Origin of the sequence: Bythopirellula sp., from assembly GCF_041737835.1 — a bacterium.
Lineage (GTDB): Bacteria > Planctomycetota > Planctomycetia > Pirellulales > Lacipirellulaceae > Bythopirellula.
Window position 1 is genome coordinate 1 of the sequence record NZ_JBGSQY010000072.1, and the last position, 115,343, is coordinate 115,343.

Annotated in this window: 79 protein-coding genes and 1 pseudogene (1 of these 80 running past the window's edge); 38 read left to right on the plus strand and 42 right to left on the minus strand. The window is 53.8% G+C overall.

Annotation, left to right across the window (positions count from 1 at the left end; genetic code table 11):
* The 10 genes and pseudogenes from AC6T8Q_RS19405 to AC6T8Q_RS19450 form a co-directional block, all read right to left on the minus strand.
* Positions 1-186: pseudogene (locus AC6T8Q_RS19405) on the minus strand (hypothetical protein); the annotation flags it as partial.
* A 347-nt stretch (positions 187-533) separates the two neighbouring features.
* A complete protein-coding gene (locus AC6T8Q_RS19410; protein WP_500680652.1) occupies positions 534-1,577 on the minus strand; it encodes a GGDEF domain-containing protein in 1,044 nt (347 codons plus the stop codon).
* Positions 1,561-2,649: a cobalamin B12-binding domain-containing protein gene (locus AC6T8Q_RS19415; RefSeq protein WP_500680653.1), complete on the minus strand. Its 1,089-nt coding sequence runs from the start codon at positions 2,647-2,649 to the stop codon at positions 1,561-1,563. The genes AC6T8Q_RS19410 and AC6T8Q_RS19415 overlap by 17 nt, the downstream gene beginning before the upstream one ends.
* 1,918 nt (positions 2,650-4,567) lie before the next feature.
* Positions 4,568-6,721, minus strand: coding sequence for a copper-transporting P-type ATPase (locus AC6T8Q_RS19420; RefSeq protein WP_500680654.1), 2,154 nt, complete (start codon positions 6,719-6,721; stop codon positions 4,568-4,570).
* Positions 6,722-6,728: 7 nt separating this feature from the next.
* Positions 6,729-7,046 (minus strand): YHS domain-containing protein, encoded by a 318-nt coding sequence (locus AC6T8Q_RS19425; RefSeq protein ID WP_500680655.1) that lies wholly within the window; start codon positions 7,044-7,046, stop codon positions 6,729-6,731.
* 72 nt (positions 7,047-7,118) lie between these two features.
* The gene (locus AC6T8Q_RS19430; protein WP_500680656.1) at positions 7,119-7,676 is read right to left on the minus strand and encodes an RNA polymerase sigma factor; all 558 of its coding nucleotides are present in this window, start codon (positions 7,674-7,676) and stop codon (positions 7,119-7,121) included.
* A 14-nt stretch (positions 7,677-7,690) separates the two neighbouring features.
* A complete protein-coding gene (locus AC6T8Q_RS19435; protein WP_500680657.1) occupies positions 7,691-8,035 on the minus strand; it encodes a hypothetical protein in 345 nt (114 codons plus the stop codon).
* A gap of 26 nt (positions 8,036-8,061) precedes the next feature.
* The gene (locus AC6T8Q_RS19440) at positions 8,062-12,399 is read right to left on the minus strand and encodes an efflux RND transporter permease subunit (protein WP_500680658.1); all 4,338 of its coding nucleotides are present in this window, start codon (positions 12,397-12,399) and stop codon (positions 8,062-8,064) included.
* A 126-nt stretch (positions 12,400-12,525) separates the two neighbouring features.
* Positions 12,526-14,484 carry a hypothetical protein gene (locus tag AC6T8Q_RS19445; protein ID WP_500680659.1) on the minus strand — a complete coding sequence of 653 codons (1,959 nt, stop codon included), beginning with the start codon at positions 14,482-14,484 and terminating at the stop codon, positions 12,526-12,528.
* Positions 14,485-15,742: 1,258 nt separating this feature from the next.
* On the minus strand, positions 15,743-16,306 hold the full coding sequence (locus AC6T8Q_RS19450; RefSeq protein WP_500680660.1) for a hypothetical protein: 564 nt from the start codon (positions 16,304-16,306) through the stop codon (positions 15,743-15,745).
* Between the two features lie 936 nt (positions 16,307-17,242).
* Here AC6T8Q_RS19450 and AC6T8Q_RS19455 point away from each other — a divergent pair.
* Positions 17,243-18,502, plus strand: coding sequence for a TolC family protein (locus AC6T8Q_RS19455; protein ID WP_500680661.1), 1,260 nt, complete (start codon positions 17,243-17,245; stop codon positions 18,500-18,502).
* Positions 18,503-19,407: 905 nt separating this feature from the next.
* On the opposite strand, the gene AC6T8Q_RS19460 is transcribed toward AC6T8Q_RS19455, so the two are convergent.
* Positions 19,408-19,656 (minus strand): hypothetical protein, encoded by a 249-nt coding sequence (locus tag AC6T8Q_RS19460; protein ID WP_500680662.1) that lies wholly within the window; start codon positions 19,654-19,656, stop codon positions 19,408-19,410.
* A 102-nt stretch (positions 19,657-19,758) separates the two neighbouring features.
* Between AC6T8Q_RS19460 and AC6T8Q_RS19465 the strand changes: the two genes are divergently transcribed.
* On the plus strand, positions 19,759-20,139 hold the full coding sequence (locus tag AC6T8Q_RS19465; RefSeq protein WP_500680663.1) for a hypothetical protein: 381 nt from the start codon (positions 19,759-19,761) through the stop codon (positions 20,137-20,139).
* A gap of 620 nt (positions 20,140-20,759) precedes the next feature.
* Here AC6T8Q_RS19465 and AC6T8Q_RS19470 read toward each other — a convergent pair.
* Both AC6T8Q_RS19470 and AC6T8Q_RS19475 read right to left on the minus strand, forming a co-directional pair.
* On the minus strand, positions 20,760-22,118 hold the full coding sequence (locus AC6T8Q_RS19470) for an FGGY-family carbohydrate kinase (protein WP_500680664.1): 1,359 nt from the start codon (positions 22,116-22,118) through the stop codon (positions 20,760-20,762).
* 27 nt (positions 22,119-22,145) lie between these two features.
* Complete coding sequence (locus AC6T8Q_RS19475) at positions 22,146-23,486, minus strand: neutral/alkaline non-lysosomal ceramidase N-terminal domain-containing protein (protein WP_500680665.1); 1,341 nt, start codon at positions 23,484-23,486, stop codon at positions 22,146-22,148.
* A gap of 127 nt (positions 23,487-23,613) precedes the next feature.
* Here AC6T8Q_RS19475 and AC6T8Q_RS19480 point away from each other — a divergent pair, with 127 nt between their 5' ends.
* The 6 genes from AC6T8Q_RS19480 to AC6T8Q_RS19505 all read left to right on the plus strand — a co-directional run bounded on the left by AC6T8Q_RS19480 (position 23,614) and on the right by AC6T8Q_RS19505 (position 30,940).
* Positions 23,614-24,363 carry a GntR family transcriptional regulator gene (locus AC6T8Q_RS19480; RefSeq protein WP_500680666.1) on the plus strand — a complete coding sequence of 250 codons (750 nt, stop codon included), beginning with the start codon at positions 23,614-23,616 and terminating at the stop codon, positions 24,361-24,363.
* Positions 24,360-25,586 carry an N-acetylglucosamine-6-phosphate deacetylase gene (locus AC6T8Q_RS19485; RefSeq protein ID WP_500680667.1) on the plus strand — a complete coding sequence of 409 codons (1,227 nt, stop codon included), beginning with the start codon at positions 24,360-24,362 and terminating at the stop codon, positions 25,584-25,586. Before AC6T8Q_RS19480 ends, AC6T8Q_RS19485 begins: the two co-directional genes overlap by 4 nt.
* On the plus strand, positions 25,583-26,521 hold the full coding sequence (locus AC6T8Q_RS19490) for a sugar phosphate isomerase family (protein WP_500680668.1): 939 nt from the start codon (positions 25,583-25,585) through the stop codon (positions 26,519-26,521). The genes AC6T8Q_RS19485 and AC6T8Q_RS19490 overlap by 4 nt, the downstream gene beginning before the upstream one ends.
* 142 nt (positions 26,522-26,663) lie before the next feature.
* The gene (locus AC6T8Q_RS19495) at positions 26,664-28,052 is read left to right on the plus strand and encodes an aspartate aminotransferase family protein (RefSeq protein WP_500680669.1); all 1,389 of its coding nucleotides are present in this window, start codon (positions 26,664-26,666) and stop codon (positions 28,050-28,052) included.
* 39 nt (positions 28,053-28,091) lie between these two features.
* The gene (locus AC6T8Q_RS19500) at positions 28,092-28,922 is read left to right on the plus strand and encodes a class I fructose-bisphosphate aldolase (protein WP_500680670.1); all 831 of its coding nucleotides are present in this window, start codon (positions 28,092-28,094) and stop codon (positions 28,920-28,922) included.
* 1,319 nt (positions 28,923-30,241) lie between these two features.
* Positions 30,242-30,940 carry a PEP-CTERM sorting domain-containing protein gene (locus AC6T8Q_RS19505; RefSeq protein WP_500680671.1) on the plus strand — a complete coding sequence of 233 codons (699 nt, stop codon included), beginning with the start codon at positions 30,242-30,244 and terminating at the stop codon, positions 30,938-30,940.
* Between the two features lie 416 nt (positions 30,941-31,356).
* Here the strand turns inward: AC6T8Q_RS19505 and AC6T8Q_RS19510 are convergent, their stop codons facing one another.
* The 3 genes from AC6T8Q_RS19510 to AC6T8Q_RS19520 all read right to left on the minus strand — a co-directional run bounded on the left by AC6T8Q_RS19510 (position 31,357) and on the right by AC6T8Q_RS19520 (position 36,191).
* Positions 31,357-32,280 (minus strand): GGDEF domain-containing response regulator, encoded by a 924-nt coding sequence (locus tag AC6T8Q_RS19510; protein WP_500680672.1) that lies wholly within the window; start codon positions 32,278-32,280, stop codon positions 31,357-31,359.
* Positions 32,277-35,729 (minus strand): response regulator, encoded by a 3,453-nt coding sequence (locus AC6T8Q_RS19515; protein WP_500680673.1) that lies wholly within the window; start codon positions 35,727-35,729, stop codon positions 32,277-32,279. The genes AC6T8Q_RS19510 and AC6T8Q_RS19515 overlap by 4 nt, the downstream gene beginning before the upstream one ends.
* Positions 35,730-35,993: 264 nt before the next feature.
* A complete protein-coding gene (locus tag AC6T8Q_RS19520; RefSeq protein ID WP_500680674.1) occupies positions 35,994-36,191 on the minus strand; it encodes a hypothetical protein in 198 nt (65 codons plus the stop codon).
* 658 nt (positions 36,192-36,849) lie between these two features.
* Here AC6T8Q_RS19520 and AC6T8Q_RS19525 point away from each other — a divergent pair.
* Both AC6T8Q_RS19525 and AC6T8Q_RS19530 read left to right on the plus strand, forming a co-directional pair.
* Positions 36,850-40,599 (plus strand): hypothetical protein, encoded by a 3,750-nt coding sequence (locus AC6T8Q_RS19525; RefSeq protein ID WP_500680675.1) that lies wholly within the window; start codon positions 36,850-36,852, stop codon positions 40,597-40,599.
* 40 nt (positions 40,600-40,639) lie between these two features.
* Entirely contained in the window at positions 40,640-42,178 is a 1,539-nt protein-coding gene (locus tag AC6T8Q_RS19530) for a DUF1559 family PulG-like putative transporter (protein WP_500680676.1), read from the plus strand.
* A gap of 75 nt (positions 42,179-42,253) precedes the next feature.
* Here the strand turns inward: AC6T8Q_RS19530 and AC6T8Q_RS19535 are convergent, their stop codons facing one another.
* Positions 42,254-42,721 (minus strand): GNAT family N-acetyltransferase, encoded by a 468-nt coding sequence (locus tag AC6T8Q_RS19535; RefSeq protein WP_500680677.1) that lies wholly within the window; start codon positions 42,719-42,721, stop codon positions 42,254-42,256.
* Positions 42,722-42,951: 230 nt separating this feature from the next.
* Here AC6T8Q_RS19535 and rplU point away from each other — a divergent pair, with 230 nt between their 5' ends.
* The 7 genes from rplU (at position 42,952) to AC6T8Q_RS19570 (ending at position 50,027) form a co-directional block, all read left to right on the plus strand.
* On the plus strand, positions 42,952-43,266 hold the full coding sequence (gene rplU, locus AC6T8Q_RS19540; RefSeq protein WP_496921074.1) for a 50S ribosomal protein L21: 315 nt from the start codon (positions 42,952-42,954) through the stop codon (positions 43,264-43,266).
* 124 nt (positions 43,267-43,390) lie between these two features.
* Entirely contained in the window at positions 43,391-43,603 is a 213-nt protein-coding gene (locus tag AC6T8Q_RS19545) for a type II toxin-antitoxin system HicB family antitoxin (protein ID WP_500680678.1), read from the plus strand.
* 35 nt (positions 43,604-43,638) lie between these two features.
* The gene (locus AC6T8Q_RS19550; protein ID WP_500681014.1) at positions 43,639-43,827 is read left to right on the plus strand and encodes a type II toxin-antitoxin system HicA family toxin; all 189 of its coding nucleotides are present in this window, start codon (positions 43,639-43,641) and stop codon (positions 43,825-43,827) included.
* A 9-nt stretch (positions 43,828-43,836) separates the two neighbouring features.
* Entirely contained in the window at positions 43,837-44,871 is a 1,035-nt protein-coding gene (locus tag AC6T8Q_RS19555; protein WP_500680679.1) for a class I SAM-dependent methyltransferase, read from the plus strand.
* Positions 44,872-44,966: 95 nt separating this feature from the next.
* Positions 44,967-45,689, plus strand: a complete 723-nt coding sequence (locus AC6T8Q_RS19560) for a metallophosphoesterase family protein (RefSeq protein WP_500680680.1) — start codon at positions 44,967-44,969, stop codon at positions 45,687-45,689.
* A gap of 150 nt (positions 45,690-45,839) precedes the next feature.
* Positions 45,840-46,319, plus strand: a complete 480-nt coding sequence (locus AC6T8Q_RS19565) for a TspO/MBR family protein (RefSeq protein ID WP_500680681.1) — start codon at positions 45,840-45,842, stop codon at positions 46,317-46,319.
* Positions 46,320-46,505: 186 nt separating this feature from the next.
* Complete coding sequence (locus AC6T8Q_RS19570) at positions 46,506-50,027, plus strand: mechanosensitive ion channel domain-containing protein (protein ID WP_500680682.1); 3,522 nt, start codon at positions 46,506-46,508, stop codon at positions 50,025-50,027.
* Positions 50,028-50,122: 95 nt separating this feature from the next.
* Here the strand turns inward: AC6T8Q_RS19570 and AC6T8Q_RS19575 are convergent, their stop codons facing one another.
* Positions 50,123-51,565 carry a TAXI family TRAP transporter solute-binding subunit gene (locus AC6T8Q_RS19575; protein ID WP_500680683.1) on the minus strand — a complete coding sequence of 481 codons (1,443 nt, stop codon included), beginning with the start codon at positions 51,563-51,565 and terminating at the stop codon, positions 50,123-50,125.
* Positions 51,566-52,261: 696 nt separating this feature from the next.
* Between AC6T8Q_RS19575 and AC6T8Q_RS19580 the strand changes: the two genes are divergently transcribed.
* From AC6T8Q_RS19580 to tnpA, 3 genes are all read left to right on the plus strand, one after another.
* Positions 52,262-55,276 carry a vitamin B12-dependent ribonucleotide reductase gene (locus AC6T8Q_RS19580; RefSeq protein ID WP_500680684.1) on the plus strand — a complete coding sequence of 1,005 codons (3,015 nt, stop codon included), beginning with the start codon at positions 52,262-52,264 and terminating at the stop codon, positions 55,274-55,276.
* Positions 55,277-55,588: 312 nt separating this feature from the next.
* Positions 55,589-56,674 (plus strand): Shedu anti-phage system protein SduA domain-containing protein, encoded by a 1,086-nt coding sequence (locus AC6T8Q_RS19585; protein ID WP_500680685.1) that lies wholly within the window; start codon positions 55,589-55,591, stop codon positions 56,672-56,674.
* Between the two features lie 621 nt (positions 56,675-57,295).
* On the plus strand, positions 57,296-57,763 hold the full coding sequence (tnpA, locus tag AC6T8Q_RS19590) for an IS200/IS605 family transposase (protein WP_500680686.1): 468 nt from the start codon (positions 57,296-57,298) through the stop codon (positions 57,761-57,763).
* A gap of 281 nt (positions 57,764-58,044) precedes the next feature.
* On the opposite strand, the gene AC6T8Q_RS19595 is transcribed toward tnpA, so the two are convergent.
* The 9 genes from AC6T8Q_RS19595 to AC6T8Q_RS19635 all read right to left on the minus strand — a co-directional run bounded on the left by AC6T8Q_RS19595 (position 58,045) and on the right by AC6T8Q_RS19635 (position 70,179).
* Positions 58,045-60,105 (minus strand): serpin family protein, encoded by a 2,061-nt coding sequence (locus AC6T8Q_RS19595; protein ID WP_500680687.1) that lies wholly within the window; start codon positions 60,103-60,105, stop codon positions 58,045-58,047.
* A 252-nt stretch (positions 60,106-60,357) separates the two neighbouring features.
* Positions 60,358-62,001: an Rne/Rng family ribonuclease gene (locus tag AC6T8Q_RS19600; protein ID WP_496921071.1), complete on the minus strand. Its 1,644-nt coding sequence runs from the start codon at positions 61,999-62,001 to the stop codon at positions 60,358-60,360.
* A gap of 249 nt (positions 62,002-62,250) precedes the next feature.
* On the minus strand, positions 62,251-63,993 hold the full coding sequence (ptsP, locus tag AC6T8Q_RS19605) for a phosphoenolpyruvate--protein phosphotransferase (RefSeq protein WP_496921070.1): 1,743 nt from the start codon (positions 63,991-63,993) through the stop codon (positions 62,251-62,253).
* Between the two features lie 314 nt (positions 63,994-64,307).
* Entirely contained in the window at positions 64,308-64,613 is a 306-nt protein-coding gene (locus AC6T8Q_RS19610; protein WP_500680688.1) for an HPr family phosphocarrier protein, read from the minus strand.
* A gap of 83 nt (positions 64,614-64,696) precedes the next feature.
* A complete protein-coding gene (locus tag AC6T8Q_RS19615) occupies positions 64,697-65,170 on the minus strand; it encodes a PTS sugar transporter subunit IIA (protein ID WP_500680689.1) in 474 nt (157 codons plus the stop codon).
* Between the two features lie 160 nt (positions 65,171-65,330).
* Positions 65,331-65,684: a ribosome hibernation-promoting factor, HPF/YfiA family gene (hpf, locus tag AC6T8Q_RS19620; protein ID WP_500680690.1), complete on the minus strand. Its 354-nt coding sequence runs from the start codon at positions 65,682-65,684 to the stop codon at positions 65,331-65,333.
* 255 nt (positions 65,685-65,939) lie between these two features.
* Positions 65,940-67,133 carry a glycoside hydrolase family 76 protein gene (locus AC6T8Q_RS19625; RefSeq protein WP_500680691.1) on the minus strand — a complete coding sequence of 398 codons (1,194 nt, stop codon included), beginning with the start codon at positions 67,131-67,133 and terminating at the stop codon, positions 65,940-65,942.
* Positions 67,134-67,272: 139 nt separating this feature from the next.
* Positions 67,273-69,669 carry a hypothetical protein gene (locus tag AC6T8Q_RS19630; protein WP_500680692.1) on the minus strand — a complete coding sequence of 799 codons (2,397 nt, stop codon included), beginning with the start codon at positions 69,667-69,669 and terminating at the stop codon, positions 67,273-67,275.
* A gap of 243 nt (positions 69,670-69,912) precedes the next feature.
* The gene (locus tag AC6T8Q_RS19635) at positions 69,913-70,179 is read right to left on the minus strand and encodes a hypothetical protein (protein ID WP_500680693.1); all 267 of its coding nucleotides are present in this window, start codon (positions 70,177-70,179) and stop codon (positions 69,913-69,915) included.
* Positions 70,180-70,619: 440 nt separating this feature from the next.
* Here AC6T8Q_RS19635 and AC6T8Q_RS19640 point away from each other — a divergent pair, with 440 nt between their 5' ends.
* Positions 70,620-71,135 carry a TPR end-of-group domain-containing protein gene (locus AC6T8Q_RS19640; RefSeq protein WP_500680694.1) on the plus strand — a complete coding sequence of 172 codons (516 nt, stop codon included), beginning with the start codon at positions 70,620-70,622 and terminating at the stop codon, positions 71,133-71,135.
* 165 nt (positions 71,136-71,300) lie between these two features.
* On the opposite strand, the gene AC6T8Q_RS19645 is transcribed toward AC6T8Q_RS19640, so the two are convergent.
* The 4 genes from AC6T8Q_RS19645 to hemE form a co-directional block, all read right to left on the minus strand.
* A complete protein-coding gene (locus tag AC6T8Q_RS19645) occupies positions 71,301-75,146 on the minus strand; it encodes a PAS domain S-box protein (RefSeq protein WP_500680695.1) in 3,846 nt (1,281 codons plus the stop codon).
* 307 nt (positions 75,147-75,453) lie between these two features.
* Positions 75,454-76,668 (minus strand): beta-ketoacyl-ACP synthase I, encoded by a 1,215-nt coding sequence (gene fabB / locus AC6T8Q_RS19650; protein ID WP_500680696.1) that lies wholly within the window; start codon positions 76,666-76,668, stop codon positions 75,454-75,456.
* Between the two features lie 69 nt (positions 76,669-76,737).
* A complete protein-coding gene (gene fabA / locus AC6T8Q_RS19655) occupies positions 76,738-77,283 on the minus strand; it encodes a bifunctional 3-hydroxydecanoyl-ACP dehydratase/trans-2-decenoyl-ACP isomerase (protein WP_500680697.1) in 546 nt (181 codons plus the stop codon).
* A gap of 95 nt (positions 77,284-77,378) precedes the next feature.
* A complete protein-coding gene (gene hemE, locus AC6T8Q_RS19660; RefSeq protein ID WP_500680698.1) occupies positions 77,379-79,310 on the minus strand; it encodes a uroporphyrinogen decarboxylase in 1,932 nt (643 codons plus the stop codon).
* A 777-nt stretch (positions 79,311-80,087) separates the two neighbouring features.
* Between hemE and folK the strand changes: the two genes are divergently transcribed.
* From folK to AC6T8Q_RS19695, 7 genes are all read left to right on the plus strand, one after another.
* A complete protein-coding gene (gene folK, locus AC6T8Q_RS19665) occupies positions 80,088-80,819 on the plus strand; it encodes a 2-amino-4-hydroxy-6-hydroxymethyldihydropteridine diphosphokinase (RefSeq protein WP_500680699.1) in 732 nt (243 codons plus the stop codon).
* Positions 80,820-80,835: 16 nt separating this feature from the next.
* On the plus strand, positions 80,836-81,702 hold the full coding sequence (panC, locus tag AC6T8Q_RS19670) for a pantoate--beta-alanine ligase (RefSeq protein WP_500680700.1): 867 nt from the start codon (positions 80,836-80,838) through the stop codon (positions 81,700-81,702).
* A gap of 355 nt (positions 81,703-82,057) precedes the next feature.
* Positions 82,058-82,729 (plus strand): PEP-CTERM sorting domain-containing protein, encoded by a 672-nt coding sequence (locus AC6T8Q_RS19675; protein ID WP_500680701.1) that lies wholly within the window; start codon positions 82,058-82,060, stop codon positions 82,727-82,729.
* Between the two features lie 759 nt (positions 82,730-83,488).
* Complete coding sequence (gene lgt, locus AC6T8Q_RS19680; protein WP_500680702.1) at positions 83,489-84,541, plus strand: prolipoprotein diacylglyceryl transferase; 1,053 nt, start codon at positions 83,489-83,491, stop codon at positions 84,539-84,541.
* 123 nt (positions 84,542-84,664) lie between these two features.
* Positions 84,665-85,207, plus strand: coding sequence for an RNA polymerase sigma factor (locus tag AC6T8Q_RS19685; protein ID WP_500680703.1), 543 nt, complete (start codon positions 84,665-84,667; stop codon positions 85,205-85,207).
* 9 nt (positions 85,208-85,216) lie between these two features.
* Complete coding sequence (locus AC6T8Q_RS19690) at positions 85,217-85,900, plus strand: hypothetical protein (protein ID WP_500680704.1); 684 nt, start codon at positions 85,217-85,219, stop codon at positions 85,898-85,900.
* 94 nt (positions 85,901-85,994) lie between these two features.
* Positions 85,995-87,026, plus strand: a complete 1,032-nt coding sequence (locus AC6T8Q_RS19695; RefSeq protein ID WP_500680705.1) for a PDZ domain-containing protein — start codon at positions 85,995-85,997, stop codon at positions 87,024-87,026.
* Between the two features lie 80 nt (positions 87,027-87,106).
* Here AC6T8Q_RS19695 and rlmN read toward each other — a convergent pair whose 3' ends face one another.
* Positions 87,107-88,192, minus strand: a complete 1,086-nt coding sequence (rlmN, locus tag AC6T8Q_RS19700) for a dual-specificity RNA methyltransferase RlmN (protein ID WP_500680706.1) — start codon at positions 88,190-88,192, stop codon at positions 87,107-87,109.
* Between the two features lie 12 nt (positions 88,193-88,204).
* The gene (sppA, locus tag AC6T8Q_RS19705) at positions 88,205-89,275 is read right to left on the minus strand and encodes a signal peptide peptidase SppA (RefSeq protein WP_500680707.1); all 1,071 of its coding nucleotides are present in this window, start codon (positions 89,273-89,275) and stop codon (positions 88,205-88,207) included.
* A 222-nt stretch (positions 89,276-89,497) separates the two neighbouring features.
* On the opposite strand from sppA, the gene AC6T8Q_RS19710 reads away from it, so the two are divergent.
* From AC6T8Q_RS19710 to AC6T8Q_RS19720, 3 genes are all read left to right on the plus strand, one after another.
* Positions 89,498-90,259, plus strand: coding sequence for a sugar phosphate isomerase/epimerase family protein (locus AC6T8Q_RS19710; protein WP_500680708.1), 762 nt, complete (start codon positions 89,498-89,500; stop codon positions 90,257-90,259).
* 78 nt (positions 90,260-90,337) lie between these two features.
* On the plus strand, positions 90,338-90,997 hold the full coding sequence (locus AC6T8Q_RS19715; RefSeq protein ID WP_500680709.1) for an RNA polymerase sigma factor: 660 nt from the start codon (positions 90,338-90,340) through the stop codon (positions 90,995-90,997).
* Complete coding sequence (locus AC6T8Q_RS19720; RefSeq protein ID WP_500680710.1) at positions 90,994-92,511, plus strand: anti-sigma factor; 1,518 nt, start codon at positions 90,994-90,996, stop codon at positions 92,509-92,511. The genes AC6T8Q_RS19715 and AC6T8Q_RS19720 overlap by 4 nt, the downstream gene beginning before the upstream one ends.
* Positions 92,512-92,517: 6 nt before the next feature.
* On the opposite strand, the gene AC6T8Q_RS19725 is transcribed toward AC6T8Q_RS19720, so the two are convergent.
* Positions 92,518-93,489: an HDOD domain-containing protein gene (locus AC6T8Q_RS19725; protein ID WP_500680711.1), complete on the minus strand. Its 972-nt coding sequence runs from the start codon at positions 93,487-93,489 to the stop codon at positions 92,518-92,520.
* 163 nt (positions 93,490-93,652) lie between these two features.
* Here AC6T8Q_RS19725 and AC6T8Q_RS19730 point away from each other — a divergent pair, with 163 nt between their 5' ends.
* Together AC6T8Q_RS19730 and AC6T8Q_RS19735 are read left to right on the plus strand one after the other, a co-directional pair.
* The gene (locus AC6T8Q_RS19730; protein ID WP_500680712.1) at positions 93,653-94,144 is read left to right on the plus strand and encodes a MarR family winged helix-turn-helix transcriptional regulator; all 492 of its coding nucleotides are present in this window, start codon (positions 93,653-93,655) and stop codon (positions 94,142-94,144) included.
* A gap of 18 nt (positions 94,145-94,162) precedes the next feature.
* Complete coding sequence (locus tag AC6T8Q_RS19735; protein WP_500680713.1) at positions 94,163-95,485, plus strand: NAD(P)/FAD-dependent oxidoreductase; 1,323 nt, start codon at positions 94,163-94,165, stop codon at positions 95,483-95,485.
* Positions 95,486-95,501: 16 nt separating this feature from the next.
* On the opposite strand, the gene AC6T8Q_RS19740 is transcribed toward AC6T8Q_RS19735, so the two are convergent.
* Together AC6T8Q_RS19740 and AC6T8Q_RS19745 are read right to left on the minus strand one after the other, a co-directional pair.
* Entirely contained in the window at positions 95,502-96,983 is a 1,482-nt protein-coding gene (locus AC6T8Q_RS19740) for a Gfo/Idh/MocA family protein (protein ID WP_500680714.1), read from the minus strand.
* A 225-nt stretch (positions 96,984-97,208) separates the two neighbouring features.
* Entirely contained in the window at positions 97,209-97,688 is a 480-nt protein-coding gene (locus AC6T8Q_RS19745) for a hypothetical protein (RefSeq protein WP_500680715.1), read from the minus strand.
* 183 nt (positions 97,689-97,871) lie between these two features.
* Between AC6T8Q_RS19745 and AC6T8Q_RS19750 the strand changes: the two genes are divergently transcribed.
* The gene (locus AC6T8Q_RS19750; RefSeq protein WP_500680716.1) at positions 97,872-98,399 is read left to right on the plus strand and encodes a hypothetical protein; all 528 of its coding nucleotides are present in this window, start codon (positions 97,872-97,874) and stop codon (positions 98,397-98,399) included.
* A gap of 1 nt (position 98,400) precedes the next feature.
* Complete coding sequence (locus AC6T8Q_RS19755; protein WP_500680717.1) at positions 98,401-98,871, plus strand: hypothetical protein; 471 nt, start codon at positions 98,401-98,403, stop codon at positions 98,869-98,871.
* Between the two features lie 11 nt (positions 98,872-98,882).
* On the opposite strand, the gene AC6T8Q_RS19760 is transcribed toward AC6T8Q_RS19755, so the two are convergent.
* Positions 98,883-102,680 carry a HEAT repeat domain-containing protein gene (locus AC6T8Q_RS19760; protein WP_500680718.1) on the minus strand — a complete coding sequence of 1,266 codons (3,798 nt, stop codon included), beginning with the start codon at positions 102,678-102,680 and terminating at the stop codon, positions 98,883-98,885.
* Between the two features lie 257 nt (positions 102,681-102,937).
* On the opposite strand from AC6T8Q_RS19760, the gene AC6T8Q_RS19765 reads away from it, so the two are divergent.
* From AC6T8Q_RS19765 to AC6T8Q_RS19775, 3 genes are all read left to right on the plus strand, one after another.
* Positions 102,938-104,080: a Gfo/Idh/MocA family protein gene (locus AC6T8Q_RS19765; protein ID WP_500680719.1), complete on the plus strand. Its 1,143-nt coding sequence runs from the start codon at positions 102,938-102,940 to the stop codon at positions 104,078-104,080.
* Positions 104,081-104,098: 18 nt separating this feature from the next.
* The gene (locus tag AC6T8Q_RS19770) at positions 104,099-105,955 is read left to right on the plus strand and encodes an ABC transporter ATP-binding protein (RefSeq protein ID WP_500680720.1); all 1,857 of its coding nucleotides are present in this window, start codon (positions 104,099-104,101) and stop codon (positions 105,953-105,955) included.
* A 778-nt stretch (positions 105,956-106,733) separates the two neighbouring features.
* A complete protein-coding gene (locus AC6T8Q_RS19775; protein WP_500680721.1) occupies positions 106,734-107,231 on the plus strand; it encodes a YciE/YciF ferroxidase family protein in 498 nt (165 codons plus the stop codon).
* Positions 107,232-107,373: 142 nt separating this feature from the next.
* Here the strand turns inward: AC6T8Q_RS19775 and AC6T8Q_RS19780 are convergent, their stop codons facing one another.
* The 5 genes from AC6T8Q_RS19780 to AC6T8Q_RS19800 form a co-directional block, all read right to left on the minus strand.
* On the minus strand, positions 107,374-109,683 hold the full coding sequence (locus AC6T8Q_RS19780; RefSeq protein ID WP_500680722.1) for a glycoside hydrolase family 3 N-terminal domain-containing protein: 2,310 nt from the start codon (positions 109,681-109,683) through the stop codon (positions 107,374-107,376).
* A gap of 78 nt (positions 109,684-109,761) precedes the next feature.
* Positions 109,762-111,336, minus strand: a complete 1,575-nt coding sequence (locus tag AC6T8Q_RS19785) for a glycoside hydrolase family 43 protein (RefSeq protein WP_500680723.1) — start codon at positions 111,334-111,336, stop codon at positions 109,762-109,764.
* A 26-nt stretch (positions 111,337-111,362) separates the two neighbouring features.
* Complete coding sequence (locus AC6T8Q_RS19790; protein WP_500680724.1) at positions 111,363-112,571, minus strand: endo-1,4-beta-xylanase; 1,209 nt, start codon at positions 112,569-112,571, stop codon at positions 111,363-111,365.
* Complete coding sequence (locus AC6T8Q_RS19795) at positions 112,558-114,117, minus strand: MFS transporter (protein ID WP_500680725.1); 1,560 nt, start codon at positions 114,115-114,117, stop codon at positions 112,558-112,560. Before AC6T8Q_RS19795 ends, AC6T8Q_RS19790 begins: the two co-directional genes overlap by 14 nt.
* Positions 114,118-114,152: 35 nt before the next feature.
* Positions 114,153-115,343, minus strand: partial view of an endo-1,4-beta-xylanase gene (locus AC6T8Q_RS19800; RefSeq protein WP_500680726.1) — the 3' portion only. 666 nt of this gene lie beyond the right edge of the window; 1,191 of the gene's 1,857 nt are visible here — the last part of the coding sequence; its start codon lies beyond the right edge, outside the window; its stop codon occupies positions 114,153-114,155.

The window sequence follows — 115,343 nt, forward strand, 5'->3', positions numbered from 1 at the left end:
AATTTTTGCTGTGATATCGATATCGGCCTGGTTTTCATTTTGATCGATGGGTGTTTTTTCATTGGCGTCACGATCGCGGACGTTGACACCCGTATTGTCACGATCGGCACCAGTCGAATCGCTCGCCGGTTCCATACACCCGCTGAGCGCAATAAATGCTAGCCCCAAGATTGTTAAGCGTCTCATTTTTAAGTCCTTGTAAAAGTGCTCGAATGGACTAATCAAGGCAAATTGCATGCCTTATGATTCGTCGTTAGTTATTCACAGATAACAAGGAAAGATAAGGAGAAGGTGGAAGCTACTGCACCACCTAGGACTCGCGGGCCGCAGTTCGCCTTTACGACTCAAGCGGAAGCTGGCATCATCAGCACAGTCGCTTGTAGCAGCTTGCGCTTAGACGGATGTGAACAAAATCGGAATCCGCATTCCAATTAGTGAGACTTGCAGCTCTTGCTGTGAATTTGGGAGATAAAAAAAGAATTGTCGAGGGTACTTAAGGTGAGCCGCCAGGCGATTATCTCCTTACCCGCCGCCTACTCGGTCATGGCTGGAACTGAACTGTAAAGGTCCGTAGTGCAACAGACTCGATTCCGGCCTCCAACCTTTGCCTGATACATAGCTCCGTCCGCTTGCGCAATTAACGCTTTACGATCTAGTTCGCAGCCAATCATGGTGGCACTACCAATACTCACAGTGATTGGACGACAATCCCAGGGACCAAATTCAATGGTCCGCCGAATTCGTTCGGCAACATTGGCGGCATCGTCAGATCCACAGCTGGGCAAGATGACTGCGAACTCCTCACCACCATAGCGCGCGACCACAGATTCCGAGCGGCTTTCCTGGGTCAAAATTCTAGCCACTTTGATTAACACCGTATCGCCGGCCGGGTGCCCAAACTGGTCGTTAAATTGCTTGAAGTAGTCGACGTCCATCATGAGCAGCGACAGTGGAGTGCCGTACCGGGCAGCGCGGACGTACTCGCGCTCAAGTGCGTCCTGAAACTCACGATGGTTCTTTAAGCCGGTGAGTCCGTCGGTTGTTGCGAGAGAATGGAGTCGCACGTTCGCGTCAGCTATTTCTGCATTTTTCTGAGCCAACTCACGCTGGATATTTACCAGTTCGTTGTTCAAGCGAGTGAATTCAGCCAGCATGTCCTCATCTTGTTGGCGCAACCGAGCTGCCTCGAGTTGATCCTCTTTGAGTGTCATCCTCAGAGTGTTCAGCTGTTCGTTTTGAATCTTCGTCATCTCATCATAAAGTTCCATGATTCCCGTCCGAGAAGGTGAACCACACACGATGATACCTTCTTCGGTAAGTCCTCCGGTGAGTAATAAACCGGTTACTTGATCGTGGCAGCGAACATTCAGCTCCCAACCGAATGTTGCGCGTGACTCCATGGCCGTGCGGAGAAACTCTCGGGCCTTTTCCCGGCTATCTTCATCGACGATTCCAAAGAGCGTCGCGTGCGATTCACAACCTGAGGTAATCCCCAGGTCGTCGCGAATGATTCGAATGATCTCTCCTGACGGATCGCATTGGAGCACGATCCCTGATTTATCATTGCGATTGTTCATGGGCAGGCTTCCTCGAGGAGAGCAGTTGTTCGGCAAGTTCGATTGCCTGGTCGGCATCGGCTGCATGTCCATCGGCGCCAATTTCTCGCCAAAGGTCGAGAGACACTTTGAAGGGGTGACCCCCGACGAGAATGATCATGTGGTCGCATGCACGATTGGATCGCACTTCAGTGATTAATTTCGCGACCGAGGAAACATTGGTTGTCAATGCCGTCGATACTGCCAACACATGCGCATCACGATCGATAGCGGTTTGAATGATACTAGCGCTCGGCACATCGGCACCTAGGTAGAATGTGTCCCAGCCTGCCATCTCAAAGAGATCGGCAACCATGCGAATTCCAATTTCATGCAGGTCACCTCCTATGCACACTGTCACAATACGCCGGTTGATCCGCTCGGACTTAAAGATGAGCGGATAGAGCTGCGACATAATGAGCTGGGTGGCCGCAGTGCATAAGTGCTCTTGAGCAATGCTAATCTGGTTAGACTGCCACAGTCGGCCGACCTCGTACTGCGATTGTTGAAACACATGCAAGTAAATATCTCGTACTGAAGTCCCCTGTTGAATGGCGTCCATGACGAGTTCGCTCGCCTTGCGACGATCAGCTGCGAGCAGCGCATTCAGGTACTCTCTAGCGAGGCTAGCCAACGGCCTGTCTTCGGTGAGATAGCTCGGTGCTTCCGACGGTAGTGTAGGGAGGCGGTCTAGGCTGGCTAAAATGCACTGCTCGGCCAAGATCGCCTGAGAGTATGGCAACTCTTCTTTAATAATTTGGCAGCACAATTTTAAGGACTCTGCCAAATCTTCAATAGGAATTCCACGAGCGCAGAGCATGACTTTTAGCCAGGCAACATAATCCACAAAAAGCTGCGGTCGCCCCGCTGAGATGGCCTCCGCCAATCCGTTCAAGTGATATCTTACATCGTTGACACACTTGGCCCGGCCAGCATTACCATAACGGGAAACCAGCTCCGGCTGCAGTGTGGAATAGCGCGAAACAATTCTATCGGCGAACAAGTCTCGATTCCCTAAGATCGACTCGCTGGCTATCAGATTCTCGGATGGCATAGAGCTTCTCCTCGCAGCGAGGCTACATATTCAAGGAAGCGAATTGAAACGCTATTGGGAACTAGTTTTAATCCTTTAGGAATTTCCACGTGAGGTTCCTGATAAGTATCGCAAAGTCAACCAAATATAGAGTGCTATTCCGACCAGCAGACAACATGAGGTGAATACCTTGCCGTGGATGGCAATATACGGCATATAGTGGTCGTACCTGCGATTGACGTGATCATATAGCGGTCAACGGGCCAGAGTGGCCCCCATGTCCCAAACGAAGGCTTCACGCTATTCTACTGGGCCAGCGCAACATGGTAGATTCCGATGTTGGTAATTCTGGGAGTCTGGCGACTTGTCTACAAACGCTTTCCGCTGCGCTATAATCTGTAGTACTAGGGCGTTGTGTTTCCGTTGGGAATGTACGGAGTTTGTACGTTCCGGCTAGCTCATGCAATGGACGTGATATTCCTATTGGTGATTCCCGAGAGCGTCATCTACTTTGCTCTTGCCGCTTGGTTGTTGACTTTCGGTGCCATGCTTTACACATTATTGATGCTTTCATGGAAACGAGTTCCGTAAGCACGCTTATGATGTATGAAACTTCAACACCAAGTGCTGCCGCATTCACAGGTTGGACCATTCGCCAGAGGCCACGGCCATTCGCGACTCAACGCCGATTTTCGTTGGAGAGTTACCAAGCGATGGGATACAAATCGCGATCCATAGTGTGGCATCAACTTCTTGGTTATGAGACCTCTACAGAATCGACCGATTTTGAACTGCCCATTATTTGGCAGTTTGGCTGCGAGAAATCAAACGACGCGGATTTCTAATACAAGCAAACCTGCAAGGTCCCCCCCGACCTTAGCAGGCGCGTTACCTCGTTCCCCGCTCAGGACGAACCGACATTCTTCACCTAACAGAGCCATTATCACCCTCGACGAGTCCGTCCCGTTGATCCTGGACGTATCCGTCTCGCAGATGGAGGTCGTTACCGTCCTTGATGTAGATGACGGGCTGTACCGAGGAGTCATCCATTTGAGAACGTGCAGGTCATTCCTATATCAGGACTTCCCTTCCCTGTTCTCAGTTTCGTCGATCTCTTTAGGCTCGCCGAAACGATGGATTCCCTCTCCACCCCACCCGCCCGGCCGTGCTCTACAGTTACTGCGTTTCGATAACCAAGTTTTTCGACACCCAGCACCTAGAGTCCATTCTTAGGATAGATTCGAGTGGAGCTGCCGGCGCAGCCGGTAGGAACACGAAAATCTATCCTACGAATGAAGGCCAAGTACTCCTACTGATAAACGTCTTGAGAACTATGAGCTACTGTCTCGGGCTGCGCCCGAACCAGGGGTAGCCGGGCTGCGCCCGGCATACCCATCTTTACTCTAAAAGTAAAAACCAGGAGTTAAGATATATCTCAAGATTCTGAGTAGATCAGAACTATCTAGCCGAGTCGATTCTCTATCCTGAACCAAAGAGAGTGTAACCCTTAGCAGCGAAGATAGTTCGAACCTCCTATCTCGGAAAGGTAACAGACGAAATCCAGGCAACGGGCAGGTGGTTGATCCTGCAATCCAGAGCGACGCCCTGGTCCTACGGCAAGCATTTACTATGAAAATGTAATCATAAGTCTGAGGAAAATTGCCCCTTCCTCACCTTTCCTAATCGCCCTTCGGGCAAGATGGACTGTGGTCCTAATGCCGACATAATGGACTATCAATACGGTATAGAACAATAATCTCTCATAATTGGCATGTAATACTCTTGATCCACCCAAACCAGGATCGGTTTTTTTTTGCCAAGGGACACTCGATGTCTTGGGACTCAGCCATCATCTAATAACAGCTGGGACCACAACCGAACCTAAGGGAATCAGCTAGGGAGGATTTTGAATTATATGACTGTGTCTCGGCTGACCAACTCAAATGTTAGCCTTACTTAGTCGCAGTGCATTTCCAATAACGCTCACCGAACTCAAGCTCATTGCGGCGGCAGCAATCATCGGATTTAATAGAAGTCCTGTAATGGGATAAAGAATTCCGGCGGCAATCGGAACGCCGAGGACGTTATAGATAAACGCGAAGAACAGATTCTGTCGAATATTTTTCATGGTCGCCTCGCTCAAACGTCGACTGCGGGTGATCGCCCGTAAGTCACCGTTAACTAGCGTGATCCCAGCACTTTCCATAGCTACATCTGTTCCCGTACCCATCGCTATGCCAACGTGAGCTTCAGCAAGTGCAGGAGCGTCATTGATGCCGTCGCCCGCCATAGCGACGATGCTTCCCTTAGCTTTCAGCCTTTTTACAACTTCAACCTTTTGCTCTGGCAAGACTTCAGCTTGGACATCCTCGATACCAAGTTTCTTTGCCACCGCGTTAGCCGTTGTACGGCTGTCCCCCGTTAGCATGACGACATGGATTCCTTCTTCTTTAAGCATTCGCAAGGCTTCGGCAGTCGTCTCCTTAATCGGATCAGCCACGCCTAAGAGTCCAGTCAGCTTGCCGTCAACCGTCATAAACATGACTGTCTGGCCTTGGCTTCGTAGTTCTTCCGCTAGTTTGAATGAATCTTCAGCATTGACCTCCTGATTCTCAATCAATTGACGATTGCCGATCGCAACTTTCTTGCCTTCGATGGTACCTGTCACCCCCTTCCCAGTAATCGATTGAAAGTCGCTAACATCTGCCAGTTCTAGTCCCCGCTCCTTGGCCCCCTTGGCGATGGCGGCTGCCAGCGGATGCTCACTCGCTCGTTCCAAGCTGCCTGCTAATCGCAATACTTCCAAATCCGTCGAACCTGCTTGCGGAAGAACAGTGACTAGTCGGGGCTTACCCTCCGTGAGGGTGCCAGTTTTGTCGACGACCAACGTATTAACTTTTTCCATGACCTCCAGCACCTCGGCATTTTTCACGAGGATGCCCGCCGCGGCACCGCGACCTACTCCCACCATGATTGACATTGGCGTAGCAAGTCCCAGCGCACACGGACATGCGATGATTAAGACGGCCACGGCATTGATGAGTGCATAGGCATAACGAGGCTCGGGACCAAAAATTGCCCAAAGCACAAAGGTCAAGACAGCCAAGAGCAGTACCGCCGGCACAAAGTAGCCGGCCACTGCATCCGCCAACCGCTGTGTTGGAGCGCGACTCCGCTGGGCCTCGGCTACCATTCTCACGATTTGTGAAAGTACAGTGTCTTTGCCAACTTTCTCCGCTTGCATTACAAAGCCGCCCGCACCATTGACGGTTGCTCCGATCAACTTGTCACCGACAGTTTTTTCGACGGGAACCGGCTCACCTGAAATCATCGACTCGTCGACAAAGCTATTGCCTTCTACGACGATTCCGTCGACGGGCACTTTTTCACCTGGCCGCACACGGAGTTTGTCGCCAGTTTGCACCTGTTCCAGTGAGATATCCTCGTCCGTTCCATCGGCCCTCACTAGGCGGGCAGTCTTCGGCGAAAGTCCCAGGAGTGTGCGAATAGCAGCCCCCGTCTGACTGCGGGCACGCAGTTCCAACACTTGGCCCAATAAGACAAGGGTGGTAATGACCGCAGCCGCTTCAAAATAGAGGTCGACGCCGCCGTGTCCTGAGCGAAAAGAAGCTGGAAATACCTCTGGGAAAAATGTAGCAATCGTACTGTGAATGAAGGCTGTCGCAGTTCCAATCCCGATCAGCGTGAACATATTTGGCGAGCGATTCAGGACCGACTGCCACATGCGGACGAAGAAAGGCAATCCTCCCCACAATACTACAGGCGTTGCTAATGCAAATTCGACGTAGGCAAGTGTGCTCGGGTCAAACCAGTGAGCAAACTGCTCGGCGAAGACCATCCGTGACATCGCTAACAGAAACAAAGGAATTGTTAGCAGAGCACTCACCCAAAACCGGCGAGTCATGTCGGCTAGTTCAGGATTGGACTCCTCAGCGATGACGGTTCGTGGCTCCAGTGCCATGCCACACTTAGGACAGCTTCCCGGCTTGTCGCTGACAATTTCCGGGTGCATCGGACAGGTGTATTCGATACGCTCGGCAGGAGTGGTGGGAGCTTCTGGCTCCAAAGCCATGCCGCATTTAGGACAACTGCCCCGGCCCCACTTGTCGCACTTCAGGGTGCATCGGACAAATGTAAACAGCATCCGTAGCGTGGGTGGTCAACGAGATTTCGTGAACTTGCTGCTGCCCGCCACAGCAACTGCTTTTCCCACCGCAGCAGCTCTCATCCGCGACTTTTACGGCTGTTTTGGCAAGGAACTTCTCAGGAGATCCACGAAACCGATCTCCGCAGTGTTTGCTGCAAAAGAAGTAGGTCGTATCACCAAAATCCGCTTGATCTGCCGCCTGACCTATTTCGATGGTCATTCCGCAGACAGGATCAATTGTCGTAGCCATTTTCGTTCTCCTATGACGTTTCCAATACACCAAGGGATACGAAGAGTGTTTCAAACTATTACACTCGGGAAATCAATTCTTTCCACAAGTGCAGTCATAGCATCCGTGATCCGCACAAGTTCGACACGTTTCTTCGAGACGCTTTTTGAGCGCCAGCCGGGCACGATAAAGTCTGACGGCCGTATTGTTGGGAGTGATTCCCAGTCGAGTCGCGGCCTCCGTCACTGATTGGCCACCCAAATCAACAGTTGTCAAAAGTTCGCCATATTCCGGCTTAAGGGTCGGTATCAAATCTTTGAAACACTCGCAGACTGTGTTCTCCAGCTCCACTAAGTCGTTTCGCTGCAACTCAACTTCTGCTCGATGCTGTTCAATGGCGCGCTTCTCTAGATCTTTGTGGCGGTAATGGTCGATCAAAGCGTTTCTCAAAACCTGGAAGAACCAGGCGACAACTGATTCCCCTTTGAGTGAGTCCTCCTGCTGCACAGCTTTAGCAAATGCAGACTGAAGAATCTCTTCAGCGTCCTCACGTGATCCTACTCGCTGTTCCAGAAAGGCGAGAAACCTTAGGTGGCTTGCTAGCAGTATCTGCAAAACGTCGTCATCAGGTTTTCTGGGTTCGATGTTCATAGTTAGCTTGTAGGCTATTTCTGAATCTTCGCCTCATACTCTGCAAAATTGCTCTTCAATTCGTCGACACAACCGGCACAACAGACGAACATGTCGCGACCTGCGACCGTGACCTTGACCGGTGTACCCATCGATCCCAAGGCTTGATCACTCACAGGACAAATTTTCTGCGCGATTGCTGCTTCGCGGTCTTCAGGACTAAGTTTGGCAAATGCCTCGTCCACTTCAGTTTCCTCATGGGTTGTATGTTCGTGCGAATGGTGGGCCTCAGTATTCGCAGGTGGACTTGGTTTAGTACCACAGCCTAATACAGCAAATGATAGACCAACAATTGATCCCCACAGAATTGATCGCGACATTGTTAAACTCCAAATGTGGTTGAGATTTAGATTCCGACGGTTGAAGGCTCTAAGGTTGTTTGCGCAGGTACGGAAAGGGCTTCCTGAACAGGCTGATGATGGATCTTATGCCACCGCCTCTTACGCACTTGGTAAAAGAGGACTGGCAGCAACAAATCCACGACTTCATCAGATACTAAAATTCCCCCCAGCACGGGTGCCGCCATAGGACGCATAATTTCTGAACCCGTACCAGTGGCCCATAGCATGGGGGCCAAACCGACCATGGTTGTCAGTTCAGTGAGTAACTTGGGGCGAGTTCGATGGACAGCTCCATCCATCACCGCTTGCCGTACCTCGACGAGGGTCATGTTCTCTAGTCCGCCGCGTTCTTCGATGGCCTCACGCAAGTAAACCAGTAACACCAAACCGTTCTCGGTGGCTAATCCGAAGCAGGCGATGTATCCCACCCACACGGCAACACTGAAGTTAAATCCAAACAGCCACTGGAACAGAACACCGCCTGCAATGGACCCGGGCACGGCCAGCCCCATAACTAGGATGGTATCTACAAAGTCATGATAGGTGATGTACAAGATGAGAAAGATCAACGCGATGACCAAAGGGAAGAGTACCGACAAAGTTCTCCGTGCCCGAACTTGATGCTCGAATTGTCCACTCCATTCCAAGTACATGCCCGAGGGCAACTTGACTTGTTCGGCGACTGCCCGTTGTGCCTCCTCGACAAATCCTACGATATCACGATCACGGACATTGAGTTGTACGTAGGCCCGCAACAGGCCATTCTCGCTTTTGATCATGGAGGGCCCTTCCACAATCCGAATGTCAGCCACTGAGCCAAGCGGAACTTGTTGTTGTGCTGCCTCGCCTTCGGATTTCGCTTTGCCTTCCATGCCTGTGTTGGGTGAGCCGCTCACCAGCAGTTGTTTAATGGATTCCTCATCGACCCTGAAATCACGGGCGTAGCGAATCCGTACTGGAAATCGTTCGCGTCCCTCCACTGTTGTGGTAATAGGCTGACCGCCTAAAGCCACTTCTATAACTTCCTGAATGTCTCCTACATTGATGCCATAGCGAGCGGCCTGCTCGCGGTTAATATCGATTTCCAAGTAGCCTTCCCCGACGATCTGGTCAGGAAACACATCGACCGCGCCACGGATTCCCTTGAGCACTTGGGCCACTTGCTCAGACACGGCTTGAATCTGATTGAGGTCATCGCCATAGACTTTTACGCCGATCATGGTGCGCACTCCCGTGGCGAGCATATCCACGCGATTGATAATTGGCTGAGTCCAGATGTTCCCCCATCCCGGCATTTGAACGACGGTGTCCATTTCCTTAATTAGGCCGTCACGAGTTCGCCGCCACAGGAATACCTGACTTGAGAAGTTTTCTTCTGCAACACGGCGGATCTCCTGCATTTGCTCAGCCGATATAACGCCCCCTTTCCAAACGCCTTTTTGCTTGGCTTGTTCGGCCAGTTGCGTCACGGCCTGCCACGTGTAAGCAGGACCAGCCATATCGACGAGTTCCCAGTTCAACTCCTGGATACGTTCACTCCAGGCTTCGTGATATTGTTGCTCCACATCGCTTAGCACGACGCTAAAGAAGGTTTCTCGCTTTTGTCCTAAAAGCTCTCGCAGGTTCGCGTAAAGTTCCGAGAACACGGAACGCGAAAGAATCAACAAATCAGCCCGTTGTTCCACAGTCCCCCGTTCCGTCAATAGTTCGGCAACGCCCTGCGCCAGATGCGTCACACTCACCAAATCAGGACCGCTGGCAAGCATGGTGCTGTACCGGGGCGAGAGTTTATCCGCCATCTCCCGTACATCATCTTCGCTTACCGCGTTGGGTAAATGGCCTCCATCGCGGAGCAACTCAACCGTTTTCTCCAGCGTCGCAATGACGAGTTGATACCCCAATTTGCCCCGAAACACTTGAAGTTGGCGAAGAGCATGAGCACGCATGATCTCATCGAATTTGCCCACGGTATACATAGTGGCATCGTTTATTAGGCCATCTCGATCTGCCGTCTGAATCTCAATCCAGCCCGTCCTCTCCAGCTCGGTGAGCACAACGCCAGTCTGTAGGAGGGCATCATCGTAGGCAATTTCACGCTTGGTCCAATGCTCTTCGGGCAGCAGGTTGATGACTGTTTCCACCATATCGGGAGGAGCCGGGTCCGTCGGTGTTTCAGCTCGACCGGCTTTGCCGACAACCAGTTCCACTTCAGGAAAGGTCCGCAGGATCGCATCCCGAGCCTTCAAGTCGTCGGCAACTTGCGTGATGCTCGCCCGGGGGATCGTCACGGGCATGTCGAGAATTGTCCCTTCGTTCAGTGGCGGCATAAATTCGCGACCTAAGCGGGACATATTTCTGTCGGCGATGAAAGCGATCAAAAATAAGCTCGCCAGCACAGTTCCGCGACCAAGCAAACGACGGCGGCCCAGAATCCAGCTACAACCAATAGCCATGAAAGGAGCTATCACAAGCATCAAGGCGTATGGCACGCGCAGGCCTGGACCGCCGTCTTGGATATCAAGACTCAACCCCGTCGCGGGCAGCATCAAAGCGACTAGGAACATTGCCACTGCCCAAATACCTGCCACGAGCCACCACAAACGTGAAAAACCAGGCTCTTCCCTATTCACGGCCCAAACGGCAGCGAGCATTGAAGTCGCTGCGACGATACGGAAAAACAGCCAAAAGAACCCATCACCAGTGATGGCCGGAATCAGGCCGACGATAAGGATGATTCCTGTGACCCAGACGATGGGCCAAGGATGATCCATTAGAAAATTAAGCACTGGCTGGTAAATCTCGATCACCCGCCGTACCAACCAGTTTTCTTCCTCACCCCTTACCCGTCCTCGCACTAGCTGTGGAATCACCGCCGGGACCAAAGTAATTGCTAGTAACGATACCCCGACTAACGCAAAGGTCTTGGTAAAGGCGAGCGGATGGAACATGCGCCCTTCCATGCCACCCAAGGCAAACACAGGCAGGAAACTCACGATCATGATCATCAGCGAAAAGAAGATCGGCCTCCCCACGGTCTGAAGCGCAGGGATGAGAAGCTCCCGAGTATCGCCGGTGACTTTCCGGCTGCCAAATTCCTTGTGCAGCGTATGCGCCCCTTGGTCGACCATGACGATGGCAGCATCGACCAGGACGCCAATTGAAATAGCAATTCCCGAGAGCGACATAATGTTCGATGGGATGTGAAACGCTCGCATCAAAATGAATGCGACCAAGACTGTCATGGGCAGGATGAGGCAGATGATCAGGGCGCTGCGGACGTGCCGCATGACAAAGATAATCGCGAGGCTGGCCACGAAGATTTCTTCAAAGAGTGTTTCCTTCACGGTTTCGATGGCGTTCTCGATCAGGCGCGTGCGGTCGTAGAAGGGAACTATCCTGACGCCTTCCGGCAGACCTGCTTGCAACTGGGCAATCTTGTCCTTGATCGCCTCGGTGACTTCTAGCGGATTCTCGTCGTATCGCATCAGGACAACTCCGCCGACCGCCTCGTTGCCGTTCTTTTCCAAACTGGTTCGCCTTGCCGCCGAACCGAACTGTACCGTGGCGACGTTGGAAACATAGACCGGCGTACCATTCACGCGTTTGAGGACAATGTTCTCCACATCCCTGAGCGACTTGATCCATCCCACACTGCGGATCAGGAATTCGCTGCCGCCTTTTTGAACGACGCGGCCACCCACGGCGGAATTTGATTTCGCGACAGCCGAGTACAACTCGCCGAGCGTGATGTTGTAGGCCCGCAATTTGTTGGGATCGACATCGATCTGATATTCAATAGGGTAGCCACCAACGGAAGCCACTTCGGCCACCCCGGGCACGCTGTAAAGTTGGTATCGAACGAACCAATCCTGAATCGCCCTCAGGCGGCCAATGTCGTAACCATCTCCCTCGACGGTGTACCAAAAGATTTGGCCCAAAGCCGTGGCATCAGGGGCGAGGTAAGGCTTCACGCCCTCGGGCAAAAACGTCTCCGCAATCGAAAGCCGTTCCAGGACTCGCTGCCGAGCAAAATAGAAATCAATGTCATCCTCAAAGATGATATTGATCATCGAAAACCCGAATTCGGAAGTCGCCCGAATGGCCTTCACTCCCGCCAAACCTTGCAGGTTCACCGAGAGTGGATAGGTCACCTGGTCTTCGACTTCGCGGGGGCTGCGCCCCATCCAATCGGCAAAGACAATGACTTGGTTTTCAGAGAGGTCGGGAATCGCGTCGATCGGTGTATGATAAAGGGCGTAGACTCCCCATCCGGCAATCAAAACCGCCGTAGCAATCACAATGAATGGATTGCGAATCGAATAGGCAATGATTTTTTCAATCATGTTTTTGGTTACTCATTAACGGCAGCCGTGGCGCTGTTTGGCTCGACCAAAGTCGAGTGCTAACCCACCAGTTCGCCACGGCTGCCTTGTGCTTTCTCAAAACTTGCAAACCATCACTACCGCCATTCAATGCACATGAGTCGTCCCAGGCGACTTGCTGGCGGGTGATTCTTCTTTTTTACCAGTTAGTTTCTCGACTTTCTTTAATGTCTCCTCGGCATGCTCCTGAGCTTCCATTTCGCAGCCGGCACAACACAGAAACACAGGTTGCCCTTGAACGATGACTTTGACAGGTGTCCCCATGGAACCGAGTGGTTCATCCGTCACAGGGCACGACCCTTGCTTGATGGCGAGCTTTTGATCTTCGGGGGATAGCTTTTGAATCTGTGCAAGTTGCGCGCTCGAAAGACCACTTTTGGTTTCGGCTACTCTGTGTGTCGTGGAAGCCGCCGGGTCAGAGCCATCTTTGCTGCCGGTCGTGCCGCTTGCACCAAAATACGCGGAGGCGGCAGCCGGATTGAGACGAGTCTCGGCATCAAGAAGGAACGAACCGGCCGCCACGATCTTGTCGGCAGCCGTAAGACCGCTAATCACCGGGTAGTAACCGCCAGTACGCGGTCCGAGTTTCACTTCAACACCTTCAAACATTCCCGGTTCACGCTCCACATACACGACCTTCTGGGAGCCTGTGTCGATGACCGCCTGTTCGGGAACGCTGAGCACTGCGTCAACGGGAGGCGGGGCAATCTTAGCCATGTATTCCTCCGGGCTATCTAGCAGCGGCGTCTTGCATCCATCACAGCAGATGAAGACCGTCTGATCGTTGACGGTGAGCTTGATAGGATTACCCATGCTGCCGAGCTTGAGTCCCGTGACGGGACAAATCTTCTGATAAGCGATCAAGGTTGCATCTTCAGCATCCTTCGGTTTTTCATGGGTTTGAGCTATCGCACTTTTGAATGGTTCCGATTCACTGATCGGGGTACGCACAAAAACCGTGGCGGACATCCCCGGCCGCAGCTGTAGCCCATGATTCTCTAGGAGCACCCGTATCCGATTTGTGCGACTCTCCGCGTTCAGTTCTGGATAGATGAGTGCAATTTCGCCGCCAAAAGTCTTGCCCGGAACTCCTTCAACAGAGGCTTCGATTTCTTGACCGACTTGCAGAAAGGGCAGATCACGTTCGTAAACATCCGCTTCAATCCAGACGGTCGACAAATCGGCGATCTTGAACAACACTGTGCCAGGCTGAACCGAGGCCCCTTGTACGACATTCTTTTCAATCACTTGACCTGCCAAGGGAGAGCGAATCACTAGTTTGGCTGCGGACTCTTCACTTTGAAGAGCGTCATCGATTTCCGTATCGTCGACACCAAGCAGTTTAAGTCGCTGACGAGAACTGGCAATTAGATCTGCGGAACTGTGCTTCTTGGCAAGGAGGAGTTCCTGCATACTGCTGTAAAGATCCGGGCTGTAGATTTCAGCCAAGGGTTGCCCTTCGTCGACCTGCTCAAAGTTCTTGTCAACGTAAAGGTTCTCCAGGTAGCCGCCCACACGCGTGACAATTTCTGACAGACGAGCTTCGTCGTATTGCACGTACCCGACAGTTCGAATTTCTTTCGCTAGCGGCATATAACTCACGGGAACGGTCTTTACGCCCGCCAATTGGACACGCTCGGGAGAGAGTTGCACGCGCGTCAAAACTCCCTCGGGAAGTTCCGGCACTTCTCCCTTCTTGCGCAGGGACAAAGGCATACCGCAAATGGGACAGCTCGGTACCGCACCATTCGGTTCTCGCCCAGGTCGAATCACCGTGGGATGCATCGGGCAGTAGTATTCGGTGTCGGCACTAGCAGCCGTCGCCGCAGTATCGGGACGTGTCCAACGTTCCCAGTAATTCTCGATGGTTCCCCAATAGGCCATCAACAGACCGATGGCAACGAACAAACCGATGAATCGCAGGCGAACTTCGATGGCGCGTAGAAAGAATTTTGTTCGCTGCCAACGGTTCGCGGTAAGCGTACTAGTCTCTCCAAGATGAGAGTTCGACTGGCTGTCTGGCGTTTGTGGGCCTTCGTTATTCATGAGTATTTACATTTCGTGATTGTGGTTGGATAGTTTGAAGATGTACCTCAGCCTAGCGATAACCAGGCTGAGGCAATCAAAAACTGCACCGTAAATTAGCGAGTGCTGTACTTGCCGGGAGCAGTCTTCGGCAGCGCCCGGGTCGGTGTGCTCGACCGGCCGGAGTTACTCGAATACGAACGGCTGAAATTAACCGACGATGCAGGTGCCGGTGCATAGGAATATCGGCGACCTGAGGTGGGTTGCGACGCTACGGGTGCGTGCTCGGGGCAGGGCTTCGCTGTAGAAACGGCGTCATTCTCACTAGTAGGAGCTTGTGAGAAACGACGTGCAGCATCCGTTGTCGGTGCTTGAGCGACTACCGGACCCGGGACTTCGCGTATTACGGGAACCGAGCGAACAATCACCGGAGCACTCTGTGGAGCAGTGTACCGATAAACCGGTCGCGAACGTGTTACAGAGCGAGCAGTCGAACGATTTGCCTCGGCGAAGGGCCGAAAGTCTCCCCTCGCCTTCGCAGTGCCAAGAGTCTGGCCAGCTTGGCCAAGACTCGGTGCCAATAGAGCAATGGCCACTAACAATGTTGTAAATTTGGCGTTCATGATATTACTTCCGCCTCAAAAATGGCCTCCGAAAGTCTGTCACGAATGGGGCAACAATATGTTGGGCTTTCGTGGCAGGATTCTTCGTGCAATTTGCGGCACAGAGTGCAGCAACTAAGACAATAAGAAACCAAACCTATCGTGCGTAAGAAACCTAGCGATTACGCTAAGTGCGCACGTGGAGCGCCGACTCAAACCTGAAGACAGGTGTGCTGCGTAACAAGAGTTTGGGGAGAATGAGAAACTCCGCAGAAATCCGAAGCTGGCCTGGAAAGCCGCTGTCCAAATGTAAGTTCGCAAACCTCACAAGATACCGCAGGAGTGACCTTCACAAGGTCACGCAAATCTTGTTCGGCCGTCTTGGTTGGCTGCTGACTTTTTTCGGGAGATGTTCCGCAACAAGCCGGCCCACAGTGGCAATTGGCTCCGCAGCAGCAGCGCTTCATCACATGACTGATGGATTTAGCGACTGGACAATCCGCCGTCGCGCTTGGTGCACAAAATCCGCCCCCGACAAGGCTCAGCGAAAGGCTGGCCACCGTTAACAATCTGAAGTAGCGGGATGCAGGTCTCATGGCGCTATTATAGCTCAGTAAAACAAGGCCGGCCTATGCCGACCATCACCATTACCTTATACGCAGCTGAACAAGAAAAGTTCAGTTAGGATTATGATTGCGCGAATACAGTGCCGCAATGATAGGAGCAGAGCTTATGATGCTCTTTCGCCACATCTGTTCAAGGCTGGCCACCCCTCTGATTCCATAAGTTTCTTCTAGGGCGAGGTTTACGCCAACTTCTTGGCTTCGCCGAGCAAACTCATGCATTTTTCGTGGTTCACCTTTTGTAGACAAATAGCTTGCTAAAGAAGCACACTGGCCGTAGAAAACGCCCACCCGATCCTGACGGGGGTAATGCTGAGTAGTTAACAAATCCGCTAACGCGAATGTCTTGCCACGATTGATGCCGTTACGCAGGTCACGCTGATGCAAAACCTGTTTGTCTTCAGAATCTGCAAGTAGGGCTAGTCCTTCGTCATACCACAAGGGAGGAGGACCATCGCGGAAATGATCGGCAATGAGAACGTGAGTTAATTCGTGCGGCAAGACTTCCGTTCGATAGTCGGCGACATCGGTCCGCAGATCGATCCGGCGATTCTTAATTGCCCCTGTTGCAGGAGTGACGAGCGAAGACCCAAGAGTTTCTTGAGCCGCGCGACCCACGACTGCTCCATACCTTTGTTCGGTGGGGTAAAGATATACCTCGCATCGGTTTTGCCATTTGGTTTTACTAGACTGGAAACCATAGTGATCGGCGAGTGCAGCTCGTAGTTGCTCACAGTAGCTTGCCATCTGCTCGGCTTCAGTAGCACTACGGAACGAGCAGACTCTGAAACTGCCGGACGATGCCAACCAGCACCCCGGTTGTCGAGAATGAGAGACTTCTCGACAGGTACATTTGACCGAATCACAAGCAGCAACCATGGAAGAGCCAAATCCGCACCACAATTCCAGTAAGAGAATTAGAGTATTGCGAAGCATTGTTTTCAGGCGCGGGACAGTGAGCGAGGAGTGCTGACAGCCGCTAAAGCAAGGCTCATTCCGCATCACTGAAAAGATCAGGGCCGAAAACGTAACGTATTAAGGCATAGAGGTTTAACAAAATAGTCGTAGCTGGAGGATCGTTCGTGTTATCGCTTAAATGCCGCAAACACCAGCATTGAATGCCGCGAGTGCCAGCACGACGAATTCGAGTTTGACGGTCCAGTAAACCTTTCGCGGCCACTTATGTCGTGTGGGCATGCTGGTCGCAAATTGTCGATTTGAACGGATATCCGTTATTCGCCGACTGCTGAGGCGATGACACTGCTAACCCGCCGCTATCCGTCCCACCCATCCACGCCTGGAGCAGCAATGCGAACTGGCTATCAGACTACGCGCGCGGCGTTTTCAACATTGTTTTTACTGGTCTTACTCGCTGGTTGCAGAGGAGTTGGCAGTCTCGGTTCCGTCGCCGTCGACTCAAAAAACAGCGCAGTAACGGAATCTATCGCGGCATCATCGGCCAGCTCCATTGGCGAACAAGCTCAGGTCATCGTTCCACTCCCAACGGTGAACACGGGCGATGCAGTGCATTTGGTATCGCTTGTGGACGCGGAGATGGAAGTAATACCTACACCTACCTCAGTTGGTGAATATCCAGAACCGCCCACACTTGACGTGGAATATGTGGTTGCCCAGGCGCTGGCAGTGAATCCCGATATCCGCTCGGCGTCAGCAGCTTGGCGTGCCGCTGCCCGTCGCTATCCTCAGGAAGTCGCTTTGGATGACCCCATGTTTGGTTACTTACTTGGGCCAGGTTCGTGGGGAAGTGATGAGGTCGATGACGCGTATATGGTCGAGATTTCTCAAAAGATTCCTTGGCATGGTAAGCGACAGTTACGAGGCAACAAAGCTCGAGCCGAAGCAAATGCCGCCTTTCATGATGTCGCTGAAGAACGTCTACGCGTTGCTGAAGTTGCGAGACTGGCGTTCTACGAGTATTACGTCGCCCACCGGCAAATCGACGTGCTCAACGAGTCAACCAAATTGCTTACTGATTTTCGCGAAATCGCCGTAAGCAAGTATGAATCATCCAGTGTTGAACAGCAGGACGTTCTGTTGGTTGATGTCGAGCTTGCCGAGCAGGAGCGACGACTTTTGGAGTTAACGCGTCAAGAACAGGTCGCGCGGGCGCGGATCAATACTCTGCTACTCACCGCCCCGAATGCGACCTTGCCACCCCCTCCAGTCGAATTGCCGACGGACGCCGTGTTGATTCCAGCCGAAGACCTTCGAGGTATTGCGATAGCCCAGCGTCCAGAACTTGCCGCCCAAGCCGCTCGCATTCGAGCCGAACGGTATGAGCTATCCTTAGCTTGCAAGGAGTTCTACCCAGATCTGGAATTTGTCGGACGCTATGACGCGTTTTGGCAGGTGCCGGAAGATGACTTGCGTCCCATGGTGGGGATGAATCTCAACCTACCCATCTACAAGGATAAACGCTACGCAGCTGTAGCTGAAGCACGTGCAAGAATTGCTAAAGAGCAAGCCGACTATGACGCCAAGACCGTTGAAATCGCCTATGAAGTCGAACAAACTTACCGAAGAGTGGAAGAAAGCCAGCAGACGATCAAACTATACGAAGACAAAATTCTTCCTACAGCACGTCACAGTATCGACGCTGCGCGGGCCAGCTATCTCGCGGGCAAACTTGATCTCTTAAGGCTCATCGAATCCCAACGACAGCTGCTCAACCTCCGGGACGAATATTACGCGGCAATCGCTGAGTATCACAAACGATTAACGGAGTTCGAGCGTGTTATAGGACTATCACCAATAGATCCAATCGCTAATTCGTCGCTTGCCCCTAGCCTCTGACGCCTGGCACGCTATTTGGCACGGTATCGATTGCCATTCATGGAAAATTCTGTAAAATTTGGACGTACAAACGTCGGGCCGAAGGCCTTGCTGACCTTGCTAAGTCGTTAACTGTAAAGAATATAACGATGCCGACCGTTGCTAACGCAAAACTCCCGGAAGCTGACTCTTGATCAGTTGCTCTTTCTTTATGAGAGCGATAGCCAGAAGGTCAGAAGCCGTCCGGCATTTCATCGTCGCTTTTCAAACCCATTCCGTACAACGGGAATATACAAGAAGCAAAACTGCCGGATTGTGCCCTCGTTGGCTTCCCCAAATCAACCCAAGGACTTAACAAAATCCGAATCGGATGGTGACACGGTGACGTCGCGAACAGACTATTTAGTCAGTGGAGTGCAGGGTGGAATGCAATGGGCGTCTCCAAGTGTCGCGATATGCCATCTTTTGACATCATAGACCGGTGTTTAGACAAGCAGACGGTATAGGTGGTAGCGTTGCATGACTTTTGATGACGCCATCTGACGAGGGATGGAGTCAATTGACGTCATCGTCACGATGCTGACTTCGCCGCCTCCAAAGCCGAAGGTTGATTTCCCGAAGTCTGCCCTGACGCCTCCATCTATAATTCCAAATGGCATCTCAATAACATCGTTACCCCAGTTGGACTACTTGGTGGGAGTACTACCGTGCCTTTCTTCCTGAGCAAGTGGCGAGCAAGTGGACCGATGCGGAATTGCGTCGACTCGGTAAAGAACGGGGTTAAATGTGATTCGAGCCACTGCCTCTTAATCAGTAGGTTGTTGGTTCGATTCCAACAGGGAGCACTGATATAATACCCTTGCCGCAATTGCACTTGCGACAGGCTCTGAGAAACAGAAGCCTCAAAAGAAGCCCCTGGTCAGGAATCAGGTCAGGATTCGTGAGGTTTTTGTATATCTCGACGTGCGCAAGTTTGGTGGAACGACCACAAGGGAACTTGGTGTACCGAGCTTGGCGGTACGCGCCATACGCTCGCCAAAGGCAAGGCGAATCGTCGGCAAGCGGAAACGGCGCTGCGACGGCTGCTCGATGAGCGACAACTTCTGGCCGATGTCAACGGCGCAATCTCGGTTGCTGGACTCTGCGAACATTTCTTGCAGGATGCCGAGCAACATCTGGCTCGCTCGACTTAGGAGACATCATCGCAACGAAACAACAAACAGAGAGGCAAAAAGTAGAAAATGGCTGGGAGAAGATCACTAGGAGCGGCAATGGATATGACGCCCGAGAAATTGGCGTTCATCAAGGGACAGTCGCAAGCAGCCGCTAATCCACAAGCGGCAACACCAGTTGCTAAGGTACAGGAAAAGACTATTGAGGTTGCAGTCACTAAGAAAGACACCGAGTCGGAGAGGGAACCGGCGGCCCGTTCAACCCGACGTACCGCCAAACGCCCTACTCAGGAAACTCCCGGAGCGAGCGAAGTACTCGATCGGGTGCTCGTGCCGGTGACCATTCGATTGCTGCATCGCACGGCCCAGGCCTTGCGGCGAGCCTACTTGGAGCAGCGACTGAAACATGCCAAGCCCGATACGCAGCAAGAGATCGTGGAAGAGGCCTTGGGAGACTGGCTTTTACGCCAAGGGTTTCTCGAGTAGGGAACAGGCGTTAAAGACGGTATTCCCGGAGTTTTGCTGCCGAGCACTAGCAAATAGGAGTGCGCCGGGCCCGAGCTAGAGCGATGCCGCGTTGGTTACGTAAAGTGCGAACTGAAGTACCGTGTGCGTTTCCTGAAATCCCCACGCGTCCGCTAAGGTCGGGTGTACAAGCGAGAATAAGCGCGCCTTAGATTTGATTCCTACAACCACCGGTCTCGGGGACGAGATTTACGATCACACCAGGCTTTGTTACTAAACACTTGACATAGAAGGTGATTTTCGACGACTGCTTGGCATCTTGATAAGTAATATTGGTTTAGAGACGCCCAGAGCCTAATTTCTGCCACGACATAGAGGCTGGGAGATGGGTGCCGCCGAATGTATAGGGACCGGATTCGTAGTGTGAACTGCAGACTTATTCGCGTGAGGTGACCTAGATCGACAGATTGACAACTTGCGATCTTAACGATTGTTGGTGATCCATCGATCGGGAAAGGTTCGTACACTGTTCGCCACTTGTGAGCTACGAATTTATTGCTGACTGCAAACCTTTAGTAGGCGACAGTTGACTAACTAACTTTCTCGTCGAAACACTGCGGATTTGCGGATCGCAATATGCTCTATAAAGTCACTGCCGGGCGGATCGTGACCCATTCTCGCGATAAGTCTTTCAGAGAAGTCCCATGAATTGCATGATTGGCTAGTATCGCGGCTCCTAAGCTGGTGGGTTCGACACAAGCCGTAGCTTCAACGGGGCACCCCACTTTTTCAGTTTTGATCTGCTGCCAAAGCTCGCTCGCTGTGGCTCCGCCGGCAGATCGCACGAACTTAGGACTATTCAAACCACAGAGCATGTCGACTTGTTTAGCCAGCTCATCGGCAACGGCTTCGAGAATGGCATAAACTTCGTAACCAACGGCATGCTCCGCCGTTCGATTCGCAAATAAACTTTGCTCGTGAAGCGACTGATCCCACTTCAAACCCATCGCAGATCCTGCATGCTGGGCGAGTTCATCGAGCTCAGCAAACGTGCAATGTTCCTGCCGAGTATTGCGATAATTCTCCAACAGCGCACCGGAGATATTGCTGAAAACCATTTGATAGTAATATGATGAGTTTAGAGTGGGACCTTGAAATACATCCCTAGATAAATTCGGTTCAAATTTATCACTGCAACGGACTGTTGCGAGAACAGTCCCAGTCGTTTCGCTGACCATTCCGGGGACGACGTTACCGACACCGATTGCCCCGGCAAATTGGTCAAGGCAGCCGACAACAAAGCGACAGTTTCTACTGAGTCCAAGCTCGTCGGCAACCGTTGGTAACAGCGGGCCAAGGTCGGTTCCTGCCAGAACGATCTCAGGTAGCCATTCCTTGCAGATTGACTGCTTTTCGCATGCTACCGACCACCAGATCGCTTCATGAATATTGACCAAACCCGTGAGCCACGCAACGCTTGCTTCAGTTTTGTGTTGCCCAGTTAGCCAGAGAGTCAGGTAGTCGCTTATGCAGGTAAGTCGATGAGTCTTGGCAGTAATCACCGGTTCGTGCACAGTTAGCCAGTGGATTTTGGCTGGGAGAAACTCATGGTTGATGGAAGGGACACCAGTGGTTCGATAATAGTTCGTTGAGTGTGCCAACTCTTGCAATGGAAGGTTTTCACCGCGAGCACGGCCATCATTCCACATCAAGAAGGGCGTAAGCGCGTTATTGTCTTGATCGAGCAAGGTGAAGCTATTGGCCTGAGTTGCGAAACTCAACGCCATGACGTCGTGAAGTGATCCAGATTTTTCTCTCAATTGTGTGATGGTCAATTGAATTGTCCGTTTAAACGTCTCAACATCTAATTCGACACGTTCATCAGGTCCATGGCTGAGTGGGGAAGCTATACGGCAAACACCGATCAGCCTTCCTTGTTCATCGAATAAACAAGTCTTGAAATACGTCGTGCCGAGGTCGAAGATAAGAAACTTGCCCACGAGAATTCTCTCAACCAAGGGTTCGAGTCACTTTTCCATGAGTTTGAGCGTCGTTGACAGCAGCAATTCCGGAGATTGTGGGCTCTGAAACATCGCGTTGGACGCCTCATAAGTTCGCTTTTCTACGGCCTCGGCAGTCACCAAGTAACCCTGGAGTTCGCCATTGGCATTGGTAATCACGAAAGCGTGCGGATACTTCTCCTGAAGTTCCAACGCGAATTCCGTAAACACTTCGCCCGGCCACGCAACAAACGTCCAACAACCCACGGAAATCACTTGAATCTCGGCGGGCATACAGGAGTTGGCGGTAGACTGAATCTGACCTTGCTGCTGAGCGCGCGACAAAGTCAACGTTTCTTGCGCGCCAAACAAGTCGCATTCGGCAGTCCGGATAATGGCCCTTTTGGCACGGGAGTCGGTGAGTTCCGCAAGTCGCGACACGGCCTCTTGTAGCCTTGTCTTAGCGTCCTCAATCGATGGAAACGAACGAAGGGGCAGTTTGAGTTCGATTGTTTTACAGTCAACTTGCCAATCGTTAATGCATCCCGCTTCCTCAACCGCGGAAAATAGCGAATCGCCTAGTATTATTCCAAGTCGTTCCGCCTCGGCAAAGGTGTTGGAATCAACCACATGTCGAGGGCTTTGATTTCCCGCTGCACCCATGTGATAGACAAGACACAGATCAGGAATGCTTAACTTACTTCGTAAGTATTCACGCGCACAGCCTGGAAAATCCCCGCTAATCAGCTTACTATCTTCATGAAGGACCGTTGGGTGCATAGCACAAACACACATCAATCCGATGATCTTGAGATTCGATTCTGCTCGAACAACTAGCACTGGCACGTCTGAAAAGCTGGGACCGTTTGGGGCATGCCGATTCGTACCCAATCCAACTACCTTCTTTACCTGCAAACCCAACCTAGCTGGCTGCGCGCTGCGAACGGCATCGATTCCAGCGTCAACAATACCGGTCAGCACTTGCGCTACGTAACGTGGATCGGGTTCCGGAACAACGGTGTCGTCGGCGTTACTCAGCACCCGCATCGTTATCGGCGCCGAATGGGTGTGCGTTGCCGAAATCAATATACTTTCTGCGGGCAATCCAGTAGCCGCAGTGATTTGCTCTCTGGCCGTGGCTACCACTTGCTTTGTGACAGACAGCAGATCAACACTGATAAAAAGTGCTGCGCTGGCACCGTCATTTATGTACAGCGCTGAAGCCAACAGCGGATCATGGACTCCTGTGCTCGTCCTTTCGACGTGTGGATAGCCAAACAGAAATTGTGGCGTGCTCGGAGTAATATCCCGAACGGCCGAACCCGCGGTTTTGGACCTGAGGCTTGCCCTAGTAATTTGTCCTGACATTTTGCTCGGAAACCCTCTGAAAACCAGTTGACTAACAACGTTTATTGGTCATAATCAAACAGAATTGGTTATAACCACTTGGCAGTGGCCGTTCAACAGGTTTTGTCGCGATTTTTGAAAAACTCCGATGCCCGACACGATTCTATCTAGCGCCTACAAGCAAGTCGCCAACTCCCTTCGGCAGCAGATACTCAGTGGTGAAGTTGCCCCCGGCGAGAGACTTCCCACCGAGCGCGACCTTTGCGAGCAATTCGCCGCATCTCGAATCACCGTCCGTCGCGCACTTCAGATTTTGGCAGACGAGATGCTCATTCAGCGCCGCCACGGCAGTGGTACGTTTGTCAGCCCCACGCCTAGTCGGCAAATTCCTCTGCTCAATACGGACTTCATTGGCTCGATCTCGGCTCACGCTCCCGACATGCAACGGCAGCTTGACTCTTGGGAATGGAGAGCTGCCACTATCGATATCGCCAGCTTATTAAATATCGATTCAGAGGATCGCGTGCTCTTTGCTCGACGTATCGATCTGCTTGCAGATACACCCGTTGCTTACGACGAAGTTTACCTCATCGAGAAGTTGGCCAACCGTTTAGACAAAAACGATCTTGGAGAATTGAGATTCTTAGAACGTTGGCAAAAAGTACAAGATTTGCGAATTGATTATTTGACGCAAAGCATTGAGGCTATTTCTACCGAACCTGCTCATCGCAAATATTTGGGCGTCAAAAAAAATCAGCCACTGCTTAAGGAGATCGATGTTTTTTTCCTTGAATCGAGCGTCGCCTGTGGAGTGTTCTTCAGTTACTATCGCAGCGACTTGTTTCGACTGACGTCTACGATTCGTGTCAAACCAACGAATGCTGGTCAAGTATCGTGAGCAGTTTCGCGACATTGATCGAGAATGCTACTTTGCTTCGCCCAGGGTATTGGGTAAGGCCGGGGAGCCTGCTGATCAACGATGGGAAAATTACCGCTTTCGATCCAACTGTTGATCAGGTTGATGGTTCGTGCAAGCGAATCAATGCAACGGGCGCTTTGTTGACTCCTGGATTGATCGATATTCATTGCCACGGAGTGGGGAGCTATCTCTACGAAGTCGGCCCGGAGCAGATTTTGCAGGCCTCCAAGATATTGCCTCGTTTTGGCACGACATGCATTTTGCCAACGCTTTATACGGTGATGAATCGCAAGTCGCTCGGATTACTCGAACAGTTATCTACGGCATTGCCTTGTAGTGAAGGCTGTTCGATGCCGGGCTTTCATCTCGAAGGGCCGTTCTTAGCTCTTCCCGGAGCAGGGGCCGAGACAATTCCTGGTGACCTTACACTCCTCCAGGAAATTCTTGCTGCCACAGAAGGAAGAGTCTCGGCCATGTCGGTTAGCCCCGACACGCCCCACATTCTTCCCGTGATTGAATATCTGCGTGAACGAAACATCGCAGTGTTTCTGACACACACCCGTGCGTCCGTAGACCAAACTACAGCAGCGATTGCCGCCGGTGCGGCACATGCCACGCATTTTTACGATGTCTTTCCATTTCCCCCTGAAACCGACGCGGGCGTACGGCCCGTGGGTGCCGTTGAAACGATCCTTGCCAATCCTCGGTGTAGTGTTGACTTTATTTGTGATGGCGTTCATGTCCACCCGATGGCGATTCGTGCTGCTCTGGCAGCCAAAGGGTGGGATAAGGTCGTGGCGATTACCGACTCCAACATCGGTGCTGGCCTTGGTGATGGCGAATATGAAACTCCTTGGGGTTACCCGATTCAAGTTCGCACAGGAGATGCAGCGCGAGTTGCGGATCGGAAGCATCCTAATTTTGGTTGCTTGGCGGGGAGTTCGCTCACTATGGATCGAGCGATGGCCAATCTCACTGAATGGTTAGACTTGCCGCTGGAACAGATCTGGGCGATGGGAACCGTCAATCCCGCTACCGTGGTCTCGCTTCTTAAGAAGGGCGACTTATCAGTTGGTGCCGACGCAGACTTGGTTTTATGGCAAGAATCCGAGAATGGACGACGAGCCCAAATAACCTGGGTCGCTGGTCGGTGTGTTTATGACGTTGATTCTGTTTACCGCGATATAGGTTCAAATACATGAGCAGTACGTTTCACTATTCCCCGTCAAAGCACGTTCACTACCGAGATCAGGCCGACATCGAGCGCTGCCGCGCGATCAAACGCGAGGATATTGAGAAGCATCCCAATCCCGATTTTCGGATACGCGTCGTCAAGGATGCCGACTTCGGCTTCATGTTGCTCACAGATATGTATGCACGCATTAAGCAAGCCAGCGAAGAAGGCCGTCAATGTGTCATGATGATGCCGAACCCTTGCCCAGTTCTTTATCGCGCTCTCTCGCGCCTGATCAACGCGACCAACCAAGACTGTAAACACGTTTGGTTTTTTGCTCTCGATGAGTATGCGAACGAAGAACGGCAAATTGCACCCGAAGATTGGCCTTTTGGTTTGGTACATTCGATGCTTTCAAGCTTATACGCCAACATCGACGAACGACTTCGACCTCCGCGCAAACAAGTGCTTGGCCTTAACAATCAAAATATCGATCACTACTTCGACCTAATGCAAGAGGCTGGTGGTGTCGACATCAGCTATACGGGGCCGGGATGGACTGGGCATTTGGCATTTGTCGATCCCGATGCCCCTGAGTTTGCCGGATCTCTCGTAGAATTCAAGCAAATGGGGGCTCGGATTTGTACCCTCAGCCCATTCACCTTAGCGCAAAACTCCATGCATGGAAGCTTTGGGATGAGTGGTAATGTAGCCGCCGTACCACCCATGGCAGCGACGATTGGTCCTAAGGAAGTGATCGCTGCCAAGCATCGTTGGGAAATCGCTGCGATTGGAGTTCATGGCACGGCCACGAGCTGGCAGCGGATGATCGCACGTCTCTGTTATCACGGAAAAGTCACACCCCAGCTACCGTCTTCCATTCATCAAGAATTGCGAACCGATTGCTATATCTCAGAAACAGTTGCCGCCAACATCGAGCCGAACTGGGACAAGGAATACTAAATTTCCACGGCATGATGAGATTCATATTCGTGAACTTTTAGAAAACCACAGCGGAATTCACTTTTGCAGCGTAAATCAGGGACGCTTGAACTTTAGTTCCGTCCATAAACTTTTAATCATTCAATTACTGGAGTTGGTTTCGATGTCCGTCGCACTCCCCGTTCGCGAAACAGATCATCTTTCGCCTTGGGCTCATCTTGATATCAATCAGGTGCCCGATATCAAGACCGAACTCCCCGGCCCGCGGTCGCAAGCTTTGCACGCTCGTTGCACGAAGCATTTCAAGGGACTCAGCGAACAAGTCAAGCTATTTCCCGTGGCATTCGATTCAGGAAAAGGGTGCGAGCTCGTTGATGTCGATGGCAATCGCTACATCGACTTCTCGTCAGGCATTTATGTCACGACGCTCGGCCACTGCCACCCCAAAATTACCGAGGCCGTGCAGCGTGCCGCCGCGACGCTCATGAATTGTCACGACTTCACCACTGAGATCAAAACGAAACTCGTCGAGAAACTTGCCGAAGTCTTGCCCGGAGATTTGAACGGCTTTCAATTTTATGATTCCGGTACAACGGCCGTCGAAGCGGGCCAGCGAGTCTTGCGTGCGGCCACCGGCAAGCACGAGATGCTTTCCTGTTTCTACGATTACCACGGTAAAACTTACGGTGGGGTCTCGCTGGGCCACATTCGCTCGCAAGTCTACGGACCTGTCCGTGCCCCCGGCATGCACATGGTGCCGCGGCCAGACACCTATCGACCTATGTGGGCCAAGGACGACGGCACGATCGACACCGACAAATACATCGAGTTTTACGATCAATACATCGACAAAGGGACCGTCCACTCGGTCGCGGGATTTGTACTCGAACCAATCCAAGGTTGGGGTGGCTCAATCATGCCCCCCGACGATTTCTTTCCGAAGCTTCGCGCCTATTGCGACGAGAAGGGCATCCTGATGATGGCCGACGAAGTGCTCACTAGTTGGGGCCGCACCGGCAAATGGCTCTGCATGGAACACTGGGGAGTAGTGCCGGATGTCGTTTCGATCGGCAAGGGCTTTGGCAACGGCTTTCCCGTCACGTGCGTGGCGGTGCGTGAACCGTACAAGGAATCGTTCGAAAAAATCTCCGCTTCAAGTAGCTACGGCGGTAATCCCATGGCTTGTGCGGCGGCACTCGCCAGCACCGAAGTCATCGAAGAAGAAAAACTGCTCGAACGTGCCACGCACCTCGGTGAGTTGGCACTTCGTCGAATGGAACGAATGAAGACCGAGCATTCAATCGTGGGCGATGTTCGCGCCAAGGGCTGCCTCATGGGAATTGAACTCGTAAAAGACAAGGCCACAAAGGAACCCTTCGATGCGGCGGGAAAGATGGTTTATCAAAAAGCCTTCCGCAAAGGCTTGGCTTGGATCCCCGCCGGCCACATTCTTCGCATGAGTCCACCGGTGGTCATGGAAGACGACGTTCTGTTTAAAGGTCTCGATATCATCGACGAAGCGATCGGCGAGACAACACGCGAACTTTCGTAGTAACAGCTTTCAACAAAAACGAAATCAACAACCCCCATTATGAAGCAATACCGCCTTAACCGTTTGTTCAATCCAAAGTCTAATCGCTGCTTCAACGTGGCGGTCGACCACGGCTTTTTTAATGAACCGGGTTTTCTCAATGGCATCGAAAGCATTGAGGCCACGGTGAAAACACTCGTTGCTGCTGGCCCCGATGCGATTCAGCTCACCGTGGGACAAACTCGCCACTTACAATCTTTACGGGCCGCGAACAAGCCATCGCTCGTCTTGCGGGTCGACACGGCCAACATCTACGGTCGGAGCTTGCCCGACGCGCGTTTCAGCTTGATGCTCGAGGAAGCAGCCATCCAAGCCGTACAGCAAGATGCCGCTTGCGTGTGCGTGAATCTGTTTCAGGTCCCAGGCGCACCCGATGTTCATCAACAATGCGTTCAAAATATCATGCGGCTTAAACGGGAGTGCGACCAGTATGCAATGCCGATGATGGTCGAACCGCTCGCGTTTCGTCCCAACAGCGAAGCGGGTGGATACATGGTCGACGGCGATCTTACCAAGATTCTTCATCTGGTAAGGCAAGCCGTCGAACTCGGTGCGAATATCATCAAAGCCGACCCTACGGACGACCCGTTGGAATATCACCGAGTAGTCGAAGGGGCAGGGGGAATTCCCGTCTTGGTTCGTGGTGGTGGAAAAGTTTCCGATCGGGAAATAATCGAGCGCACCCTCGCGCTGCGCGGACAAGGTATCTCCGGCCTCGTTTATGGTCGGAATGTCATCCAACACCAAAGCCCCAAAAAAATCACGAAGGTTATGCTTGCTTTGCTGCATGAGGACGCAACGGTCGATCAGGCACTTGCTATTCTGGAGTAGCGTGAATTCGCATTGTATTCCAAAGTTGCAAACGAATTAATAAGATTTCATCGTGATCCCAGGCCAGTCATCGGTACGAAAGGGTGAGGCGGGCAAGCCCGCGCGATTCTTTAAATTGCAAACGGGATTATTTGCCCAACCATAACGCACAGCCATTGGCTGAGTAATCTCACTGTTTGACACTTCGACTTGATTCCACGCGATAATTCTGGCCTGAGCGGGCACAAACTTGCGGTCTTGCGTGACATTTTTCGGTAATGCTGTTCTTGCATTCGGCGAGCTGAAGTAAAGGACGCCAAGCGCGTTAGCTAAGTTATCAGCGACGTGGCATGTGGAAAAGCGTCAACAACTCGACGCTCCCGCCAAACGGCGAGACACTCCAGAAACCGGCCGTTTGTTGAACATTGGTTAGGCGACCATTAGCCCGCGACTGATCTCCGCGATCAAAAGCCTACATGGTCAGGTTTCAAGTCGGGAATGGGGTGGAAATTCTTGGACAGAATCGCTATTCTTGGAAGTAGAAGACACTAGTTTTCGAGGAATTTCATATAAGGCTCTGTTTCTCTTAATCAGTAGGTTGTTGGTTCGATTCCAACAGGGAGCACTTTCTTAAGTTGTTTCGAGAATAGCTGTTAGCTTCTGCGATGTCCTTCTCCACGATATCTGTGCCTATTCTCAAAGGTGCAATGTGTCGCAACAAGTTGCAATCTCGCGAAGGTGGTCGGACAAGCTACGGGCAAGCGGAACCCGACGAGAGAACAAGTGGGGAACAAGTGGAAGCGATATTCTGAGGAGTTTCTGTTCTCGTTCCACGATCCACACGGCCAAAAGGCTCGTTGTGAGAAGCCGAGTTGAAGAGATTCCAGCAGCGTTTTAAAAAAGTGATATCCAAGACTCCCGTAAAACGTCTGATCAGATATTGCAATGGGTAGTGTATTGTTCACCACCTGTGGTCATGGGACGCAACTTTTGAGTGGATCAAAGAATGGAAATGCGGTTCCCCAGGGCGAATGTCTAGGCCTTTCTAGCATTTGAAGCTGGAAGACAACCCTCCCGGTCCCTTTTACAGCTAGCGAAGCGCCGCAGCTGGACAGCACGCCGAAAAACGTCAAGTAGTCCCCAATCGCTACAGACACGGGGAGGCACGATGTTAAGATTGTAACACTTGTCGGCCTGGATCGGTTTCAAGTTCAACCCATCTGGGACTTTTCGGCTTCGTGTATGAAGCTTCACTACACTCCTGAGCGGTTTGTCTAATGAAAAAAAATCTGTCTGTGTCTTTCTTTTGCCTCTTTGCAGGATTGCTGTGGTCCTGCCTAATGCCGAGCTTCAGTTCGGCAGTTGAAGTCATCACTGTTCGTAGCGGTCAATCGGGTGGTGTTCCCGGTGCCCCAGGTTCACTCGATGATATCGTGAATTTCGACCCGTGGGGAAATCCTGGTGGATTGCCTGTTTTAGGAACTCCATTTACACCGGCAGACTATGCCGCCACCAATGCTGGTCCCAGCGCAAGAGTGATCACTCCTTTGTCAGTTTGGATGGGAGGAGCAGTCGCGCCGCTGAGTGATCCGCTCGCTCGCTGGATCAATTTTGAATACGATCCCTCGAGTGGTTATGGCATTCCCGCAGGATCCGCACTTTATGCCGTCCCCTTTTTCATCAACTCGGCCACCTTCTCTAACGCAACGTTGGTCGTGGAAGGTGGTGTCGACGATTGGCTCGGTGATGCTCTCGGTGGAGGACCAAACCCCGATGGTCTCTACGTGAACGGTGTTCCCAGCGGTCTGTCGACTCTGACACCTGCCGACTTCAACTATGGAGTCCCCACGACGCATATTGTGGATATTACGGCGAACGTGGCCCCCGGGCAGAACTATTTGTATTTTTATCAGCGCGATGGGGGTATCGGAGTCAGCGGACTCATCTTTAGCGCGACAATCACCGTAGTGCCCGAGCCAAGTTCTCTGGGACTACTCGTGATCGGCTTGGCATTCGCGTTCAAGCGGCGTTTGGTTTAGCTCGACTTCACACTAAAATTGAAAAACGACACTGCGTACAGGTGACTGCGAGTTGCCTGTGCGCAGTTACTTTTGTTCGACTTAGAGAACGCAGGTGAATGCGGATTTAAGAGACATATTAGAAGATGGGCGTCTTTTGAACCGTTCGTATTTCGGCACTCGTCTCCGTATGTCGTTCTGGCGAAAAGTCTTCGGACAACGGTGTGTCAAAACTCATGTCTTCAATCAAAAATTCCGAGCATCAACCTCAGCAGATTGCGCTCAGGCGTAACTCATACCGGGGAAAAGCGACCGACCGCAGATCGAGCCTGCCAAGAGCGCCGTCAAATAGAGTATCGCTGCTGCCTGCAACAGGCCGCGTTCGTGACCTAAAGCATCTTCGGAGTCGGTCGTTCTTTCATTGATTGTTCAGTTGGCTAGGAGGAAGAAATAACATCCAAAACCTCGACTCGGTTTCGCCCGTTACCCTTCGCCTGATAGAGTGCGGCATCTGCGAGACTTATCAGTTCTGGCGCGTCGATATAGTTTTCGGCCCGCACCTCTGCAACTCCAATACTAAGCGTGGTACGAATCGTAGATAGAGGTGATTCAACAATCAGGCGAGCTACACCATCACGCAAACGCTCCGCACATTGGAGAGACTCACTAAGGTTGCATCCAGGCATAACAACAAGAAATTCCTCTCCGCCATAGCGCCCCACAGAGTCGTAATCGCGAGTCGTCTCGAGTAATGCTGAGGCGATTCCCCGCAGCACTCGATCACCGGTAGGATGCCCATACGTATCGTTAATAAGTTTGAAGTGGTCGATGTCGGCAATCGCTATCCCAAGAGACTTGTGTTCTCGCTTTGCGCGGCTTAGTTCGCCGTCCAAAACATTTAAGATGGAAGCTCGGTTGAGGAGCTTAGTAAGATGATCCCGAGTCGCCTGTTCGCGCAACACTTCACGAGATCTTATCAACTCCTCTTGCAGTTGAACGATGCGCTCGCCTGCGTGCAAGCGCACTTTAAGCTCTGCCGAATCAAAGGGCTTGGTGAGGTAATCGTCTGCGCCTGCTTCCAATCCCCCAATAATTTCATCCGGCGCACTCTTGCCCGTGAGCAATATAATGTAGATGTATGGCTCGGAGTTTTTTTGTCGAATCTCGCGACACAGCTGCATGCCATCCTTGCCGGGCATCGACCAGTCCAAGATTGCAATCTGTGGAGGATCATCCGAAAATAGCTCCCTTGAAGCTTCAGTACCGTCTGACGCAACAGCCACCTGATAGCCCCAGAAATTCAGCGTTGATTCAAGCAGCCGCCGCAGAATGGGATCATCATCAGCAATCAAAACTTTCATTGTTGTTTACTCACTTGATGTGAAGAAAGTGCGTTCACTAGTCGGTCCATCTCACTTTTAAGGCAGACGAGAGAGTCGTTTAACTGTTCAAATGACTCCTCTCGGCTACCCTGTTCCAGTAGATCAGCAACCCCTGCGGCAGACTCGGCACCAATGTTGAGCATTGCTCCCTTGAGCGCATGGGTGCCTCGCTCAATTGCTTGCCGGTCACGTCGTGCCACAGCCGCCTCGATCTCTAAAAACATTTGTGGCGAGGTCTCTAAGAAGAGTTCGATGAGTTCATCCAGAAGTTGCAAGTCGTGTTCAACTCGCAAATAGAGGCCTTCAAAATCAACCGTGGATAATTGGTCGCTGATTGGCTCTCTTATTTCAGAATCGGCATCTCCTTTCGACTTTGCCTGATTCTGAAGTTGTGAAACCGGTTGAGACGACCCTGCCAGCCGACCGATAGTTTCTAGCAATTCAGGTATCACGATTGGCTTCGATAGATAGGCGTCCATTCCAGCATCGAAGCACCTTTGCTGGTCCCCTTTGTAGGCGTGTGACGTCATGGCGATAATCGGCGTATGCTTGCCTATGGTTATCTCCAAGTCCCGAATTTTCACTGTGGCTTCCAGCCCATCCAAAACTGGCATTTGCACGTCCATGAGCACAAGATCGAAATAATCGCTCAAGTACGCACTGATTGCTTCGTTGCCGTCATTGGCGACGGTTACTTGGTGGCCATGATTTTCGAGTATGCCGACAGCGACAAGTTGGTTCACGGGATTATCTTCTGCCAGTAAAATTTTAAAAGTTGGTGTAATCTCCAGTTTAGTTAAGGAGTCCTGTGCGTTTACTTTTGTTGTCGTGGGGATATTTCCGAAGGAAGTACGACCGTCCATGCAATTACTAATTGCATGATAGAGATCGGCGGCTTTGATCGGCTTGATCAAATAGGAGGCTATCCCCAATGCCCGACATCGTGCCGCATCACCTTGCCGGTCAGCTGAAGTAAGCATCATAATGGCGGGTGGTGTGGTCGAAGAATTCAAACACAATTGTTCTACCAGCGTAAAGCCGTCCATTTCAGGCATCACGGCATCGACAAGCACAAGTTGGTAGGGCTCGCCCGCCGCTAGCTTTCGGTTGAATTCTTCAAGCGCCTCTGGCCCTGAGGTGGCCGTTCTGGGCACGGCCCGACATTGCCTAAGCATTTCGTCCAGTACACGGAGATTGGTTGCATTGTCGTCAACAATCAACACGGCAATCCCGGCAAGCTTAGTGAGATCGGCATCCAAAGCTGGCGATTTTAACAAGCGAGCTTGAGCAAACCGTGCTTGAAAGAAGAACTTGCTCCCAAGTCCAATCTTGCTACTGACAGCGAGCTTTCCGCCCATGAGGGCGACGAGTTTTGATGAAATCGACAGCCCGAGACCGGTTCCACCATATTTACGAGTCGTCGATGTATCGGCTTGCTCGAACGGATCGAAAATCGCAATCTGCTTTTCCCTTGCGATGCCAATGCCCGTATCAATCACGGCAAATGCGATTTCGCAATCCTCTTCACTCTGACTCACCATGCTTGCCTGCAAGATGACTTCACCGGAATCCGTAAACTTAATGGCGTTTCCCACCAAATTGATGATCACTTGGCGTAGTCGATTCGGATCCCCCACAACGTATCTGGGAACATCGGCGCTGATGTCACATGTCACTTCAAGCCCTTTGCAATGTGCTCGATGTGCGAGCGGCTTGAGTGTGTCTTGCAGCAGGTCAGGAAGCTCAAACTCTACGGGGTCGAGTTCCATATGCCCGGCCTCAATCTTGGAATAGTCGAGGATATCGTTAATGATCGTCATCAATGACTCTGCTGACAACTTGACCAACTTAAGCGACTCACGTTGCTCGTCACTCAGCTCCGTGTCGAGCAACAGCTCGGTCATCCCGAGGACTCCATTCATGGGGGTGCGGATCTCATGACTCATATTCGCCAAAAACTCACTTTTGGCACGGTTCGCAGCGTCGGCTGCATCCTTGGCTGCTTCGAGTTCCTCATTCATGCGGCGTTGATCGTCGATGTCGGTTGTCGTTCCGTACCACTTTGTAATCCGGCCATCGGGGCCTCGCATTGGCACGCCGCGCGCTAGATGCCAGCGATAACTACCGTCGCTTGCTCGGCGGACACGATATTCAACGCTGTATAGATCACCTGTTTTGAGTGCTGCGTGCCAACATTGTTTCGCTTTTTCTCGATCGTCAGGATGCAAGATTTCTAGCCAACCGTCGACTAAATCTGGATTCGTGTCGCAATCTGTATATTCAATCCAGCGTTGATTAAAGTAATCGACAGTACCACAAGGCAAAGTCGACCAGACCATTTGCGGCATCGCTTCGGCCAACGCACGATATTGTTGCTCACTAGCCTTAAGAGCCTGATGCGATTCGCGTAAACTTGCGAATGCCCTCGCAGTTTCTTGTTGAGAAACCTTGATAGCTGTGATGTTCTCGTGCGATACAACCAAGCGGATATTGCCAGGTCCCGTGAACCGCGACACGCGGATTTGGAACCACCTTGACTCTGTCTTCGATTTGCATGGGTATTCAAACTCAAATTCGGATTCTCTGCCGTCCAGAATTGCACGGATACGGGCGGCTACGGTGGCAGCATCACTTGAGCCCAATTTTGCGGATCGATCACAAACCTCAAGATAATTGACATTGCTCAGGAGGGCAGGGCCGGCGCCGTTGGCTTCCGCGTAGTTCCGCCAGGCTCGGTTTGTCGCAATGATCATCCCTGTCTCGTCCAGAATCGCAATATGTGATCGCAATGCATCCAGAGTCGATTGAGATAATCGATTTGATTCGAAAAGGGCTGCTTCTGCTAGGCTGCGAGTGCGGTGATGACGTTCCATGGCATACGCGGTTCCAATCACAAGGATGATGCCCGTCGCCATTCCAAGAAGTATGGCCGTTTTCAAACGGAAGGTATTAATTTCCAATGCATTTGTAGCTTGAGCCAACTGAATCTGAGCGTTATCTGAAATCCGTCGGATTAAATTCCGAATCTCATCCATCAAAATCTTGCCTTTGTTCTGAACAGCAAGACGTTCCTGACTCAGTGGAATGCCCCGACGCGCGGAAACTACCTGTGAAAGATGTTCCAGTTTTCTTTCAACGAGATCTCGTAAGTCGTGAATGAGATCCTGCTGCGCTATATTTCCTCTGCAGTGCTGCGCTAAAATCTCCAACGTTTGATCTGCTCTTTTACACGCTGACTCATAAGGCTCTAGGTATCCAACGTCGCCAGTGATCACGAAGCCACGTTGCCCGGTCTCGGCATCCGTGAGTGTTAAGAGTACGCTATCCACCGCATGCAATTGCTGATAGGCCTGATCCACAACCATGTCGCTGCGTATTAATTGCCGAGCGCTCTGCAAAGAGACAATCGCGTTGGCGACAAGAAACACGCCTGCAATGCCGCTTCCAATCCAAGCTATTTGTCGTGAGTTCGTAATTGCTGGACTCCTTCTTAGCCTGCCCATTTCTGAACAACGCCGTGGTTGAGCTGGCGTTGTAAGATCGAGTAAAGACTAGGCTAGCTTCCGAAGACCGCAAAACTCTTGAGGAGAACACCTCATGTTCTGGCATTGCTGAAGAGAGAAATTCAGAGCAAGGTAAATACCGCGCCAAAAGATCAGTGTCAAAAATTATCGAGAGAACTAGCACTTTTCTTATTCATGATGAATCTCGCCGCGATCTTGATCACTGCCGTTTCCATTTAAATCGAGAAAGCCCTTAAACGAGCGCCGCTTCAAGCTATGCAAGGACTCGCCTTCTCGAAAGATCCAAAAAATTGCCCGTGCCTTCAGGTCTTTGAAATCGAGGAATGTTGATTGCAGACACTTGCTTCCAGAAATAAATATTTCCATGGTCTAGGTCCGTTTAATACCTAGAGCCATCAGACATTTGCTTGTCCGGCCTCGACAGTAAAGTATCCCCAACTTGCCCTTTCACGATTTCTTAAATAAGTGTGCAAGTAGTTCAGGACGCTCCTCTTAGGGCCGTTTTTGGGGGGGCAAATCGCAGCCTTGAAGCAAAACAACCGCCCCGAACGAAAATTGGAAATCTCAAATGAGTGGGGCATAAACTGATTTCCCCACATCATGACTGCATTAGAATGGACTGCTACTCGCCCAATAGGATATTGCTCGTCAAGTTTTCCAATCCCATCATACGTACGTTAAGAATTTCAATGACAATTAACGCCAGAATTGATCAACGACAGGGAAGTTTTTCAACAATTAAGGTAGGTGGAGTCGCAGCCGCAATCGCGTTTCTGCTCGTTATAGTCATCGGAACCCTTTTCTTCTCTGGCAATCGGATGAGCTGGAATCCGAAGGTCGCGCAGTTACCGAGGTCGCACAATTTGAACCCGAAGGTTCCACGCCGGAGCCTGTGGTTGAAGAAGCACAACCAGACCTAGATTCGCAAGCCGCGGCACCCACAGCCGAGCCGACGAGTACCGCCGATGTGGCTCCACCTAATGCTCAATCTACCGCAGTTGAGTTCCCTGAAGGGCCTAACTCCGTGGTTCAAACTCTTGTTGCCGAAGCCGGAACGCTGCCTGGAATGAATATTTATCGGTTCCCCTTTTCGGTAAAACACGCGGCATACGATGAGGGCACGGGGCATATGATGGCCCTAAAGCCGGAGGGGCATAAGGCGTTGATACTTAAAATTGACGAGCGAGTCGAATTGGTATCTGAGATTGAGACTGTGCGCAAACCTTATCATGTCATTGCCAAGAAGTACCAAGGAAAATCTCTATTTATCGTCAGCGGCGAAGACACTAATCAAATCAAGATTCACGACGCGCGCGACGGGAAGCTTGTCGGAACGGTCGTAGCGCCGGGTCCCATCGTCTATCGAATGCAGACAAGTCGCAACGAGAACGATCCCTTTGTGTATTACACATGCCGACTCGAAAAAGACGGGCCCGAGCAGATCCGCCGTTTTCACATAGGTGAGTTGCGAGATGACGGTCGCATCAAGCTTATTGGAAGTTCCTATGTCATCTCTGCTTACGGCGATCTCTTGTATGGCGCCCGAAATCCTACAAACTCACGATCAGCTGATTTTGACGCGTGGAGGATCCTCGAAGGCCCGCGATCGACGGCTTCGAAATCCAGTGGAATGGCGCCCATTGAGCTGGACTTACTCGACTACGGCGATAACGCCAGGATAGACGGACTTTCGGTCGACCCGCATCAATGCTATGGGAAATGCTTGAATCTTTCATTCGCACATTTGGAGATCGTGCAGGCTGCTAACCATTTGAACACGAATTTTTTCTTTCCAGGCAAGCCTTGGGTATTTGCATTCGAGTATGTCTATGGCCCTGGACTCATCAAGAACGATTCGCTGGACGTGTCCTCAACAAATGCTTTCGGCTCACTCGTGAAAGTACCCCTGCCCCGTGGTTTTTTGTCGGAACTCCCGAACGACGACCATTCAACGTACTATACATTTCTGCAACGTGATCCCACTTATCGCTTTCGTTTCTTTGCTGATGCTCAACGCGAGCGTATCGTGATGTCTGCCGAAGATCGGCTTATTACCCTGCCGCTTAGCGCATTGGATCTTCCGGAGCAGCGCACGCTTGCGTTTGATTTGCACGTTCCCCAAGTTGTATTGCCGGGTTCGAGTGTTTCGGTACCTATGCAGGTGTATGACGATCACCAATCAAAGACCAAACTCGTGACACACCCGCCCGGAATGGAACTCACAGAAGATCTGCTTACGTGGCAACCCCGAGAGGAGCACGTGGGCCGACACGAAGTGGTGATCGAGCGCTCGCATGGTGACGCGCTGCTGGTCAAGAAGTTTGCCATCGACGTCCGACGCGAATCGATCGAGACTCCTTTTGCCGCTCACAATGTGTCGTTGTCCAACGATGGTTCGATGGCCGTGGTTTGGGGCAACGTTCCCGACGATAAGGGTAGAAATCGAAACGAGCTTTTGACCGAACTGGCGGTTGTGGACTTGGCAAAACGCGAGGTGACGGCTCAACGAACGATCGAACAAGGCATTCAAGCGGCAGCCATCGAGGGCGAGAATGTTTATGTGATCACTCGGTCCAAGTCCTCAAATGGCGAGGCTGCACCGCTCGAGTTGCTGCAACTGCTGCCAAAGGATCTAACTCTTGTCAGCAGTACTGACGCTAGATCAAACGGTAGTTCGAATATTCCCCTTACCGTTGTGGGCGGTCGTTATTTGCTGGCGGGCAATAGTCGATTTGAGCTTCCAGGATTTCAAGAATTGCCGGTACCGGTGGCAAATCAAGGTCAATCAGGGTCGCATGAGGATGGCCTAACCGACAGGGGTTGGGTCTGGGACGGCGTTCTCTGGGACGAAGAATTCCGTAAGCCACAATTGTTACTCGGTCCGCCGTCGTTTGCCCAGCTAGGCGCTACTCCAGGCGTACAGTACCACGAGTCCCGCAAGTTATTTACCTGGGGACGTCAAGTTTCGAATCAGAGCGTGAACACTTTTTTGAATCGTCAAATTTTATCGGGGCGAGATCAGAGCGTCCTTGCCGTTTCGAACAATGCTCCAGTGGCTTTTTGTCTGTTAGGGCAAACTAGCAGAGATGGCAATTCTGAATCAACGATCACAGTTCATCGGCTTAAAGACGGTAAGCAAATTGGAGCCTACGTGCTTGCGAGAAGTTCGTTGCAGAACACTACTGCAGTAGCGATGCAACTGGCGGGCGACAAGGGCCTGGCGTGCGCCAATGGAAAGCTGTACGACTTTTCTGCGAAGGCATTAATTCCAAAACCGCAAGCGGCTCCGTTCCGGATTGCGCCGTTGCAGTCAGAATTGCTGCTTAATCCAACGCGCGCAGTCGCAGTTGAATACAAAATATTGGATGGAACCCCGCCTTTTGACGCCACATTCACGATTGGCGGCGAACGGATCAATCTGCCCCCCGGGGGTAAGGTTATTGCGAAGTTTGGTGGTAGGGAGCTCTATGAGAACGTCTTACGCAGCGTCGGGAACTCGACTTGGCCGCGTTTTGACGAAAAAACGGCTTCTGATCCGGAGCAACAAATGCTCGCGTACGTCGATGCGGTCACACCTCAATTCAAGCAAATTGTCGGACGCAATCCACGGGGAGTTCCGATTGCGATTAACGCCCATGTCGAGGTCAAGGACAAGGAGCTTCTGTCGGCAGAGTTGCAGCACGTATTTCTCCTGGAATTATCAACTGTCGATGTGCTGAAAAAAATTGGCGGTGACCCACGAACTTCGTTGGCACGCTCGTCAACAAGAGATAACCCCCGTGAAGATGCACCCGTCGACAAGGCCAAGCAAAGAGAATTGGATCTCGCCCTAGCGTTGGATTATTCCAACTCTTTTCGCAGAAACCATAGACATAAGGAACTTGATCCAAGCGAATACGAGGCAGCTTGGGCCAAGGCGGCGCAACCCCTGCAAGAACTGTTGGCTGCTGAGATCGCGGATTTTCGGAAATCAAGCCTGACACGAGTTCGCACCTGGACGGACCGCAAAGGACGTACGACGGAGGCTTCGCTCAAGAGTGCTTTTGCAGACGATGTCGTTCTATCTTTAAAGCGTGGTGGTGATGTGACAGTTCCGTTGGAGAGATTTTCCGACGCCGATCAGAAGTTCCTCCAAGAGAAAGGCGAAGATCCCTCAGGTGTCAGCTTGGCGGCAATCCGAATGCGCATACTCCTTAGGGCCATTCATAAGCACGTGGGTCGCACGGGTGCCTTCCCCCCCGCCTATTTGGTAGATGAACAAGGAAAGCCCCAATTGAGTTGGCGCGTGCTGCTGCTGGAAGATCTGGGAGCGGGAGAGATACTCAGTTTGTTTCGCTTAAATGAGCCGTGGGACAGCAAGCATAACCGCAGATTGATAAAGATGATGCCTGCAGTCTTTGGCGATTCTTCCAGCGAAGGAGCTCAGGGGGCCAGCGATTTGCTAGCTCTCACGTGCGATTCATCGTTGTTTGCCAAGGAGCGACCAATGGCGGCCAACCAGGTTAAGGAACCGCTTGACTCGGTCGTGCTGATCACAAAAGCAGATGCAAAACATGGAGTCGCTTGGACTCAACCGAAAGATTTACTCGTGCGAGTCACGAGCAGTCCTGCGCGGAAGCTTACACTCTTTGGCGATCGGCACTTGGTCGGCCTTGCCAATGGTGCCGTGCGGACCGTTCCCTCCGATGCCTCGTCAAATGAATGGTACGAGGCGATCGACGCTAGCGATGGGAAGACCCCTACTATCCAGTTCGGTAGCGTGTTCGACCGATGAGCCGGGATAAAATTTCTAATTTTATAATGAGTTTCGTTTAATGGCTAAGACAAATAGTTCGCGTGTCTGGGTGATCGCCATCGGAGCCGGTCTCGGATCTGCACTTGGTCTCCTTGTTTTGATCGCAGGTTCTTATTATCTCGAGCCTGCAACAAAGGCCCTTCCGCCATCGCCCAGTGAACTAGGAAGTTCCGAGAGTACTCCAGCTGTGAAACATACAGAACCGGAGAGTTCACAGCAGATTACAGAGCCTACGGAGCAAGTCGCGGCGGCCCCCTCGCAGCAGGTTGCTGAACCTTCCTTGCCGACGGTCGACCCAGAACTGGTTGAATCGGTCGAAAAGAAGTTGAAAGTCATTTCACTTGCGCTACTCAATTACCACGACACGCATCGGGCTTTTCCGTCGCGTGCACCACGACGAGGCCAGAAACCAGTGCTACTGTCGTGGCGGGTCCAGATTCTGCCCTTTCTGGAGCAGAAACCTCTTTACGACATGTTCCATCTCCAAGAGCCTTGGGACAGCCCCCACAATCGCGCATTACTCGACGCAATGCCTGAAGTCTTTCGCGTTTTCGAAGACGAAAAATACGTGACCCACTTCAAAGTATTTACTGGCGACGGGACGATGTTTCCGATGCAGTCAGCCTCATCGTTTGCGAGTTGTCGTGACGGCACGGCGAATACACTGTTGGCGGTTTATGCGGACAGCACGGTGCCTTGGACACAACCGGACGACATCGAGTTCGACAAAGAATTACCTAAGACCGATCTAGGCACTCTGAATGGTCTGTTTCGAGGAGTTTTGGTGGATGGATCGCCGCTGGTGCTGCCAGAAGGGGTTGCCGGTGATACTGTGTCGGCGCTGGTTACGCCGCGGGGAGGTGAGGTTGTCGATGGCCATGGACTTTACCGCCGCTATTCGAGTGCTACCGCCAAAGGCGAGGCGAATGCCGATCGCAGGCACGAAACGATGTCGCGATTAAGAACGTTGGCGATGGCGATGCACGACTATCAGGAAGCCCGCAAAGGCTTTCCACCTGCCTGGTCTGAGCAAGTGCCTGACAGCACGCATTCGGGACGCCCACCCGTGAGTTGGCGAGTTTTGTTATTGCCTTATCTCGAGCAAAAAAATCTCTTCTCCAAATACGACATGAAGAAGAAGTGGGACCATCCAGACAATCTTGCTTTGCTGGATGATATGCCATCGATTTATCGTCACGAAGATGATGCCGAGGGTCACACGACACGCATCCAAGTTTTCTCGAATCAGGGGGCAGTGTTCGAAATGGATCCTAATCCAAGGCCAGGGGTGAGTCGAAGAAACCGAGTCACCTATCAATCCCTACGGAACCGCGCCGGCCAAACTGTTCTTTTCGTGGAAGGAGGCTCCGAAATGGCAACCCCTTGGACGAAGCCTACAGCTGTGGAAATGGACCTGGAAAATCCGTTAGCACAACTCGGCACGCTCGATCCGCGGGGGTTCGGCGCAGCGATGGTCGATGGTTCGATTCAGTGGCTCACACCGGATCTCGAACCCGCGACTTTTCGTTCAATGGTTCTTCACAACGATGGCGAATAGCATTGTTCTGAGGTTACAAAGATCGCGCCTAGTTTGATCTTGTTTCGATGATTAACGAAATTCTGTTTCGCAGTTTCATTCAAGGCTCTTCAAATCCAGCGTCATGAAAACACTGTTCGGATCGAGTCGATAGTCGGCGAATGGCTCACACTCGATAAAGCCGTGCTTTCGATAAAGTGATCGCGCGGGTTTGAAATATTCCCACGAGCCTGTTTCCAGGCTGAGTCGAGTCATGCCTTTCTCGCGAGCCGCGGCGATGATGTGGCGGAGCAGGGCACTCCCCGCGCCAGTGCCACGCTTGGTAGTGACCACGTGCATCGATTTCACCTCGCCATGATCCGGCGTGAGTGTTTTGAGGGCGCCAAAGCCAACGAGGAGTTCCTCGTCCCAGAGGGTCCAAAACTCGATCTCCGGCGACTGCAAGCCACTCATGTCCAAGGCATGAGCGCTGCCCGGCGCGGTTTGCTCCCTCGCACTTGAGAGATGGAAATGAAGGAGATCGATGACCTGCGGATCACTCAGGTCGCCCGGGTGGATATTCATAATTTTGCTCCGTGGTGCCAGTGTAGCGGCGAATACAGCAGGGAATGATGAAAACTCCAGGTGTTTTAACGAGAAAATGCACTTTAGGGCCGTCCAATTGCCCCCTCGACAGGGCGGGCGGGCTCCGGTAAATTGTGGAGTTTGGCGATTCATCTGGGCCCTTGCAGGGACTGCCGTTCCGCCAGCATTCATCGTTTTTGTTGCAATTCTTAAGTAGTGAGTTATTTGCCATGTACGCAATCATCTTGGATGGTGGACGACAATTCAAAGTCGAAGAAGGTCAGGAACTTACCATCGACTTCCGTGATTTGCCGGCCGGTGAAAAGCTCACGTTCGATAAGGTGCTGGCGATCTCGACCGGCACGGGCGACTTGAAGTTGGGTGCCCCCACCGTGGCCGGCGCAAGCGTAGCCGCCGAAGTGATCGGCGCTGACAAGGGCGAAAAGTTGGTGGTGCAGAAATTCCGCCGCCGCAAGAATTCACGCCGCAAGACGGGCCATCGCTCGGTGCTGACGCGGGTCAAGATCGGCAAGATCACGGGCTAGGCTTTACCGACGCTCATAGATGGCCTGTGATGATTCCTAAGTGGTCGATTCGATTGTTGACCGAGCAAGTTCTTGGTCGATAATCGAGAAAGTAGCCCCAAGGCGTTTTTCACATGGCTTTTTTATGCAAAAGTTCACAGCCGTCATCGAACATTGCCCCGATACCCAACTTTATGTGGGTTACGTTCCTGGCTTTCCTGGCGCTCACTCTCAAGCACTGACTCTCGACGAATTGCACGCCAATTTAATCGAGGTGGTGGAGATGTTGTTGGAAGACGGGGCACCAACACTTGAATCTGAGTTTGTTGGTATTCAAACCTTGGAAGTGGGTGCGTAGTGTCGACCCTGCCAGTACTCAAGCCGCGCGAAGTTGTGGCCCGGCTAGAGTTTCTTGGGTTTGTGGAAGTGCGTCAAAGAGGTTCGCACAAACAATTTCGTCACTCCGATGGAAGATGTACGACGGTTCCATTCCATCAAGGTCAAGACATCTCGCCCATATTGGTGAGGAAGATTGCACGAGACATTGGAATCTCTGCCGAAGAACTTGTTGCGGCGAAGTGAGGCAGGAAATTGAATTCACCTCTTCCTCCACGACCGGCCGAGCAACGTGCTCTCGAAATCGCTCGCACGTTTGCTGGCGAGCGAATTCTATGTATCAGTGTTGGTCGCGCGCAGGCTGCGCGTGAATTGGCCGTCGAGCGTTCGCAAGCTCAGGTTGTTTGTTGGTTTATTGATCAACATCAGCAACGCTTGGCAGCCGGGGACGAACACGCAGCGAATCTCTGCTTTATTTGCGAGCCGGACTTTCCAGCGCAGGAATACGATCTCTCGGTGCTGCCGTTCTCGATGCGTGGCGAGGCGGAGCTCACCCGCGAGCTGCTGCAGACGGCTACGGAACGCTTGCGAATTGGCGGCAAGCTGGTTGCCGCGGTCGATAATCCGAAAGATGAGTGGTTGCGTGAGCAATTGGGCGCGTTGTTCAAAAAGGTGACCAAACATGCGTTGGCTGATGCGGTTGTTTACGTGACGACCAAGCAGGAGCCGCTCAAGAAGCTAAAGGACTTTCGTGCGGAATTTGTATTTCGCGATGGCGAACGCTTGATCAAAGCCGTTAGCCGTCCCGGCGTGTTTTCGCATCGCCACGTCGACCCCGGCGCGCGGCATTTGTTCGAGGCCGCAACAATTCAACCCGGGATGCGCGTCTTGGATATCGGCTGCGGAGCAGGCACGGTGGCCCTCGCTGTCGCCGCACGCGAGCCAAGTGCCCAGGTGCATGCCGTCGACAGTAATGCACGGGCGGTCGAATGTACGCTAGTAGGTGCCAAGCTCAACGAGCTCGTTAATGTAACAACCGAACTCAACGCTTCAGGCGAATATGCCGACCCAGGCACGTTTGATTTGGCGCTCGCGAACCCTCCTTACTATGCCGACTTCGAGATTGGTCAACGATTTATCGATGCGGCACGACGGAGCTTGAAACCGGGCGGTCAGTTGTTGCTCGTGACGAAAAGCCCGCGTTGGTACGAAGAGTACTTAGAAGCCGAGTGGCGTGAGGTCGAGATCACGCCGAGTAAGCGGTATTTTGTGGTGAGTGCTCGGCGTTGAGTATTTTACGATCTCCACCCGTGCAATTCGGTTTGCCTCGTGCTATCTTGTGCACACTTTTCAAAGGCGAATCACACTGACCAATAGGCAGCTTTATGGACAATCCGTCGGGGCGGCTCATTGCCATCGGCGACGTGCATGGCTGTATTCACGCGCTTGATACGGTGATCGACGCGATTGCCCCCACGTCGCAAGACCGCATCGTGTTTCTGGGCGACTTGGTCGATAACGGACGGAACAGCCGGGAAGTGCTGGAGAAGATTGCTGAGTTGCAGGGGATCTGTGAGGTGGTTTTGATCCAAGGCAACCACGAAGAAATGATGCTGGCCGCGCGGGAAAGCGAAGAGGCGTACCGTTTTTGGGACAGTTGCGGGGGCGCGACAACACTTACATCTTATCAATTTCCGGGAAAGCTGAGCGACGTGCCGGCCGAGCATTGGGCGATGCTAGAAAGTTGTGTTCCGTATTATGAAACAGAAGACATCATCTTCACTCACGCGAACTATCTGCCCGACGTGCCGATGGATCGTCAACCGAAACATTACTTGCGCTGGACGTTGCTCGATCCCAACGAAATGCACCCGCACATGAGCCGCAAGCCGGTGGTTGTGGGACATACTGAGCAGAAGGAAGGCGAGATTGTCGATCTTGGTTTTGCCATGTGCATCGACACGGCTTGTTGGAGGTATGGGTGGTTAACGGCGATGGATTGCCTCACGGGCGACATCTGGCAGGCAAGTCGGTGGGGCGTGATGCGCGAGCCACAGGAAAGCTCTCATCGTGAGCGATTGACGCAGATTTTTGCGAGCCATGGGTGAAGTTCGGCGAGCTATTGCGGCTTGTGCCATAATTGGCAGAAGATTTGCAAGTTCCTTGAGCGGTATTCGCTAGGTGTAATTTTTTTTCTCTGAAAAATCTTTGAAGCCCCTCACCTAGCCCCTCCGGGGTACCGGGAGGGGGATATTACCATGAAAAACTTATTAGGCTTGATCGGCTGGATCGCGATTTCGTTTGTTGCCGCGGGCCTTGGCGGCGCTGCGTCTGTGAATGCGCCGGACTTTTATCGCGATTTGACGCTCCCCGCGTGGGCACCGCCGGCCTGGGTCTTTGGGCCTGTGTGGACGGTGCTGTACTTGTTGATGGGAATCGCGGCGTGGCTGGTGTGGCGCGAACTCGGTTTCGCGGGAGCGAAATTGGCGCTCACTTTATTTCTGGTGCAACTGGCGGCGAACGCACTTTGGAGTTGGCTCTTCTTCGGCTGGCAGCAAGGGTTGTGGTCGTCGGTGGATATTGTGCTGCTGTGGGGATTGATCGTGGGGACGATCATTACGTTTTGGCGAATCAAACCGCTGGCCGGAGCCTTGTTGATTCCCTATCTCGCGTGGGTGTCATTTGCCGCGGTGCTCAACGTGGTGATCTGGCGGACAAATCCGCAACTGCTGGGATAATTCTTGCCAAAAAACGATGCTAGCATCTTCGGATGGAAATCGCTCACCGTGGTGATTGTGCTGCCAAATGGTCTTTGAAGAAGTCAGCGTCGGCCTGGGGTTTTGTTCTGAAGCGATTCGCATGACAATGGAACGAGCTGGCTTGGAAAGTTGGCTTGAGTTTTGCGAGGTGGAAAACGGATGTTCATGTCTAGCGATCATTGGCAACGGCGATTTTTCTTTTGGCCGCGATGGATGTTGACCATCGCATGTTTATGTCTCTGCAGCCCACACCTTGGGGCGCAAGAGCAGGAGACTCCCTCTGCGGAGGCGCCCGCCGAAGTGGTGGCACCCACTCCCAATGAAGATGAGGAAGCGCCCTTTTCACCGGAGAAAGTGAAGCAGTCTCAGGAGGACATCCGCCAAAAACTGAGTACGCTTGATTCCTCAGGGCTGTCGGAAGAGGATCGCAAAAAGGCGGCAGAGTTCTATCAGAAAGCGCTCGATTCGCTGGCGAGTTTGGAAGAGTTCCGTAGCGAGAAGCTCCGCCACAAAACTAATTCGGATAAGTACGATAAAGAGCTTGCGGAATTTCAGGCAAACTTATCGAAATTGGCCAACGAAGCGCCTCCACTTATCACAGGCGATTTGGTCGAGCTCGAACAAGAACTCGCCAGGCAAGAACAGGTCGTACAGTTAGCGCGTGAGAATCTCGCGAAGTCGGAAAAACAGCCCAAGGATCGACAGACGCGCTTGGCCGAATTGCCACAACTTGTCGTCGAAAGACAACAGGATTTGGAAAAAGTTGAGGCTAAGTTAGCAGAGGTCGAAACCAAGGATGCGACCGACGTGTTGGCTAACGCGGAGCGCAACTATCTGGAGAGTCGCGCGGCCGCGCTGAAGATGTCGCTTGAGGAAATGGAAGCCCAGCGACAGTACTTCACCAAGAGCCCAGATTTGGTACAGGTTCGGCGTGACTATCGGGCTAAGTATTTGGCGCAAGAAGAGAAAAAACTTGCGGCGCTGCATGAGGCCATCGACGCCCGCAGGCTCGCAGAAACAGAAGCCCAGGCGAATGAGGCGGCGAGGATGGCTGCTGTGGAGCGTCCTGAAGCGATTGCCAAACTTGCACAAGAAAACTCTCAATTGGCGGAAAAACAAGCCGAGATCGCGGCCAAGAGTACGGCGCTGACAGATGAACTCGCTCAAGTGGTTCGTGAGCGTGACAAACGGGATAATGAGTTTACACAGAGCAAAGAACGTGTGAATGCCGCCGGATTGACCGAAGCGAGCGGTCAACAGATGCGTCAGCAACAAGATCTGTTGCCGGATCGCCGCGCGATCAGCCGGCGAATAGCTCTTTTAGAGCGCGAAAAAGAAGATGCCATTTACTCTTCCTTCGATTTGATCGATCGCAGGTCGACGATCAAGGACATGGACGTCGATGAGCGAGTAGCGAAGATACTCGAAAAAATTCCTGCCGATCAACGAGCCGCCGCCGAGCAAGAAGTGCGCGAACTTCTGACCGCGGAGTTACAAATCCTTGATTCAGCGATCGAGACGTACGACTCGTATTCCCGTCAGCTGACGAAACTCGCGGCCGCGCAAGATGAGTTGCGGATCACGGCCAAGGAATATGCCGACTTCATCACCGAGCACGTGTTGTGGATTCGCAGTACGTCGTTTCCGCGGCTGGCTGATTGGGAGCCCGCCATCGATGCGGTGAATTGGACGTTCAATCGCCAAAATTGGCATGATGCGATCAACGCGTTGTGGGTGAAGTCCGGAAGTTCGCCGTTGGCTGTTTTGCTGTTTGGCATGGTGTTGGGATTTTCATTGTATATGCACCGGCGCTTGCGAAATCGTTTGCGTGTCGTGGGGATCGAAGCCGAGAAACGAACCAGCACCGATTTTTGGCCGTCGCTCGAAGCAACATGGATCACCATTTTGATGGCCTTGCCGTGGCCGGTGATTCTTGGCTTTTTAGGTTGGTGGATGGATAGTCCGCTCAACGAGTCGGAGTTTGTGCGTTCGCTGTCGGTGAGTCTTCAGTTCACGGCGTTGTGTTTGTTGCTGTTAGAACTCGTGCGGCATTTGTGCCGGACGAAGGGACTTGCTGACGCCCATTTCAATTGGCCGCAATCCTGTTTGCAGCAAGTGCGGCGGCACATGCGGTGGTTGATTTGGGCCTGCTTGCCGTTGGTGGTCTGGCTCACCGGCTTGGAAGTACAGAACGTTGAAAAGCTGTGGAGTTCGTCGCTGGGAAGGGCGTGCTTCGTGGCGGTGATGGGTCTGACATCGTTCGCGGCGTATCGCGTGTTGCTCTCGCAACAAAGTCCATTTCGGCAGTTGCTGATGAACCATTCCGAAACCAACTCGCCGCAATTCTTTCGCATTTGGGCCCCCGTGGTCACGGCCTTGCCGTCACTGCTCGCGCTGTTGGCGATCGCCGGTTATTACTATACGGCCCAGCAGCTCACACTGCGACTCTTGCAAACAGCGGCGGTGGTACTGGTCTTGCTCATCCTGGGCGGATTAACGCGGCGGTGGATCTTGGTGAATCGCCGTCGACTCGCACGCGAGCAAGCGAAACAGAAGCGTGCTCAAGTAGCCGCGGCTGCCGCAGCCAATACAGCGAGTGATGAGGCCCCGGCCTTGCAGGCTGCGGATATTGCGGAAGACTCGGTGGATCTTGTCGCGTTAGGCGAGCAAACCTCGAAGTTGGTGCTTACCGGTTTGATTGCCGCGGGTTTGGTATCGGCTTGGTTTGTGTGGGGTGAGATGTTGCCCGCGCTGGCGTACTTTGGCCAGGAACCGATTTTCCCGCGACCGGGTGTCGAAAACGCACTCACGTGGGGACAGTTGTTTCGCTTTTTGTTGGTGCTGGTCGTGACTTACGTCGCAACGCGCAACCTACCGGCGTTGATGGAATTTGCCATCCTGCAACGGTTGCCGCTTGATGGCGGTTCGCGTTACGCGATTACGAGCATCAGCCGCTATGTGCTCGTGGCCATTGGCCTTAGCACGGCGTATTCGTCGCTAGGATTTACCGGGACAAGCATCCAATGGTTGGTCGCGGCGATGGGCGTCGGCCTAGGTTTTGGCTTGCAGGAGATTTTCGCCAACTTTGTTTCGGGCATCATCCTACTGTTTGAACGGCCGATCCGCGTGGGCGATATCGTCACGCTTGGTGACAAGACCGGCGTGGTCAGTCGGATTCGCATGCGAGCGACGACGATTCTTGATCCCGACCGCAAGGAATACATCGTTCCCAACAAGGATCTCATTACCGAACGCTTGTTGAACTGGACGCTCTCCGACACGACCAATCGAATCGAAATCAAGGTTGGTATTGCTTATGGATCAGACACGGACCTCGCCTGTCGATTACTCCGAGAAGCAGCGGGCGAACATCCGCTCATACTCAAGGATCCCGAGCCGGTGGCGACGTTTGATGGGTTTGGCGCCAGCACGCTCGACTTCACGTTGCGCTGCTTCTTGCCGAATATGGAGAAACGGCTGATGGCAATTCACGAGCTTAATACTGTGATCAACCGGAAGTTTGAAGCGGCGGGGCTTGAGATGGCTTATCCTCAAATGGACGTGTATGTAAAGCGTTGGCCGGAGAATTGGCCCGACCCCGAGGCGCGGGGGTTGGCAAAGAAGGTCCATCACAACGGAAATGGGCACGACAAGGCCGCGGCGGGAAACGGCCATCATGGAAGCTAAAGTGTTGAAGTCACCGCTCAGTCCAGCGATAGAAGGCAGTTGGGAATTTGGTTAGCTTACAACTGCAATAGTATTCGCGAGCTGCAACTGCTCGATCAAGCTGCGCGTGAACGTTCCTCTGCTGAAACGACGTAGGATTTCGGAGATTCTTCAGTACGCGTTGCGGCTCGCTGTATTTGAGCGCGACTGTCAGACAGCATCGAGAGTATGGTCATTAAGACCAGTTCCCCTTGAACGCGATTATTGCAGTAGTCTTCAATGAGTTTTTGCTTAAGTTTCACCAAGCGAGAATCGAGTTCTTGAGCGTGGAGAGCAGGACATTTCAGCGTATTGTCGTCAACCGATTCATTGCCAAAAACGAGCGCATCGACGCGGCGAATCTCTTCGAGGTACTCGCCCGGGCTGCAAACATTGCGACGACGCAGATAGCCGTAGAAACTGAGCACCCCGGCGATAAAAGCACCAAAGATACTCAGGCCGTCGCTAAACCGTTCGAATAAATCACCGGTGATCATGGGCTTTTGTCTTTGCAAATACGATTCAGCCGCATCATGCGGGCGAATCGTATCGACAATTCGATTCGGGGGGAGTGGTGCAATTCGGTGAGTAAAACTCGAATCAAAAACCGTCTGCATAACGCCTGTCACTGTCTCGGCGGGGACATCCCGATGAGCCACGAGTAACGAACGTAGTCCAATCGACGGACATTCGACAGCGGGCATGGGGGTGGAGCCCACGTACATGGCGGCTGGAATTTTCGTCTGTTCGACAAAATTGCGATTAATGTTATCCGTCGGACCGTTCGGATCTGACAAAAGGAAGTTATTCGCATAAGGAAACGGAACGATCTCGTACAAACCCGTGTCGAGCAGTCGCTGGACTACATTTGATGGGAGAGAAGCAACGAGCAGTGCAACATCGGGAAGCTCTTTAGCTAGCTCTTGTCGTTTTTCTGAAGATGCCTGGACAATTTCTTCGGCGTGACTCATCAATTCGTCCTTGGTCCAGTTCATCGCAGTGCATTCATGTGACAGTTGCAAAAAGTCTAGAACTTCGATTCCCATCGCATGGTCGTTGGTGCCTGGTGGTCCGATGTTTACGCGGTGGTTCTTGAAAATGTCGGATAGCGATTTGTTGGTCGCGGTAAGCTCGCGACGCGCCAGAATATGCAATGGTGCAACGTCTAATCCCGCCAAAATTTGAATATGGTCAACATCACGAACTTGTAGCCCTAAAGAAACGATTGCTGCGTCGATCTGACGAGTCGCAAAGCCCGTGAGCGTGGCTTCCAAGCCACTAATTGGTACGATCGTAATGTCGACCTTGGCCTCTTTTGCTTCGGCCGCAAGGTGTTTGGCAATCTGATAGCGATGATCGACTGTGGTGCCGGCCGCTAACCGTAAACTGTGTCTCTCGGGACGGCGGCTGGCTTCAACGGCTGAATAAGCAACCCAAGTCAAACAAAGGATGGCAATTACGACAAATGCGTGTGCTTTGCCCCATCGGAGCGAAAGGTTCGTGAGAGATTGGCGATGCATGGCGGGATTTCAGCTTGAAGTTTTTGACACGTGCCTGAAGCCGGGCAAGGAATCGGTAAAACGGGCTTGTAGTCGCAAAAATCAGCCAGAGCAACGTCACCTGGCTTCATTACGACCAGGATTAGCGTGCGGCGTAGCAGGAATTCAATCTCCTTGAGGAACAAGCCGCTTAGCCGAGGTGTCGAGCCCCGGTTTTCTTAACAGAACCGCAACGGGTTCTTCTTGCTGGCATCACATTCGACACAAAGTATTGTGTGCTAGCAGGTTACGGAAACCACAAAATTCGATTGACTCTCCGCCCTAGAGGTGTATGATCGTCTCCCGCGACCAACAGCATATAGTAGATTGATGGGCATCATCTACTACATGTAGTGGTTTGGGTAAAATTTCCCCTCGATTTTGTCGAGTCAATCCCGTACAGCCCCAAAATCTGGTAGTGGACCAATCGCCTCGTGGGACCAACAGCGGCCCAGTTAACCGAGCGGCCTACCAGAGGAATTGCAGCAGATCGGCATGGCTGGCCGATCCAACTATGCGTATCTTGTGTACGCATGTACATTATAATAGGTATGGATGCCCTTATCCAGCTCCTCAAAAAGAGGGGCTAGCTCCCGAAAAACAGGAGGTTGCGCTGTGGCTACAATTGATTTAGGCAAATCGGATTCGAAATTGGCTCGTGCCTCAAAGGCTCCCCGCATGGCTGGCGATAACGTCAAAAATGGCAGTTCCGAAGCTCAGAAGATATTTCACGGTCGGTTGAAGATCGATACAAACTTCGCCCCGACCGACGTCGACGATGTGTTCAGCACCGTGAACTGGGAAATCCGCTCCGCCGCGATCAAGGGCGAGAACGGCGAAGTGCTGTTCGAACAAACCAACTGCGAAGTTCCCTCGTTCTGGTCGCAACTCGCCACGAACGTGATTTGCAGCAAGTATTTCTACGGCGAGATCGGCACCGACCAACGCGAATACAGCGTCAAGCAACTCATTCACCGCGTGTCGCGGACGATCACCGATTGGGGCCTGGAAGACGGCTACTTCGCGTCACCCGCCGACGGCGAGCGGTTCTACCGCGATCTGTCGTGGTTGTGCCTCCACCAGCATGGCGCGTTCAATTCGCCCGTCTGGTTCAACGTCGGTTTGTACCACCAATACGGCGTGACGGGTGCGAAGTGCAACTGGCGTTGGGATCCCGTGACCCGCGAAGTGGTGCAGCCCGAGAATCCTTACGAATTCCCCCAAGGCTCGGCCTGCTTCATTCAGCACGTCGACGACAACATGGAAGACATCATGGAGCTCGCACGCAGCGAGGCCATGTTGTTCAAGTTTGGTTCGGGCACCGGCACCGACTTGTCGACCTTGCGTTCGCATCGCGAGAAGCTCGCCGGTGGCGGCAAGCCCTCGGGCCCGCTTTCGTTCATGCGTGTGTACGACCAAGTCGCAGCCGTCGTGAAGAGCGGTGGTAAAACCCGCCGCGCCGCCAAGATGCAATCGATCAAGGTGTGGCATCCCGACGTGATGGAATTCATCGAGTGCAAGTGGAAGGAAGAAAAGAAAGCCCACGTGCTGATCGAAAAGGGTGGCTACGAATCGAACTTCAACGGCGAAGCCTACAGCTCGATCATGTTCCAGAACGCAAACCTCTCGGTCCGCGTGACCGACGACTTCATGCAAGCCGTCGAGAAGGACCAAGAGTGGACCACTCGCTGGGTGACCGACCCCAACAAGGCGGGCCCAACTTACAAGGCTCGTGACGTAATCAATCGCATGGCCGACTGTGCGTGGCACTGTGGCGATCCTGGCGTGCAATACGACACGACGATCAACAACTGGCACACGTGCCCCAACAGTGGCCGCATCAACGCGTCGAATCCGTGCAGCGAGTACATGTTCCTCGACGACACGGCCTGCAACCTGGCAAGCATCAACCTGATGAAGTTCCGCCTGCCGGATGGCACGTTCGACGCCGAGCGTTTCAAGGCGGCTTGTCGCGTGTACTTCATCGCCCAGGAAATTCTGGTCGATCACGCGAGCTATCCGACCAAGGACATCGCCAAGAACAGCCACTTGTTCCGTCCGCTCGGGTTGGGTTATTCCAATCTCGGCAGCTTGCTGATGTCCGACGGCATTGCCTACGACAGCGACAAGGGTCGCGGAGTGTGCGGTGCGGTGACCGCCTTGCTGCATGGTACAGCGAATCTCACGAGTGCCGAGCTCGCCGAAGCGGTTGGTCCGTTCGATAGCTACGAGCTCAACAGTCAACCGATGAATCGCGTGATGCAGATGCACCGCGCTGCGGTCGACGAGATCAATCCCGAGTGCCCCGACTACTTGGTCGATGCTGCTCGCGACTTGTGGGACGATGTGTTGGTCGCGGGCAAGGCCCACGGCTTCCGCAACGCCCAAGCGACCGTGCTGGCTCCGACTGGCACGATCAGTTTCATGATGGATTGCGACACGACCGGCATCGAGCCCGACATCGCGCTGGTGAAGTACAAGCAGCTCGCCGGTGGCGGCATGCTCAAGATCGTCAACCAGACCGTGCCCCTGGCTCTGCAAACCTTGGGTTACGATCAGCCCGCCATCGAATCGATCCTGGGTTACGTCGACCGTGAGGACACGATCGAAGGGGCTGCCGACTTGGAGCCTGAGCACTTGAGTGTGTTCGATTGTGCGTTCCAAGCTCGCAACGGCACCCGCAGCATTCCTTGGCAAGCCCACGTGACGATGATGGCCGCGGCTCAGCCGTTCCTCTCGGGTGCGATTTCGAAGACGGTCAACATGCCGCGTTCGACGACCACCGAAGAAATCGCGCAAGCCTACATCGACGGCTGGAAGTTGGGCCTCAAGGCGATCGCCATTTATCGCGATGGCTCGAAGGAAAGCCAACCGCTCAACACCTCGACCGAAGCCGACAAGCAGAAAGACAAGGAAGCGGCGCTCGCCGGCAAGCCTCACCGCAAGCGGCTCCCCGACACGCGGCAATCGATCACCCACAAGTTCAGCATCTCGGGTCACGAGGGCTACATCACGGTGGGCTTGTTCGAAGATGGCCGGCCGGGCGAGTTGTTCATCACCATGGCCAAGGAAGGTTCGACGATCGGCGGCCTGATGGATGCCTTCGGCACGAGCGTGTCGATGAGCCTGCAATACGGCGTGCCGTTGGAGGATTACGTTCGCAAGTTCTCGCACATGCGATTCGAGCCACAGGGTTACACCAAGAACCCCGACATCCGCATCGCCAAGAGCGTGATCGACTACATCTTCCGCTGGTTGGGCATTCAGTTCCTGCCTGGTTTCAGGGAAGCGTCCCTGGGTTTGGAGAAGAAAAGCTCCGAGGCCGGTGGTCAGAGTTCAGGAGTTAGTGACCCGTTCTCTGAATTGAAGCCCGTCGACAAGAAGTCCGGCGGGCAGGGGGGAGCCAAGGCGGAAGGCGGAAAGTCGAAGGGGGAAACGAATGGTCATCAGCCAGCCCCGAGTCCCCAGTCCCCAGCTCCTTACGCCAATGGCCACGCCAACGGTGCAAGCACCAGAATGCTCGCTCGCGCCGGGGCCATGTTGAGTGACCTGGAAGACGGCGGCGACCGCAACGAGCAGTTCGCCAGCTTCCAGTCGGATGCCCCGGCCTGCGACGGCTGCGGCGCGATCACGGTCCGCAACGGCAATTGCTATCTGTGCCACAACTGCGGCAACTCGATGGGATGCTCTTAGTCGAGGTCAGAGATGAGAGGTCGGAGGTCAGGAACTACTGACCTCTGGCCTCCGACGTCTCGCCTCTTCCCAAACAACTGCTCGTAGCAGGAAGCGTTGGGCAACGAAGCCCGCGAGCAGTTTTAATTTTGAAAAAAGCGAACAGCCCCGCACCTTGAGAAAGGTGTCGGGGCTTTTTTGTTATTCAGCCACAAAGTGGCGAAAGTTAATAGCAAGGGTGCGTCAGCCCCTGGTGTGGTGGTAAAATGATGGGAACCCCGAAGGGGTGAAAGTTTCTTTGAAAGATTTCGAAACATAATGATGAGATAGTTGATGGTAGACGAGGACCAAATTGTACTTGGCAAATCGCTAATTTCGCAGTTGGCACAGATCTGCCGGGACCTACCCGATGAATCCATTCCCTCTCTCTTAGAGGAAGGAGCAATCGACGATTTACTCAATGGAATTTTTGATCCAACTAGGGTTACAGAATTCCCAACGATTGCAGAATTTTTGCTCGCTAACAAAAACCGGTCCGCGTACATCGCCGCAATCCGACTCGCAATTACAATGACGTGTAGTTTTGAAGGCAAGGCCAAAGATGGAAAAATAGGATACGCATCTCCAAGTGATAAGCAGTGGTTCGATGACGGAGTAATGCTTCTTGAAGGGCCGAAACGATTTGAGGGCCTAGTTGGACTATATCGAAATGGTCGAATGAGTTACGCAGTGGCAGCAAGGACAGTGCAAGAAGGTGAAAATGTAGGGCCTGAAGCGTTCCATTTTCTTGATATGGAAGTGTTTAAAGATGACTACAAGGACTCTGCATTACCGAAGAAGCACGAATTAGACAAACCACTAGAAACCCTGAAAGGGTTACTGGAAGTGGTCGATTCCAACGAGTCAAAATATCAAGTATTGTTGCAGGAGAATCCCTGGGTTTTAGGCCTTGCATACAAACGTATAGTTCGACACACAAACTTAGATAACAGGAATATACCCGACTTCACCGCAGTAAAAGTTGGTAGTGAGTTTCGAGATATATTTGAGATAAAACCGCCTTCGATGAAATGCTTTCGTTCAGATGGCGAATTCACTATGGATTTTAATGCAACCTGGAATCAGGCTGAGCGATATCTTAATTTCGTTCGAGAGGATGTGGATTATTTACGTAGGAAGGGGTTATTTTTTAACAACCCTAAATGCACAATTATTTGCGGATATAATTTGTCCGACGAAGAATGCCGTAAGCTTCACATCAAAGAGAAGATGAATCCAGCGATTCACGTTATGACCTACAATGACATGATGGTTTTCATAGAATCAACAGTAAGATTCGTTCGGCGATTTGGCGGCGCACTTACTCATGATGATGACGTTACGCCAAGTGTCCAGGGGCTGACGCCGCCTAACTATTAATGGCCATCCCTTTGGGGTTAAGAAATTTCAGATTTCCCAGCCACGAAGTGGCGGAAGTTCATAGCCAGGGTGCGTAAGCCTACCCTGGATAGAGATGCGTTACATTTCATCGTCCGACGAGTGGGCAACGTGTTCCGGCGGTGCGTTGATGAGGACGAAATTCTCCGCACTCGGATTCGGCCTCGAATGTGTTTTTGTGGTACACAGCGCTTGTTGCTCGGCCGAGAGACGACTCAGGATCGGTAGTCGGGGGGCGCCCACGCTCCTAGAACTCGCCTGGCCTTATCCCCGGCTAATCGCTGTCACCCCTTCGGGGTAAAAATGCGTGTGGACTTATGTTCCAGGGGTATCGCTACGCTCAACCCCTGGCTAATGGCTGTGATGCCTCCGGCATCGGAATCTGCCTGGATCCCGAAGGGATCAAAGCAATTAGCCAGGCGGTCGAGTTCCACGAGACCCCTGGAGCCCTTCGGATTGAGATGCCAATCGATCCCGAAGGGATCACAGCTATTAGCCGGTGGTTAGGTCGTCTCAGCGACCGACACCACCGGGCCAGGGATTGATGAGCCTAAGCGACGACGCCCCTGTAATCGAAAGGAAATTTTATTGCATCCTGAAGGGATGCCAGCCATCATGGGCGTCATGGGATCGACGTTCCTCAGTTTGCACTATCACCTGATTTTCTCGACCAAGAATCGCGAACCCTTCATCGACGCGGTTTGGCGCGATCAGCTACATGAATATTTGGGTGGCACTGTGCGCGGCCTCGGTGGGCAATCCGAAGGTATTGGCGGCGTGGCTGACCATGTGCATCTGTTAGTCGGATTGCGCGCCACGCATTGCCTTGCGGGTTTCATGCGAGAACTCAAGAAGGTTTCCTCGGTTTGGGTTTCTCATGAAAAACGCATTCCGACATTCGCGTGGCAAGAAGGCTACGCAGCGTTCACCGTGAGTGCGTCAGCCCGAGATGCCGTGAAGAGATACATTGCCCATCAGGAGGAGCATCATCACGCCAGAACATTCAAAGAGGAATTGGTCTTGATGCTCGAAAGGGCTGGTGTTGCTTATGATCCACGATATTTGGAATGATGCTGTCACCCCTTCGGGGTGAAAATATGCGTTGATTCTAGTTCCAGGGGTCTCGTGGAACTCGACCACCTGGCTAATCGCTGCGATCCCTTCGGGATCGAGATGGCCATTGTCCAGGGCCTTACGCCGCCTGGCCACTGACTGGCACACCTTCGGAGTTGAATTCTCTTAGCCACGAAGTGGCGGAAGTTCATAGCCAGGGTACGTCAGCCCCTGGAAAGTGATTGCGCAATCCTACGCATCACAGCAGTTTTAACGCTTGATGAGATTCTCAAACCTCTCTAATCTGCACTAAAAATATCTTCCAGCAGTTCGTCGTCTAACCACTCGGTGTCCTCGGCTGCGACTTCTCCATAGCGACCACGCGAAGCAATCGAGGCATCAACCAGCGAGGCTTGTGCAAGTAATGTGATCGTTGTTACGGGATCGCTCACAATTTCCAATGGCGTTACGCGCTGGATCGCAAAAGCCTCATCGTCTTCTGCGACATCATCGATAAGCCAACCAGTCAAAAACTCGTCATCTTCCAGCGCGGCGTCGGCGATCGCCGCCAACTGAGGGCTCGATCCTTGACCGTAACTCCCTTGCCAAGCCGCCAAATCAACGGAATCGCCATTCCCGCGTTGCCAAGCCAGAAAATCGCGGCCGTCGACGTCGCCATCTCCGTCGAAATCGCCGGTTGCGGGTATCTGGGCAAAGGTTGGATTAACGTTGTTATTGTACAGAGAGGGATTATCGATCCGACCCATGAAGGTGATCGTGGATGTCTCGTTGTCACGGATCATCATATGGAAAGGATGGTCGGCATAGAAACCTGTTTCGTAGTAGTTATGAACCCACAAACCAAATTTCCAGGCCCGGCTGCCCACGAAGTAGGTGTGGTGATCGGCAACGCGGAGATTGTAAACCGCCTCGCTCTCGTTGGTAATCAGCACTTTTTCCACTTCGATCCAATCGCCATGATTGGTCGAGAGCCGATCTTCGACCTTGATCTCTCCCGCGGGTGTCCAGCCGCGACCACGCACAAAGAAGGGATGCAAACTCGTGGTACGAACAACCTGACCCCCTGCATGTAGTTCTAGGACCTCGGCTTCGCCCATGAGCAGACGCTCGACCATCTTGGGCTGGACTTCGCCTTCGAGGTTGAGTTCGTCTCGTGCCATGACGAAGTCGCCTGCCTGCAGCTCTTCGATCAACTTCTCGCCGTCAGGCGTCAGGATCGGCGTACCCGCGGCAAAACAAAGTGGCAGCTCTACGACCGTTGCCGCGGAGGCTTCGGTACCCTCCTCATTGAGCTCAATCGTAGCCTTGTGATAGATCTTCTCGATCCATACTCCGTCGGTCATCCCTGAAAAATCGGCGACGCCGGGACTGAAGGCAGTAGACATACCCATGCCAATTAAGAGTTGTTTGAGGTCGGTTTTGATTGACGTCGCAAACTTGGGCAGCGCGATCTCAGTTAAATCCATTTCTTCTTCACTGGCCAGCCAGGCATCGATCTGTGAGAAGATCTCAGGCGTCAGTTCATAGGAACCGTTTTCGTCGAGCGGCATCGCCAACACCATCGACGAAGCACCGCCTTCGAATGGCAGTTCGATCACGTCAAACCCTTCGATCCGCGTCCGTGTTGACCACATCGGCGTGAACATGTATCGCACACTAATCGACTCACCATCACCCACGTGAAACGAATCGTTGTAGTTATGGCTCGAATCGAACGGATAATCCCACAATCCCTTGAAATAAACAGCGTTGGTGAGCACCATCGCCATGTCCGGCGTCAGTTGATCGACCATGTTCGGGATCTTGCCGTGCGTTTGATTCAAGATCCAGTTGTTAATGATGCTTCGCGCCTGGGTAGGGTTGCTGTAATTGAGGTTCTGGACATGCCCGCTATAGTCGTCCTCAACCGTGTCGATAAAGCTACTCAGAACCGGAAGTCCCAAGGCCGGCCAGATCGCGTTGGCTACTTCGAGTTCAAAGCCCTCGATGGTGCTGGTCTGCGTTTCGAAAATCGACAACAGGTCCCTAAATGATGAATGTATACCCGGCTCGGTACCAAAGTGCAGCACCTGCTCCATTTCCGCCGCGGTTTGGCCGCCCGCCCCTGCGTAGGTCATCGCGAGAGCTGTCGCGATGCTCAGCGGTGAGTAGAAAAGGTTGCCCGTTTCGGTCTGCATATGCTCATAGACATCGTAGGCGAATTGATTGATGGCCTCCGCCGCGCGAGACGCCGACAACAGCCGGCGGTCCTCAAGAAGCTCCAATCGCAGCTGGCGGGGCCGACAATGGTCTTGCTGCGATGCGCTACTATTCAAACGAGCGTTTCGAGACACATTCATGGTTCTCTGCTCCGTTCTTTTCTATTACGAGCCTTTAGAGCTTGCCCGCATTGTCCAACCAATGATTTGCTTCGGACCTCGAGACGAGTGGCAACCTCTGGCTGCCTTCCCAAGATTCTAATGGCAATTGCCTACCGATTCAATAATCTGGTTGTTTTGCGTACAACAAAAAACGCGGAGGGCATAAGCACCCTCCGCGTGAATCTTAACTTTTTAACAATTCTCGGCTTATATGCCGGTAATTGGTCGCTGCTACTCCACGAACCGAATCTCCCGACCCGATGCATCTTCGCACTCGATTTTCAAGAATTCCGGCGAAACGTCTTCCCGGCTCAAGACCTGAACTTGCAGGTTGTATTCGTCTTCCATGCGAGTAAGCTCGCGGCGTTTGCGGTTGTTCAGGTAGTTGGCGACTTCTTCTTCGCAGGTCACCGACACGCGGGCAATTCGCTCATTGTGGGCACACATTAAGAGTTTGCGGATCACTTCAATCGCCATGCTTTCGGCCGACTTCACCAACCCCGAGCCGGTACACGACGGGCATTCCTTGTAAACGCTACGCCGCAGACTGGGACGGATGCGCTGCCGCGTCATTTCGATCAAACCAAACGGGCTCGTCCGTAAAATCTTCGTCCGCGCGCGATCCCGCTTCACCGCGTCACGCAGCGTGCGCTCCACCGTGCGGCGATGCCGTTCTTTCCGCATGTCGATAAAATCGTTGACCACCACGCCGCCAAGGTCACGCAGTCGCAATTGCCGAGCAATTTCCTTGGCCGCGATTTGATTCAGCCGGAATGCCGATTCCTCGGCCGAGCCGTCGGTGCGGAAGCTGCCGCTGTTGACGTCGATCGCCACGAGGGCCTCGGTTTGATCGATCACAATCGAACCGCCCCCCTTGAGTGGCACCTGTCGTTGATTGATCCGCGCGATCTCTTCGTCGAGCTTGTTCTTGTGGAACAACGGCTCCTTGCCCTCATAGAGAGTCAAACGATTGACGTACCGCGGCATGACAATCTGCAAAAACTCTTTCGCCCGCTCATAGGCCTTCGGTTCATCGATCACAATGCTGTCGACTTCGTTCGTAAAGATGTCGCGGATCGTGCGAATGATCATGTCGCTTTCTTCGTAGATGTCGACCGGCCCGGTGGTCTTCTTGATCCGCCGTACGATCACCTTCCACAGCCGCAGCAGGTATGCCAGATCGCGCGACAATTCTTTCTTGGTTCGGTCGGTCCCCGCGGTGCGGACGATGAACCCCAAGCCCTTGGGCGGATTCAGTTCGCGCAAGATATCCCGTAAGCGACGGCGGTCGCCATCGTCTTCAATTTTGCGCGACACACCGATTCGCCCCAGCGCTGGCATCAACACCAAATAGCGGCCTGGAATGCTGATATAAGTTGACAGCGTCGGGCCTTTCGTGCCGATCCCTTCTTTGATGACCTGCACGAGCACTTCATCGCCCCGGCGAAAGATCTCCTGAATCGGCGGCTTCACGCGCGGACGTACCCCTGGTTTGGCACGTCGCACTTGAGTTCCACCCCGGCCATTGCGGCTCTTTTCCGCGGGGCCGTCTTCGGTCCAATCTTCATCGTCGTCACTGCCGCCACCCTGCGAGCCATCGGCATCAATAAGCTTGGCGGGGTCGTAGCCACCCTGCCGAAAATACTGCGGCTCAACGTCGCTGATGTGCAGAAACCCATTGCGACCGACCCCAAAATCGACGAACGCCGCTTGAATGCTGGGCTCGAGATTAACAATGCGGCCCTTATAGATATTGCCGACGTAATTATCCTGGCTGCTCCGTTCGACGTAGAGCTCTTCGAGCACATTGTCCTCGACGATCGCGATCCGGCATTCTTCCGGCTGGGCGACGTTGATCAACATCTCCTGTTTCATAACGTTTCTTTCTGATCCATGCGTCACGCATCCTCAACAGTGTGAGAGTTCCTTCGCAACGCGGGTGTTCTTGAATGTGGATGGCAAATGCGCGAAACGCAGGGCGCGCTTGCGTGCCTGGCGGAGTTTCCCGATGGGACAACTCGCCGGCGACGGGCCGTTCGTTTCTGGAAAAGAGATTTGCCATACACGCCACAGTACTTGGTGTTGCTTGGTTGCCACTGCTGGCTTGTCCAGCAGTGAATCGCCTCACAACGGTAATTCGGGAAAAACTTTATGCAGTTCTTCTTTCAGGTAATTTTTTACGTCGCGCGCCGATTCCAACTTCAACACGTGCTCGGCGACCCGAACGCATTGATCCGTTGAAACGCTGCGACACACTCGTTTAATTTCAGGCACGGCCGAAGGGGTCACGCTGAAACAGCGCATGCCCAATCCGACGAGCAACATCGTGTACAAAGGATTGCCACACATTTGCCCGCACATGCTGATCGGCACGTTATGCTGGTTGGCCGTGCGGACGGCCATTTCGATCATGCGGATCACAGCCGGATCGGCGGCCGTATAAAGGTTGGCCACGTCCTTATTGCTGCGATCCACGGCTAAACAATACTGAATCAAGTCGTTCGTGCCGATGCTGAAGAAATCGACCTCGTCCACGAAACGATCCATCATCATGATCGCCGACGGCACTTCGACCATCATGCCGACTTTCACGGCGCGGTCGAATGGCACGTTGGCTTCTTCCAAATCTTCCATCGCGTCGGCAAGCACCATGCGGGCCTGCCGTAGTTCCATGATCGTGGCGATCAAAGGGAACATGATTCGCACTTCGCCGAGCGCGCTGGCTCGCAGAATGGCCCGCAACTGCGTGCGGAACAAATCTCGATTGCGAAGCGCGAGTCGAATACTCCGCAAACCCAAGAACGGGTTGCGTTCATCTTCGGGATCGGGCAGCGAACGCATCTTGTCCGCTCCCAGATCCAAAGTCCGCATCACGACGGGCATATCCCCCATGGCTTGCACCACTTCGGCATACGCTTCGTAATGATTCTCTTCGCTGGGATCGTCATCGCGACCCAGATACAAAAACTCCGTGCGGTAGAGGCCGATCCCGTTGGCCCCGCGCTGTTTGCATTGCTCGACCTCGTGGGGAAATTCGATGTTCCCCATCAACTGCACGATTTGGCCGTCCTGCGTGATGGCTGGCAAATCGCGCAAGACCTCCAACTTCGCGGCAAGCGAACGCTGCTCTTCGACTTCGTGCCGATATTTGGCCAGCGTTTCCTCGTCGGGCCGCAGAATAATCTGCCCTTGGTCACCATCGATGATGACCGTATCGCCCCCCGACACGTCGGTGAGGAAGGGACCCACGCCGACAATCGCGGGGATGCCCATACCTTCGGCCACGATCGCCGTGTGACTACCCGGGCCGCCAATTTCCGTGACCAACCCCAGCGCAAATCGCGGGTTCAAGCTTGCCGTTTCGCTCGGAGTCATTTGATGCGCGAGCACCAACACCGGCGACGTAATGTTGGCCAGTTCTTCGCGGCTGCGTCCCAACAGATTTCGCAGAATCCGCTTCTCGATATCGAAAATGTCGTTCGCTCGCTCGGCCATGTACTTGCCTTGCAGCGATTGAAACACTTTCGCATAGCGCCGCAGCGCGCGACTGACGGCATACTCGGGCGAATAATGCCGCACGCGAATCATTTCTTCGATTTCATCGTGCAGGCGCTGATCGCGGAGCATTTGCAGATGCGCGGAAAAGATGGCCGCGTAATCGTCGCCCAATTGTTCGGCGACGTGCTTGCGGTTCCGCTCGACTTCAGCCTCGGCCGCTTTGAAGGCTTTCCCCAGACGGAGGAGTTCTTCCTCGACCGCATCGCGCGGAAGGAACCGCCGAGGAATGCGGAATCCCTCGTTGTCGAGTACCAAGGCCTCGCCTATGGCGATTCCCGGTGAGACGGCGATACCTTGCAGGCGTTCCATTGCGCCCTCGCTTCACACGCCAGCTACGCAGGCGAGAGAGCACAACGGCAGTTCGCAGGACAGCAGCGAGCAGTTTGCTCGCTGTCTCAACAGATCAGGCTATTGAGTTTTGTCACGCATTGCTCCGATTCGCGTCGTCAACAACTGCTGTTTAGCGCTCCGTTGTTGCGACATGTCGTCGTCACTTATTACCGTGTGTACGCTCGCGCCCAGTGCGTCGACTGGACAACCATGTTTCTACAGCCAGAAAGTTGCGACTGTTTACGCCCAAGGAAGATAATCCCTGGGAATTCCAATCCCATGATCACGAGTGTTTATCCCGTGCTCTCCTGGCCAATGACTTCGTCGGCCGCGAAATCGCTCTCCACGAGGCGAACGATTGCGTCCAAAGCTGTTTCCGCGTCGGGCCCTTGAGCCTCGACAATAATCTCGGTCCCTTGCACGGCCCCCAGCGTCAATACGTGCAAAATGCTCTTCGCATCGACTCGTTGACCGTTGCAAATTAGTTCAATCTTTGATTCGTAACTCAACGCCGTGCGCGCCAGCAACTGAGCCGGCCGCGCATGCAGCCCCTGCTCGTTCTGAATCACCACCGTTCGTTGTGCGCAAGGCGAATTCATTCGTAGTCGAGAGTCAAAAGCCAAGAGTCTAAAGCCAGAAATCATCTGGCCCTCGACTCTTGACTCTCGGCTCTCAGCTCCTTTTATACAAACTGATTGTTGTCGGCTTCTTCGAGCAATGTCCACACGTCGCCGGGCTCTTTGCTCTGCTTCAAGAAACGACAGAATGTTTCGTCACGCAGTTGCCGCGAGATATTCTCGAGCGCTCTCAGGTGATCGCCCGGACGATCCGGCGGCGACACGAGCATAAACAGCAAATGCACTTTTTCGCCGTCGAGGCTATCAAAGTCGACGCCCGAATCAATCACGGCGACCGTTCCGACCAATTCCTTCACGCTGGGATGCTTCGTGTGAGGCACCGCCACGCCACGGCCAATTCCCGTGCTGCCTAACTCTTCTCGCTTGAGGATCGCTTCCACGATGCTCTCATGTTGGTCGGCTGGAATCTTGCCCGCTTCGAGCAACGCATTCGCCATCGCGCGAATCACTTGTTCTTTATTGTCGACGTCGAGATTCGTTCGAATCGCATCGCGACTTACAAAATCAACAAACTTCATGATGACCTTCTACCTCGATTGCTTAAATGACGGCCCAACTCGCGCCGGCAATTCTTCCCCACCGGTTTCCCAGCGAGGAAGTATTTCAATGATAAAATGATAACTTGTTATTATTCTTCAACGCGAACTCGACCTTGTTAGCCGAGTCCGCATGTAACCTTTATTCATCTGATTCGTCGTCTACCACGGGAACTTCAACGTGCTTGGCTCCGGGTCCCCGATGACGCTCCTGCAAGCGTTCCTTATACTTGCGCAACTGCTGTTCGATCTTGCCAGCCGCGCTGTCGAAGGCGTTAAGCAGCGTGTCGGATGTCGCGTGAGCCACGAAATCGTGCTTGTGCTCGGCCGAACAATTGATCGCCACTTGCGGAGCCTGCTCGTCGTTCAAATCCACGACGAGCTCGATCGACATCAAGCGATCAAAAATCCGGGCAAACTTTTCGGCCTTGGCCTTTAACTTCTCCTGGCTGGCCTCGCTAAGATGGCCATGCCGAACTGAAACGCTGATCTGCACCGGTGCAACTCCTGAATTCGCCGCGTCGAGCGCGCCGAGAGAACGTCAATTTGCCAAAGTCACGACGGACCGCCCACGCAGCGGGTAGCGGAGCTAACCAGCAGGTGCCGTCCAGTACCCCATTCTAGCGGTTTCTGGGCCAATCGACAAACCGACTCTTTCGGGGAAAAGTGACTTCATGCCGGGTGATCTTACGCCAAGTCAAGCAAATTTTGGCGTGTTCCGCTGCTTGACGAGGCTCGCGGGGTTTGCTTGTTACCGCCATCTCCGCCCGGTCGAAATCATAATCGCCACGCCAAGTAGCGCCGCGCTCGCCGGCTCAGGAATCACCGCAGCCGTATAGAGATAAGCCCGCGCCACCGCCGCTTGATTGTTCAGTTCCCAAAAGTTGAGCGTCCCCGTCTGGGCACCATTGCGGCCCCAAAATAGGCCGTAGTGACCGCGCGGATCCCGTTTGTTATCGTGCAACCAATGGAGTGCGCGATCCACCCGTTCGAGCCAATTCGTGTTGCCATCATGTAAATAGAGATTCACCAACCCATCGACCAATTCAAAGGCCCAGTAGCCTTCGTCGTTGATTCGACCGGTCGCACTGTCGAAATACCGCGTCAGCGAACGCAGTCCAATCCGCCGCGCTTCGGTCAGATAAGCCGTCGAACCCGTGGCATCGTACAGCTCAAGATTCGTCGAAATGGCGATCCCCGCCGAGTTCACCAAGTCGGCGCCGTCCATCATGTTCGTGGCAATGTTCCAGCGTTCGCTGAACAATCCATTTGATCGCTGAATATGTGTCTTCGACCAAGTGAGCAACCGCGTGGCGTCGTCCAGATATTGTTGCTCGCCCGTGGCGTTGTACAGCATCGCCGCTCCTCGCGCGGCTTGCAGCGTCGAGATCGCGTCCTTCGATGAAAAATCGAACTGTTTGAAGTAGATCCCGCCGCCCGCCACCGAATCTTCGCCTTGCAACACGAACGCATGGGTTTGCTTGGCACGATCAAGAAAGACCGGGTCTTTCGTCAGGTTGTAGGCTTCGGTGAGCGAAACCACCAAATGGGCATTGTCGTCGTAGAAGCGCTCGCCACCCCCTGCGCCCGATCGATACCCAGCGCTCCAATAGCGGGTGTGCAATTCATCGGAAAAACTGCGCAGCACCGTGGAGTATTTTGTCGGATCCAACTGCGTCAGCGAGTTCAAAACGCGAAATTGGGTCGCCGCTGGCCAAACAAACGCGTGACCGTTGAACCCACCGCTTTGCGCGCCATTGATTGCCGCCATCTCGGCATACAAGCTCGACCCCGGCTTTTTGAGCGAACTATCAATTGCGTTGGCGGTCTCGAATCCCCAAGTCCGCAAAGTTTTGAAATCGATTTGCGCGTGCGCTTGAAACGCATTCAGATTCAAAAGGGCGACACACAGACACGCAACAACAAAGGGTAAACATCGGCGCACGGCGAGCCTCTTCGCATCGGGAAAAGCGGGGCAGCGAAAGTTCGAGCGCGGTTCCGGAATCACTCGAACTTAACAGGTGGCCCGATTATAGTCGCGTCCCTCGCTTGCCACCACGGAGAATCGCTTGCGGCTTAGCGGTCTACGGCAAAGGCAAAAATTCATCGTCCTCGATTTCACGGCGGATTTTTTCTACCGCGATCTGGCGGCTCCTGGGAATCGCGTCAGGTCGATAACCTTTAAGCTCCTTCGTTCCTTTTAACTCATCCAAGTTGTAAATCGCGAGCACGCGATAATCCAAATTTTCATCTTCCAGCCAACGAATCAAATCCAGCAGCACGCCCTGCTTAAGCTCGTCACGAGTCAAGCCAATCTGTTCCGGCGTAAAACCACGTATCATCGCGAAGAGATCTTCACCTGCTTCAGGACCACGCACGTTAATGAAATCTTCATGCAGCTTGACTGCGAGTTGTGGATCCCGAGCGATGGCTTGCCGCATCGCAGCAATGTGCGACCGCCAAACCGTGCGCTGGTCACTGTCGTTAAGCGACTTAATGAACGGCTCGAACTCCCCGACGTACAAACTGGCTTCCGAAGCCAAGCGTCGATTCTCACGATTCGAAGTCTCTTCATCAGTCAATTCGGCAATGCTCAATTCGACCGGCTGGCCAGGAACAAGCTGTTGATTAAGCACGTTACTGGCGCTCCGCTCCAAGCTTGTGACCGGCTCTTTCTCGATCCATGGCGGCAAGGTTGTGATCGACTCGGCAGCAGTGTCCGCACCGTTGACGCTTTTCCAAACAGATGGGGCTTGGACCGATTCTTGCGTGCCGTTCGCGACTATCCTTTCAGCCGAACCATTGGCCAGATACCAATTCACTTCCACCAAGGCCGGCGCTTTTTCGTAATCGGTTCCCGGCACAAACAAGCGGTGGACATCAACCGCCAAGCTGGCCCCTTTTTCTAAGCGCATCTCATGAGTCGCGCCATCGATATTCAATTTGACATCACGATCCCCGGCATCGGCATTCAAAATCAACCGACCATAGCTCATGTCGATCACCAGCGGATCATCCCCTTCTTCAGTAACTGGCTGCTCGGGCAGCGTGATCTGAGTTCCGCCCGCCAGATAGGCGTTGATATTGCCCAATACGACATGCGAACGATACTTGGGCAGAGTGAGCAACGTCTCGCCGACTGTGATGACGGCTTGCGACGGAAGCCTCAGCCATTCTTCGGTTTCGGGCATATAGCGCAGCAGAACGTCGTCCACCCCGCGATAGGTCCCCAATTGCACAGGCCCTTTAGGCTCTGCGGGAACTTGGTCTTCAGCTTCAATGTCCAAGGACTCATCGGGCATTGTTTGCGTTGTCGCCGACTCAATGAGCTCGTTCGGATCGAGCACCGGAGGCCGCCCATCCGAAATGCTCGACTCCTGAGGCTCGTTGTCCTGAGGTGGCAAGGGAACACTCGTTGTTGGCGAAGCATCCGCTGTCGCAACTGATGTTTCGGTGGGAGTTATTGTTTCCGATTCAACCACGGGTGTTTCCGTCGCAGGTTCTGTAACGACGGAAGGAGTTGTCGTTTCAACAACTTCTGTCGAAGCGGCTGGAGTTTCTAAGCTGGGCTCAGCAACAGCGGGAGCTTGTTCCTCTGGTGACGCAACAGCGGCGTCCTCGGGTACGAACGGAGGTGCCGTGTTCGTTGCATCGTCAGCAGCGTTCGTTTCGTTGGTCTCGGCCGCCGATTTTTCAGGGTTTGTATCAACCGATTCCGCGCCGATTTGAATATCGGTCAGGTCTTCGATCTTTTCTGGTTCAGCATCGGCAATGAAACTGGGTGTCTCGGGTTCGACGAACGAACCCGACAACACATAGGCGGTGAGTCCACCCAACACGGCCAAAACTGCGGCAATTGCCCAGCGTCGTCCACGTCGACGACTATTAGCCGCCACGCGCAAATAATCGGGCAACACTCCCGCCGCGGGAGCAGGTGCCACGGCGGAAGCGGGCACAGGCACAACGGCTTGCGGCATAACTAGTACAGTCTTAGGTTCAGGAACCGATGCTGCAACTTGCGGATGAGCCGGTTCGATGCGCAGCTTCTCACCGCCCTCCACGGTCTGGGGCAATTCATACATCCGGCGACGAACCTGCGGGTCGATCTCCGCCGGTTCGCCCAGCACCATCGTCAACACATGATGGCACGAAGTCACCTCGGCGAGGTGCATGTCGGCGACTGTTCCTGTATCGAGGCAAACACGCTCGAAGTCGGCAACGTGTTCGGGAGGAAGCGTATTGTCCAAATATTCTGCAACCGAGTTGGCGTCCGATGCCGGATCGGGATTCAGCACGTCATCGTCTTCACCGGCAAAGACTTCCGGCGCACCCAACCGCAACCGCCGTACAGTGTCACGAGACCGATGAATCAACTCGGCAGCAAATTCACTCGCCTCGATTTTGTTGCCCAAATCTTCGTGATCGGCCGGATCGAGAATATCGTCCATGTAAGCCAACAACGTGCGCAAAGTGAGTCGCATGAGAACCTCGAAAATCTAACTATTGCTTTGTCACGACAAAAATTTCGGGTGCCACTGCTGGCTTGTCCAGCAGTGCTTAAGACTTGCGTTACCAGGAACTCGAAAATCCTAGCGTGACAGACCACGACATTCATTCCGCCCGAAAAACCTTCGAGCGTTGTCTGAAAGTAATAGTGCGATTCGAGGCGATGTTTCGTGCAGATAAATTCCACGATGCACGAAATGAAGTCGGAAGTGCTTTTGCTACTGCGACTTAGGATACGGAAATGCCAGCAGCACGAACACCGATGCGGCCAGTAGAAAACCCGCCACCAGCAGCGGATGCAACGCCGGTGACCCGGTGCTGACGGATTCCGCGGTCAGCACGGAACTGGGTTCCCACCCGTCGACGGTGCGCACCCAGGCAGGAATCGCTGTCTGCACGTGTCGGTCCGCCTGGGCGAATTCCAGATGGCTCAGGAAACCGCTGATGGTGGCAACGGTTGCGATGATCAGCAAAGAGCGAAGCACGGCACGCCATTCGGAGTAGAGAGAAAAGCGGTGATGTCGCTAACTGTGAAGCGACCATGGCACGGCTCATCGCAAGAGGCATTCCGTGACGCGAATCAGCGAAAATCCCCGAAGATTTCGCCTGCGTGTTAGCCCGGAGTTGCTGAAAGGCAACGGGTGTTGTTGAGCAAAAGCAACATACAATAAATCTCAAATGCGCACTGCGGATAGCGCGCTGACATCGGGAGCCATGAGCTGCACAGGCAGAGTTTGCCTCTCGCGCGCAATCGACACCTTCGGGCAACTCTCGTTTCGCGGAGCGTGTTGCTCAAAACTTGAAAACAAGCTCGCAATTTTTCGCAAAACTTTTTGAGTCGCGCACTTTTGCGAGTAAAATCAAAGTAGTCTCTTCAACTTTCTTTTCGATTCCCAGTTCTCGTCCGAGTATTGCCTTGCTTCCCATGTCTCCCCCTCTCAGAGAACGATTGCAACGCACCCGTCGCGAAGCCGAGGGTTACCTCGAGCTTGGCATGCCCGAGCATGCCTTGCGCAGCTTGCAGCGTCAGGGCAAAATCGTTCATGGCGATGCACGCGGTTGTTACTTGCTTGGCGAATCATTGCGTGAACTACGTCGTTACCGCGAAGCAATCTTTCCCTTGCGTCGTTGTTTGGAACTGATACCCGACGACGTTCACGTGTGGATGGCGTTGGGTTGGTGCTACAAACGAATTGGCGACATGCCCAAGGCCATCGACGCCCTGGAACACGCCGTCACGATCGAACCGGGCCAAGCCGTGCTGCACTATAACTTGGCCTGTTATTGGAGCTTGGCGCGCGATCGCCGCCACGCACTGCGGAGTTTAGCCCGCGCCCTCAACATCGACGGCAATTTCCGCGACTTCATCGCCGACGAACCCGACTTCGATCCCCTGCGCAACGACCCGCTGTTTAAAAATATTGTGGGCGTGTTGGACTAAGCCGCTCGCGGCTTAGCGGACTATTGGTCTGGATCCCCAGGACTCGCGGAACTCGCCTGAGGATGACGAAATAATCAGCCGTTCCACAAACTTCATTCGTGTGGATTCGTACTATTCGTGGTTCTCTCTTGCGACCCACACCCGCGCGATCACCAAGAGCACGCATCAAAGAGTACTTCCGTTGCCTTTTTTATCCAGAATTTGGCGGACTTTGTGCAATAGAACTTGCGGCGTATAGGGCTTCTGGATGAAGGCGACCTCGGAATCGATCAATCCGTGTCGTACAACCGAGTCATCGGTGTAGCCACTCATGTAGAGCACTTTCAAGTCGGGTGAGCTCGTCTTCAGTTGCCGGACAAGTTCGGGGCCGCCAATATTCGGCATCACAACATCTGTAAGAATCAGGTCGAGTGGTCCGCGGTGTGATTTTAGGACTCTCAGGGCGTCCTTGCCGTCCGTCGCTGTCAGCACCTGGTAGCCCTGCATCTTCAGGCACCATAGTGCTAGGCCTCTGACTCCCTCGTCGTCCTCGACGAGCAAAATCGTCTCGGGCCCCCCGCTACCGAAAGGCGAATCCATGTCACTTTTCGCGGAGACTTGTTCGGACACGGCAGGGAGATAAATCTTGAACGTGGTCCCCCCACCCGGCTCGCTAAACACCTCGATACTCCCACCGCTTTGCTCGACGATCCCGAACACCATGGCCAAACCCAACCCGGTTCCCTTGCCGACTTCCTTGGTCGTATAGAATGGCTCGAAGATTCGGGCCGTCACCTCGGGTGGCATGCCGATGCCGGTGTCGCTCATCGCCAACATCACGTGGTGACCCGCCTTGCAGTTCGGGTGCGTGGCAACGTATTCGTCGCTGAACTCCACGTTGCACGTTTCGATCGTCAACTTCCCGCCTTCGGGCATCGCGTCGCGTGCATTCACGGCCAAGTTCATCATCACCTGATCCAGGAGGCCGGGATCCACCATCACCCGATTGAGATCGGGGCCCAGCACCATAGTGTACAGAATATCTTCTCCGATCAATCGGCGGAGCATTTTGCCGGTCTCGGTGACTAGGGCGTTCAAATCGACCACCTGAGGTTGCAGCAGTGACTGGCGGCTGAAGCCGAGCAACTGTCGAGTGAGTGAGCTGGCTCGGTCGCCAGCTTCGCTGATCCTCGATACCGATTCCCGAGCGTCGGAACCCAAATCGGACTTTGCGAGCAGAAGTTCGCTATACCCCGAGATGATGGTCAGTAGGTTATTGAAATCGTGTGCCACGCCGCCCGCCAATCTCCCGACGGCTTCCATCTTCTGCGCCTGCCGGAACTGATCTTCGAGTTGCCGCCGCTCCGTGATATCAGTCTGCACTCCAACGAAGTGCGTCAATTGTCCCGCTGCACCCAAAACAGGGGTAATCACCAATTGGTTCCAGAACGACTGTCCATCCTTGCGATAGTTCAGAATTTCCACCGAGCAACTTTGTGCCCCAGCGATCGCCGAGCGCAATTCACGCACTGTTTCGGGATCCGTATCGCGGCCTTGCAAAAAGCGGCAGTTCTTGCCTGTCACTTCTTCCGAACGGTAACCGGTCATCCGCTCGAAGCCTGCGCTGGCGAAGACAATCGGGTTGTCCGGCTGACTTGGGTCGGTGATGAGAATTCCCTGCGAGACCGCTTGGATGGCGCGATCGCGGAGCCGCAAAGCCTCCTCGGCTTGCTTGCGCTCGGAAATGTCTTGGCAGGTGCCGGTCACACGAACAGGCTTCTCCTCTTCGTCGAAAAACGCCTGCCAACGCTCTTCAACGAATTTAATACGACCGTCTGGCATCACGATTCGATGTTCGATCCTCTGAGGATCGTGCAGATGCAGTGAATCATGAAACGCCCGATCGACGGTCTCGCGATCCTCGGGATGAACGAATTGCAAAAACCCCTCATGAGTCGGCTGAAAGCGATCCGGGGTGATCTCGAAGATGCGGTACGTTTCGGCTGACCAAATATTGTTGACCAAGGAGAGGTCGCCTTCCCAACTCCCGATTTTTGCCACGGCTTGTGCAGCGACCAATCGGCTGCGCTCGTTCACTAACTCTGCAGTGAGTTCGCGGGACGTCGTCACATCGCGGAAGTAAACCGCCAGCCCCTGTTCGGACGGATAGGCACGGACCCCGAACCATTTGGCCAGTGGAGGGAAAAACTCTTCGAAGTCGGCGGTGACGTTCTGCTCAACGGCGCGCCGATACTCGCGTTCAAAGGACATCCCCAACGTCTCGGGGAAGACTTCCCAGAGCGTCTTCCCGATCAGTGCGTCCCATCGGCGATCGAGCATGTGTTCGGCTTCGGCGTTGATAAAGGTAAACCGCCATTCGTGATTTACGGTGAAGAACCCATCGGAAATATTTTCGAGTGTCGTGGCGAGTCGCTCCGCTAACCATCGCTGCTCGGCCTCGGCCTGTTTGCGGTCAGAAATATCCTGGAACGCCCCCTGCAAGCTGACAATTCGACCCTCGTGACCGCAGACAGCCTCGCCGATGGCCCGCACCCAGATGCGGCGACCCTTGGCGGTAATCATCTCCAGCTCGAAATCAAACGGCGTCCCTTCCTCGGCGCACGCCCGCACGTACTGTGCTATTCGCTGTTGGCTCTCGGGAGAGAAAAATTCGAGCGATTCAACCAACGAGGGCTGATAATGGGAAGAAACTTCGTGGATCTCACGAATTTCATCCGACCAAGTGACCTCCTGTGTCGCTAAGTCCAGTGACCAACCGCCGATACTGGCGACCTGGCCCGCGATGCGCAGCAGAGCCTGCTGTTGTCGCAACTCCTCTTCGGCCCGTTTGCGATCCGTGATGTCGCGAGACACTCCGATCACGCCGACGACGTTACCACTGGCATCGCGGTAGGGAGATTTCATCGCCTCGTAGACGCGTACAACGCCGGCCGCGGTTAAATTCTCCTCTCGCAGGAGAACTTGGTTCGTCTCCATCACCACGCGATCGCTTTCCATCGCGCGGCGGGCACTCGCTGGGTCGAAAATCGCGGTGTCGTCATTTCCGAGCACTTCTTCGACCGGCTTGCCGACGAACTGCGACGCAGCCTTATTGAACAACAAGTACTTCCCGCTGAGATCTTTCACAAAAACCGCATCCGACATGCCGTCGGCGACCGCTTGCAACAGGGCGTTGGTCCGCGCGGCCTCGGCTGCCGCCCGTCGCTTTTCGGTGATGTCGCGGGCCTGAATGACGCACGCCCTCCGGCCGGCGTACTCCAAGCCGTGGGCTGAAATCTCCACCTCGATGATGGTGCCGTCACTCTTTCGGTGCCGCCAAACCCCTCGATCCTCAAATCCAGTCCCGGCGGCGGCCAGCATCTCCAGTAGCGCCGCAACATCTTCCACCGGCCGAATATCTTTGATCGTCATGCCCAGGAACTCGTCTCGACTGTAGCCATACTGCTGCACAGCGGCGTTGTTCACCGCCAAATAGGCGAGCGTCTCGCGGTCGTAGACAAACAGCGGATCGGAAATAGCATCAAACAGATTGCGGTAACGTTCCTCACTCTCTTTCAGTGCCGCCTCGGCCAGTTTTTGCGCGGTTAAGTCGCGGAGGATTTTAATAAACCCGCGAACAATTACTTGATCATCGCGCAGAACCGCCATCCCCCCGTTGGCCCAGAATCGCGAGCCGTCCTTGCGCACCCGCCACCGATCGTCAGTTACGCTCCCCAGCGCCACAGCCTGGTGTTGCTCGGCCTGGGCGGCACCAGCCGCCACATCCTCGGGGGTAAAGAGGAGGTTGCGATGTCGGCCAAGGATTTCGCCCGCCGAAAACCCAAAGATGCGTTCCGCCCCGTCGTTCCAGGACGTGATGATGCCGTCGGGATCCATCATGTAGATCGCGTAATCCTTGATCCCCTCGACCATGGCGATGAACTGCTGTTCGACAGCATTGTGCTGTTGGTCAGAACCAAGCTCAGACTTATTGTCCGTCAGGACTGGATGATTCTCGGCGCTGTCCTGCATCTATTGTGGCCCTGTGATAAAAAGACAAGAGTTGCTATTGCCGGGGGCAGGTAGACGCCTCTTAACATCCCGCAGACGGCAATTTTTGCAATGAGATCATTCTACGATTTCTCCAAAAGACTTCGCCGCACTTTATCTGAAAGTCTCGCGGACTGGGTCGGAGCCTGATGAGCTAAAGAATGAGACGGCGCCAACGGCAACTTAATTGCCTAACTCTACCTGTGGCCTAGCAAATCAGGGAACACGATTGGAACTGCGACGTTCTATCGCACGCGTCTGCGACGCGCTGCGGCTTGCGGCTAACGAGTTATACCCGTTGGAACACCAGCGTTGCGTTCGTGCCGCCGAAGCCGAAACTGTTGGACAACACGCAATCCATTTTGGCGCTATCGATTCGTTTGCGAACAATGGGCATGTCGGCCATCTCGGGATCGAGATTTTGAATGTTGGCCGACTCGCAAATGAAGTTGTTCTGCATCATCAGCAGCGTGTAGATCGCTTCTTGAACTCCAGCCGCACCCAGCGAATGGCCGGTCAGAGATTTGGTGGCTGAGATAGGCGGGCACTTGTCGCCGAACACTTCGCGCAAGGCGCCGATTTCCTTGAGATCGCCCACGGGTGTGGAAGTCGCATGGGGATTGATGTAGTCGACCGGGCCATCCACGCCTTCAAGTGCCATCCGCATGCAGCGGACGGCCCCTTCGCCAGAGGGCTCGACCATGCTGAAACCGTCGGAGGTCGCGCCGTAGCCGACAATCTCGGCGAGGATCTTCGCACCGCGGGCCTTCGCGGGTTCGAGTTCTTCCAAAATCAGAATGCCGCCGCCGCCGGAAATGACAAAGCCGTCGCGGTCGACGTCGTAAGCACGTGACGCAATCGCCGGCGTGTCGTTGTACTTGGAAGACATCGCCCCCATGCCGTCGAACAACACCGAGAGGGTCCAATCAAGTTCTTCACCGCCGCCGGTAACCATGACATCTTGCTTACCCCATTGAATCAACTCCGCGGCATTGCCGATGCAATGCGAGGACGTGGCACAGGCAGAGCTAATCGAATAGTTCCAGCCACGAATTCCATAGTGCGTTGATAACACCGCCGAGCAGGTGCTGGACATGGCCTTGGGCACAACGGTGGGGCGGACTTTCTTGGCACCCTTCTCCCGAGTGATGTCGGCGCATTGGACGATCACGCGCGTCGAGGGGCCACCCGAACCGACGATCAAGCCCGTGCGATCGTTCTTGAGATCTTTTTCTTCGAGACCCGCTATGCGGACCGCTTCTTCCATGGCCAAAAAGGTGTAGGCCGCGGCGTCTCCCATGAAGCGTCGTGTCTTGGCATCAATGGCTGCTTCCAAGTCCAGCTTCACACTGCCTTCGACTTGGCTACGAAAACCATATTGCGCGTATTGGGGCGCGGCAACGATGCCGCTCTTGGCTGCTCGCAACGAGGCAGTAACCTCGTCGGCATTGTTGCCAATGCTAGAAATGATCCCTAATCCGGTGACAACCACGCGCCGTTTCATACTTTGCCTTCAACTTTTCTGGTCGAGACTTTTGCCGACCGCCAATCGATCCTAGCGTGCCAACTCATCCTAAGGTGCTGGCGATAACAGCGTGTTGGGAATGTCTTCAAACAATCCCACCCGCAGACCCCGCGCTTCGTAAATCGGTTTGCCGTCGATCTTCATAATTCCGTCGGCGATACCCAAGACCAAGCGGCGGGTAATCACGCGCTTCATCTCAACGTGGTAGGAGACAATTTTGGAATCGGGAAGTACCATGCCGGTAAACTTCACATCACCCACGCCCAGTGCGCGGCCCTTGCCCTTGTTACCTTGCCAGCCCAAATGAAAGCCGACCAACTGCCACATGGCATCCAGACCCAAGCAGCCTGGCATCACGGGATCGCCTTCAAAATGGCATTGGAAAAACCACAAGTCGGGATTGATATCCAGCTCCGCCTCGATCTGTCCCAAGCCATGCTCCCCGCCATCGCGGGTAATGGAGGTAATCCGATCGAACATCAGCATCGGGGGGAGCGGCAAACGCGCAAACTCATCGCCGAACACACGACCATGGCCATGTTCGACGAGTTCTTCACGGCTGTATTTTGAGCGACGGTTGGGGAGGTCTGACATAATCACGATTCCGAATACTTGCGACAGAAAAGTTATGATCGCCTAGGAAGGCGTTGGCGACAAGCCACGATCACGATTCGGGCGAACCAAAACGCCTACCGGGTAGATAATTCATGTACCAAATCGACGAGAAATCTCACGTTATCAACCGGGGTTTGCGGCATCACGCCGTGCCCCAAATTAAAAATGTGCCCAGGCCGCCCCTCGGCAGCCGCCAAAACTTCCTGGGCTCGAGCACGAATTGTGTCGCGATCAGCTAGCAGCACAAGTGGCTCCAGATTTCCTTGAACGGCCCGATCGGTCCCCACGCGCTGCCAAGCATCGGCCAGCCCGATCCGCCAATCGATGCCAATCACATCCCCCCCGGCTTCGGCCATCAACTCCAACAACGCGGGGTTGCCGGTGGCGAAATGAATCAAGGGTGCCCCGGGAAGAATCCCGTCCACAATGGACCGCACATGCGGCAGGACAAAGGATCGGTAATCGTCCGGCCCTAAGCAGCCCACCCAACTATCGAACAGTTGCACGGCTTGTGCACCGGCGCTGATTTGAGCGTTCAAGTAAAGCACGATGGAACGCGATAATCGCTGCATCAATTCGTGCCATGCCGAAGGTTCGCGGTACATCAGAGTTTTGGTATGCAAGAAGCTGCGGCTCGATCCCCCTTCAATCGCGTAACTGGCGAGCGTGAAGGGTGCCCCCGCGAAACCAATCACCGGAATTGCTTCGGGCAAATCACGCCGAGTTTGGGCAACCGTATCAATGACGAAGCTCAAGGCATCGACATTCTCAAGTTCAAGAACTCGATCGACGTCGTGCGCTTCACGTACCGGGTTATCAATCTTGGGTCCGTCGCCGGGCAGGAATTCCAAGTCCATCCCCATCGGTTCCAGGATCGGCAGCAAATCGGAAAAGATAATCGCGGCGTCGACCCCCAACTTTTCCACGGCCGTACACATAACCTCGCTGCAGAGCTGAGGATTCTTGCACAATTCGAGAAAGCTCATTTGCTCGCGGACTGCGCGGTACTCCGCCATGTAACGACCCGCTTGGCGCATCAACCAAATCGGTGTGTAGGGGACGGGCTCACGACGACAGGCTTTCATGAAGGGGCTGTTGTACCAAGCGGGCGGTTTGCCCAAGAGCGCTGGCGCGACTTGAGCTGCGATCCGCTCGGCAACACGGCGTTTGCGCTTCACAAGTTCTTCGGCGACTTGCGAAAGCTCGCTCACCAATTGGCCCATCTTGCCGTGACTCGGTTCAAAGTCGACGGGGAGTCCTAACTTGCGGAGCATCTCGCTGGTGGTGGGTCCAATCGAAGCGACAACCACACGGCGCATCCCATCGCGAAATTGTTCCGCCACTCCTAATTGCTCGGCAACTTGCAACAGATGCACAACTTGTTGAGCCGAAGTAAACAAGCACGCATCGACATTGCCGGCGACGATTTGGCGAATGTTCTCCGACAGCGGTTCAATGTCTTCGGGCAATTCCCAGCGATAGACTTGCACGGAAACAACCTTCGCGCCGCGGGCTTCGAGTCCTGCGATCAGACTGACGTTGGGAACGCCATACTCTTGCACGGCCACGACTTGATTCGCGACCGGCAAATGCGCGTCGAACGTTTCGAGCACTTCCCGCCAGGTGTTGGGTTCAGGAACTTGCAGCGTCGGCGTAATACCCAACTCGCGCATCACGGCGAGCGGCTTGGGACCGCGGACGACTGTTTTCACATCGGCCAAGGCATCGAGAAATCGCTGTCGATCGACGTGGCGATCCAAATGCTCGAGCATTTGTCGGATGCCCACGCCGGTGAGGAAGAGCACGATGTCGACTTGGCCGGTGATCAAATGGTTGGCAAAATCAACGACGGGGCGATGTTCTGCGATCGCAACTTCCCGCAGCGAAGGGCTGACCAATGCTACGCCGCCGAGCTTTTCGATCATCCGCTGCATTTCGACGGCGCGGCGACTTTCAAGTGAGACAATGCGTAAGCCTGAGAAATTCGTGACGGCTTGAGTACTCATCACATGACCCGCATGGCAATTCCGATCGAGTACCACGACGGCAAGGAACTCGTAATGAATTTGCAAAAAAGGGAGTTGATTGTTTTCTACTGATCGGCAAGAAATCGATGGTACGATCAGCGTTGTTTGTTGAGTCCTAGTGTAACACTTTACGACACGAGCGTGAAGTTAAAGACCGTGGGCCTGCGTTTTCTCGACACACTTTAACAAAGACTTGTCAAGCGAAAGCGGCCACAACTTATCGTGGTTTAAGAAAAAGTTTAACGCGTAAAATACTTCCTTGACATTTGCCTTGAACTTCGCAAAATTGCCTCCTGGGGAACAGAGAAGTTGATGAGTGATTGCATTCAACTGAATAGCATCGCACGCTGTTCATCTCGTTAGCTTGATTTGGTACGCATTTCGCAACACGCAAGCAGTTCATCGCTGCTCTCGAGACGTTAGCGAAATGGCTTGGGCAGGTTTCATCGGGCGGCTCGGTAGGGTTTTAGCAAACTTAGGAGCGTCACAACGCACTTGAGTTGGGTTACCGGTACGCTTTTTCCAAGGAACAACATTCACGAAAACATTGTGACCCGACGCATTCACGCGTTTTATGTTCACTAAGATTTGCTGGAAATCCGGGGGGCGGCGATCGACTGGAGCGACAGTCGGCGAGCTTTTGTTCGCGATTCGGAGGTCCCTCCCGATGTTTTCAACTTGGCATGGATGCTAGAACAAGGGTTTCGAGTGAATGCTCGAAACCCTTGTTCTTTTTCTGAGCCTAATGTCCATCGCATGACTCGTTGTTTATTAGCCCTCGGTGCGAATTTGGGTGATCGCGCGGCAACTCTCCAAAGTGCCATGCATTTAATCGCCGGATTGCCACACACGCAGCTGCTCGCCAGAAGTTCTTGGCATGAAACAGCGCCCGTGGGGGGTCCAAACAATCAGCCTGCTTTTCTCAACGGCGCAGTTCTGGTTGATACAAGCCTTGAACCGCAAAAACTGGCACGCTTGCTGCGCGATCTCGAAACACAATTGGGCCGCACGCGACATCAACGCTGGGACGCCCGCACGATTGATATCGATATCTGTTTGATGGGCGAACGCGTGATCAACGAACCGAATTTGCAGATTCCTCATCCGCGGATGGAGTTTCGCAGCTTCGTGCTGGCCCCCGCCGCGGAGATTGCTGGCGAAATGGTCCATCCCCGCGCTGGCTGGACGATTGCCGCCTTATTGGACCATTGGCAAACCAAGCCCCGCAAAGTCGGCGTATTTTCTCGCGAGCCGCAACAAGCCGAGTGGCTCAGCCAAGAACTTTCCCAACGACTCAAACTGGAGGGCCGTGACCAAGGCGGCCCGGCGGCGATAGAATTAGTGGCTGTAACCGAGCAGCCGACGATGCTCATTGCCCTCGACGATCCCGGCCCACGGCAAGGACCTGTCGTGCCTATCAGCACGCAGGATCGCGAACTGATTCTGCATGAATCGTTGGCCGCCATCCATGCAGCTTGGCCTCATTGAACTAACAAAATAAACCGTGACGACGAAACTCCAACACAAAATGCAGATCGTGACCACCATTGCGGAGATTCGTCGCGCCGTGATCGAGGCCCAACGGGCGGGCGAAACGGTTGGTTTCGTTCCGACCATGGGGGCGCTCCACGAAGGCCATCTCAGTTTGGTCGACGCCGCGCAAGCGCAATGCGACCGCACGGTGGTGAGTATCTTCGTTAATCCCACACAGTTTGGCCCAACCGAAGATAAAGACCGCTATCCGCGCACGTTGGAAAAAGATTGCGAAATGCTCGCCGCGCGCGGCTGTTGGTTGGTCTTCGCTCCCACGGCTGCGGAAGTTTATCCGCCGGGTCACGAAACGTTCGTCGAAGTGGGCGTGGTTGCCCAACCGCTCGAAGGCGAGATTCGTCCCGGCCATTTTCGCGGCGTGGCGACCGTGGTGCTCAAGCTGTTTCAAATGATCCCCGCCGACCGCGCGTTCTTTGGCCGCAAGGATTATCAGCAAGCGCTCGTCGTGGAAAAGATGATCGCGGATTTCAATCTCCCGATTGAGCTCGTCGTCTGCCCCACGGTCCGTGAAGTCGATGGCCTCGCGATGAGCTCACGCAACGCCTACTTAAATCCCGCCGAACGCCAACAAGCCGGCACGCTCTGGAAATCGCTTCAGTTAGCAGAAACTCTCTACCAGCAAGGCGAGACCAATGCCACGAAAATTTCCGCCTCAATGCGAGAGTGCCTCAACGACGCGGGGATCACGCAAATCGATTACATCGCCTTCGTGAAACCAGGAACCGTGCAAGCTGTCGAAATGCTGACTGGCCCTACGGTGATCGCCCTCGCGGCGCGGGTGGGGCAAGCGCGGTTGATTGATAATTACACGATTGGGTAGTGGGCAAACTATGGCTGACCTCTGTGAGGTTGAACGCTATATCAGCCGGGTATCATCGACACGACATCCGCAAATCGGACCGACGACGTGAAGTCTTGACCGGATTCGTGTCGGTGTGCGCAACACAAGAGGTGTTCGACACGTCTCACCCCTTTCTTCACCCTTATCCCGAAGGGATAAAAGCAAATAGCCAGGTGGTTGAGGAGCCTTAGTAATAGTGCGCGGGTAGCCAAAAATTCTGCTCCTTTTGCAGAGATAATTGGCTGTATTTGAGTTGCCACCAGGGTAATATAAGCATCGCTTACGACGTGTAACCAAGAAGTCACGCATTTTTAATCTGCCTAAGGAATCGCTCATGAACGCTACGCCTCGTTTGATTTTCTCCATCGCGCTCCTTCTCTTTGGCACGAGCGTCGGCATCGACCGTTCGTCGGCCGACGTGATCGACGTCGGTTTCTCGAATAATTGGGACTGTACATTCGCCTGCGTGGACCGCGTGCAACAAGTCTACAATTCGTCTTTATTTTCCGGCATGACAACGATCAACGAAGTCAGTTTCTTCGTGGCTGATATTCCTTTTACTTGGAACGGGAGCACATGGCAGATGAGCCTGTCGACAAGTCCCAATACACTCGGATCGTTGGACCCCGTGTTCGCCAACAATGTTGGGGTCGATAACGCTGTGTTTGATACTTTGACGCCCACCGGTAGCCCCGCAGTCAATTCGTTGGTCACCTTCGCGGGATCGTTTACCTACGACCCCAGCCAGGGTGACTTGCTGGTCGATATTGTGAGAACGGCAGGCGTTAGTGCGCCGGTCATCGGCCTGTACGCGACAAACTCTCCGGGACTTCTCGACCGCGCTTACGCTTTTAATAGCACAGTCACCGCAATTGGACTCAATCAAGATGGATATGCTCTGCACACTCGCTTCGACGTGACTGTTGTGCCAGAACCGAATTCCGTGGCGCTGCTTGGGAGCGCGATGATCGCGGTTGCCACGTTGCGTAGGAAGCGCGGGGAATAGTGTGTAGCGGGGTAGCACCGACACGACATGCGCCAATCAGACCGACGACGTGAAAGCTCAACCGGATTCGTGTCGGTGTGCGCAGCACAAGATGTTTTCGACACGAATCACTTCTTGTCGCAAGCGACACTGATACTTGTCCTGCAAAGCCTGCCGGTATTCAACACGTTCTTAGGATGAAGTATCAGTGCTACCCTCGAAATCCTACGCGGCCAAAAATCTCCAAGATTTGGCCACTTCAATTGGTTAAAATACACGCTCGCCGCAAAGGCGCGTGTTCTTTGATAATTAAATCCGCAGAGTCCACTTTTGGAACGCGTTAAATCGTACGTTTCGATCAAAAGTCGACTCGTTTTGGAATGTGCGAATTTCGCAAGGGATTGAACGATCAACACTTGCGACATGACCGAGTGACAAAACCCAAGAGTTTCGTCACAAAAGTTGGGACCCCAGCTCACGCGCGAAAAATCAGGTTTGCGTGCTCAGGTGGTTGCAAACCAAGCAAACCCGGCCAACCTGGCAAACCTGGGCGAGTGGCATTCCCCCCTGTCCCCTCATATCTAATTCGTGCTATTCGTCCAATTCGTGGTTCCTCTCCGTGTCCTCTGTGTCTCCGTGGTGTAATACCTTCACCCCTGCCAAAAATCGACGTTGAACGACTGCTTTGAATCGCGATAATAGTGTGGGTCCGAAGGTAAGCGTGTTGCTAGCATTCTTGAACCTCGCTCGTTTCGCCCAACCACCAGGTGTAGTCTGCATATGCGTTCTGAATTGTTTCGTATTCCCCTGGAATGGGCCGGCGTGCCGCTGTTTGGCTTCGGCGTTGTGCTGGCGCTGTGGATCATCGGCTGCATCGGGGGGATGGTGTTTCTTTCCAAACGAGCTGGCGAAACTTCGTGGAAAGAATTGCTACCGGGGCTGGTGATTGGCAGCATCGCCATCGTGTTGCTCCCGCGATTCTTCCCCGAGGGGCTGCCCATTCGTGGCTATGGCTTGATGGTCTTGTGCGGAGTTATTTCCGGCATCCTGCTGGCGATGCATCGTGCACAACAAGTGGGGCTGCCGACCGACGCGATTCTCTCGCTCGCCTTCAGCCTGTTGCTTTTGGGAATCGTTGGCGCCCGTTTGTTTTATGTGATCGAGTATTGGGACTCGCGATTTAAGTCCGACAGCTTGAGTGAAACCTTGCTCAATGTTCTGAAGTTCACCGAAGGGGGGCTCGTTGTTTATGGAGCTTTCCTCGGCGCGGCCGTGGCCGTGGTGTGGTTTGTGTGGCGGCATAAGTTGCCGCTGCTGGCGATGTCGGACTTGCTCGCGCCGAGTTTGTTGATCGGTCTCGCCTTTGGCCGGATTGGCTGCTTCATGAATGGCTGCTGTTACGGTGGAGAATGCGATCTGCCCTGGGCCGTGACTTTTCCCCGCGAGAGTTTGCCGTACATGGAACAACTCGATGCGGGCCGTTTTGGCGAAGGCGTAACGCTTGACTCGGCTAGTCTCCCCGCCCGGAGTCTGCCGGTTCACCCCACGCAGCTGTATAGCGCGATCGACGCCGGCCTGTTGTGCTGGTTTTTATGGTCGTACTACCCGTTCCGCCGCCGCGACGGCGAAGTGACGGCCTGGATGCTGATACTGCACCCAATTTCCAGGTTTCTGCTGGAAGTCATCCGGGTGGACGAATCGGCCGTTTTTGGGACGGGTCTGAGTATTTCACAGAACTTCAGCATCGTGTTCTTCGTACTGGCTTTAGCTGGCTGGGGTTTGCTGCTGCGGCAGCAGCCCCACCGGGCGACTTTCGCGAGTTATTCCGTATAGGCGTGCGCGAATAACTTCTTGCAGTGAGGCAACTTGCCAAGAAATCTGAAAGTTTTTCTCAGATTCTTCGCAAGACGATCAGCGTAGCGGTAACTCTCTCTGTGAACGATAAAACGACTCGTTATGGGCTCGTCCCAACCCACGATTGATTGGCAGCAAGCGCTGTCTGAGCATCGTCGCTGGCTAGCGACGGTCCTGCGTGCGCGTGGGGTAGAAGTTGGTGCCCTTGATGAAGTTTTGCAGGAGGTTCATTTCGCGGCGGTGAAGCATGCGGATTGTTTGCGCGATCCGCAAAAACTGGCCCCGTGGTTGTATCGCGTGGCGGTGACTTGTGCGTTGCAACATCGTCGCCGGTTGGGTCGTGGTCGTCGTTTGATCGAACGCTATGCCGTTGAGCAAGCGGATCAGCTCTCCGAAACAGAACCTGATCCGCTGGATTGGCTGCTGGCCGACGAACAAAGGCGGATCGTGCGAACAGCCGTGAAGACGCTGCCCGCGCGTGATGCGGAACTTTTGTTACTGAAATACACCGAAGATTGGAGTTATCGACAACTGGCCGAGCACTTAGGAGTGACCTTCAGCACGGTGGAAGCCCGACTGCATCGGGCTCGCCACAAAATGCGGCAAGCCTTATCGCAACTCGCGCCGGAAATCATTCCGCAGTAGTTTTTGAATATGACCGATCACGATGACAACTTGATTTTCGATCGCCTGGCCGATGGCGAGCTTTCGCTTGCCGAGCGGCAGGAACTGTTGTCGTCCTTAGATGATCGAACCGACGGCTGGCGACGTTGTGCGTTGGCCTTGTTGGAAGCACAAACTTGGCGAAGCGAATTCCAATCATTCGTCAAAGACGATGCACTTCCCACGGTCGTGCGGGTTGATGCGACAGCGCCCACGTCGCTCCCCGCACGACCCATGAAGTGGCTCAACAGCAGCATGGCGATGGCGGCCAGCGCTTTCCTGGCGTTTGGGATCGGTTGGAATATGAACGGCCCCCAAGAGCTCGTCAATTTGACCAGCCACTCTGTGAATAGCCAAGCGTCCAACAATAAAATCGTCGCCTTTGATCCAGAAGATTCGCGGGACGTGGTTACGCTGCTCGTCAAAGACTCACAAGGCCAACATCAGCGCGTTCGCTTGCCATTGATGGACGCCGGTGAACTCGGCAACGATTGGGCCCAGCTTGGCCCGCAAGTTCCCGCCGAAGTCCGTGCTGGCTTGCAAAACCAAGGCTACGACGTTCATAGCAAGCAACGCTTTGCCCCATTGTTCTTCGAGCAAGGTAAAGAAGTTGTGCCAATGGTCGTGCCAGTGAACGACACCTACGTAGTTCCGGTGAACCGGCCGGTTTACTGATTCGTAAGCGATTGAGCTTTCTTTGTTTTTCATCAAGTTTTATACCAATGAACACATTCCCTCGACGAATGAACCTAAATGGAGGACTCTTATCATGAAACGTAAAAAATCAACTTGGGATATCATGCTCGTCGCCTTGATGGCGGCGGTTGCTGGCGTAGGACTGCAATCTCACCAATTTGCCTTCGCTCAAGAGCAAGATGAGCTCGAAGGGCCCATCGTTCAGATTGGCCCAGAGAAAGGCAATGAGACAACTCCCGTTACGGACCAAGATCCTGCTGCTCCTCAGGAAACTTCGTATTGGATTGGTCTGCGTGGCCGCGGCGTGGAAGACCCCGTGTTGCGGACCCAACTTCAATTGGCCGAAGACATGGGCATCGTGATTGAAGACATCGTCCCCAAAAGCCCCGCCGAAAAAGCGGGCCTGCGTAAGCACGACATTATCCTGCGTGCCAATGACGACGTTGTCGATTCGATGGAAACTTTGCAACAGCACGTGCAGACAGGACAAGACAAGCCGCTCGAACTTCAGCTCTTGCGTTTGGGCAAAGAAATCACAATCACGGTCACACCCGAACAACGGCCTGCTGATTATCAACAGCAAGTTGGAGTTGGGAATGAGTTCGGTCTGCCCGGCCAAGAGATGCTCGGTGGCGACGTCGGTCGCTTGCTGCAACAACTCCAAGGGGGTGCAGGTCTTCCTGGCATGCGTGTCATCGGCCCCGGCATGGTGCTTGGCAATCGTGATTTTGACGTGAATGCCGTTCCCAATGGCATCTCGGTTTCTATCGCTCGCAACGGCGAGGGGCCTGCTCAGATTACCGTCAAAAAAGGTGACCAAACTTGGACGGTTAACAGCGACGACGAGAAAGCGTTGGCTGAACTTCCCGAAGATGTTCGCGGATTTGTCAGCGGCATGCTGAACGGTCAGGGTGGAATCAACGTAGGTAACCTAGATCTCGAAGGCCAATTGCGTCATGCAATTCCCAGACACCTTGGCAACATCCCTGGCATGGGCGATTTCCAGGGTCAAGAGGATGAGCTGGCCAAGCGTATGCAGGAAATGGAAAAGCAACTCGATCAGTTGCGCCAGCGGCTTGATGAAGAAGCCAAAGCCGCGGAATGAACTTAACTAATTAATGTCTCCCCCGATAACCGGCCGGATGGTGAGCGGAGCTTGCCACCCGGTCGGTTTCATTTGATGGGTCAGGCTTTAGCTATCTGCGGCTGTGCCATCTGCGAGCGGCGCAACTGCCCGCAAGCGGCGTCGATTCGATCTCCCTTGCGATGACGAAAGCGAACGCGAATCCCACCCGCTTCGAGAATGCGGCGAAACTGCTGCTGGCTTTCGCTCGTGGGTGTGCCATACGGCAAGCCGGCTACAGGATTGTAGGGGATCACATTGAGCAGTGCTTCGCGACCGGCGAGCAATTGAACGAGCTCGCGAGCATGGCTGGCATGATCGTTGATGTCGGCGAGCAGGACGTATTCGAAGGTCAGCCTTCGCCCCGACACGGCAAAATAATTATCCGCCGCGGCGAGAATGGCTTTGAGGCCGATGTTCTTGTTCACGGGGACAAGCTCATTGCGAAGTTCATCGTTCGGCGCGTGCAGCGAGATGGCCAATCGATAGGTCGCCTCTTCGCGGCTTAATCGCTCTAAGGGCTTTGGCAATCCGACGGTTGAAATCGTGATTCGCCGGGCGCTGATGTCCAGGCCGTCTTCGCGATGGGCTTCGGCGAGCGCGGGCAAGAGCCCGTCGAGATTCGCCAGCGGCTCACCCATCCCCATAACGACGATATGGCTTAAGCGCTCTTCGGGGCCCAAGAGCTGTTGCAACCGCAACATCTGCTCAATAATTTCGCCGGTCGTAAGATTGCGGTCCACACCATCCAAACCACTCGCGCAGAAAACGCAACCCATCCCGCAGCCGACTTGCGTGCTAATGCAAATCGTGCGGCGGACTTCATCCCGCAACAGCACGCACTCGATCTGGCCGCCGTCGGCCAATTTCAAAAGCAATTTTTCGGTGCCGTCCTCGGCTTGGGTATGACGAACAATCTCGCTGGTCCAGAGTTGCCACTCCTGCTGCAACTGCTCGCGGAGCGATTTGGGCAAATCACTCATTTCGGCCCAATCGGTGGCCCGACGTTTAAACAACCAATTGCGCACTTGCGCAACGCGAAACTTGGGAAGCTTGTGCTCGGCGCACCAAGCTGCGAACTCATCCCCCAAGCAGTTCAGCAAAGGAGGCAAGGCAGGCTCAACGGGCGTAATGATCGGCAGTTGCACGACAAGCTTTCGTTACTGGGCCCCGACGCCTAAGAGCGCCGGCAAGGTGGTGCAAACGTAATACGCCCGGGGCACAGCGAGATCGAAAATCCCTTTTAGGTCGAGCGACAATCCTTGTGACGTCGGTGCCTTCATGCTCAAGAGCGAACTGAACGTGGCTGGCTGCTCGTACTTCACGCAGCGTACGTCAGCCGTGTTTTTACCCGCCAACTCGGCAGCACGTTCGATGGCTTCTTCGATAAAGCCGATTTTGTCCACGAGTCCTAACTCCAACGCTTGTGTGGCCGTGAAAATCTGGCCTGTGGTCGCTTTGGCAAGCTTCTCGGGATCTGCCTTCAATTTAGGACGGCCATTCGTGACAATCTCCTTGAATCGCTCGAAGCTGATGTTCACCAAATCCTGCAACAGCTTGCGCTCTTCGGCACGATCGGCACTGGAAAGCTCGCGCGTGGGGCTCCCCATGAGTTTGTATTTGTGGCTGGCGATCGAATCGTCTTTCACCTGATAGTCGGCCAGCAAGCCCGAGAGATCGTAATGAGGGATCACGACACCGATGGAACCGGTCCACGTCGTTGGCTCGGCGAAGATGACGTTCTCATGATTTTCCGCCGCCATGGCGATGTAATAGCCGCCACTGGCACAGATGCTACCCATGCTCACTACCACGGGCAAATTGCGGTCCTCGATCAGCTCTTGCACGTGGTGATAGATATAGTCGCTCCCAGTGACCGTGCCGCCGGGGGAATCGATCCGCAACACTACTGCTACCACGTTGTCGTCTTCACGCACGCGATCCAATTGCTTTTTGGCAAAGCCATCGCTTTCGATGATCGTCCCCGAGATATCGACCACGACGATTTTGTCCGAGGCGGTCTTGCTGAGCGAGTGATACTTCTCCTGGGGGCCGTCGGCGGAGCTGAAATAACTCTCGTAAGCCGCCGACATGCCAATGATCGTCATGATGGCAAGGCCCAGCAGCACCAACAGCAGCTTCCCAAAGCGGCCAAAGGCGGTCTGCTGTTGCTGCACAATGATCTGTGGGGGGGGAGGATTTTGCGTGGGGTAAGATGACGTTTCTGACATGTTTCAATCCATCGAGAAAGGACGGGACGCACGCTGCTGGCAAGGCAAGAAGTTTGCTCGCTCGACAACCATGCCGTGCAACTGCGGTTTTTCCCATTCTACTACCAGGGGACCGCGAGACAACGATCTCTTCCCCGCGTGGTGTTGCCAGTGGGCCCCCATTGCCGTTAAAGTACCCTATCAAAAGTTGAATCAAGCGACGGGGATTCTCCCCGGAAAGGAGTGGGCGGTTTGTTCGTCAGCGCTGCAGCAGAATGTTTTTCTGATTATCCTCGGGATGAAATCCTTCCCCTGTTGGTGGATTTGGAGTTTACTTCGGTCGAATTGCCACTTCACGAAGAAGGGTTCAGCTGGATGAAGCCCTCGAGCGTGCTAGCAGACTTCGATCACGCCTCGGAAGTTTGCCGCGACACGAGCCGACTCGTGATCAGCGCCTTCTCGGTCGATCCAGGCCCTTGGGGGGGACCGTACTACGAACGCTTCGCCGCTTGCTGCAAATTGGCCAAATCTCTGCGCGTGGTTCCACTGGTGGTTCCCGCGGCCGAACTTGGAACCCCTTTCAACGAAGAAATCGAACGCCTGCGCGAACTGGTCAAGATCGCCGCACGAGAAGGTTGCCTAGTAGCGCTCAAGACGCAAATCGGCTGCATGACCGAAGACCCCGATACGGCCGTGGTACTCTGCGACAACGTCAAGGGGCTGGGACTCGCGCTCGATCCGTCGCACTACATCGCCGGTCCACGCCAGGGGCGCGACTTTTCCAAAGTCATGTCCTACGTCTTTCATGTTCATTTACGTGATTCGACAAAGAGCCAACTGCACGTCCGCGTGGGCCAAGGCGAAGTCGACTACGGACGGCTGATCACGCAACTCCAACAGGTTGGCTACGACCGGGCCCTGTCGATTCATATGACTCCCATTGCTGGCCACGACCACCGTGCCGAAATGCGCAAAATGCGGCTGCTGCTCGATAGTTTGCTGTAGGCAAGCCGGCCAAGCGAAACTTTTCTGCGGCGCGAGTGTATCATTCTGTAGAGATCGTTCGCTTCCCGGAGAAGTCGATTGGCCATCAGCGATTCCACCGCCGCGCGCTATACCGCCGAAGATCCCGACGTACGCTTGATGCTGCGCGTTCAGCAGGATGATGCCGGTGCGTTTGAAGAGCTGATGCTGCGCTATCAGAACCGCGTGGCTTCGCTGATGACCCACTTGGTGGGGAAACGCGATCTGGCGGAAGATTTGACCCAAGATATTTTCATGCGAGTCTACCGCTCGCGGAAACGATATACGCCGGGCTCGAAGTTTTCGACCTGGCTGTACACGATCGCCCACAATGTCGCTTCAAATTCGCGCCGATCACTCTCTCGCCGCCGCGAGGTGAATCTCGTGGGACAAGAATCGGGCGAGTTCAGCGGCAACCCCATCGATCACACAGCCCTGGCGGCAAGTGGTTTGATGCCCACGAGACAGCTTGATAAGGCGGAATTGAGCAGTGTCGTGCAAGTGGCCATCGCCGCACTGAACGAGCGACAGCGCATGGCCGTGCTACTCAACAAGTTTGAACACTTGGGCTACGAAGAAATTGCCGAGGTGATGGAGCTTACCCCACAGGCCGTGAAATCGCTGCTTTCACGAGCGCGTGCCAACTTGCGAGAAGTTCTCGAACCATATTTGCAACAAGGAATCAATATCACCCCCGCGGCAACGTCTGACAGATCATGAGCAACACCCCCACGAACGACGATCGCCGCCTGGAACAAATGGTGGCTTATCTCGACGGCGAACTTCCGCCCGTTGAGATGTCGCTCGTGGAACGCCAGCTTGCTGAAGACGCCGAGTTCCGCGCGGAACTACAAAGCATCGAACGAGCGTGGTCGGCTTTGGATGTCCTACCCATCACCAAAGTCGACGACAAATTCTCGCAGACCACCATGGAAATGGTCGTGGGAGTGGCGCGGCAGGAAATCGTGGAAAAAACGCGGGCCCTGCCCATTCGTCGCCGCAACAATGTTCTTGGCAAAATTTTGCTGGTCGCAACTGCGGCGACACTTGCGCTGCTGATGGTGCGACTTGTTCGCGAGAATCCTAATCGTGTCTTGCTCGCGGATCTGCCGACGATCCAGTATATGGACGTTTATTCTCAGATTCGCAACGAAGATTTTTTGCGCAAGCTGCACAACGAAATGGGTGACCATGTTTGGATGGCCGATTTGCCCGCGGCTGATCTGGAAGCCCAAATGGCTGATTTCCAAGCTGTCTCTACAACCCAGTCTCGCCGTGATTGGGTCGAGCAACTCGATGATGAAGATCGGGCTGCTTTGCGAGCTCGCTACAACAGATTCCTGGCCATGTCGCCGCAAGAACAATCCCACCTACGCGAATTGAACACTTCCGTTGCTACCGCAACGAATCGCGACGAACTTGCGCATGTGTTGTTGCAATATCAAGCTTGGCTAAACACCCTCCCCGCGAGCCGTCAATTTGAGCTACGCAATAAACCTGTTGATGAAGCCATTCAAGAGATCGTTACCGAACAACGTCGTGAAGCCAATAACCAATGGCTTGATCTATCACCTGAGGAATTTCGACGTTTGGAGCGAGTCTTCTCTTCAATCCGAGAACAGTTAATACCTCGAACACCGCACCAGAGACCTGGACCACAAGGACCAGGACAATTTGATGGTCTTCCTAGCCGAGATCGTGGCTCGCGGCTAGTTTTCCAGCTTCGGCAAGAGGTGATGGACCATCGCGACGAATGGCTTCCTCAGATTGTGAACTCGTTGTCGGAACAGAATCGGGCCAAGTTTGAGCAGTTTACTCCGGCACAACAAAATCAACAAATCGCCCGTTGGGTGATGCAAAATCGTCGGCGTGATGAAAGTCGGGGTGATCCCAAGTTTCTCAACGAAGTTTCCCAGCAGGAACTCGAACGCCTGTTTGTCGAAGAGACCGACGCGGCGACCAAAGAACAATTGCTGGCTATGCCGCTCGACAAAATGAAGCAGCAACTCAAGGGATTGTTTTTTCGCGGTGAGTTGCCGGTGAAATTCCCACCGAATGCGAGCCCGTTCGGCCCACCGCGTGGCCGGGGACGTGGTTTTGGACCACCACCTGATCTATTTGACGATCCACGGGGACCACGCGGATTTGGGCCACCACCCGGTGAACATCCCGACGACGGCCCCCCTGGCCCACCGCCACCTGAGGGAGATTTCAGGCCCGGGCCGACTCGTTAACTCCGCTCAGAAACTCGCGGCTGCTTCATGAGTGTCGAGATCAGCAGACATCTCGAATAAAGCGGCTTCGTAGAGCGCCTGCGCTTCGCGCTGCAAGGCGTCGACGTCGATCTTGTCGTCCAAACGCACTTGAAAGATCTCCACGCTCTCTTCGACGGACCGTTTGCACTCAGTGGCAAGAACGATGAGATCGTCGATACCCAAATCGAAGCGTGTTTTTAACAGTGGCAACAGAAGGCGCATGTGGGGGCTATCAGCAGTCCACAAAACTTCAGCCAGCAAATTCGCAGTTTTCAACACGTGGCTGAGTGGCTGGGCGTCGACGGGACTTTTGTGGTGATGACTGACTGCTTCGATCAACTCACTGGGAAGTTTCCAATACTCCATCAGTTGCGTGCCGACTTCCACATGTGTGAAGCCGAAGAGTTCTCGCTCTTTGGTGAGCTGCGTGACGATGTGATCATCGGCATCGCAAACGGCCAGATATTTTTCTGTTTCCAGCTGAGCCAGCACCAGCATCCCCAGGTCGGCCAATAACCCAGCGGCAAAGGCCGCTTCGGGACTGACCGCGGGATAGGCCTTGCGTTCGGCCAATTTTCGCGCTGCCACGGCCAAAGTAATCGACCGCCGCCAATACTGTTGATGGATCGCCTTGGGGCAACCTTGCGACAAGGCTTTTGTTAATCCAAAGCCAAGCACGGTGAGTCGCAAGGAGCGCCGACCCAAATAGGCGATGGCCCGTTGAATTTCGGTGACCCTGTTCGGCAAACTGTAGTACGACGAATTGACGAGCCGCAACACGGCAGCCGTCAACGACGGATCGTGTTCCAGGCAGGCCGTCACTTCATTGGCATCGTATTCAGGATCGCGCGTGATCTCGAGGACTCGCAAGGCCACGGCCGGTGAAGAATGGAGCTTCTCCAGCCTGCGCAAAAGTTGCTCGATTGATACCGATGAATTGCTGTCGCTGTTGGGCACAGATAACGTCTCTAGGAGTTTGGAGTGACTTTCCCAGCCGCAACTTAAACATAGCTCACAGCTATTTGCGGCGTTCCGAACGGAAATATTCGTGAAATCACCGTCTTTTCGTCGATCTAACACTTGTCTGGACAACTGTTGTTCCAACACCTACGATACTGTTATGAAGACCCAACGCGATCGCGGCACCCGCCGCGCGGCGAATTTCGATTCCCTGGAACAGGAAGCGTTTCTCAACGTCTGGCGAACGTACGACCGATTACGCGCGCTCGAAGACGAGCTATTCAGCGAATTCGAGCTGACGCCCCAGCAGTACAACGTGCTGCGGCTGTTACAAACCCAATATCCCGACGGTTATCAAACGCTGCAACTTGCCTCACAGCTGGTATCGCGAGCACCGGATATCACGCGCATGATCGACCGACTCGCCGAACGTGCGTTGGTCGAGCGACTGCGACGCGAGGAGAATCGCCGCGTCGTGGACGTGCGGGCCACAGAATCGGGCCTGGCACTCCTCGGCCAGATTGCAGAGCGACTGCATGAGTGCCATTCGCAACAATTGGGGCATATGTCAGCGGCGGACCTTAAGCTGCTTTGCAGTTTGTTACGCAAGGCTCGCGGCCCGCATGAATCGGCAGAGAGTCATTGGAAGTAATTAAGTGGAGGCCTATCGATGGTGGCAACAATTTCCAGTAATCCTGATGTGATTGTCATTGGCGGCGGACCTGCCGGTTCCACGGCCGCGACACTTATCGCTCAAAAAGGTTATCGCGTTGAACTGTTCGAGCGCGAACACTTTCCGCGGTTTCATATTGGGGAATCGCTAATTCCGGAAACCTACTGGGTGCTTGAGCGCCTGAACATGCTCCCCAAATTGCGGGCCAGCCACTTCGTCCACAAACACAGCGTGCAGTTTGTGAACGCGAACGGCAAGCAATCGGCTCCGTTTTATTTCTATGACAACAAGCCGCATGAATGTTCGCAAACCTGGCAGGTGGTGCGGAGCGAATTCGATCAAATGCTGCTCTGCAATGCCCGTGAGCATGGCGTGTCCGCTCATGAAGGTGTTCGCGTGCGTGACGTGATTCTCGAAGGGGAACGCGCGGTTGGCGTGGTGATTCAGCTTGAAGACGGAACAACTCAAGAAGTTCGTGCCAAAGTCGTCGTCGATGCCAGCGGGCAAAGCGGCCTGTTGATGAACAAGTTCAAATTGCGAATCTGGGACCCCGTGCTCAACAAGGGAGCCGTTTGGACCTATTGGCAAGGCGCTTATCGAGACACCGGCAAGAATGAAGGGGCAACGAGCGTCTTACAGCTCGAGAATCGCCAAGGTTGGTTTTGGTACATCCCCTTACACGACAATCGCGTAAGCGTTGGCGTGGTGGCACCCTTCGACTATATGTTTGCTGGCCGATCCGATCATGAGCAGATTTATCATGAAGAAGTGGAAAAGTGTGCCGCGGTGAAGCAGCGCATCGCAGGCGCTCAGCGGATCACCGGCTACTTCGCCACGCGTGATTATTCCTACCGCGCGAAAGAAGTCGCTGGGGAGGGATGGGTCATGATCGGCGATGCCTTTGGATTTCTCGATCCACTGTATTCCTCAGGCGTATTACTCGCCTTGAAATCGGGCGAGATGGCCGCCGATGCCATCACCGAGGGACTTGCGAAAGGCGACACATCGGCCGGGCAGCTTGGACAATGGGGACCGACTTTGAACGAAGGGATCGACCGAATGCGTCGCCTTGTTTGTGAGTACTACAACGGCTTCAGCTTCGGCAACTTTATGCGCGAGTATCCCGAGATGCGCGGCACAGTGACGGACCTGCTGATCGGTGACCTCTTCACCGACAAAGTCGATAAAGTCTGGGAACCGATGGAGTCGATGTATCCCAACGAAAAAAGAGAGCCGGCTTCCTGGAGCGATGGAACTCCCCAGGAAGCGGCTCTGACTAAGCACAACGAGTTACACTTACCGACCGGACCGCGCGTGTAATTTCTTACACGAGCGATTAGGCCACGGCAGGGTCTTTGCCGTCGATCCAAGGACCTTCAAGCTTTTGGTAATCGGGGTCGACCAAGGTGCTGCCTTTGTCGCCACCCTTCCAACCAGCAATGTGATGTGGCTTGCCACGTTCGTGGGAAAGCTTCTCCCATTGCCGAGACCAATCCGCATTGCCATCGCTGATGGTGTTGGTCTTGGAATCGAAGTGGAAAACCTTGCCTTCGCGGTAGCTGCGTGACCCCAAATTGACGGTCACAATCGCGGCGGCCCCGAGATCGGGCGGGCAGTTCACTTTGTCTGGTGTGCCATTCATGCAGCACTCGACAAAATTCTTTTGGTGGTCATAAGTGCTATCAGCCACTTTGCCCACGTCGACGCGTTTGTCCTTAATCTTGCTGTTCAACGTGACTTGTGGCCGCTCGGCGACAAAGTCGAACCCGTCGAATTCTTCGCCGTTACCGAACACAAGCGAACCAAAGTGCCCGCGAATGAGTTGCTTGATCGGCGTATCAGCACACGACATCGTCGCCGTGATGAGACCTTGAACCCCCTCGTCGTAATCGGCAACAACGGTGGCCACGTCGGGGACGTCGCGTCCGTCGTATTCCAAGAAAATACCGCCCGCACCGACAACGCGGCGTGGGAAACGCAAGCCTGTGGCCTTGAGCATCGACGTGGTGCGATGGACAAACAGATCGGTGTACATGCCGGAGCCAAAGGGCCAGAAACGACGCCACTGGGCGTAGATGGCACGATCGAACGGCATGTCAGGAGCAAGACCTTCTTCGGTGCCGAGCCACGCTTTCCAATTGATCGTCTTGGGGGTCATTTCTTTTTCGAGCGGATAGTATCGCCATTGCCCTACGTTCGAGTTGCGGAAGAACTCGGTTTGGAACATCAACACTTTACCAAGATCGCCGCTGCACAGCATTTCGTTGGCCTGGGCCCAAACGGGCAGCGCCGTCGATTGCACGCCGACCTGCATGACTTTGCCGGTGTCTTTCCAAGCTTTCACAACGTCGAAGGCTTCTTCGATCGTGTGCGTCATCGGCTTTTCGCAATAGACATGCTTACCGGCATTGAGCGCGTCGATCGTCTGCTTGGCATGCCAATGGTCGGGCGTACCAATACAAACCGCGTCGATATCCTTATCAGCGAGCAGGTCGCGATAGTCATCATAACGCTTGGGCTCGGTGCCGGTTTCATTCTTAATCATGTTGAATGCGTTGTCGGCATTCTTAACGTAAACGTCGTTAACCGCGACAAGCTCGATGGGCAAGCCATCTTTGCGAAGGCGGCACAAGGGACCAACGTGCCCCGAAAGGCCGCGTCCACCAGGACCGATGAAACCAATGCGCAGGCGCTCGTTGGCGCCGACGGCCTCAGCGGGTGCGGGAGCCGCGATCACGCTGGCCGCGCTCACCATGGCGGCGGTTGTCGCACCGGTGCGAATGAATTGTCGCCGGGTTACATTTTCGTCTTGAGTCATAGAAAAACTTTCTCCATGGAAAAAGTGGATTAAGCCACCACGAACCCCCGGAAAGCGCGGTGGCAAGGGAAGAATACGGGAAGGATTAGCGACACGATTCTCGCACGAATGGCAAGCTGGGCGCGTCAATTTGATTCTAGCAAATCACCCCCAAAATGAAATTGGCGGTGCGGAAAAAGTACCTTTTGCGGTTTGCCAAGCCAACCGGAATTTTGCTGGTTTCGTCTACAGATTGACAAAACCAAAATGGTAGAAGCCCACGGACTGGAGTGGGTCTCCCGGCAAAGTATCGTTGATGGCGCTGGCAATACTGCTACGAAGCGTGTTGAGCGAGGGTTCTTGAATTTCTCGCATTTTCATCTGCCGCACGACCATCAGCAGGCGGTTTTGCAGGTCGGGGCCGTTTTTTTCCAGCGTTTCTTTGATGAGCTTCAGATCGCGGTTCGCCACTTGGCCGAACGCACGGAAATGAATTTCGGCACGTTTACGCTCGGTATATGGGCCGGGGAGCGTAATGCGGAATTCACCCAAATCGACCTCGACCAGGCGAGCACGCACCGCGACCGCACGACGGGCATCGACCAAGGCCTTCGCATCGTAGCAACCCGTCAGGCCGATACTATGCAAAGCAACGAAAATCACGGCAAGCAATCCCCCCTGCCGCAGGCTTTTGCGCCCCTCAGAAATTGATTGAACGAGCTTCATGTGATTAAAAACAAACAGCCAAAGCCAACTCAGTTATAACCGGCAGATCAGGAACAAGCCTGCAATGTTGTGCAAGCGCACCGCGTCCCAGAAAAAATATAGGTTGGTTTTCGTGGCGAGGGGTGACCTATGATTTTTTAGAGAAATTTCACTTGCCGTCGGTTTGAACACGACTTCGATCTCATGAAAACGATCGCCCCACCACAACCAAGTTGGCACGCCTGCCAATTGATTATCGCCATCCTCTTGGCGCTGGTGGTCATTTTGATTGCGGGGTGTACGGAAGTCGAGAAACAGAAATTCGATTCCTATCTCGATGAGCTCGACGTTGACGCATCGCTGGATTCGGCCGAAGAAGTTTCTTTAGGGACTTACAATATTGCCAGTGCGCTGCCGCGTCCCGAAACACATTCGGCCGTTGATGAAGAAGAGGAAGACGAAACCGAGCCGCTCTGGGTGCAAATTCACTTCGAGCTATACGCGATCGTCGCCCCCGAAGATAAAAAGGCCGTATTAGCGGCCTGCGAACGGCATCGCGGCATGCTTGATGACACCGTGGTGACGATCTGCCGCGAAGCATCGAAGGATGAACTCGACGACAGTCGCTGGGCAACGCTCAAGTCACGAATCATCGACGCGATCCGGCCGATTTTAGGTGACGACCGCATTCGCCAATTGTCATTCGTCGACTTTGGTTGGGAGCCTATTTGACATGAAGCGATCACAATCTCATTTGATCAAAGCGTTCGCCCTGCTGCTGGTTGCTATTTCCTCGCCGGTTTTATCAACCGAGATTTACGCGTCGTCAGCATCCACAGAGGAAGCCGCGCAGGAGAGCAAAAAATCAAGTAGTGATATTGAGGTCACTCTGAAGTTGGATTTGGGCACGATTCAACTTATGAATCTTGAACCGACGCAAGGCCGCACGGCTCACATGTCGTTCGACATGCACTTGGTTTTCGATCCCAAGACCGACCCCAAAACGATTAAAGAACTGGAAAAATGGCAACACCGCTTGCGCGAGCAGGTGATCGTCGCCGTGCGCGCGACCGAGATCTATGACTTTTTGGATCCCGAATTGACTCGGTTCCGCAAGCAGATTCTTTATCGCATCAACCGGATGCTCAAGGACCCGATTGTTACCGATGCCCTGTTCGCGAATTTTACTTTTTCCAGCCAGTAGTCGCGAAGTGACTATCGCTGCTGCTTGCTGGGGTCGCGGGCAAGTTCGCTCAACTGGCCACCTTTTTCCAGGTACGCGAAGAGGTGGCCCACTTGCTCCAAAGTGAGGTTGTTGAGCAATCCTTGCGGCATGGCGGAAACATTGCTCTCTTTGATTTCTTCGACATCGGTGTTAGCCAACTCAACCTTTTCGCCGTCCGAGAGCAGCACGGTGATCCCCTCCTGCCCTCGCGGCACGACCAACCCTGCAAAGGTGCGGCCATTGGAGATCACAATCTTACTGCGATACTGATCCGAAATGTTGTGGGACGGATAAATGACTGCTTCTAAGATTTCGCGTTTTTGGAAGCGCCGCGACACGGCCGTTAAGTCGGGTCCAAGCGTTTCACCAACACCCGCGTTGCGATGACACTTCACACACTGGGCTTGTTCAAATGCCACGCGCCCAAGTTGAGGGTCAGCCGCACGGGCCGCGTCGCTTTCGAGATAAGCAACCAATTCATCATAACTCCATTTATCGCCAGCCACGTCCTGCGGCAATTCGGCCGGAGGAGCGGCTGGGAAACTCTTGCCGTACCACTGTTGCCAACCGACGAGTTGTTCTTGCCAATTTGCATAGTTAGCCGCTGGTTGGCGACCCGCCCAATGATCGAGCAAGGCCAAAGCCAACGATGCTCCTTGATCGCCCAATCGCAGGCCTTGCAGAATCACCTGCCGAAATGCTTCAGGCTCTTGCGGACGTTGCGGCACTTTAGTCAGCGCACTCAATACTTCTTGGGCCACACGCCCGTCGACCGTTTTCAAACAGTCGACAAGAAACGGCCAATTCTCGCCGCTTGGATTTTGGGTGAGACTCATCGCCACGGTCGGTCGATCGGCTGGCTCGGTACTATAAAGCGTGCGAAGATATTCGCTGCTCTGTGGCTCGCCACTTCTGCCCAGCACGGCCAGAATACCAACTCGCAACCGACGAAAATCATCGCTTTTGGCACAGAGCGGTTGGACGCGGCCATCGAGTTCTCGCAAGGCGGCCAGCAACTCCGCTGGTGGCTGTTCCGGCAATTTTGCTAACACCGACAACGACGAAGTCGGCCAACGCTCGCCGGAAGCCAACACCTGTTGACGTTCGGGCAACGAGAACTTCGTAAAGAAGTCCCGCGCGAAATTCTCCACATAAGCGGAAACGCTGTAACCGCTCTTCACGGTTCGCGATTCCTCGAAGAACGTCATCACTGCGAGTTTGGCTTGAATATTCCAGCCGTCCTCCAAGCGACTCGCATAGGCACCAATGTGCAGCTTATCGGCATAGGGCAAATCGCTGGCAATCTGTGCGGCAAACTTATCGGCCACGCCAGGCACTTGCAGGTAGACCAACAATCGCACGAGCTCACGATCCGTAGCCGGGTCGCCGCTCGGATACTTGCCGATGAGCAAGTTGCCCAACGCGGGAATTTGTTCAGGAGGTAACTGTCCCAAAGACATAGCCAGTTGTGAAACTCGCAAGACATCGACCGTTTCGCTCGGCGAAAGCGAACCCGTTTGCAGCATCGATTCGCACCGCTTTAACACGGCTTGTGCTGCCGCCGTATCGCGAGTCGTTGCCAACAGGGCAACCGATCCCCGACAAAAAGCCGTGCCATTGGGTTCATCCAAAACAAGTCGAGCCCAGGCCTGCGGTGCTTGTTGTTCCAAAGCTCGCCTGGCAGCAAACGCGACGAAGCGATCGCTGTCGCTCAGCAGTTTAATCAATGTTGCCGTGGGGGCAGGCGTTCCACGTCGCATAAACGTTTCGCAAACAACACGCCGTACCAACGGATCGCTGTCGGTAAGTATCGCCGTGAGTCGTTCGCCACAGGCGGGATTCGCACTCGTGAACATCAGGCGTGCTGCCTTGGCTCGAACTTCGGGCTGGCTATCGCTGGAGAGTTGCATGAGCAACTCGTCATCGGGGCGCGGGCCGAAGAACATCATGAGGTCCAGAGCCCGACAACGGTCAGCAATTGATCGCGTGGTATCATTCGCCACGCGAACAAGTTCCGAATTCCACTGCTCACCCAGAGCGCTCTTCACGCCGTTAATTCGCGTGCGAGCCCAATCGGCATCCAGCTGAGGCTGTTTGATCGCTTGTTCGATGCCAGTCTCGTCTTTTACGAGCGGAGTCGCGCCGGTCCAGCGAATTCGATAGATACCACCATCGGTACCGCGACCACCCGTGCAGAAATACAGGCTTCCATCAGGGCCCACGGCGGTGTCGGTCGCGTTCAACGGACGGCCCGCCACGAAGACTTCGCTCTTGGCTGTGTAAGTCGCGCCTTGACGCTGAAATTTTATGCAGTGGATGCGCCCGGTCGCCCAATCGCAACCGAACATCGCGCCATGATACTTCTCGGGAAACGCATTGTGCGTGTAGAACTCAACCCCTGTTGGTGAACCAGCTCCCATATTGATCGCGGCAGGCAGGCTATCAAGATAATATTCAGGCCACTTCGCCCAGCCACTTCGCCAGCCAAGTTCGGCCCCTTCAGTCGCGTGATTGATGCGGGTCGGTCGATACCAGGGAGCGCCCATGTCCCATTCCATGTCAGAATCGTAGGTGAAGATTTCTCCCTCGGGACTGATCGCGAAGTCATACGAATTCCGCATACCGCCAGCGACAAGTTCAACGAGCTTGCCTTCGACATCCGTGCGGAAGATCGTGCCACCAGGAGCAGGGATTCCAACGGCATGACCACGCGGATCGTCGAACCGGGGCTGGATAATGTCCCCTTCATAAGCATTGCGATACGGACTGTTCGGCCCCGGCTGCTTACCCGCCCGTGCATGATCGCCGATGATCACGTAGAGCAATCCATCGGGGCCAAGCCTTACGGCATGGGCACCATGCTCGCCTTTGGAACCGCGGATCGGCACAAGCGAGACAACTTCCTCGGCCACGCCATCGCGGTCGGCATCACGCAGTCGATACAAGGCTTCGCCTTCGGGGCCATCACCAATCACAAACACGCGGGTGCCCAGCGATAGAATGCCTTGCACATTGATGATCTTGTCGCAGAAGATGCTCACCGAATCGGGCGCACCATTGTCGTCGCCGTCGGTGATGAGCATCAGGTTGCCCCCTTCGCGCGAGGCCAGAATATTGCCTTGAGCATCGAACGCCATGGCGATCAACGAACCGACTTCATCGTCGCGCATCAGCCGTTCGATGGCGAAGTCTTTGCCGATATCAAAGCGAGCCCCGACGCCCGCGATCACGACTTCATTGCCCCACGGCAACGCCAATCCTAAAACACCATAGCTCTTGGCATCGATCCATTCCTGATCGGCAAATCGCGGGGAAGTCCATTCGCTGTATTCACGGACGCTCGTCTTCCAACTGGCATCCGTGGGATGGTTCACATAAGTACCGCCCTGCTCGCGAACGAGCACACGACCGACCAAACCTGCCGATCCTTGATCGGTGTTCTTCACGCGAATGGCGACGCTGTTTCGCCCTTTGACGAGATGCTCGGAAATCTCAAAGACTTTCAATTGCCGCCAGTCATTGCCTGTGCCGATTGGCTTGCCGTTGACGAACAACTCGAATTCGTTGTCGGCCGCAATCTGCACTTCACCGACGTCCGGATCCGCGATGTCGAACGACTTACGGAAGTAGCACTCCCCTATAGGAATGTCGTTCTTGGTGTGAGCCGGCGACCAAATCCACTCGGCGCTGCCGAGTTCGTTGGTGACATTCTCAACGAGATCTTGGCTCCAAGCGGCATGTTGAACCAAATATACACAGGCCAGCAGAACGTAGCGCAGCGCCTTCATGGCGACCTCTCAATCCTTGAGCAAGCGATAACTTCCATGTCACGATGACCAAGAAAGACCACAATCACGCGGCCCAGGCCATTCGAGTTCCAATCAACTTACCCCGAACCCCCTTGGCCGGGCAACAGAACATTTTCCGCGTGCTAGCTACGGGAATGAGAATTCTGCTAGCTTTTCGGCTGTTCGCTATCCTCTGAGCTTTTATGATTGATTTCTAAGGCCACAGTGACAGCTTTCTCATTATTGATTGCGCGAACATGCATTCTACGACCTGTACTCTGATTGTGATTTTAGCGGTCATGGGCGGCATCAGCCACTTGGCGCGGGGCGAATCCGCAAAGCCAAAATCCCCACAGATAAACCTCTCATCACAAACCGGCCCCCTGCGCGTCGGGATTGTCGGGCTTGTTCATGGCCACGTCGAAGGCTTGCTCCAACAAGCACGCGAACGTGACGATCTCGAAATCGTGGGCATCTTCGAGCCCAATCGAGCTTTGTTTGATCGGCTGGCTCAAAAATACAAGCTTGATGCCAAGCTCTATTATTCTTCGCTGGAGAAAATGCTCGACTCGGCCAAGCCCGAGGCGGTCAGCGTGATGACTTCGATCAAGGACCACCTGCCGACCGTCGCAGCCTGTGCCCCGCGTGGAGTTCACTTGCTTGTGGAGAAGCCGCTGGCGTTCTCCAATGCGGATGCCGAGCAGATGAACCAACTCGCCCAGCAATACGGCGTGCTTGTTCTGACCAACTACGAAACCAGTTGGTACGCCTCGCTGCGTGAAGCGAAACGTCAAGTTGAAGCCGGCGAGCTTGGTTCCATTCGCAAAATGATCTTTCGTCATGGCCACAAAGGACCACGGGAGATCGGCTGCTCCGAGGAATTTCTGCAGTGGCTGACCGATCCTGAACAAAACGGCGGCGGGGCGATTGTCGACTTCGGTTGTTATGGTGCAGCCCTTGCGACTTGGCTCATGCATGGCGAACGCCCCACCAACGTCACTGCGACGGCTACAACCCTCAAGCCGACAAAGTACCCGCACGTCGATGATGATGCGACCATCGTCATGACTTACCCCAACGCCACGGCGATCCTGCAAGCTTCCTGGGCCTGGACGCACGACAACAAGGAAGCCGATATTCACGCCGAAGGTTGCTCGCTCCACGCTGGCCGTGGCAGTTTGCTATTTGCTCGTGAGGAAAATGCTGATTCCCAGCAGATCGACGCCCCACCGCTTCCACCCCATTTGGAAAACGAGTGGACATATCTCCGTAAGACGATTCGCGGCGAATGCGCAGTCGATCCGCTCTCGAGCCTTGAACTCAATCTGATCGTCGTTGATATTCTCGATCAGGCACGACAGTCGGCGGCACAGAATCGTGAAACCAGCAAAGCCCCTTAGAACTCAAAACGCTCACCTATGACCGCTGCTATCGAAGTCGACGACTTGCGCACCTACTTTCACACCGAAGATGGGATCGTCCGTGCCGTCGACGGCATCTCGTTTCAAATTCCCGTGGGGCACACGCTCGGCATCGTCGGCGAAAGCGGCTCGGGCAAATCGGTCACCTCGCTGTCGATCATGCGACTGCTGACCACTTCGGCAAGGATCGAATCGGGCCGAATCGCTCTCTTGGGAAAAGATCTGGTGAAGCTCCCCGAGCCGCAGATGCGTTCAATCCGCGGCAAGGACATCAGCATGATCTTTCAAGAACCGATTACGTCACTCAACCCGGTTTATACGGTCGGCAGCCAAGTCGCCGAAGCCATTGTGCTGCATCAGAACGTTTCGCGGGCCGAAGCACGACAACGAACCATCGACCTGTTTCGCGAGGTCGGCATTCCCAATCCCGAACAGCGGGTCGATGCCTTTCCCCATCAAATGTCGGGTGGACAAAAGCAGCGGGTTATGATCGCGATGGCGCTGTCCTGCAATCCGAAGTTGCTCATTGCCGACGAGCCGACCACGGCACTCGATGTGACGATCCAAGCCCAGATTCTGGAAATGCTGCGCAAGCTTCGCGATGAGCGTGGCATGGCAATTCTGTTCATCACCCACGACCTGGGGGTGATTGCCGAAATCGCTGACGAAGTGTTGGTGATGTACCGCGGCGAAATGGTTGAGCGTGGCAGTGTGTTGGAAATCTTCTCGAATCCGCAACATCCCTACACGAAGGGTTTGCTCGCTTGCCGCCCGCGGCTCGATACGAAATATCGTCGCCTCCCCACGGTCGACGATTTCATGGAAGTCGACCAGAGTGGTGATCAGGTCGTAATTCGCGAAAAGCAAATGACCGACGAACGACTGCGCGAACTCACCGCCGAAGGCCGCGGCACGTTGTTGCATCCGCAGTCGGAGCTGGCGGCGATGGGTCATCCGTGGGAGCAAACCCCGCGTGCCGCAGATACCACGAGCGTCCCCGAAGGAACGCGACCGCTCTTGGAAGTCGAGAATCTCGCGGTTCACTTTCCCGTCAAGCAAGGGCTGCTGGGCCGCGTGGTCGATCACATCAAGGCGGTCTATGGCATTAGCTTCCGCGTCTACAAAGGCCAAACACTCGGGCTGGTCGGCGAAAGTGGCTGCGGCAAAACCACCACGGGGCGGGCATTGCTCCGTTTGATCGAACCAACCGGTGGCAAGATTCTGTTCGACGGCACTGATCTGCGCAAACTCAACAGCCGCGAACTGCGCCGCTTCCGCAGCCGGATGCAGGTCGTCTTCCAAGATCCATACGGTTCGCTCAATCCGCGGATGACGATCGAATCGGCGATCACCGAACCGATGATTATTCAACAACTGGGCAAAACAAGCCGCGAACGGCGCGATCGTGCCGCGGCGTTGCTCGAAGAAGTCGGCATGTCGGCCAATCACCTGCGGCGCTATCCCCACGAATTCTCCGGAGGACAGCGGCAACGCATTTGCATCGCCCGGGCAATTGCCGTCGAGCCCGAGTTCCTCATCTGCGATGAGTCGGTGTCGGCGCTCGACGTATCGGTGCAAGCGCAGGTGCTCAATCTGCTCAACGAATTGCAATACAAGCGCGGGCTGACGTATCTCTTTATCAGCCACGATCTGAGCGTCGTGAAATTCATGGCCGACATGATGGCGGTCATGAAAGGCGGGAAGATCGTGGAGTTCGGCCCGTCGCAAGCGATCTACGCCGCGCCGCGCGAGGAGTACACGCGCCGACTCATCAGTGCGACTCCCAATGATGATCTCGACAACATCCGTCGTCGCGTGGCGGAACGCGAAGCCACTCGGCAGCGATCTCGCTAGAAACACAAAGGCCGCGTGGAGAACCTGAGGGGACAAGGCTCTCACACGCGGCCAGTGTTGGGAGGAAAGACTGGTCGGAGCTATTGCATGGTTCGTGCCAGTCACAAATCCTCGGGAAATCCAGTGTTTTTCGTGGGCGGACGTGGCGAAAAATCGACACGTCGTAGCGTGAGGTCAACAGGGTCGTGCGATGCATTTCAAGTTGTTAGCCGCGACGTGTCGCGAAGCAACGCGGAGCGCTGATCGGCCACTAAGCCGCGAGCAGCTGCGTTCTCATTTCAAGACTTCCAACTTGTCCAACTCTTCCAACTTGGCAGGGTTTATTTCGTTAGTGGCGAGTTACGAGTTGCGAGTCGTAAGTAACAAGTTCAGCGCGCAACTTCATCGTCATTCTCGCGCAGGCGGGAATCCAGTACGGCACTTCGGTCATTCTGAGAGGGGCTCGCTCCGCCGGAGGCGGAAAGAATCTAGTTTGCTACCCGAACACGGCTCGAACACGAATAAATGCTTAAACCAGATTCTTCTCTTCGTGCCACTCCGATCAGAATGACAAACGCAATGACTCCCCCCCGCTTACGCGGGAGGCTCGCCAAACATATCACATCCGCGCGGCCAAATCGCCTGGCCAAATTTGTAAATAAATTTTCAAAGAAATCGGCAGCGGGACGCTGCCGGCTAACTCTCTTGTTTTGCTGAACGCACCCCTCCGGCACGTGCTTTGCATTTGTGGCTCGCCTGGAAAACAATCAACCACTCATTCTTTTGGGAGAGTATTACGATGAGCCTCAAAAATCTCGACGATTTGTTTATGGACGTTCTCAAAGACACGCTTGATGCTGAACGCCAGATTACCAAGGCGCTGCCTAAGATGGCGAAGGCCGCCGAAAGCGAAGACCTGCGGACCGCGTTTGAAGATCATCTCAGCATGACCGAAGGTCAGATCGAACGCTTGGAAACCATCTTCAAAAGCATGGACAAAGCCCCCCGCGGCAAGCACTGCGCCGGCATGGAAGGCTTGCTCAAGGAAGGCTCGGAATTGATCGAAAAAGAAGAGGCCGGCCCGGCACGCGATGCCGCGATGATCTGTGCCGCGCAAAAGGTCGAGCATTACGAAATCGCCGCCTACGGCAGTCTCGTCACCTACGCGAAAATGCTTGAGATGACCGATGCGGTCGATCTCCTCGTGGAAACGCTCGAAGAAGAAAAAGAAACCGACGAAAACCTGACCGGCATCGCGTCGGAGATCAACTTGATGGCCGAGCAAGAAGCTGAATAAGCGATTCTTGCAAAGCTTCGTTACGCGAAAAGCCTTTCCCGATGGCGGGAAAGGCTTTTTTACTTAGCCACAGAGGACACGGAGTGTATTACTTTTGTAAGTACAGTCTCACTAATATTTGTAACATCCTTGGCCAACATCGCTACGAACAATGGTTGTATACGGTGAGAACGACTGTTTGCAAATCTTTGTCTAGGGATGAACTTCCGACCATGATCTCAAATTCTCCGGGCTCGACCGTGTATTGATAGTTGATGTCGAAGAAGGAAAGACTCTCGGGCGTTATCGAAAACGTGATGAGCTTGGTTTCGCCTGGATGGAGCGTGATTCGTTCAAAACCCTTCAATTCCTTGACGGGGCGCGTGACACTGCTCACTCGATCACGGATATAGAGTTGCACAACTTCGTCGCCGACACGGCTGCCTGTGTTCGTCACTTCGATCGTGACTTTGGTCGACTCACCAACGTCGATGGCCGTTTTCGCTAACTGGGGTGGTGCGAAATCGAATTGCGTGTAACTCAATCCGAATCCAAAGGAATACAAGGGCGAGACATCCTCGAGCAGATAGCCTCTGCGTGCCGATGGGCGGTAGTTGTAGTAAGCGGGGATGTGGCCCACGGATCTCGGGATCGAGATGGGCAATTTGCCTCCGGGATTGATTGCTCCAAAAAGTGCTTCGGCAACTGCTGGGCCCATGGCTTGTCCCATGTACCAGCATTGGAAGATTGTCTGGGCTTTATCGACAAGATTGCCAATCGACAACGGTCGTCCGCCAAACACGAGGGCAATAATGGGTTTACCAAGTTCCGCGAGAGCGTCGATCAGCTCGTTTTGCTGACCAAAGAGATCGAGCGAGGTTCGATCGCCAAGGTGATTGCCCATCCAGGCTTCCCGTGATGTTTGCTCGTTGCCACCCACGGCCAGCACGATCACATCGGCATGGCGAGCCACTTCAACGGCCTCGGCAATGCTTTGGCGATCTTTTGCGGGATCACTGGCCACCACTTCATCAATCCACCAGGACCCGCCAACGGTAATCTTACAGCCTTCATGGTAAAGCACCTCAACCGAGTCGCCAACAAGCTCGCGAATACCTTGCAGGACCGTGGGAGCCTGCTTGGGCTTGCCACTGTAGCCACCGAGCAACACACGGTCGGCATTAGGCCCAATTACCGCCAAGGATTTAAGCTTTGTCAGATCGAGCGGCGCAAGCGAGCCCTCGTTCTTCAGCAATGTGATCGTTTTACGAGCGGCCTCAAGGGCAAGACGACCATGCTGATCGCAGCCAACAATTGTTTCAGCATAGTCAGGGTCGGCATAAGGATCATCAAATAGGCCTAGAAGGAACTTGTATTTCAAGACGGGGGCCAGCAACTCGTCGAGTTCACTTTCGTCGAGCGTGCCTTCCTGTACCAAATCCACCAAATGGAGATAACAATCGGGTTCGGGAAGCTCGATGTTAACGCCAGCCTTAATGGCCAAATAGGCCGCCTCCTGACCATCTCGTGCGACATGATGTCCATAGAGTTCAGGACGCTCGGCGAGTTCTCGAATGGCATAGTAATCCGAGACGACGAATCCCTTAAAGCCCCATTCATCGCGGAGCACATTGCGTAGCAACCACTGACTGGCGTGGCAGGGAACACCATCGATCTCGTTGTAGGCGGCCATGACACTGATCGCGCCGGCTTCCTCAAGAACTTTTTTGAACGGTGCGAGAAAAGTCTCGCGAAGATGTCTCTCGGAGATGCTCACGGGAGCGCAATTATTGCCGGACTCGGGCTGACCATGGGCGGCAAAGTGTTTTAAGGTGGCGATGGCTCGATTCTTGTCTCTGAACTTACCATCCCCTTGAAATCCCTTAACGGCCGCAACACCCAAGGTCGCGTTCAGATAGGGATCCTCGCCATAGGTTTCTTCGACACGGCCCCAACGAGGATCGCGGGCCACATCGACCACAGGGGTGAGCGCTTGCTGCGCGCCGCGCGCCCGCAGTTCGATGGCCGTCATCGCATACAATCGTTCGACTAAACCAGGATCAAAGGTGGCTCCCAGGCCAATCGGTTGAGAGAAGCTCGTTGAGTCGATCCCCGCGTGTCCATGCAGACATTCTTCATGGAACATAACAGGAATGCCGAGCCGTGAATTCTCGATAAAGAACCGCTGGATCGCGTTCGTAAGTTCAGCCATTTCGCGGGCGTCTTTGCCGTTGCCCGCATCGCTGGGTCGACCTACTTGCCCGAGTCCATGGCCGTGGCCAAAATTTTTGAGTGCCTTGGCTTCATCGAAGTTGCCGTTTTCGTCGAGAATTAATTCGGCTTTTTGATTCCAGATGCAGGTCATCTGGGCCACTTTCTCTTCGAGTGTCATCCGCGACAATAAGTCGGCGACTCGATCGACAACGGGAAGGTCGGCTATTTGATAGGGGAAAGTCTCGATGCTCACGGTCATAATACTAACTTCGTATCTTAGAAGATTCTGGCAGGACAAAAATGATGCGGACTGTCTGTTGCATTTGCACAAATGTATTTATTGATCAAGTGAACGATAGGTGAACCAATCGAAATCCGCTACCGGAGGTGTTTCGCTTTCACTGGTGGCAAACATACCCAAATAGGCTCCGGTAAAACCACCGATGACCTCTGAGGCCAAATCCTTTGTTTTCGCGGTTTGCAAGCTAATTTTTTCCCCCTCCTCGGGACGGAACAGAAACTCGTAATTCTCAGGGCTAGCTTCGATTATAAGCTCCACAGCGCCGGAGGGCAGCGCGGCGTAGACAACGGGCTCGACTGTTTTTCCCTTGAGCACTCGGCGAAGAAAGACCTGCCGTTGGCCGGCATGAAACGTCACACCAAGCACATAGTGATTGTCGTCATTGCCTCGGACGACGATGCCAGCCTCATCGCCTTCTTCCGGAGTATCGAATTCCAGCAGTGCGCTGGCTTCGCAGGTGAGATCTGTTTGTTTGCGGCCGACAAATGTAGGTGAGTCCGGGGAGTTGAGCTTGATCTTGGTTCCCGTCAAACGCAAAAACCCAGGTCGAGCGGTGAGAGAATAGTTTTTCTCTTGCGGGTTTCGCAAATAATTCCAATGAAAGCCAAGCTCCTCGGCGTGAAAGTCTTCACGTTCTGGGGGAGTTTTCCAAGGATGCGGAGTCAACCGTGGAGCGGGCAGAGTGAATTCGATGCCACGGTTGTTGTTGACCACGGGCCAGCCGCTATCTGACCATGAAACCTGTGCAAGAAATGTTTCGCGGCCGATGTGGTGAAATGGTCCTCCCACGGGACGAATGCCGAGGCATACCATCCACCAACCGTCTGTAGTTTCCACCAAGTCGGCATGCCCAACTGCCTGAATGGGCCTTTCCGGTTGATCGCGGTGGGTCAGGATCGGATTCCCGGGATTGGCTTCATAAGGCCCTCCTGGTGAATCACTCCGAGCCATGGTCACACAATGATTGAAGCTCGTACCACCTTCAGAAATCATCAGATAGTACTTGCCATTGATCTTATAGAGGTGGGGTCCTTCGGCCCAAACCCCACCGGTGCCATTCCAGATATTTTTGAGTTCTCCCTCGAGTTTGCCCGTTTCAATGTCCAGAGTTGTCAGACCGATGTAGCCATCCTCTCCCCCCACATGGCGACTGTAGTAAACTTGGCCATCGTCGTCGAACAGTAACGAGGGATCGATGCCCAACTGATCGAGCCACACGGGTTCCGACCAGGGGCCCGCGGGATCGGTTGCAGTGACATAAAAGTTGCCCCCACCCCAGACGTTTGTCGTAACCAAGTAGAATGTTCCGCTGTGATAGCGCAAGGTGGGTGCAAAGATCCCCCCCGAGGCGCGCATGTTTTCTAGCGGCAACTGGCTTTTGCGCGTTAGGCAGTGGCCGATTTGCCGCCAATGCACCAAATCTTTGCTGTGATAAATCGGTACCCCTGGAAAGTATTCAAAAGAGCTATTCACGAGATAATAGTCATCTCCCACGCGGCAGATGCTCGGATCAGCATGAAAGCCGCCCAAAACCGGATTCTGGACCGTATCGGCCGGCACTGTCACGATCAATGACAGCGTCAACACGAACGCAGAGACCAGTGACGTCATCGCGGAGCTTGAGGGAATGGAAGTCATCACTCGGCGTCACTCACAATTTTAATGACCGCTTCGTGCGCCGGCTTGGGTTGATAATTGCGATCGAACAAGAGGGGATAATTAGTGCGACCTCGAATCGGCCAATAGTTCCGCCACGATTGACCATCATCCACGCCCCAAAAGGTCACCCTGTCCAGATGCTCACGATTCTCGTGAAAAACGCGGAATAGCTCGGCATAACGCTCGGTGAGTTGCCGTTCAACGTCGGCGGGCAATCCGTTGGGATAGGGATTTAGCTCAGGGCTTTCTTCAAAGCGCACGTTGATATCGGCACCCGCATCGGGATTGATGTCTGGTAAAACGTTGATATCGAGTTCCGTGATCATGAGCTTGACTCCCAGCTTGCTCAGGTCGCTGAACATCTCATCAAGCTCTGCAACCGAGGGATAACCCAGCCCCCAGTGTCCCTGCAGACCAATTCCATCAATACGGATACCTTTAGATTGAAGGTTGCGGACTATCTTCGTGTAATACTCGCGCTTTCCTGGTTTCCACTCGTCATAGTCGTTGTAGTAAAGCTCAGCATCGGGATCGGCTTCGTGGGCATATTCAAATGCTTTTTCAATATAGTCAGGTCCGATAATTTCAAGCCATTTTGTCTCACGCCACTTGCCGCGATTCTCGTCACCATTCTCAAAGTCAATCGCCTCATTCACGACATCCCACGCCTTGATTCGTCCTTTGTAACGACCCACAACTTGGTGGATGTGATCGCGCATGCGCTCTAATAGCGCCTCACGACCAATGGGTTGACCTTGTTCGTCTTCAAAAACCCAATCAGGACATTGGTTATGCCACACGAGCGTATGGCCCACGATGAACATGTCGTTCTTCTCACCGAATTCGACGAACTTATCCACCGGCTCAAAGTTATAGTTGCCGGGCGAGGGATGCACGTTCTGCCATTTCAAAATATTCTCTGGCGTGATCGAGTTGAACTGAACTTTCGCGACTTCGAGCGCCTGGGGAAGCTTACCCGTAACTTGATCCTCGCTCAGAGCCGCTCCGATCTTAAAATCATCGATGTATGCCTCTTTGAGTGAGGAGTGCTGAGCCTGAGCGGCAGTCATCGTAACAAACTGCAGGCCAAAGACGATTGCGAGGGCTTGTTTGTGAAAAGGCTTCATGTGTTTACCGAGAGGCTTCATGGCGATCGACCAATGATTGAATAACTTAAGTCCGTACACGAGAATGTTTCCTGCGCTCGGCAAGATCCTCGGTAATTTGTAACGTTGTGCGATGATTGATTTGATAGGCAATGAGCAAGACCGTGCATACGGCAAAGAGAATCGTAGGATACATGCTTGAACACAAACGGATGCCCTGGAGGGCTTCGGCACTTTGCTCTTGATTGGCTTCGTAGCCGTACATCTGGAGGAGCATCAGCAACAGAAACGCTCCGACGCTTAAGCCGGCTTTGAGAGCGAAGCCAATCGTTGCAAAAATAATTCCAGTGGCACGACGGCCGTTTTTCCATTCGGAGTAGTCGGCTACGTCCGCGAACATAGCCCAGAGCAAAGGAATCGTGGGTCCGTAGGCTAGGCCGCCTAAAATTGTCAGCGTAACCATCCAACCAATTTGATCGGGTCGAGGCAAATAAAATAGCCCCGACACGATAGTCATCAAAGCAAAGCCAACCACGGCAATCGGCTTCTTGCCAAAGCGATTTGACAACATGGGTGAGAGCACGATCATCAGGATGAAAACGATCTTCTCGATGACATTGATGACGCTTTGAGCCATGTCTGCCACATTCGAGTTAGCAAGGTTGGAGCGGTCGGCATAAACCACCCAACCAAGGAAGTCGAGCAATCCCCCGGGCGCGGCTGCCCCCTCGGCAAGTGGAGCTGCCGTGAAGCCGAGACTTTGCAGCCAGTCGAAGAGGGCTCCCTTGTCGGCATAGTAGTGATAGTAATTGTAAAAAGACCCACCACGCATCGAAAGAATCGAAAAGTGAACGAGTGTCAGCACGAACATCACAATCCACGGACTATTTCGCATCAGGTCGGCGAAATCTTGCTTGGGAGTCGACTTCTGCTCGCTGGCGGGTTCAATCCGCTCGCGGGTGGTGGCAAAGGTAATTAAGAAACACACGACACAAACGACGGCCCACATGCCCATCGTGATCTGCCAACCAGTAGCCCGAGCCGTTTCGCCTTCTCCGTAGGCTGCCGCGAATTTTGCGACAAGCGGCAACGTGAAGCCAGCCACGAGCAGCTGCGCGAGATTGACCGCTACGAAGCGATACGAATTCAAGCTCGTCCGTTCGTAGGCATCGCCAGTCATCACCCCACCCAAAGCTGAGTAAGGCATGTTGTTGGCGGAATAAAGTGTCATGAGCAACACGTTGGTGATGAAGGCGTAGATGATGATCGCGTTACTGCTCCACCCGGTAGGTGTGGAATAGGCGTAATACATTACAATGCCCCAAGGCAATGCCGTAAACAGCACCCATGGCCGAAAACGACCCCAGCGTGAGCGTGTGCGATCGGCCATCATCCCCATGAGAGGATCAAAGAAGGCATCCCAAAGCCGCGCAACGAGCAGAATGACTGCGGCCGTTCCCGTCGCGATTCCCATCACGTCAGTATAAAAATTGGCTTGAAAAAGAATCATTGTCATGAAGACAAGATTCGCGGCTGAATCGCCCAAGCTGTAGCCAAGCTTCTCCTTGACCGAGAGCTTGCCTGACTCCGCCGAGTTGGGTTCGTGTGTGGAACTATTTATTGCCATAACTCAACCACGACACCAACCTTGTTACCCTGCGATTAATAAACCCGACAGTAACATTTCCTGTTCCCCAGCGAGAGCCCCAGCAAGCCGGTGGAAACAACCACGATCACAATCGAATTCGGTTCAGGAATATTCGTTGATGCGGCAAGCGATCCGGCATTGAATGCCGTATGCCAATCGGCCAAGTCTTGAGCGCTAAAAGGATTGAGCGACTCCCCCCGTTGCCACGCCAAAAAATCACGGCCATCGACGTCGCCATCGAAATCAAAATCACCGGCAATGCTTTCTTCGACAATGAGGCTGTAATCGAAATTGCCTTTGTCCAAGGTCAAGTCAAACGTTTCGCCGTCGATGGTGATTTCATAGTCACCCCAAAAGCCGTCGAAGTTGATCGTGCCATCGGGACCCACGGTCGTCGTCAGTTGCGTGTCCCACTCAGCCATGAGATCCATGTATTTCTGACCGGGCACGGTGAGATTCCAGTTGGTGTCAAAGAGTGCCGCCGCGGGTGCCTGATCCCACATGGCACCGGCCCAGAAGCCCCACATATAGAATCCCGTGGCATTGGGCGAGCCAAACATGACTCGCATGGTCTCTTCCATAATCGTCGCAGCTCGCGCGGGGCTTGTGCCTGCCTTAACGCCAAACTCGGTGAGCGTGATCGGCATATCGAGTACGGCGAGGTTCTGCAAAGTCTGAAATTTGCGCGGGGAGAAATGTGCGCACCAACAACCGTCGGGACTCGTGACGGGCCCCCAATTGTTGTCATAAGATTGAATGCCAATGGCACTCACTGCACCATCGGCAGCAACTAGCTGTTCAATTTTGCTCTTGTACCAGTTGCCGTAATAGTCACCGGTATCTTGGAAGACATTGTATTCATTCGTGGCGATGCCGACGTTGGGCCCTGCCGCGGCAGCCACTTCGTTGTAGATGTCGGCAATACCGCTCGCGCCGTAAGCATTCCAATACTTCGGGGTATGATCCATTTCGTTGTACACGTCGATTTCGTAGTACTTGCTGGCGAAATCGCCATCGTCGTAATCGTTGTCGCCGTCGCCGACGTAGTAGTCGATCCGCTCGCTAATCTCCTGGCGGAGGTCATTCCTAGCGGTCGCATTGCTCGCTGCGGAATTGAGTAGTGTATTGACCCAATTAGGTTGCTGATTGTCCCAAATCAGATTGTGCATACGAAGACGCTTGCCATTGGCCTCCGCGAAAGCCAC

Excerpts from the sequence above, each read along its gene's own strand:
- AC6T8Q_RS19775 (WP_500680721.1), top strand. The coding sequence starts at position 106,734 with ATGAGCCTCAAAAATCTCGACGATTTGTTTATGGACGTTCTCAAAGAC.
- AC6T8Q_RS19455 (WP_500680661.1), top strand. The coding sequence starts at position 17,243 with ATGGAAGTAATACCTACACCTACCTCAGTTGGTGAATATCCAGAACCG.
- fabA (WP_500680697.1), bottom strand. The coding sequence starts at position 77,283 with ATGTCAGACCTCCCCAACCGTCGCTCAAAATACAGCCGTGAAGAACTC.
- AC6T8Q_RS19610 (WP_500680688.1), bottom strand. The coding sequence starts at position 64,613 with ATGAATTCGCCTTGCGCACAACGAACGGTGGTGATTCAGAACGAGCAG.
- AC6T8Q_RS19585 (WP_500680685.1), top strand. The coding sequence starts at position 55,589 with ATGGTAGACGAGGACCAAATTGTACTTGGCAAATCGCTAATTTCGCAG.
- AC6T8Q_RS19615 (WP_500680689.1), bottom strand. The coding sequence starts at position 65,170 with ATGAAGTTTGTTGATTTTGTAAGTCGCGATGCGATTCGAACGAATCTC.
- AC6T8Q_RS19535 (WP_500680677.1), bottom strand. The coding sequence starts at position 42,721 with ATGAATATCCACCCGGGCGACCTGAGTGATCCGCAGGTCATCGATCTC.
- AC6T8Q_RS19695 (WP_500680705.1), top strand. The coding sequence starts at position 85,995 with ATGAAACGTAAAAAATCAACTTGGGATATCATGCTCGTCGCCTTGATG.
- AC6T8Q_RS19785 (WP_500680723.1), bottom strand. The coding sequence starts at position 111,336 with ATGACGTCACTGGTCTCTGCGTTCGTGTTGACGCTGTCATTGATCGTG.
- AC6T8Q_RS19740 (WP_500680714.1), bottom strand. The coding sequence starts at position 96,983 with ATGACTCAAGACGAAAATGTAACCCGGCGACAATTCATTCGCACCGGT.
- ptsP (WP_496921070.1), bottom strand. The coding sequence starts at position 63,993 with ATGGAACGCCTGCAAGGTATCGCCGTCTCACCGGGAATCGCCATAGGC.
- AC6T8Q_RS19580 (WP_500680684.1), top strand. The coding sequence starts at position 52,262 with ATGGCTGGCGATAACGTCAAAAATGGCAGTTCCGAAGCTCAGAAGATA.
- AC6T8Q_RS19760 (WP_500680718.1), bottom strand. The coding sequence starts at position 102,680 with ATGAAGGCGCTGCGCTACGTTCTGCTGGCCTGTGTATATTTGGTTCAA.
- AC6T8Q_RS19720 (WP_500680710.1), top strand. The coding sequence starts at position 90,994 with ATGAGCAACACCCCCACGAACGACGATCGCCGCCTGGAACAAATGGTG.
- AC6T8Q_RS19795 (WP_500680725.1), bottom strand. The coding sequence starts at position 114,117 with ATGGCAATAAATAGTTCCACACACGAACCCAACTCGGCGGAGTCAGGC.
- AC6T8Q_RS19500 (WP_500680670.1), top strand. The coding sequence starts at position 28,092 with ATGAAGCAATACCGCCTTAACCGTTTGTTCAATCCAAAGTCTAATCGC.
- AC6T8Q_RS19765 (WP_500680719.1), top strand. The coding sequence starts at position 102,938 with ATGCATTCTACGACCTGTACTCTGATTGTGATTTTAGCGGTCATGGGC.
- AC6T8Q_RS19560 (WP_500680680.1), top strand. The coding sequence starts at position 44,967 with ATGGACAATCCGTCGGGGCGGCTCATTGCCATCGGCGACGTGCATGGC.
- AC6T8Q_RS19675 (WP_500680701.1), top strand. The coding sequence starts at position 82,058 with ATGAACGCTACGCCTCGTTTGATTTTCTCCATCGCGCTCCTTCTCTTT.
- AC6T8Q_RS19490 (WP_500680668.1), top strand. The coding sequence starts at position 25,583 with ATGAGCAGTACGTTTCACTATTCCCCGTCAAAGCACGTTCACTACCGA.
- folK (WP_500680699.1), top strand. The coding sequence starts at position 80,088 with ATGACTCGTTGTTTATTAGCCCTCGGTGCGAATTTGGGTGATCGCGCG.
- AC6T8Q_RS19520 (WP_500680674.1), bottom strand. The coding sequence starts at position 36,191 with ATGGAAATATTTATTTCTGGAAGCAAGTGTCTGCAATCAACATTCCTC.
- AC6T8Q_RS19750 (WP_500680716.1), top strand. The coding sequence starts at position 97,872 with ATGAAAACGATCGCCCCACCACAACCAAGTTGGCACGCCTGCCAATTG.
- AC6T8Q_RS19755 (WP_500680717.1), top strand. The coding sequence starts at position 98,401 with ATGAAGCGATCACAATCTCATTTGATCAAAGCGTTCGCCCTGCTGCTG.
- AC6T8Q_RS19440 (WP_500680658.1), bottom strand. The coding sequence starts at position 12,399 with ATGATTGAAAAAATCATTGCCTATTCGATTCGCAATCCATTCATTGTG.
- AC6T8Q_RS19425 (WP_500680655.1), bottom strand. The coding sequence starts at position 7,046 with ATGGCTACGACAATTGATCCTGTCTGCGGAATGACCATCGAAATAGGT.
- AC6T8Q_RS19770 (WP_500680720.1), top strand. The coding sequence starts at position 104,099 with ATGACCGCTGCTATCGAAGTCGACGACTTGCGCACCTACTTTCACACC.
- AC6T8Q_RS19495 (WP_500680669.1), top strand. The coding sequence starts at position 26,664 with ATGTCCGTCGCACTCCCCGTTCGCGAAACAGATCATCTTTCGCCTTGG.
- AC6T8Q_RS19630 (WP_500680692.1), bottom strand. The coding sequence starts at position 69,669 with ATGCGACTCACTTTGCGCACGTTGTTGGCTTACATGGACGATATTCTC.
- AC6T8Q_RS19645 (WP_500680695.1), bottom strand. The coding sequence starts at position 75,146 with ATGCAGGACAGCGCCGAGAATCATCCAGTCCTGACGGACAATAAGTCT.
- AC6T8Q_RS19480 (WP_500680666.1), top strand. The coding sequence starts at position 23,614 with ATGCCCGACACGATTCTATCTAGCGCCTACAAGCAAGTCGCCAACTCC.
- AC6T8Q_RS19530 (WP_500680676.1), top strand. The coding sequence starts at position 40,640 with ATGGCTAAGACAAATAGTTCGCGTGTCTGGGTGATCGCCATCGGAGCC.
- AC6T8Q_RS19510 (WP_500680672.1), bottom strand. The coding sequence starts at position 32,280 with ATGAAAGTTTTGATTGCTGATGATGATCCCATTCTGCGGCGGCTGCTT.
- AC6T8Q_RS19745 (WP_500680715.1), bottom strand. The coding sequence starts at position 97,688 with ATGAAGCTCGTTCAATCAATTTCTGAGGGGCGCAAAAGCCTGCGGCAG.
- AC6T8Q_RS19685 (WP_500680703.1), top strand. The coding sequence starts at position 84,665 with ATGGGCTCGTCCCAACCCACGATTGATTGGCAGCAAGCGCTGTCTGAG.
- AC6T8Q_RS19430 (WP_500680656.1), bottom strand. The coding sequence starts at position 7,676 with ATGAACATCGAACCCAGAAAACCTGATGACGACGTTTTGCAGATACTG.
- lgt (WP_500680702.1), top strand. The coding sequence starts at position 83,489 with ATGCGTTCTGAATTGTTTCGTATTCCCCTGGAATGGGCCGGCGTGCCG.
- AC6T8Q_RS19595 (WP_500680687.1), bottom strand. The coding sequence starts at position 60,105 with ATGAATGTGTCTCGAAACGCTCGTTTGAATAGTAGCGCATCGCAGCAA.
- fabB (WP_500680696.1), bottom strand. The coding sequence starts at position 76,668 with ATGAAACGGCGCGTGGTTGTCACCGGATTAGGGATCATTTCTAGCATT.
- AC6T8Q_RS19640 (WP_500680694.1), top strand. The coding sequence starts at position 70,620 with ATGTCTCCCCCTCTCAGAGAACGATTGCAACGCACCCGTCGCGAAGCC.
- AC6T8Q_RS19410 (WP_500680652.1), bottom strand. The coding sequence starts at position 1,577 with ATGAACAATCGCAATGATAAATCAGGGATCGTGCTCCAATGCGATCCG.
- AC6T8Q_RS19445 (WP_500680659.1), bottom strand. The coding sequence starts at position 14,484 with ATGAATAACGAAGGCCCACAAACGCCAGACAGCCAGTCGAACTCTCAT.
- AC6T8Q_RS19415 (WP_500680653.1), bottom strand. The coding sequence starts at position 2,649 with ATGCCATCCGAGAATCTGATAGCCAGCGAGTCGATCTTAGGGAATCGA.
- tnpA (WP_500680686.1), top strand. The coding sequence starts at position 57,296 with ATGCCAGCCATCATGGGCGTCATGGGATCGACGTTCCTCAGTTTGCAC.
- AC6T8Q_RS19780 (WP_500680722.1), bottom strand. The coding sequence starts at position 109,683 with ATGACCGTGAGCATCGAGACTTTCCCCTATCAAATAGCCGACCTTCCC.
- AC6T8Q_RS19690 (WP_500680704.1), top strand. The coding sequence starts at position 85,217 with ATGACCGATCACGATGACAACTTGATTTTCGATCGCCTGGCCGATGGC.
- AC6T8Q_RS19600 (WP_496921071.1), bottom strand. The coding sequence starts at position 62,001 with ATGAAACAGGAGATGTTGATCAACGTCGCCCAGCCGGAAGAATGCCGG.
- AC6T8Q_RS19730 (WP_500680712.1), top strand. The coding sequence starts at position 93,653 with ATGAAGACCCAACGCGATCGCGGCACCCGCCGCGCGGCGAATTTCGAT.
- AC6T8Q_RS19465 (WP_500680663.1), top strand. The coding sequence starts at position 19,759 with ATGACGCCCGAGAAATTGGCGTTCATCAAGGGACAGTCGCAAGCAGCC.
- AC6T8Q_RS19570 (WP_500680682.1), top strand. The coding sequence starts at position 46,506 with ATGTCTAGCGATCATTGGCAACGGCGATTTTTCTTTTGGCCGCGATGG.
- AC6T8Q_RS19475 (WP_500680665.1), bottom strand. The coding sequence starts at position 23,486 with ATGTCAGGACAAATTACTAGGGCAAGCCTCAGGTCCAAAACCGCGGGT.
- sppA (WP_500680707.1), bottom strand. The coding sequence starts at position 89,275 with ATGTCAGAAACGTCATCTTACCCCACGCAAAATCCTCCCCCCCCACAG.
- rplU (WP_496921074.1), top strand. The coding sequence starts at position 42,952 with ATGTACGCAATCATCTTGGATGGTGGACGACAATTCAAAGTCGAAGAA.
- AC6T8Q_RS19505 (WP_500680671.1), top strand. The coding sequence starts at position 30,242 with ATGCCGAGCTTCAGTTCGGCAGTTGAAGTCATCACTGTTCGTAGCGGT.
- AC6T8Q_RS19545 (WP_500680678.1), top strand. The coding sequence starts at position 43,391 with ATGCAAAAGTTCACAGCCGTCATCGAACATTGCCCCGATACCCAACTT.
- AC6T8Q_RS19460 (WP_500680662.1), bottom strand. The coding sequence starts at position 19,656 with ATGTTGCTCGGCATCCTGCAAGAAATGTTCGCAGAGTCCAGCAACCGA.
- hemE (WP_500680698.1), bottom strand. The coding sequence starts at position 79,310 with ATGAGTACTCAAGCCGTCACGAATTTCTCAGGCTTACGCATTGTCTCA.
- AC6T8Q_RS19565 (WP_500680681.1), top strand. The coding sequence starts at position 45,840 with ATGAAAAACTTATTAGGCTTGATCGGCTGGATCGCGATTTCGTTTGTT.
- AC6T8Q_RS19435 (WP_500680657.1), bottom strand. The coding sequence starts at position 8,035 with ATGTCGCGATCAATTCTGTGGGGATCAATTGTTGGTCTATCATTTGCT.
- AC6T8Q_RS19575 (WP_500680683.1), bottom strand. The coding sequence starts at position 51,565 with ATGCATCGCCAATCTCTCACGAACCTTTCGCTCCGATGGGGCAAAGCA.
- AC6T8Q_RS19735 (WP_500680713.1), top strand. The coding sequence starts at position 94,163 with ATGGTGGCAACAATTTCCAGTAATCCTGATGTGATTGTCATTGGCGGC.
- AC6T8Q_RS19420 (WP_500680654.1), bottom strand. The coding sequence starts at position 6,721 with ATGGCTTTGGAGCCAGAAGCTCCCACCACTCCTGCCGAGCGTATCGAA.